Below are 97285 nucleotides of genomic sequence, written 5' to 3' on the forward strand. Positions count from 1 at the left end.
CGCATCCGACATCGCGATCACCCACGTCTATCGCCGTGGCATGCAAAGCCGCGAACACCCGCTGCGTTCCCTCAACCTGCCAAAGTAGTGCTAGGGGCCTCAGGTACCACACACGGGTCCGCTTCAGGGCCTCAGCAAGCCTCTTGGCTGCCTCAGGCTCCAATCGCTGCTCACGGGCCTTGGAGGGCTCAGGGAAGGCTATGGAGTGGACAGGATTGATGAGGATGGGTGTTCCCCACTCCTTACGGGCCACCTCAAGGCAGTGCCTCAGGATGCCTGGCTCCCTACGTACTGTGTCCCTAGAGACCGCCTGAAGCCTGAGGTCCCTATAGGAGGCCACCATATCCGGTATGACACGTGTGACAGCCACCTGAGCCATGGGGTGGGCTAGGAGGGTCTTGATCCGTGATTGCTCGGACCGGCTGCTTCGCTTCCGTGGTGTGACCTGGGTTTCATAGCGCCTCAGGAGATCACCGAGAGTCAGGCCCTTGGCGGCCCGACTGCCTGCCGGGAAATGGCCACGGTCGATGTTGTGTTCCTGCTCTCGGCCCCAAGAGACAGCCTCAGCCTTGGTCGGAAAAGAGCGGGAGAGCGGGGGGTATCCCTCACGCCTGACCTGAGCCTGCCAGGAGCTTCCACGCTTACGAATGGTCGCCATGAGTCGCGCCTTTGCTGTGACAGCGGCGTGACAGACGGACCTTTTGGGGACTGAGGGCTAAACCCTGGAATCCAAATCTGCCTTCAGAGACAGTAGGTTGATTGGCGCACCCGACACGATTCGAACGTGTGACCTTTGCCTTCGGAGGGCTACGCTACCATCCCTTTGAGCAATTAGGGCATTTCATCGCCCTGCACAGCGCCGTTGCGTCGGCGGTCCAGTTGGGCTACTCACGAGCCACGGTCAGCACCCGTAGCTCAGCTGGATAGAGCGTTGCCCTCCGAAGGCTGCTGTCAACGGGTGATGGTCGGTAAGAGATGAATAAAAGGAGTTGATTTACAAGGGTTTGCAGGAGACATCGGTGGAGCTTCCAACTCACAGGTTTTCCGCGTAAGCACCGCGTAAGCAACAGGCACCCATAGCTCAGCTGGATAGAGCGCTACCCTCCGAAGGTAGAGGCCTCAGGTTCGAATCCTGATGGGTGCGCCATCTCTCTCAATGAGGATGGCATCAAGCGGATGGAGTCCGCCTCCGTCTTTCCGAAAGAGCGGTAATTCAATCGGCGCAGCGATCGCTACCGATCTTCTTAAGAGCGGGTCGGCTGTCTTGCGTGGTCCGGCTACTGCCGGCTCGACGGTGGCTACTCAGCCAGCGCGATCTCCGAGAAGTGCTTGCGGATGAAGTCGAGTTTCGGATCGATGTATCGCCGACAAAAAGGCCTGTTCGGGTCGGTGCGATAATAATTCTGATATCGCTCGTCCGAAGCTTTGAAGCCCGCGAACGGCAGGACGAGGGTGTGGACTGGCTTGCCGGTCACCTCAGCGAATCCGCGTATCGCCTCATCGGCTTCGGCTCGCTGACTCTCGTCGAAGATATAGATCGCGCTTCGGTATTTGTTTTGAACCGAACGGGCACGAGTGGCGGAGTGTGTGCGCAGGTGCACCTCGGACAGCGTCTCCAGTCCGATCGCTGAGGGCTCGAAGGTTACTATCACCCCCTCCGCCCACGTGTCGGCCGGCGCCACAGATTGTAGGAAACCCTGGTCGACCTGCGTGACGCCACGCAACGCTTGGAAGACACCCTCGGTGCACCAGTGGCAACCTCCACCGAATCCGACCTTTGCCATACTCAGCTCCTGCGCAAAGGCACAGCGGCCGGGCCGGACTTATCGAGCTGGCGGACGAACGCGATGATCCGCTGTCCGACATCGTTCGGCATTTCGACATGAGGGTAGTGCCCAGCGCCCTCGACAATCATGGTTTCGGCACTGATCCTCGTAGCCAAGCCTCGGGCTTCTTCGACAGGGTCCGGGAAGTCCGGATCCTTTGTGCCCATGACGATGAGGCTCGGCACAGAGATCTCGTCCAAGATCGCTGCGGTGTCAGACTTCGACAATGAGAGCATCGTCAAGAGAGCCCGCATGCGTTTTGGCTCTCTGAGGTTTGCAGCAATCACCGCTTTCACCTCGGCATGATCCGGCGCCGGTTTCGTCGGGAAGAGGCTGCTCCAGTATGTGGTCCAGAACCAGGTTCGCCATGGCCCTGCGAATCCCAGCCCGAGGACAAGTTTCTGGATCGTCGTGAGGGGGAGATCGCGAACGATCGGACCGAGCAGCACCACCCCGTTGACGAGGCTAGGAGCTTCCTTGGCAGCCCAAAGCGCAGAGCCGGCTGCGAACGAGTTGCCCATGATCACAGCTGGCCCGGCAGCCAACTGTCGGAGGATGGCGACGGCGTCGCGGCCTACCGCTCGCGCGGAGTAATCCGACCATTCCGGCGACGATTGGCCGAACCCGCGGACGTCCATCGTCACCACTCGGCATCCCGCATGCTGCAGCATGGGTTTGATGAGGCGATACTCCGATCGCAAGTCACCCATTCCAGGGATGCCCACGACGAGAGGTCCCGTTCCGCCCGTATCGTCGAAGGCTACCCGACCGCCCTCTGTCTGCAGAAACTGGGTCTGCACATCGTTAGACGCCATGAAACGATCCGATCAGTTGAGCAGCAGGCTTATCGGCTGACTTCGAAAAGGAACCACGCACGGCGTTCCGCCTCGTCGGTCCAGGTATCGATAAGGCCGGAGGTCGCGTTGTCCTTAGCCTCGTCGGCGACGTCCTTTGCGCGGCGCAGCGACTCGACCATGTGAAGATTATCGGCGCGCAGCTCCGCCAGCATGTCCTGCGGCGTGACGAACTCCGCGTCGTTGTCCTTGATCGTCTGGTGGCGGGCGATATCGCCGATCGAGCGTATGGTCGTATTGCCGGTCTTCCGGGCACGCTCCGCCATCGCATCGGTCGCTGCGAGGATTTCCGCAGCTTGCTCATCGAGAAGGAGATGGTAGTCCCTGAAGTACGGGCCGGAGACATGCCAGTGAAAGTTTTTGGTCTTGAGGTAGACCGCATAGCTGTTCGCCAAAATGATCTTCAGCGCGTCCGCGACCGTCATGGTCGCGCTCTCGTCGAGGTCAGATGGTGAAGGTACGGTCGCAGCACTGGAGCTTGTCATCGCGTGGACTTCCTCGATGATGGCTTGCACGAAAGATCAGCGCCGGTTCCCTCGCACGCTGAGGTATAGAAGATGAGTTTACCTCAGACCGAAGTCCAATGACCTGTGTCTATAGTTTCGATAGTTCAGGCGACCAGAAGGCGCGCTTGGAGCGGCATGGGAACATGGGAAGGCAGCGAGCCCCACATGCTCAGGCGTTGGGCTGATAGCCCAATACGAAAGCGATAACCTTCTCCGAGGACATCTCGCACGGCTTCAGCGACGCACTGCCCGAAGCAACGCGATACAGATTGAAGCTGACGATGTCGTTCCCTGCCAGTTCTCGAGCAAAAAGGCTGTTCCTCCGTCCATCCTCCGACCGACGAACCGTCACGCCGAAACGCCTGCCTTCGTAAGCGCCTTCGCTATACCCCTCAGGCAGGCGCTCGAAAGCCGTATCGAACTCTGGATGGTCCATTCCGCATCACCGCCAATCGGCCTTCGCCCTGCGAACGTGAGCGCCGCGCCATGCGATTGGGGTCATCGCGTCAGTCTGACATTGCGGCCCCAAAGAAAGCCCGCGTCATTAGCGCTAGCAAAGTCCGGGTCCACATAGATGAAAACACGTTTGATAAGCGCGCCGTCGAACTCGAATACGTTGGCGAAACGGCCTTCGGACAGGCCTTCGACCGGCCACGCCGTGCCATCAGCCATAGCGCCACCTTCAAAGCCTTCCACGATCACGTGGTCACCGGCTACGTGGAAGGTCATGCGATCGAAATCGTGCTCGATCCGCTGAAGCGACCCCAACAGGCCCTTGGCGACTTCCATGAATTCGGCCTTGCCATATCCAACTCCGAACTTCGGGAAGTACGTCACGACATCGTCAGTCAGAATGTCGAGGATGGTGGGATCGCCACTGTCGATCTTCCGGAAATAGTCGGTGGCGACAGCAATGCGCTCTTGGGTTAGGTCTGTATTCGGCACTCTATGAACTCCTGAAATGCGGAAGCCTTGTCCGCTACGGCTTTAAGGATAATGGGCCCGGCAGGATCAGCCGGCCTGCTACCCGGACTTCAACGAAGCGCTCAGGTGCGGAAGCGATCGTCCTTCAGTTATCCGCGTCACACGCCCGTCGAGCATCGTTCAGACCAGGACGCCCCCTGACACATCGATCACTGCGCCAGCGGTGTAGCTTGCAGCAGGACTGACGAGGTAGCTGACGGCGCCCGCCACCTCTTCAATCGTGGCGATCCGACGGATGGGATGCATATCGATCACAGCCTGCGGAAAGTTGTCAGCAACTTCCCCGGTCATGTCGGTCGGCATGATGCCTGGTTGGACTACGTTGACGGTAATGTTGCGGGGGCCAAGATCGCGCTGCACCCCGCGCGCATATCCCGCGATCGCTGCCTTGGTTCCTGCGTAGTCGGCAATTCCCGGCACGATCGCTCGGGTGCCCAGGCCGGAACCTATGAAGACAATGCGGCCACCGTCAGAGATTTTCTGCGCCGCCGCACGCGTGATCGCCACGGTGCCCATGACATTGACCATCCACTGCCTGTCGAACGCGGCGGAATCGAGCGTCGGATCGTCGACCAATTTTCCTTGGACGGCGATTGCGGCGTTGTTGATCAAGATGTCGAGCTTGCCGAGTTCAGCTACGACCTGCTCGACCATGGGCTTGGCGGCCGACGTATCCGCTTGATCGCATCGAATTGCGAGAGCGCGAACGCCTTTGGCCCTCACCACGTCGGCGACGGACTCGGCTTTATCGGCCGAAGCAGCGTAGGTGATAGCAACGTCGGCTCCCTGATCGGCGAGCGTCGCCGCCAGCACGGCGCCAAGGCCTCGAGAGCCACCCGTGATGATAGCGACTTTGCCGTCCAAAACTTTCGACATCGGCGGTTCCTTTCTGAAATCTAATTGCCGGCTGACGGCTAAGCGACGTTGACGCCTTTCCAGAAGGCGATGTGATCCTTGATTGAGCGGGCCGCCGGCGAAGGGTCGGCGTAGGTCCAGGCGGCGTTTGCATTACGCAGGTCACCGACCCGGACATGGAAGTATTGCGCTGTCCCCTTCACAGGACAGACAGACGTATGCTCGCTTGGTATTAGATACTGCCGGTCAACTGATTGAGGCGGGAAATAATGGTTTCCATCCACGACCATAGTCTCGTCGCTGACCGCGAGGGTGACATCGTTCCAAACTGCTGAGACCAAACCGGACTCCTCTCTTGTCGTTCAGCCACGTTCATCGACAAGTGGCCCTATCGGGGGGACAAATCAGTTCGCCGGGGTTTGTCCGGCAAGCAGCTTGTCGAGCGAGCCATCTGCATCGAGCGCAACGAGGTCGTCGGAGCCGCCGACATGCGTCTCGTTGATAAAGATCTGCGGCACGGTGCTACGCCCCGACGTCTCGATCATCGCCTTCCGGTGTGCAGGATCGGCTTCGATATCAAGCTCGGTGAATGCCACGCCCTTCTCTTTGAGGAGCGCCTTCGCGCGGCGGCAGAACGGGCACCAACTCGTGGTGTAGATCAGGACTTCAGGCTTCATGTTGCATCTCCAATCGTTGAGGGATGACGGGCCGTCCGCATTCGCGGCGTGTCATCCGAAGGTGAAGGCGAAGGCTTGCGCCCCAGGGTCGAGAAACTCGATTTCGAAGGCGCGCTCGCGGACTTCACCGCTCTGGCGCACGAGTTGGTAGAGACGCTGCGTGTCGATGACTCCCGTGCCGGCGGCATCGACGTCACTGCCGTGGTCGCCGGCCGGCGCCTTGCCGTCCAGGGTCACGCGGAACCGAACCGGACGACCTGAGGCCGATGGGCCGAGCACGAGATGGAGGTCTCGGGCATGGAAGCGATAGACGATGCGCGCGCTGGGGCTTCGCGTCTCCGCATACTCCTCCCGCACCGTCCAGACGCCGGACAGGGCCCATCCGTTCAAAGGCAAGCGAGCGGGTGTCGAGTACTCGCGCTCCACGTCCGGAGCGAGCCCGCCTGGGGATTGGAGCCGCGCGAAGCGAGCAAAGCCTAGATAGGTCTCCGGCGAGCGAACGTCGTTCCAACTCGGCGCGGCGGCAGCGCCACTAACACGCACTGACACTGTGCGCATGTCGCCGACAGCCTGACCGTTCTCAGCGAGCAGCCTCTGAATGACTTTCTCGGACTCGGCATAATTGCCCTCTCCGAAGTGGTGGTAACGGATGCGGCCTTGGCCATCGACGAAGTAGTGTGCCGGCCAGTACTGGTTGTTGAATGCGCGCCAGATCCTGTGGTCGTTATCCAGCGCTACGGGGTACGTGACCTCAAAATCTCGCACGGCTTTCGCCACGTTCGCCGCATCTTTTTCGAACGCGAACTCCGGTGCATGAATGCCGACGACGACCAGGCCGGCCGAGCGATACTTCTCCTCCCAGGCACGCACATAAGGCAACGTGCGAAGGCAGTTGATACAGCTGTAGGTCCAGAAGTCGACGAGAACGACCTTGCCGCGAAGATCCTCGGCCGTGAGCGGAGCGGAGTTAAGCCAGCTCGTCGCCCCTTCAAGTGAAGGCATGATTCCTTCGACACCAAGGGCGCCGTCAGCCAAAACGCTCGTTTCGGACGATCGCCGGCCGAGACGGAACTGATCAAGGAGCGTCTGCTCGACGGTCGCCGTGCCGGACAGCGAGAGTCTGGTGAGAAGCCCGGTATCCAGTCCGAGCGCGATGGCCGCGACGGAAACCAGGACCAGCGCTCCGAGCGAACGCCGCATCCAATTTCCAACTCTGATCGACCGCTTCATCGCGCCGAAGACACGTCCGCCGATCAGCAATGCCAAGGCGAGCGAGGTAGCCGCACCGGCTGCGTAGGCGAACAAGAGAAGCGATGTGCCGACGTTTGCTCCCTGAAGAGCAGCGCCGGTCAACACCAGTCCAAGAACAGGGCCGGCGCATGGAGCCCAAAGCAGGCCCGTGGCGACACCAAGTAAGAGAGAAGCGAAGAACCCACTTCTTTCTGGCCCGTCAGGACCGGCGGTGCGCGTGAGCCGATCACCGAGGCTGACGAGTGGCCGAGTTGCCCTGTCGGCGAGCGAGGGGAGCAAAAGGAGAAGGCCGAACAGCCCTAAGATGACGAGGGCAGCCAACCGTCCCGCGTTGTTCGCCTGTACAGCCCAGCCCCCACCGACCGCTGCCAACGTCGCGACACCCGCGAAGGTTGCGGCCATGCCGAGCAGGAGGGGTAAGCCGCTACGGAGGAAGGGCTGATCCGAGCGGGCGAAGACGAATGGCAGAACCGGCAGGATGCAGGGACTGATTATGGTGAGGACGCCAGCGAGGTAAGAGAGGATCAGGAGGACGATCACAACCGCACCTCCAGCGAATTGTCGCTAAGCCGCGATTTTTGCGCGCTATCACTCGCGGGGCTGCCGTCTCTTTTCCCGGAGAAGGCGACATGCGCGGGCATCGTGGACATCACGCCGCCATCTTTCGGACCGTGTCCAAGACACGGTCTTGCCGGTATGGCTTGGGGAAGAACACAACGTCCGCTGGAACGACGGCTTCGTCAGGCCAAGGCCTCCCGGACGTGATGATGATCTGGATGGTTGGCCACCGCCGGCGGATGCAAATGGCGAGCATGATGCCATCGATGCCGCCGGGCATGTTCACGTCCGTGAACACGACGCGCACATCCAGTCGTTCCTCCAGGGTCATGAGCGCGGCGGATGCATTTGGCGCCTGCAAGACTTCGAAGCCCGCCTCCTCGATCATGTCCGTTGCAAACAGACGGAGAAGTGGTTCGTCTTCGACGACGAGCACCACGGGTTTCATCATTCCACGCATACCCCCATTAACCTTGAACCAGGTGACGCATGGAGGCGTGCAGATCGGCCGTTAACCCGGCGGGCTCGTAGCGAACATCGACGCCTCCGGTGCCGACCAGGCCGATGTTGATCAGCTTCGATCCAAAGCCTCGGCGAGTTGGAGGCACAACCGGAGGCCCACCCCGTTCCCGCCATTCCACGCGGAGAAGGTCGTCGTCCTGGCCGACCTCGACATCCCACGACAGCGAGACGTGGCCGCCGTCGCTGGTCAGCGAGCCGTATTTACAGGCGTTGGTCAGCAACTCGTGGACGATAAGGGAAAACGAGAGCGCCGCTCGTGGCCCCAGCGCCACCGCCGGCCCACTCATGTCGACCCTATCTGAGAACCCGATCGCGTCGATCACTGTCGCTGCGACAGCTTGCAGGTCAGCTTGTGTCCAACTCATTTGGAGCAAGGCGTCGTGCGCCGCGCTCAGAGCCATCAGCCGACGCTCGAAGGCGTAGACCGCCTCGCGATCGGTGACGCTTCGCAGCGTTTGGCTGGCGATGGTCTGAACCATGGTGAGCATGTTCTTCAGGCGGTGAGCAATCTCGCCGTTCACTATGAGTTGCTGCTGCTCGGTACGATGCCTCGCGACGCCGGCCTCGAGCCGGTCTGCCGCACTTCGCAGAAACGAGATTTCCTCTGCGGGCCAAGGTCGGGGATGCGCCGAGTGAACGAAGAAGACGGCGATGGTTTTGCCACGATCTCGAACCGGCATGTCGACCAGCGACCGAACGCCGACCCGCATTGCGCTCTCGAGCTTGTGCAGAGTGCGATCGTCGGTCAGGGCGTCCCAAACGACGAGAGGGTCGCCAACGACGAGCGGCTCGCGCAAGCTCCCGTACTCGTCGAGACGGTGGCGCCCGGCAATGCTCACGGCCCCCGGCGCCGTCCAATCGGTTTCGACGTCAATCGTATCGACGTTCTCGTTGACGGATCCGAACCCGGCTCGGTCTGCGGAGAGCGCTCGGCCGACGATGGCGGCGGTCGCCGAAGCCATCTCTGCGGTGTCGTGGCTGCTCCGAATGGTCTCGCCGATTTCGACCAAGGCGGTCTGCAGGGCTGTGAGGCGCTCGCTCGCCGTTGCGATCCGGCGCAGTTCGAGATTTTCGCTAGCGAGACGGGCGAGCGCCTGCAGCATCGCCTTTTCCATCTCGCTGAGCCCTTCAGGCCGCGGAACGGTATCGATGACGCACAGGCGACCCACGATCGCTCCGGATCGCAGGACTAGCGGTGCGCCAGCGTAGGCGCGAAAGTGCCTGGCGCCTGTGACGAGCGGATTGCGCTTGGTCCGCGCATCATTTGTGAGGTCGACGATCTCGAGAAGATCGCCCTGATCGATCTCGATCCGACAGACAGAGTGTTCGATCTCCGTCTCGCATACCTCAAGCCCGTACTTGGCTTTGAACCATTGCCGGTCAGTATCCAGCAGGGTGATGAGCGCAATGGGAACGTCACAGGCCTTCGCGGCGACAAAAACGAGATCGTCGAAGGCTTGCTCATCCGGTGTGTCGAGCACCATGAGGTCTGCAAGCGCCCGCGCCCGCTGTGCCGCCCCGAAATCGGTTCTGTCAGCGCTCAGGCTCACCGCAGTTCTCCTGGATGATGCCTCGAAGGTCGAGCGTGGCCGATCATCGGCGTTTCCCGCGTCATGTCAGTGCCCCCTCATGCGGGGCGGCCACTGCGATGACGGCACGCCCGCATGGCCGCTCTGATCGGCGATGGGGTCACCGACGGCGAGGACGATCTTGCCCTGGATATGGCCTGCCTCTGCGCGTTCGTGAGCGACGGCCGCTTCGGAAAGCGGATATGTGCTATCGACGGCGACGCGAACCGCACCGCTGTCGAGCAAGCGAGCTAGCTTGGCCAACTGATCGCCACTGGAACGCACCTGCGTCGCCGAAACGGTCACTCCCCGGTCGGCAGCTTCATCATGTCCGGCAAAGCCAAGGGGAAAAATCGGGAACAGCGCTCCGCCCCGACGTATGGTCCGAAGGAAGCGGCCGGAGGTCGGACCGCCGACCGCATCGACGACAAGATCGATGTCTCGCACATCGTCTTCGGGTTTGGTCTTCGTGTAGTCGATGAACTCGTCGGCACCCAGTTCGCGGAGGAACGCTTCGTGCCGGGTTGAAGCGACCGCGATGACACGCGCGCCTTCGTGCTTTGCCAACTGCAATGCCAGATGACCGACACCCCCCGCAGCGCCGTTGATCATAACGCTCTTCCCAGCCAACGGGACCGGGGTGTGGCGCTCGGACTGCAGCGGGTTCTGCTCGTTATGGCCTAGCTCGATCAGGAACTGCCAAGCGGTCAGCCCCGACATGGGAACGGCGGCTGCATGAATATGGTCCAGGTGCCGGGGCTTGGCCGCAACGTCGGAAGCAGGCGCGGAAACATACTCGGCGTATCCCAGGCTCTCGCCGAAGCTGGGAAAGCGGATCATTCCGAAAACTTCGTCGCCCACCGAGAACGCGGTCACATCGTCGGCGACCTTCTCGACGATCCCGGACACATCCGAGCCGGGTATGGCGGGGAATGTCACCGACGGCCGCCACTCGGGCGGCAGAGCCTTGTATCCCTCGCGGAGATACCAGTCGGGCGGGTTGAGGCCTGCCGCTTGTACACGGACGAGCACCTCCCCCGGCTTTGTCACAGGTGTCGGCGCGTCCTCATAACGAAGGAGATGGGGAGCGCCGAACTCATGGAAGCGGATCGCCTTCATTTTTCGTCCTCCGATCAGACGCGTTCGAGGAGGGCGACAGTGCCTTGACCGCCATCGGCGCAGATGCTGACGATCCCGCGAGATCCGACCGGCATGGCCCACAGCTCTTTCACAGCTTGGCTGAGATCACGCGCGCCGGTCGCGCCGAAGGGATGTCCGATGGCTACCGAGCCGCCGTTGGGATTGACGCGATCCCAATCGAAGTTGCCCATCTCGGCCGAAACATGGGCCTTCTGTCGGACCCAGTTCGGATCGGTGATGGCCGCGACGTTGGCCAGCACCTGTGCCGCGAAAGCCTCGTGGATTTCCCAAAGTGCGATGTCGGCGAAGCCAAGGTGATGGCGCGCGAGAAGTCGTGGAATGGCATAGGACGGCGCCATCAGCAGCCCCTCCGTGCGCAGGTCGACCGCCGAGACTTCGTAGTCGACTATCCGCGCATAGGGCGTGCCATCGGGTAACCTCTTCAGACCCTCTTCGTTGGACACCCAACAACCGGCCGCCCCATCCGTGATGGGGGAGCTGTTGCCGGCTGTCAGGCTACCCATCCCGCTCTCACGATCAAAGGCGGGCTTCAAACCGGATAGACGTTCGGCGGATGTGTCCGCGCGCGGGTTGGCATCGCGGGAAAGCTCCGGCAGCGAGATCACGAGGTCATCGAAGAAGCCGCCGTCCCAGCCGGCGACGGCGCGCTGGTGGCTTTTTAGAGCCCAATCATCTTGAGCCTCACGCGAGATGCGCCACGCCTTGGCGGTCTCCTCCATGTGATCGCCCATTGTCCTGCCCGTAAGGCGGTTGGCCCAGCCCTTGGTGGGGAGCACATAGTCTTGAGGGGTCAACGCCCCCAGGGCGGCAAGTGCCGCAGCCGGATCCTGCGCGAAGAGATCGGTAAGTCGTTTAGATGCCTCAGCGGTGAGAGCGAGCGACGGTCGGCTCATGACCTCAGACCCGCCGACCAGTATCAGGTTGAGCCCGCCGCCGAGCATCCCGGCTGCGGCGAAGCTCGCGGTCATGCTGGTCGAGCACGCTAGGACTACGGAGAATGCTGGAACGTTGGGGTTGAGCTTCGCGTCCAGCCAGATTTCGCGAGCGATATTGCTCCAGCCCAGGTTTGGGATGACGGTTCCCCAGATCGTCAGATCGGGCTCAGTACGCTTCGCCAATTCTTGGACGACTGGCACTGACAACGAGACCGCGTCATAATTTGCCAACGCTCCTCCGCCACGACCGAATGGTGTCCGCAAGCCTGCGGCTATGAAAACTGGTTCGGCGAAGCGGCTCACGGTGATCTCCCAAAGCAAAAGATTCTAATTAGACGGGGTGGCTTGGTGCGGTCCGCTGACGGCAGGCGCCGCCCGTCAGGGCGTCTCCCCATCCCTGAGGTCGATGACCATTTTTCCGATGTTTCTTCCGGCGAAGAGATCGAGGAACGCCGAAGGGGTTTTCTCGAGGCCGTGAACAACCGTCTCCTGCCATTTGACCTTCCCATCGGCGATCCACCGGGTGACGTCGCGCTGGAAATCTTCCCAGAGCGACATGTTGTGGACGGTGATGAAGCCTTGCAGCAGGAGGCTCTTCTCAATAACCGCATAGATGTTGCGGGGACCGACCGGCTCGCTGTTGTATTGCTCGATCATTCCACACAGAGCGAAGCGGGCGAAGTCATTGGCCGCCTCAAGCGCCGCTTCGAGGTGCGTGCCACCGACGTTGTCAAAATAGATGTCGACGCCCTTAGGCGCGGCTTCGCGAAGTGCTGCGACCATGTCGTCCGTATTCTTGTAGTTTATCGTGGCATCGGCGCCTGCTTCCTCGCGCAGCCAACGCAATTTGTCCTCGCCGCCCGCGGACGCGACGACACGGCATTCCTTAATCTTTGCGATTTGGACAGCGAGCGATCCGACCGACCCCGCTGCTGCTGACACGAACACAGTCTCACCAGCTCGCGGCTTTCCGATCTTGAGCATGCCGATGTAGGCGGCGAAGCCGGGGAAACCGAGCGGGCCCAGATACGCCTGCTCCGGAATCGTCGTATCGATCCTCGTAGCGGATGCGGCGTCGATGATCGCGCGGTCGCGCCAGCCGGCAAAGTGGCTCACGACCTCGCCAAGGCCGAACCGGTCATCCTTGCTTTCGACCACGACGCCGATCGCGGCGCCATCCAGAGGCTCGCCAACTTGGAAAGGCGGCATGTAGCTGTCTCGACCGGTCATGCGACCTCGCATGTAAGGGTCAACGGAGAGCCAACGGTTGGCGACGAGCAGTTGTCCTCGCTCTGGCGTGGGGAGATCCTGCTCGACGAGCTCGAAGTTGTCGGCCTGTGGTAGCCCTTCGGGACGACTTCTAAGGTGAAATTGACGGGCCATGATTGTCATGGGCGAAGCCCTTCCCGGACAAAGCTTGAGCTGGGCGCGCCCGCGTGACGGGATACGATCATCTGGCCGCCCCTACCCACCGTAGCGCTCGGTCTTGATGATCGAGACGCCCAGCCCTGCCGACAATGCGCTGTCCGTCGCGATGTTGACGAAACCGTTCGACCCGCAAACGAACACGTGGCCCGGGTCGCGACCGAGACGTGCGATTGTCGCCTGGACGATCCCGTCGTCGATCCGTCGGCCATAGTCCGAGGCGCGCCTCGGTGCTTCGCGCGTAATCGCGAGCGTCAAGACGAACGTGGGATCGCTCATCTCGATTGAGTGGAGCTCGCTGGAGAAGAGCACGTCCTCACTGGTTCGCGCCGACAAGAGCAGAGCGACTGGCACGGCCTGTGCTGATGCCCGGCGCTGCCGGATCATCGCCATCAGCGGCACTACGCCTGAACCTGCGCCGATCAGCAGCACCGGCTTGTCGGCAGGCTCGGGCCAAAGGAAGTGGCCTCCAAGCGGTCCCCTGAGTTCGATCTCGTCGCCGGCTGCGGCGACATCGTGGAAGAATGGCGAAACTTCGCCATTCGGCAGGCGCTCGATGGCGAGCTCCAGGGTCGGTGAAGAGCCCGCCGACGATGCGATCGAATAACTGCGCATGGCCTGATAGCCGTCTGGGGCGGTCAGCCGGACGTCGACGTGCTGGCCTGCTGTATGGACGAACGGTTCCGGCAACCGCAGGAAGAAGCTCTTGATACTCGGTGTCTGTTGGACGATTTCGTCGATCACGCCTGACTGCCACGACGCGGGTTGTGCGTCGAACTCAGTCATGGGTGTACCGTTGCTCGCGCCACGGATCACCGTAGATGTGATAACCGCGCAACTCCCAGAACCCGGCCTCGTCGCGAGTGGTGAACTGCAGCGCATTCACCCACTTGGCGGACTTCCAGAAGTAGAGATGCGGAACAAGAAGGCGCGCTGGTCCGCCATGGTCGCGGGGAAGCGGCTGGCCCGCGTAGTTCAGCGCGACCATAGCCTTGCCGGACAACATGTCCGCGAGCGGAACATTCGTCGAATAGCCATCGTAGCAGTGCGCAAGAACGAAGTCTGTTGGCTGTTCAACTCCAGCGTCCGCGAGGATGTCCTCGATCAGCACGCCTTCCCACTTCGTGTCGAGCTTGGACCACGACGTGACGCAGTGAATGTCTTTGGTCACTTTGGTCTTTGGAAGGGCGTTGAATTCGCTCCAACTCCAGACCTTGACGGGTTTCGGACCGATCTTGACCGTGAACTTCCAGTCGGACGTCTCGATACGAGGCGTCGGCCCGGCGGTAAGAACGGGAAAGTTCTCCACGAGATGTTGACCTGGCGGAATACGGCCCTCGTGGTCGCCGCCTGAACCGCGGCCGGTGAAACCTCTGGTGACCATGCCGAACCCCCTTGCTCGTCACGACAGACCGACCGACTTCATCTCAGGCTAATGCGTAGATGATCCTCGCAAATGAAAGATATCGAGCGGATCGCAAAGCTGATGTTCAGACAACCGGGTGTTAAATCAGTAGAGACACGCAATTTGTCACTATGACTCGCGATAATCCCGCGTCGACTATAGCTTTATATCAGACTGCTTTCCCAATGCCCTGTCGCTATAGTTTCGATAGCCTTGAACCTGTGTTGCGTGCGCGTCATGGCTCGTGGGAGAGATGAAGCTTCGCGAGGTGAGGTCGCCAGCATTCGACTGCGGCGCGCACAGGAGGTCGTCATTCCCATCCAAGACGAGATTATCGAAGCGCTCGGCGTTTCCGCGTCGTTCGATGCCCGACGCGAGGCGGCAGAACGCGCCGCCTTCCTCCGAGACTATCTGAGGTCGTCAGGGCAGCGAGCGTATGTGCTTGGAATCAGCGGCGGGGTCGATTCCCTGACGGCGGGCCTAATCGCGCAATCGGCCGTGAAGGATCTGCGTCAGATCGGGTACGAGTGCGAGTTTGTGGCGGTGCGGCTGCCCTATGGCGAACAGACGGATGAGCGCGATGCTCAGCTCGCTTTGTCAGCCATCAGGCCCGACCGCGTCGCGGTGATCAATGTAAGGCCCGCGACAGACGCGCTGTGGAACGAGATGACAGGCTCCGGACACGAGCCCGTCGACCCCGGCCAACGCAGCACGGTGTTCGGGAACATCAAGGCACGCCAACGGATGGTCGCCCAGTTTGCTCTCGCGGGGACCCTGGGCGGCCTTGTGATCGGCACGGACCATGCAGCCGAAGCAGTGATGGGTTTCTTCACAAAGTTCGGCGATGGCGCGGCCGATGTTCTCCCTCTCGCCGGACTCAATAAGCGGCGCGTTCGCGCAATCGCGTCTCATCTGGGCGCCCCGGCGAAGTTAATAGGCAAGGTTCCCACTGCAGATTTGGATGACGCGATGCCGCTACGCCCCGACGAAGATTTCTACGGCGTGACCTATGATGAGATCGACGACTACCTCGAAGGAAGGGGTGTGGCCCCGGCGGCGGTCGAGACGATCCAGAGAGCGTACCGAGCCACCGCGCATAAGCGCGCGCTGCCTGTGGCGCCCAACGTGCAGCTTCCGGCGCCGTAAGGGTCGAGCGAACGCCTGAATTCGCCCCCCCAAGACATAGAAACTATGTCACGCCGCTATTGGAAAAGACCGGCTTTGGAATTCATAGTCAACCACGTAAACTTGTGGCCGCGACGGGTATAGTTGAGACAAGGCTCTGGTCTTATCGACTATTCAACGCTCGGGCTATGGGATGGTGAAGTATAGCAGTCACCCTGCGGTCGCGATTTTTCGCTGCGGGTCGGGCACATGCTTCGTGTTCGGAGATAGAAATGAGCGCGGCCGAACGTCAAGCGCCAGAGCTTCGTGTTGATCGGTGGATCGGCGTGGATGGAAGCGACCTTAAGACGCCGATCAAGCTGTCGGATTTCGGCATAGGGCCGAAGGTCGTTTTCGCGTTTCAGCACTGGTGCAGAGGCTGCCATCTGCATGGGTTTCCCACACTGCAGAAATTGCACGGTGCGCTGCAATCCAGGGGCGTGGGCTTCGCAGTGATCCAAACAGTCTTCGAAGGAGCGCACGAAAATACATTCGACAAGTTGCGCATCAATCAGGTGAAGTACGGTCTCCCCATCGCTTTCGGGCACGACGAACCGCCGGCTGGAGCCGCGTTTCCTACGTTCATGGAGGATTACCGAACACGGGGAACGCCTTGGTTCACGGTCATCAATGCCGATGGTCGGATCGTCTTTTCGGATTTCCACCTCGACGCAGATCGTTTGGTGGCGGAACTGGAGAGCACGTGAGACATGCCGCGTTGGCTCATTCTAGCCGTCACCCACTTCGCCGTTGGCGTCACCGGCTTTGCTGCCGGCATCTACACGCTGCCCATCCTCACCGCGCCGGCATCGCCCACTGAATTTGCGCTGAGGAGCGCGACGCCTGAAGCGATCTATTCGGGAAAGCTTTCTCGTGATCTAGCCGGCAGCGACCTGCTGCACTGGGGCGAAGGTGAAGTGCAGATCCTGCCTCACCGGATCGCGCACATCGGCCGTCTCTCTCCCGGGCCGGACTACAAGCTTTATCTCACCCCGCACTTCGTCGAATCCGAGGAAGCGTTCCTCGCAATCAAGGACGCGTCGGCCCGGGTTGGCGATGTGAGGACGTTCAATGGCTTCATTATGGAGGTGCCCGCCGACATCGATGTTCGCGACTACAGCGCCGTTGTCATCTGGTGTGAAGCCTTCGATCAATTCATCAGTTCTGCGGAGTACCAGCCTCCGCGCCAGGCTCGGAAATGAGTCAGGCGATGGACAGCGTGAAGGCAGCCTGCGGGCGGGGGCTCGTTTTGGCGCCGGTCGCAGCGCTGTTGTTGAGTGTCGCCACGTTGCTCTTGGGCAATGGTCTATTGGGCACGCTTCTGATCGTGAGGGCTGGTGAGGAAGGCTTCGCCGCTCATACGATCAGCGCGATGATGTCCCTATACTTTGCGGGCTTCACCATTGGCGCACTCACGCTGCCCAGGATGATCGTGTCCGTCGGTCATGTGAGAACTTTCGCCGGCTTCGCCGCGATCGCCTCGATGACGGCTCTTCTTCATGTCGCATTCGTGGAGGCGAACGTATGGATGCCGCTTCGCCTTGTGACCGGCTTTGCCTATGCAGGCATGATCCTGGCGACTGAGAGCTGGCTCAACGCGCACGCGATTCAATCCACGCGCGGTCAGCTTTTGTCGATTTTCGGCGTTGTTTCGATGGGCTCATGGGCCCTTGGTCAAGCGCTTCTCAACATCGCTCCCCCCGCAGACGTGACGCTGTTCCTGTTCGTCTCGCTGCTGATATCTGCGGCCGTCGTCCCCGTCACGCTGCTGCCCAGTCATCCTCCGGCCGAGGTCGAACAGGAGTCCGTCGCCTTTCGCGATCTCGTTGCGGTTTCGCCCCTCCCGTCGGTTGGCGTTTTCCTAGCCGGCCTGGCCATCGGCGGCTTCTGGGGACTAGGGCCGAATTTTGCGCAGAGGATTGGCCTCGATGTGGGCGGCATTTCTGCGTTCATGGCGGCGGTCCTTGGTGGAACGCTCGTGCTGCAGTGGCCTTTGGGATGGCTATCGGACCGCATGTCGCGGACACTCGTCATTGCCGGCGCCGCCCTGGCTTCCGCGGCGGCCGCGATCGGCGTGGCGCTGGCCGCGGACGCCCCTCTGCCTGTGCTACTTGCGGCGGGCGCGCTGTTCGGCGGTTTCGGTATTCCCATCTATTCGCTATGCCTTGCCGTTGCGAACGACGACCTTCCTGCGGGTCGGCTGCTAGGCACGGCTCGCGGACTTCTCCTACTCAACGGGATCGGAACCGCCGCCGGGCCACTCATCGGAGGCCTGGTGATGGACCTCCTCGGCCCTGGCGGCCTGTTCCTCTACGCGGCGGCATTGCTGACTGCCCTGGCGGTCTTGGCCGGTATGCGCAGGCACTCAGACCGCTCGGTCAAGACGAGAGCAACACGCTGCCCGAGCACGGCGATGATCACCGGGTCGCTCGACGCAATGATACGAACCCCGGCGGATCAGCGCCGCTGAGACGCCTATGCCGACGACCGAAGGATTGCCAGTCGGCTGTTAGAGGAGCCTGGCTGAAAACAAGACGGAACGTGTCATGGATGAAGGCGAGAACGCGCCAGCCGCGAGGAACGCATACGAGGCTAAACGGGGGGCGATCGCCATCCTCCCGTTGGCCTTTGGGGCCAGCGTGTATGGCTTGGCGTTCGGTTTCCTGGCCGTACAGGTAGGTTTTCCGTGGTGGGGCGTGGCGATGATGAGCGCCTCTACCCATGCGGGTTCTTCGCAAATCATCGCGGTCGAGCAGTTCGCTTCCACAGGTGTCGTGTTGGGCGCGGTTCTGGCCGGTGCGTCACTAAACCTGCGCTATGTCGGCATCATCGCCTCTTTATCCGAGGTGCTGGCCGGCTTGTCGCTGAGGAAAAAGCTCTTCGCCATCCACATTACTGGCGACGAGAACTGGGCTTTGACGATGTCCGAGCGGGCAAAGTCCCCCGATGTCGGAGCACCATTCCTCATAGGCTCAGGGCTGGTGAATATCTCCATGTGGACAGCCTCCACGACGCTTGGGGCTTTGCTTGGCGCCGCGCTGCCCGATCTCGGACGCTTTGGCCTGAGCTTCGCGTTCACGGCGGCCTTCATTGCGATGGCGCGAGGTCTGTGGCGGGGACGTTCCCAAGTTCTGCCATGGACCATGGCCGCGGCAGCGACCATGGCCGCCATCTCGCTCGGCATGCCCAAAGCTTACGGAATCATCGTCGGCGCATTCTTCGGCTTGGTGGTGATCTTCTTAAAGCGCAACATCGAGGCGGCAGCCCGATGAGCGCTTCGCACTGGGCTGTCGTCGGTTTGCTCGTCGTGGCTGCCTTCTCGATTAGGGTCGCCGGATTGATTGCCGGTGAGAGAATTAGGGTGTCCAAGCAGGCTTGGGTTCTGGACGAGTTGCCTGGGCTGATCGTGGTCAGCTTGGTTGCTTCGTCCTTGATCGGGCAGCCGCCGCCAACCTGGATCGCGGCCGGTGTCGCGCTGGGTGCAGCGATCGCCACGAACCAGGTCATCGTGGCGATGATATTGGGAATGCTCGCCTACGCAGGTCTGGGGTGGCTTGGCTCGTAAGTGCCGATCGTCTGAGAGAACGGGCTCTGGGGAAGGCCGTAGGTCGCCAGTAAGGCTGCGAACGTCGATGGCCCGCACTCACCGTGTGGATCCGAGGACTCCGGGTCCTCGCCTACGCAACAGCCTCCACGGTCAGATCGCGGCCATTGAACTGCACCGTTTCCCCGGCTCGCGCACCTTCGATCGCCTCGTAGATCGGGGCCATCGTCGAGATACCCATCAGTTCCTGCCCATGACAGATAAACCTGCCAGTCGAGACCGAAATAACGAAGTGCTTGCCGGACAGCTTGACGACTGCGCCTTCCGAGACTTGTGACTTTGGCCCAAAATCGATCGTCCGGAGCTTGTCGAGCTTATCAACATAGTCATCGAGAGTGTCATCGAGCGCCTCAGCAAAATCGCTCGCCACCTCGGCTTGCGCCTGCTCGTCGTTCTCGATCGGCTCGCTGCGATCGAGGCGCGCGGTGGAAACGTAATCCAGATACTTCTCGCGAGCGCTTTTCAGCGCCGCTGTCTCAAGAGACAGCATGGTCTCGCGAATGTGGTCCTTATTCCAGTCCATCTCTGCCTCGTTATCGCTGACCTGAAGGGGAAATCCCATCCTTCGTTCGGGTCCAATTTGGTCCCGCACGCTGCGCCGACCTCATTCGTCGGTAATCACGTCTTCGCCCTGGTAGGGAATCCTGATCAGCCGGGGATCCCGAATAATGCTCGTCACGAGCCAGACGTATGATTGTTCTGCTGTATCGAAGCCTAGGATGCTGAAGGCTCCCCCGAACGGGCATGCCGGGAAGTCCGGGAAGCCTTCCCGCAGAACGTAACGCTCAGGGTCGCGATCAAACTCGCTTTTGTAGACCTTGCGGAGCCCATGCTTGCTCGGCACGTCCGCGTCACCGGCCGGAGCTGTTTCACGATGCTCAAGAAGCCGTTCGGACAGGTCACGGTGGCATATCTCGTCGAACACATCGAAGGCATCAATCAGCAGACCTTTATGCTCGGTCGCCGGATCTGTGATGGCGTAAATGTTCGACGCGTCCTCGGCTCCATTGCCGCTCTCAAGGCGTAATGCGGCATCGACACGAATGCTGCACGCGTCGAGGGTCGATCCGAGCTCGAGATCGACAAGAGCGCCGTCCTTCACACGGTACTCTCGGTCATAGCCCTTCGCCACGAAGGACTGCACGGCGTCCAGAACGTCTGTCACTTGAGTTGTCATCAACGCACCTCGAGTTCGGATTGTAAGGGTTGCGCGCCGACCGAAGGCGCGCATTGGCGCGGTGACCGACCAGCACTGAAGGTGCGGAGCGCCATCATAGCCACTTGGCTCGCTTGAAGCGGACGAACAGGAAAAGACAAAACGTCAGCATCAGGCCGAGCACGACGAAGTAGCCGTAAGCTGTGTCCAGCTCCGGCATGTTCTTGAAGTTCATTCCATATATTCCCGCGATCGCCGTAGGGACCGCGAGTATCGCCGCCCAGGCAGCGAGCTGGCGCGTGATGACGCCTGTCCTTTGCGCCTCGAGAAGGCTGCTGAACTCGAAGACCGTGGACAGCACCTGGAGGAGGCCATCGACCATGGACTGGACCCGATCGACATGGTCTGCGACGTCGTTGAAGTACGGCCGCACCTCAGCGCTGATGCATGGGAAATGTCCGCGAACAAGCTTGCGCACCAGTTCGGCCATAGCGCCAAGGGTTCGCTGGAAACGGGTCAATTCGCACCGCAAGCCGAAGATGCGCGCGACCTCCGCCCGCCCCAGGAAGTCGTCGAGCGATCGCCTCTCCATCGCGAGCACGTCGTCCTCGATCATTTCGAAGATCGGCAGATACTGATCGACGATGCGGTGAAGGATGGCGTGCAAGACGTAGTCGACACCCTTACCGAACTGAGCAGGCGAACCCTCAAGCTGCTCGCGAAGATTGCCGAGCGCTCCGGCGTTGCCGTGACGCACCGTGATCAGATGGTTGTGACCAGTGAAGATCGCCGTCTTGCCGTAGCGTATGCGGTCCCCGACCAGCTCGGCCGTCTGAGCGACGACGTAGAGCTCGCCGTTATAAACTTCGAGCTTCGGCGGGCACATCGGGTGCATCGCGTTATCGATCGCCAATGGATGCAGATTGTAGGTCGCCTGAAGCGCCCTCAGTTCGCTGACCGAAGGTTCGCTGAGCCCGATCCAGCAGAAGCCAGAGCGGTTCTTATCGAGCGCGATCCGCTCGTCGATAGCGACCTCGCGGATGCGGCGACCCTCGTTGTAGTAATACGCGGCGATGACGCTCATGCGGGCCTCGCCGGGATGACCAGGCCCCGCTGCACGGCTGGTCGGGCGAGGCCGCGATCCAACCAACCCCGGATGTTCCGATGTTCGGCCATGCGCAACAGGTCGCCGGCGTCATAGGTGCCGACCAGGGCATTGACCCAGCCGAGCGTCGCGATGTCGGCGATCGAATAGTCGTCGACGATCCACTCGCGTCCATCTAGCTGGCGATCCAAGATTCCCAGCAGGCGCTTGGACTCGTCGGCGAACCGTTGCTGAGGCCGTTTGTCCTCGTAGTCCTTTCCGCCCCAGCGTAGGAAGAAGCCCAGCTGACCGAACATCGGGCCGATCGCAGACATCTGGAAGAATACCCAGCTCAGCACCTCATAACGCTTGGCTGGTCCCGTTGGCATCAACAGGCCCGTCTTCTCGGCGAGGTAAACGAGAATCGCACCGGACTCCCAAACCCCGAGCGGTTCACCGTTGGGGCCCGACGGATCGATGATTGCAGGGATGCGTCCGTTTGGGTTCAGCGACAAGAAAGCGGGGTCTTTGGTCTCGTTCGTGCTGATGTCGATAAAGTGCGGCTCGTATGGCAGCCCGGTCTCCTCGAGCATGATGGAGACCTTGACGCCGTTGGGCGTGGGCGCTGCGTAGAGTTGCAGGAGATCAGGATCGGAGGCAGGCCAGCGCTCGGTGATCGGATATGACGAAAGGTCTGGCATGCTGGGGCGATCCTACCAAATCGATGGCCGGCAAACGGCATGACCGCTTGAGGGGCCGTTCGAGGACCGCATCGTTCGCCGATGCGGTCCCATTGCTTGCGATTCAGAGCGCTGTGTCGCGATAGCCGCTGCAGCTATTCCGCTGCCGCTCCAGTGGTAGACTGGGCGGCCCCAGCGTCATCACGCTTGGGGAGCACCCAATTCGCGCGCGGGAAATGGCAAGTGTAGCCGCCCGGGCGCTTCTCGAGATAGTCTTGGTGCTCCGGCTCCGCTTCCCAAAAATCGCCGACGGGCTCGACTTCGGTGACGACTTTGCCGTCCCATAGTCCGGACGCGTCGACGTCGGCGATCGTCTCCTCGGCGACTCGTTTCTGCTCCTCGTCGACATAGTAGATCCCTGACCGATAGGAGAGGCCGCGATCGTTGCCTTGCCTATCTTTCGTCGTCGGATCGTGGATCTGGAAGAAGTATTCGAGGATGTTACGGTAACTTGTCGCCGCCGGGTCGAAGATGATCTCGATCCCTTCAGCGTGAGTGCCGTGATTGCGGTAGGTGGCGTTCGGGACGTCGCCACCGGTGTATCCGACGCGGGTCGACACGATGCCGGGCTGCTTGCGGATCAGATCCTGCATGCCCCAAAAACATCCGCCTGCGAGAACAGCGCGCTGATGCATGTTACGCCTCCTCCACCTGATCGAGATATTCGCCGTAACCCTCGGCTTCCATCTCATCGCGCGGGATGAAGCGAAGGGCGGCCGAGTTGATGCAATAGCGCAGTCCGCCACGGTCGGCCGGACCGTCGGGGAACACATGGCCGAGATGGCTGTCGCCATGGACCGATCGAACTTCCGTACGGACCATGCCGTGCGAACTGTCCCGCACCTCGTTCACGTGCGCGGGGACGATGGGCTTGGTGAAGCTGGGCCAGCCGGATTTCGACTCGAACTTGTCCGTCGATGCGAAAAGCGGCTCTCCGGACACGACATCGACGTAGATGCCCGGTTCCTTGTTGTCGTTGTATTCGCCGGTGAAGGCCCGCTCCGTGCCGTCTTCCTGGGTGATCCGGCGTTGCTCGGGGGTCAGGCGGTCGATCGCTGCCTGAGACTTTTCAAACTTCATGATCGTCTCCAATACTTGGTTACAGGGCCAGGCACATTACGGACATCTTATCTTTCTTGACGGTCGCCTCGACTATCGCAGTGCCAAATATATTTATCCAATACGCTGTGCGTATAGTTTCTATAGCTCCGCTGTGATCAGCGGCGTTCAGTTCCACGCGTATCTGGCCGCTAGTTGCGCGATCTTTCGGATCTCAACCGGCGCCGTGGAGCCGGAGACAGTCGCGATCACGACTTCTCGCTCGAGGACGAACCCGTCGATCGGACGCGTAACCAGACCTTGGGCTGTAGCCGACCGCTCCGGAAGGATGCATATGGCCTCGCCTTCGGCGACGACCCGTTGCACCCAATCGTCACGATCGGACCGGAAGCGCGGTCGCATCAGCACCTCCCGTCGTGCGAAATGGTCTAGGATCTGCTCGCGAAACTCACACTTCAAACGATCGACGAACGGGAACTCCAACAGGTCCTCGCCGCGCACGATATCGCTCGCCGCGAGCGGGTGCTTTGCGGAACAGCCGAGCACGAAGCGCTCGCGGAACAGAGGTCGCACATCAAGCTTGCGGTCCGGCCGCGTCTCGCGGGGCAGGATGCATGCGTGATACTTGCCCGACAGCACCTCAGATGTGTCTTCACTCGCCCCAAGCGAATGCATCTTGATTTCGATCGATGGCACCTCGGCCAACGCGCTCTCGAAGAAAGCCGTGAAAAGCTTCGGCCCGACGGTCGGGGCGACGGCTACGTCCAACACCCGGTGCCGTCCCATGGCCCAGTTCTCAGAATGATGCCGAACACTTTTCATCGCGACTACCATGCGCCGAAATTCAGCCTCCACATCCTGGCCAAGACCGGTGAGACGGCTGTTCTTTCCATCGCGATAAATGAGCGGACCGCCGAGTTCCTCCTCCAGGCGTCGGATCGCGCGAGTCAGGCTTGGTTGGGAAACACCGCTCAACCGCGCCGCTGCTGTAAAATTCAGCGTCTCGGCCAAGTTGATGAAATAGCTGACCTGATTGAGTTCCATAGCCCTTCGGCCTGCACGCCCTGACTGATGCCGCTTCCAGACCGGTCTTATCGACCTCGTCCAGAAGTATGCGCGACGCATATAATCACGCTTTAGGGGCTTGTCTATATGCGCCACGCATATAAAAAGAATGTCTTGGACGGCTAGTCGGGACCTGATGGTGCTTCCGCTGGGTCCTACGGGTTTCGGCGCACCCGCTAAGTTGCCGTGGGAGGCTCGACGCTTATGGCAGGAACACCGTTCACGTTTTCCGGTAGTGGGGGCTCTGATCTAGCCGGGTATTTGGAGGCGCCGGAAGGTACGCCGCGCGGCTGGGCGATTTTCGCCCATTGCTTCACCTGCGGGAAAGACAGCCGCGCCGCCGTGTACATCGCACGCGCGCTTTCGCGGGCCGGTATCGGCGTCTTGCGGTTCGACTTCGCCGGCACGGGGATCGAGAGTCTAGCGGATGAAGCAATAAGCTTCGCTTCCGACGTCGACGATCTCAGGGCGGCCGCGGAGGCTATGACTGCCGCCGGTAAGGCGCCCTCCCTCCTTGTCGGACACAGCCTGGGTGGCACGGCTGCGATCGTAGCCGCCGCCGACTTGCCGGATATCGCAGCCGTAGTGACGATCGGTGCCCCGGCTGACCTTCAGCATATACTGCGCGTTTTTCAACCTGCCGACCTAGACGCAATAGCGCGCGAGGGCGAGGCATCTGTGAAGATTGCTGGTAGGCCCTTCCTGATCCGCCGCAGTTTCCTAGAAACTGTCGAAGAAGTTGATGTCGAGAAATCCATCGCCGCCCTTAGACGTCCGGTGCTGGTGATGCATTCACCGGTGGATCAAGTCGTGGGCATCGAGCACGCTTCGCGCATTTTTGTCGCATCGCGCCATCCCAAGAGCTTTGTTTCGCTCGACACGGCGGATCACCTTCTCACAGATGTCGAAGATGCGAACTACGCCTCAGCTATGGTCGCAGCGTGGGCAAGCCGCTTCCTGCCGCCGCTCGCGGCGGACCTTCCGCAAGTCGAGGTAGCGAATGGAGTCGTGGCGTCCGAAACGTTAGCGGGGAAGTTCCAACTCACGGTCCGGAGTGGCGGGCACAGTCTGTTCGCCGATGAACCGGAATCGGTCGGAGGTCTTGGTAGCGGCCTGTCTCCTTACGAACTTGTATCGGCCGGACTGGCCGCCTGCACGGTTATGACAATGCGTCTTTACGCGAACCGCAAAGGCTTCCCGTTGGAGCGAGCGACAACGACCGTGCGACACGAGAAAGTGGCGGACATGATGCCTCCCGACCGCTTCACGCGCACCGTCTTTCTCGATGGGCCGCTCAGCGATGAACAGCGCGCGCGCATCCTCGAGATCGCGGATCGGTGTCCGGTCGACCTGACACTCGTCCGAGGCTCGGATGTGCAGACTGAACGTTCGAGCAATGCGCAGCCTGCAGGTGCGGCGCCTGCGAACTGATGTGGTGCACAGAGCGGAGGTTGATCGGATGCCGAGCTTGCCCACTAAAGACCAGACGCCGACGCGAACCGAGCGAGCGATACTTGCGGGTGGGTGTTTCTGGGGCCTCGAAGATTTGCTTCGCCGCACGAAGGGCGTCGTGACGACGCGTGTCGGCTACATCGGCGGCGAAATGCCAGACCCGACTTACACGAGACACCATGGTCATGCGGAAGCGGTGGAGATCACGTTCGATCCTTCCATCCTGACGTATCGTGCTCTCCTTGAACTCTTCTTCCGAATCCACGATCCGACGACATACGAGCAACAAGGCAGCGACGTCGGGCCAAGCTATCGGTCCGCGATTTTCTACACGTCTGAAAAGCAGATGGACGTTGCTCTGGAGACAATCGCCGAGATCGAAGCGTCGGGTCGCTGGCCGGGACCTGTCGTGTCCGAGATCAACCCGGAAGAGCCGTTCTGGGAAGCCGAGCCAGAGCATCAAAAGTACCTCCAGCGTCGACCCGGCGGCTATAGCTGCCACTTCGGACGACCGGCCTGGCGATTGGACCGAGCGAAACGATGAGCACGCTGGGACGATCATCAACGATACTGACGCGAAGGCGCTTGCGCTTCGTCGCTAGGTCAGCCGGGTTTTTGCGATGATGCCTGAGTACGTGATCGCCGGCTTGTGGGGGCTCTTGTCGGGAAGTGGACTTCTTGTCGGGGCGGTTCTAGCGGATGTGCTGTATGGGCGACTCACTCACCGCATGATCTCGGCGGTGATGGGCTTCGGTGGTGGTGTGTTGATTGCCGTGGTCGCCACCGAACTCATCGGTGATCGCGTTTCCGCTGGCATGGGCCCATTGGCGATCTTTGCGCTGCTCGCAGGAGCCGCGATCTTCAGCGGCACGAACTGGTTTCTCTCTCGCAGAGGTGCGAAGCATCGAAAGCGATGCGGTGAGTGCACTGAGCAGGCCACTGAACAGCAGCACCGCGGGAGCGGTGCTGCGATTGCGCTCGGCAGCGTTCTCGACGGCATCCCCGAGGCCCTTGTAATCGGGATGTCCGTGGCTGGCGGAGGCAGGATCAGCATTGCCGTAGTGGCAGGCTTCTTCTTAGCTAACGTGCCACAGGGTCTGTCGAGCACTTCGGGAATGAAGGTCGCGGGCCGATCTCGAAGCTATATCTACTCGGTCTGGATCGGGATTCCGCTACTTGTTTGTATCGCAGCCGGTACGGGAAATCTTCTGCTTGGCTCGGCGTCCACCCAGGCTCCTGCCATTCTGTCGTTCGCAGCCGGCGCGGTCATAGCGATGCTGGCGGAAGCGATGATCCCCGAAGCTTTCGAGAAGGCGCCGCCGTTCATCGGCCTGATCACGGTCATGGGGTTTCTGGCGGCGTATCTCATCGCTCAACACTGAAACCTGCGACTTCAGGAGTTCTAAGCCTCGCCGCCGTTCTCGCGATCTACGCCGCGCTCGTGCAACTCGGCATCGATCGGGCAATTCGTGCAGCCCTCGTAACAGCACAAGCGGCAGATGCGGTAGGAATGCTCGAGGTTTTCCAGCCGATCGCGAAGCACGCGTTCAGCTATGCTGTAAAGAGCGTCCAACTCGGTAGGGGTGAGGATCGATAGTCCCTCAGCGATCACCTTGTCTCGCGAGGCCAGGACCGCGTCGCTCGCGACCTTGCCAGCCTCTGTAAGATGGAGGGACCGCGTGCGCCCGTCAGTCGAATGCTCACGCCGCTCGACCAATCCCTCCGTCGACAAACGGTCCACCAAGCGGACGGTCGCGGCATGGGAAAGTCCCACCCCGACTGACAGCATGCGGATCGATAGCCCTGGCTTATGGGCAATCAACGCAAGCGCCGAGGCGGCGGGTCCAGCTTCTGGCGCTCGCGATGAACTAGCGCGAACGATGTCGTCGCTGATCATGAGTGCGAACGCCCCAAAGATATTTCGATCTCGAGGTCCATCCATTGCCCCATCTATATGTGCGCGAAGCATAGACAGCAAGCCATACCCCTCCAATGCCAAGGGATCGAGTTGGCCCGAAAGCCGCGCTTTTACAATGGCTTAGGGCATGCTTCGGATTGCGCGGAAGATTGAAATCCAGGATCTGGGTCGTCCGGTCGCTTAAAATGGCGATACCTGGCGGCTATGGATCGGTGTGGGCTGTCACAATTTTGGCTCCCAAGACGGCCGAATCACATCACCCCTGCGCCAGGGGCCACCTTGCGTCGGCGCCTATAGGCGGGGTTCGGAGGTATGCTCTTTGCGCCGCACCTCGACCGTCTCACCGCGTCCGATCACGACAGTGTCAATCTCGCTGAGAAACAGCCCGTGCTCCATGACGCCGGGGATGGCATCGATCGCTCGGGCGATCTCAATTGGCCTAAGGGCCTTGCCGAAGGCTGCATCCATGATGTGATTGCTCTGGTCTGTGAGGAATGGTTCTCCGCCGACCGAGCGAAGCCTCACACGGGCTCCGAGCTTGGCAAGATGCGTTCGAACCAACTCGCTCGCGAAGGGCACGACTTCGACCGCCAGAGGAAACTCGCCGAGTTGTCGAACGACCTTGCTCGAGTCTACGACTGCGATCATTCGGATTGAAGCGGCGGCCACGACCTTCTCTCGGAGCAAGGCGCCGCCACCGCCTTTGATCGCCTGAAAATGGCAATCGATCTCGTCGGCGCCGTCGATCGTGAGGTCCACCGAACTGAACTGCTGAAAAGGAACGAGCGGCACCGCGAGACGTCGAGCCAGCATTTCGGTCGCTCGAGAGGTGGCGACAGCGGTGATGCGAAGGCCCTGTCGGATGCGGTCGCTCAGGCTTTGAATGGCATAGGCTGTTGTGCTTCCGGTCCCAAGGCCAACGAACATGCCGTCTTTGATCTCGTCGACCGCTCTAGCTGCAGCCAGCCTCTTCTCTGCTTCTCGGGTAGACATCTAACGCCACTTCATCTCGCCGGTATGCGTGCCATCACCATGTCGATTTTGAAACCGGGCGGCGCAAACCTAATCCTCCATGCCGACATTGCCTCGTTGACCTGCAGCCTACAGACAGATAGGTCTATGCGTGGCGCATACATAATGCGGATGGTCTGATCGGCAAGCGTTCGCTGCTGGAGACGACCACCGCGTGCCAGGCGGCACTGAGCGAAGTGCGTATGCCGTTGCCAGCTCGGCGAACCAGGGGACACAGGCATGACGGTCAAGGTCGCAATCAACGGTTTCGGTCGGATCGGACGACTGGCCTTACGGTCGATCGTCGAACTACGGCGTGACGACATCGAGGTGGTTGCGATCAACGACCTCGGGCCGGTCGCTACGTTGGCGCACCTCCTGAAGTACGATTCAGTTCACGGCCCATTTCAAGGATCGATAGCCACCGGCGAAGACTGGATCGACGTCGGGTCCGGTAGAATCAAAGTGTCTTCGGAGCGCGATCCATCTAACCTTCCGCATGAAGAGCTCGCAGTCGATGTGGCGCTCGAATGCACGGGTTTGTTCACCTCCAGGGAGAAGGCTGAATCGCACATCCGTGCGGGAGCAAAGCGCGTGCTCGTCTCTGCGCCCAGCGAGGGGGCAGACAAGACGATCGTCTTCAAGGTCAATCACGAAACGCTGACAACCGATGATGTCGTCGTATCGAATGGCTCATGCACTACGAATGTCCTCGCGCCCGTCGCGAAGATCTTGAACGATCTTTGTGGCATTGAGCGGGGCTACATGACCACGGTCCACGCTTATACGGGTGACCAACCGACGCTGGATACGGTGCATAAGGATCTCTACCGCGCACGGGCAGCCGCGCTGTCGATGATCCCAACCTCGACCGGAGCCGCGAACGCGATCGGACGCGTGCTGCCAGAACTGAAAGGCAAGCTTCACGGCTCGTCGATCCGCGTGCCAACGCCGAACGTGTCGGTCGTCGATCTGGCTGTTTCGGCATCCCGGGAGGTCACGATCGACGAAGTGAACGACGCCATTCGTCAGGCTGCGAATGGTCCGATGAGCGGGGTGCTCGCTTACACGACAGATCCATTGGTGTCTGTGGATCTGACCCACCGGACCGAATCCTCGATCGTCGCGCTACCCCAGACCGATGTCGTCGAGGGCCGGATGGTTCGCGTGCTTGCTTGGTACGACAACGAGTGGAGCTTTGCGACACGCATGGCGGATGTCGCCGTGGTGATGGCGAAGCTCATCTAGCGGATCGGTTGCGGGAAAAGTCGGATCTTGGCGACAAGATGCGCTCGCGAAACGGAGGCATTGATGAAGATGAATGGGCCACTAGCACGTGCAGCGAGGGCGCTCATTCAGTGGCCGCGATCACATGTCGCCAAGATCGCTGGCGTAGAGGAAGAGGCGCTAGCTCAATTCGAAGCCGGCGCCAGCGTGTTGGCACCCTCGGATCTGAGGCGATTGCGGGATGCGCTCGAACGAGGCGGCGCGGTCTTCATCGGTGAGGACAATAGTGGGGGACTTGGCGTTAGGCTCAAGTTCAACGCCAAGGACGTGCGTGCGATCAATCGGATGGAAGGCGAAGGTGGGCCGGTAGGCACCGACGACGTCTGAGCCTTCCAGCGAACGCTTCTGCTCCGGCAAGAGTCTCGACACCGGCCCGTAGATATTGTATGCGCGGCGCATATATTGCGTGAGTCGCTGCGATGGACGACCCCTCAGATCGTTTGATCAACATCTTTGGCGCGCTGTCTCAAGCGGTGTCTGACCGCGTGCGCTTGGCGATCGCTGATGCATTCAATGCGGGGGGCGAGACGGCCGCGGCTTTGATCGCTATTGGTCACGCACCAGGAATGTCGATCGGCCAGGTACGGCAAACTCTCAGGCTTTCGCATGCAGGTGCAGTTCGCGTCGTCGAGAGGCTAGGTGACCAAGGCCTAGTGGCGAAATCGCCATCGCCCTCTGACCGCCGGGTAGTTCATGTCTCGCTGACCTCGCGTGGTCAGGTGGAGCGGACCAAGCTGCTAGGTCTGCGGAACGCGGCGGTGTCCGAACTGCTGAGCAAAGTCTCGGCTGACGATCGCGTCGTTCTGGAGCGGGCTGCGGACAACATCCTGTCGTCGCTGTTCTCGGACCTCCACGGCGGCTTGGCAATCTGTCGTCTGTGCGATCAGGCCCGCTGTGCCGATTGCCCAGTCGGCCACCATCGTCCGTGACGCCCTGACGATCATCCCTTCTGAGGAGTTTGATATGAGTATTTTCGATCGGTATGAATTGCTTGTGCCCGAGCGCAGTCGGAAGGAACTGGCGCTGTTGAGATGGGCGCTCGTGATCGTTTTCTCTTGGTTCGGCGCGATGAAATTCACGGCTTACGAGGCCGATGGCATCGCCCCTTTCATCGGCCATAGTCCGTTCATGAGTTGGCTGGGTATGTTCGGGGTACAGGGCCAAAGTTACCTCGTCGGCGTCATCGAACTGTCGACCGCAGTTGTGCTGGCCTTAGGGGCTTTCCGCCCGTTATTCTCAGCATTTGGCGCCCTTATGTCGGCGGCGACCTACTTCATCACGCTAACCTTCTTTTTTACGACGCCTGGGGTCGGGGAGCCGACTGCCGGAGGCTTTCCTGCGATATCCGCCGCTCCTGGGCAGTTTCTGCTGAAGGACGCAGTCTTGCTGGCGGCATCACTTGTTCTGCTGCTTGCGTCGGTCCAACCCAAAAATGAGGGCCTGGGCCGATGAAGATCGATCGGTTGTGAACATAGGCACGATGGTCTTGGACACACTCCGTGGAGAGTGGGCGCTTCGTCGCAACGTCCATCCGACAGGCGACCAACTGATTGGCGACGCGGCTTTCGCTCCGGCAGGTGAATCCGCGCTCGCCTATCAAGAAAGCGGGATACTACGGCTTAGGGATGGCCGCGAACTCTCCGCGTCTCGGCAATACCGGTATTGCGCGGTCGGCAACCGGGTAGCCGTTCAGTTCGCGGACGGGCCGAACACCGGGAATATGTTTCTCAACCTGGAATTCTCGCGCAAGAACTGGGGGTTCGAGGCAACCGGGACGCACTTCTGTGGTGATGACGCCTACCAGGCTTACTACCGGATCCTCGACGCGGGATCCTTTGAGACGGTGATCAGGGTTGTTGGCCCGCGAAAGGCGTATGAACTGACGAGCCGATACTCACGGGCGTTACGAACGACGCAGGACCGTCTACCCTCCCCGATGGCTTAACGCGCCTTTCCTGGCCAGCCTGTCACGTGCTTCGAATCCGAAAACGATCGTCGTCGTCATCACGAGGTAGGCAACTACGCCGCCGGGAGAAAGCGTAGGCATTGCGGCAAGGATCAAAGCGTCGTTGCCACCGGGTATGAGGCCGATGCCTATTCCCATCAAAGCGCCGCCGGCGATCGACCGCAGGATGCCGGCGGCCGTCGGCCGCTGGAGACGCAAGCGACCCTGGCGCACGGATGCCGTGATGGCCCCCGCAACCGAGGCAATGACCGCAACCAGTGCGACCTCGCTTGTTGGCGACATTCGAAGAGGAAGGCCGCGTTGGATGAGGTCAGCGAATGTCCATGCTGGCGAAAGAGCGTAGAGAAGCCCACCAGTGATCCCGAGGCCGATCATCGAAGCGCCAAACGCCCAGCTCTGCCTTCTTCGCGGTGGGGTCTTCCTCGATACGAAGATCACCGCCAGCGCGAGTACGGCGCTTAGGGCAAGAAGCGTAGCGGCCCCAGGGGCACTCGGCCTAGCGATGACACTTGGCCATGTCGCGACGGGGCCAAACCGGCCGAAGTCAGCGGCCAATATGCCGACTGCCAGTCCCGCAGGAAGGGCCAACAGTCGCATCTCCCCATCCCCTAACCGTGCCAGTGAACCTAGCAAGCAGGTGTCATTTATGAGCGCGCCGAGGCCGAAGGCGATGGCGCCGATGATGATGAGGCCGTTGACGCTCGTGGAGAGTGGGAGGGTCGCATTCAGCGTCCCCGACCAGGCGAGCGGTATCGCAACAAGGCCAGCCGCCGCAGACGCCGCAACAAATCCGACGAACATTCTTGGTCGGCGCCGTTGCTGCAGCTCATGAGCCGCTACGACCAAGCATGTGCCGCCTCGGTTTGCGGAATACCCGAACCAGAAGGCCAGTATGCATATGAGAAAGTCGAACGCGAACGGTGCAAAAGATATCAAGCCTGCCTCGGTTTCTCGTCAGCTCTTTTTCGAACGGCGCCGGCGCAGCTTGCGGGCGGGCTGAGATGCGTTTTCAGGAGGTGTCTCTCTCGAGTAGCCGACCACAGGCCACATACTCGCGACACCAGATTTCTCGTAACCGTTTGCGACAAGGAGCCGCTCGGACAATCTGCCTAGTTTGTTCAGATCAGCCGGCGACAGCGGCGAGACACACGCTGCAATCACCTGTTCGCGCGCTCTGAGCAAAGCGCCGGTCATTTTTACACCGGCATTGGTCAAGTGGATAAAGCGCGCCCTCTTGTCGGCAGTTTGTCGCCGCCTTTCCACCAGGTGATCGGATTCCAGCCTATCGATCAATCGGACCGTTCCCGCATGGGAAAGCCGGATCCGGCTCGCCAGGACGCTGATCGGCAAGCCCGGCTCGAAGCTGAGGAAAACCATCAATGCAGCCGCGGGGCCGCTCGGCGAAAGCGAGGCTGATGCGCTCGCGATGCTGTCAGCTACCGCAAGCGCAAGTGCACCAAAATGATATTTGGCGGCCTCGGGCTCCATCCGGGAAGAGTATATGCGTCACGCATAGACATCAAGCGCTCGAATATGTATGACCGGCGCATACATCTATCACGGATTCGGAGATGGTCATGCTCACTGATGGGCTCGGCTTGGATTCCCCATCTGAGATCGAAAAGCGGGGCCTCCAGCAAAGGCTTTGGAGCATCGCGCGCTGCTCGTGTGAACGGAAGCCGGGAACCGGGAATGCGCGTCATGCCTGATCTGACGCTCGATCTTCGATACCTTAAGTATGCTATCCATGTCGCCGAAGCGGGTAGTTTCCGCAGGGCGGCGGATCGCCTTTCGATATCGCAATCAACGGTCAGCCGCCGCGTTCAGATGCTCGAACGGCAGCTTGGCGTTTCCCTGTTCAAGCGCACGCGATCGGGCGCTGGATTGACGCCGGAAGGAGAGCGATTTCTGCAGCAAGCTGCGGTCGGGGCGAGGTATCTTCGCGAGGCCGCCACTGAGATGCGATCGGTCCGTAAACTTACGACTGGACTAGTCAGGTTCGGGATGCTCGAAGCGTTTCCGGCATGTCCCATTATCGACCTCTTGGCGACCTTTAGACAGCGATACCCGACGATCGAGGTGAAGCTCGAAGAAGGCACGTCAGAGCAGAACACCCTCGGCGTGGAGCGCGGGCTGCTAGACGCGGCGATCAGCCTGGGCGCAACGAAGGGCCCTCCGTTTCAGATTCGACGGTTGTGCGAACCCGACCTCTTCGTTGCCCTATCACCCATACACCAACTCGCGTCGCGACCGCGGCTCGCCTGGGAGGACATTTGCGACGAAGTCTTTCTTGTCCGCTCGGATGGTGCCGGGCGCGAACTCGCAGCTATTCTCCGGCGGATGCTGGGCGCTGCCGAAGAGGCGATCCAACTGTCTATCCAGCAGGTCAGCAGGGAAACACTTCTGACCATGGTCGAGCAAGGCTTCGGGCTGACGATAACGAGCGTCGTGCATCGGCCCGATATTGCATTGGTTCCGCTCACACCCGCGCGGGCGCCGACGGCGGCTATGATTTCGTCGAGCGATAACGACAATCCGGCTCTGCCGCTGCTGCTGAAGTGCTTCGATGTCCTGCCAGCCTTCACGCGGAGCAGCGCCAGTTAATCGGAGGCGTTCTGGGTCTTCGTACGCCTAGCCTTCGAGAACCCTCGATCGGTTGCGATGAACCGCTGCAACATCGGTACGATCAACCGCGCGGGCTCGACAGCAGGCATACCTTGTTCGCGCCCTAACAAATCCGCGTAATCGGAAAGGTCTTGGTGGAGAGCCGCCGGCAGCTCCACCTGAACCTTGATCGGCTTCTCGTCGGCGATGGGACCTAGCTTGAGCTTCGACATCATCAGCCCCCATAAGGTTCGAGAACGAGATCACGGGTCACGACGACACGGACAGGAAATCCCGGCCGGATCGTCAATGTTGGAGCCACGTTGAGCTGCCGTCTGACGATCTGCTGACCGGCATCGTTGATCGTGTCTTGACCGCCATTCCGGATCGCCTGGATGAGACGGTCGTCATTGTCGGCGGCGAGCTCGGCGCCGACTCCGAGAAGAGTCGAGAGACCGGCGGCCTTGGCAAGATCCCACCAGTGGTAATCGACGCCATCCTGCAGGCCGGCATAGCCTTCGACGTCTGCGCCGGACTGGCGCTCAAGCACTATCGAACGGCCATTTGGGAAGATCAGTCGATTCCAGACTAGCAGGACGCGGCTTTGACCGAATTGCACATTGTTATCGTACTGGCCGATAATGCGCGTGCCTTGTGGCACGAGCAGAATGCGCCCTGTCGGGCTGTCGTAGATGTTTTCGGTCACCTGAGCGGTGATCTGGCCCGGGAGGTCGGATCGGATGCCGGTTATAAGAGCTGCCGCGATAACTGCGCCGGCCTGAAGTACATTTGGCGACGCTGGAGCAACGACGCGATCGGGCGACACCGTCCGTCGATCGGTCGCTGCGTTCAGGAAAGCGTTCTGACGCTCCTGCGCGGAGGGGGTGGCCGGCGGAGGTGCGAGGCCGAGGCTCGCCAAATCCGGAGCGTGCGGGAGTGCTGGGGCAGCTCCCGCTGCAGCGGGAGCGCCCCGGCTGTCCGATCCGGAGAAGAGGCGGCTGGTCCGCGCGGTCTCGATCTCCTGAAGGCGGCGCTGCTCTTCCGCGCTGATACCGGGGTTGGGCGTGGCGATACCGGGTGCGGGCACCGGCTGTCCGCGATCCTGGGTGCTGAGGATCGGTCGGCCGAGGTCACCGGGAAGGGGCGGACCGAGTTGGGGCACGCCACTGTAATCTCGCGGCAGGCCGGCCAAGCCGTCAGCCGTCGAGCGATTTTCGGTCGAATAGAGTTCGTCGTTGGGCCGACCGGCGTCGCGCGTCTGAAGCGCGTAGAGCAGTGCACCACCGAGGCCGACGCTGGCGACAAGACCAAGGCCGGCGAGGACCTTGCGCGATAGTCGAGTGACGCGGGGCGGTTCGGCGCGCAGACGCATCGGCGCTGGCCCGACCGGCTCGCCGGTCAGGGGGTGTGCATCATCGTCTGGCACTTCCTCATTTGGGGGCGAGTTCGCGCTCACGAGGTGGGCCTCCCGTCTGTTCGGACGATCCTGACGCGCTTCTGCTCGCGACCGGAACCGAACCGCAGTTCCGCCGCCGCGAAGAGTCGATCGACGATCATGTGGTGGCCGCGAACGCGGTAGTTCACCAGTTCTGAGGTGTTGCCCTCGGGCCCGACGACGAAGAGCGGCGGCATCTCGCCCTGACCAATGCCTCGCGGAAACTCGATGAAGACCTGGCGACCGTCGTCGAAGGCGCGCAGTGGGCGCCAAGGAGCGCGGTCACCCTCGATGGCATAGCGGAAATTGACGTTCGCGAGATCGACACCGCTCGCAACCGGTTGAGCGGCCTGCGCGTCGGCGTTCTGCCGGCGCAGCGCGATGAGTTGATCCTGCGGATACTGCCAGGACACGGAAGCCATGTAGGTTCGCTCTGTCGACCGCAACTCCATGTGATAGGTGCGCATGTTGGTGTTGATGACCAGGTTCGTCATCAGGTCGGCCCGTGTGGGCTTCACGAGGATGTGGATCTGGCGCGTCGCGCCCGATCCGCTCTCGGTGTCGCCGATGATCCAGCGCACCGTGTCCCCGGCCGCAACAGGGCCTGCACCGACAAGCTGTTCGCCGGGCTGAAGCGCAATGTCGGTGATCTGACCGACAGCGGTATATACCTGATAGAGCGCGCCTTGCGTCCAGGGATAGACCTGCATGGAGTTGATAAAGCCGTCGCGCACCGGCTGGACGCGGGCCGCCTCATTAGCCTGGTTGACGCGCGCCGTTGGGTTGGCCGGCTCGGGCGCGCGTCGCGTCTCCGGCACACGCTGCAACTGGCCGGGTAGCGGCAGCGGCCGCGGCAGTTCGACCACGGTGACGGGCGCTGGCGGATCGACGGTCTGCACGGCGGGAGCCGCGTTGTCGTAGGAGATCTCGGGCGGTGGGTTCGTGGTGGCGCAGCCCGCGAGCGCGGTTGTCGCCAGCAGGACCATCGGGATTGCGGCTCTGCGGAGAGCCGGGATTACAAATGCGTGTGAAGCCGGGTTTCCGGCTTTACGGAAAGACGGCTTCATTGCCCAAGCTCCCGTGACCAGTTGATGGCGTTGACATAGATGCCGAGCGGGTTGGCCCTCAGCCGATCGGCGTTGCGGGGGACCTGCACGACGATCGTCAGGATCGCGGTCCAGCGCGTGGTCTCGGCGAGCTGGCCGTTCTCATAGCGGCGCTCGACCCAGGCGACGCGGAAGCTGTCGGGCGAGGCGCGGATGACGCTTGAGACATCGACAGCAACCTGCTGTCGGCCGACCCGCGTGAACGGGTCGTTCGAGCGAGCATAGTCGTTGAGCGCCATGGCGCCACGATCAGTCGTGAAGTCGTACGCCCGTAGCCAGTTCTGGCGCACGATGATCGCGTCCGCCGGGATGCTGCGGACCTGTTCGATGAAGCGCGCGAGATGAAAGGCGATTTGTGGATCGGTGGGGCGGAAGTCGGCCTCGGCGGGTGCGACCGCCTGGGACTGACCCAGTCGATCGACCTGCACGACCCAAGGCACGACGGTCCCGCGAGCTGATTGCACGACGAGGGCGGTGGCGAACCCCGCCGTAAGGATCAGCGAGCCGAAAGCCATCAGCCGCCAGTTTTTCGCCTGGATCCTGGAGGCCCCGATCCGATCGTCCCAGACTTGGGCAGCACGTTGATACGGCGTCTCCGGCTCGGGTGCCTTGCCGTAGTGAGTGGATGGTCGTTTGAACATCAGCGGTCGCCTTGAGTCAGATTTACGGAGGAACCGCCGCCATGGGCGTCGCCAGAGCGGACGGCATGAGCCGTGGCCTGGGCGGCGTGAGTCATTTGCTGGGACCGGCGCATTCTCTGCGCCCAAGCCGGCGGCCCGCCAGCGCTCGCAGGCGCCGCGCCATCGCCGGCGGCATCACCCCCTATAGAGCCCATGGTGGACGTTCCGCCTGTCGCTTCGAACGCCGCTTTGCCGCCTGCGTTGAAGCTTGACCTCATGGTGTCGGCAGCGCGCGATGCGGCACGGCGCAGAGGTGAGACAGCCGCGCTGCCGCCTGCACGCGCAACGCCTCCGAGGCCGGAGGCCACCCCGGCCGCGCCGGACTGTCCGGCTGCGCCAAGGCTGTAGGCTGTGGACGCTCCACCCGCGATGGCGGCGCCACCACGAGCTGCGGCTGCCGCACCTCCTGCCAAGGCCGCGCCGCCGGAGGCTGCTGCGCCGACGGCGCCGGCGCCAAGAGCGACCACGCCGCCCGCTGCGAGGCCGGTTCCTATCGCCGCGCCTGCACTGAGCTGCGGGCCGCCAGAAACGAGCCCGGTTGCGATTCCGGGACCAAAAATGCCGAGGCCGAGAAGTGACAACGCGGCCAGCACGATCGCCATGGCTTCGTCGATCGACGGATTCTGCCCGCCAAAACCGGAAGTGAACTCTGAGAAGAGCGTTGACCCGATGCCAATGATGACAGCGAGGACCAGAACCTTGATGCCGGAGGAGATGACGTTGCCGAGCACGCGCTCGGCCATAAACGCGGATTTGCCGAACAGGCCGAACGGGATCAGGACGAAGCCGGCGAGCGTCGTCAGCTTGAATTCAATGAGGGTGACGAACAGCTGGATAGCGAGAATGAAGAAGGCGAGCAGGACCAGCGCCCAGGCAAGAAACATGCAGGCAATCTGGATGAAGTTTTCAAAGAACGACCAGTAGCCCATCAGGCTGGAGATGGAGTCGAGCAATGGTCGACCGGCGTCTAGGCCGGTCTGCGCAACTCTTCCCGGGCGCATGAGGTCCGCAGTTGAAAATCCGGTGCCACTCGCCTTCAGCCCGAGACCGGCGAAGCTTTCGAAGACGATACGTGCGAGGTTGTTCCAATTGCCGATGATGTAGGCGAAGACGCCGACGAAGAGCGTTTTCTTCACCAGCCGCGCCATGATGTCGTCGTCGGCGCCCCAGCTCCAGAACAGTGCCGCGAGCGTCACATCGATGACAATCAGGGTCGTGGCGATGAAGGCGACCTCTCCGCTAAGCAGGCCGAACCCGCTGTCGATGTAGCGAGTGAAGACCTCGAGGAAGTGGTCGATGACGCCGGTGTTGCCCATGATGCTATCGCGCTTCGTTGATCTGTGGCGTGCTCGGCGCGGTCGGCGCGTGATCTTGCGCGTCTGTCCCTCGTGGTTGAGGGCTGAAGACGTCATCGGTGGGTGACTCTACGTCCGGCAGGCGCTCAGCGGGACGAGAACCGGGCGCGAGAAAGCGGTGCCGGTTCTCAGCCCAAGCCCGGCGGCAGTCGGGGTCCCGCGGACCTTCTTCACCGAGTGCCTGGCAGCGGATGAGCGCGTCCCGCAGGGGATCCGCAGTTTCTTGAGCCGTTCGTCCGGACGGCCAAATCTCTGGCACTTCCTCTTTCCGGGACATCTCGATCGCGGTCGCGGTGATCGCAACCGCGACGAAAACCACAGCGCCCACTCGAGCGACCAACTTGCCGTCCACTGTCAGGCCCCTCAGTTGCCGTTCGGGAACATGCGGGCATTGCCCGGCTGGTAGCCGCTGCCGGGCGTGAGAAAGCGACGGCGCTGCTCACGACCCTGTTCCGCCGCTGCGGCGCGCTCGGCTTCGGAGAGGCTCTGAGCGCGCCCGTTGGCGGCGACGACGGCGGTGAGGTCGGCGAGCTGCTGGGCCTGCAGTGCGAGCAGTTGATTGCCGGCCTGCGTCGCCTGCAACGCCCCCGTCGCGCCCTGGCTTTGGCCGATAAGCGCTGACATCTCCGTACGGTTGGTGTCGATATTGCCGACAACACCCGCCTGGACTCGCATAGCGTCCTGCAGACCACCGACAGTGTTCTGCCAGCGCTCCCGCGCCTGTGTGACGAGCGCCTGATCCGAGGCGGACATCGAGGCATTGCCATAGGTGGTCTGGAATGCTCGGTCGATCTGCTGGACGTTGAGGGCTATCCCCTGCGCCTGGCTTAGAAGCTGTTGCGTCCGCTGAACCGACTGTTGAAGCTGCTGAAGCGAAGAGTGCGGGAGGCTGGCAAGATTGCGCGCCTGATTGATCAGCATCTGAGCTTCGTTCTGAAGCTGAGTGATTTGCTGATTCACCTGCTGGAGGGTCCGCGCCGCAGTGAGGACGTTCTGGGCATAGTTCGTTGGGTCGTAGACGATCCACTGAGCGGCAGCCGGGGTGCTGAGGACCGGTGAAAGTGCGAGCGGGACCGCGAGGAGTGCGGCCGTCACGCGCAGTGCGCGACTGTGGGTTTGAATCAGACGTGTCATGGACGTGCCTCCGGGTCTTGTTGATTGACGTTGGTGAGGTCGGTGATCAGGTCAGCAGCCCAGTCGAGTCGGTTGGCCGCCAGCCACTCGGCGAGGAACCCCTCGGTGCCGCTTCGGGCGTGGACATCGGCGATCATCGCTTGATGCTGTTTGGATGAGGCTGCGCACAGCGCCAGCGCCACATCCGACAGGCCCAGCTCGAACAGGCGATTGCCCCGTCGCGACTGGCAGTAATAGTCTCGCTTGGGCGTTGCCCGCGCGAGGATTTCGATCTGCCGGTCGTTGAGACCGAATCGGCGGTAAATCGCGGTGATCTGCGGCTCGACCGCGCGCTCGTTCGGCAGGAGGATGCGCGTTTGGCAGCTCTCGATAATCGCCGGCGCTATCGCAGAGCCGTCGATGTCGGAGAGCGACTGGGTGGCGAAGATGACGCTGGCGTTTTTCTTGCGCAGCGTCTTCAGCCATTCGCGGAGTTGTCCGGCGAAGCGGTCGTCGTCGAGGGCGAGCCAACCTTCATCCACGATCAGGAGTGTCGGCCGGCCGTCGAGGCGGTCCTCGATGCGATGGAAGAGATAGGCGAGCACCGCTGCCGCTGCACCGGTGCCGATCAGACCTTCGGTCTCGAAAGCCTGGACATGCGCCTCGCCGAGATGCTCGGCCTCAGCGTCCAACAGCCGGCCGTAGGGGCCGCCGACGCAGTAGGGTCGCAGCGCCTGTTTCAGGTCATTGGACTGGAGAAGTACCGAGAGCCCGGTCAACGTGCGCTCGGCGACCGGCGCCGACGCCAACGACGAAAGCGCCGACCACAAATGCTCCTTGACCTCGGGCGTGACCGGCACGCTCTCTCGGGAGAGGATCGCGATCAGCCAGTCGGAGGCCCAGGCGCGCTCGGCGACGTCGTCGACGCGGGCGAGCGGCTGGAGCGACACACTCTCCTCGGAGCCCTCGGTCAAACCGCCGCCGAGATCATGCCAGTCGCCCTGCATGGCGAGCGCCGCGGCGCGGATCGATCCGCCGAAGTCGAAGGCGAAGACCTGAGATTGTGGATAGCGGCGGAACTGAAGCGCCATGAGTGCGAGAAGCACCGATTTACCGGCGCCGGTCGGCCCGACGATCAGCGTATGACCGACATCTCCGACGTGGATGGAAAGCCGGAACGGGGTCGAGCCCTCCGTTCTGCCGTAAAGCAGTGGGGGTGCATCGAAGTGCTCGTCCCGTTCCGGTCCCGCCCACACCGCTGATAGCGGGATCATGTGAGCGAGATTCAATGTGCTGATGGGCGGCTGGCGGACGTTGGCGTAGACATGCCCGGGGAGTGAGCCCAGCCAGGCGTCGACAGCATTGATGGTCTCAGTCATCGCCGTGAAGTCGCGGCCCTGAATGACCTTTTCCACCAGCCGGAGCTTCTCGGCCGCGACGCGGGGATCATCATCCCAGACGGTGATGGTCGCGGTCACGTAGGCTTGGCCGGCATAGTCGGCGCCCAGCTCCTGCAGCGCCATATCAGCGTCAGCAGCCTTGTTCGCCGCGTCGGTGTCAACGAGCGCCGATGCCTCGTTGGTCATCACCTCCTTGAGAATGGCGGCGATCGACTTGCGCTTTGCGAACCACTGCCGCCTGATCTTTGTCAGCAGCTTGGTCGCGTCGGTCTTGTCGAGCAGGATCGCTCGGGTCGACCAGCGATAGGGAAAGGCGAGCCGGTTCAGCTCGTCGAGGATGCCGGGCGTCGTCGCGGTCGGGAAGCCGACGATAGTGAGGATGCGTACGTGCGCATCTCCAAGCCGGGGCTCCAGCCCGCCGGTAAGCGGCTGATCGGCGAGCAAAGCGTCGAGGTACATCGGCGTTTCGGGCACGCGGACGCGATGGCGCTTCGTCGAGATCGTCGAATGCAGGTAGGTGAGCGTTTCGGCGTCATCGAGCCATACGCACTCCGGCATGAAGGCGTCTATCAGGTTGAGGATACGGTCGGTGCGATCGACAAAACTTCGGAGCACTTCGCGCGCATCGACGCCGGCATGGTCCCGACCCTCGTAAAGCCAGGTCTCGGCACGGGCGGCATCCTCGGCCGGCGGTAGATAAAGGAATGTGAGGAAGTAGCTGGATTCGAAATGGGCGCCGGCTTCTTCAAAGTCTGCCTTGCGCTCGGCATCGACAAGCGCTGAAGCGCTGTCGGCAAATGTGCTTGCCGGATATGACACGGCGCCATGGCGCTGCGCTTCGACGAATATGGCCCATCCGGAACCGAGGCGACGGAAGGCGTTGTTCAGCCGGCCAGCGACGGCGACGAGCTCGGCTGGCACTGCGCTGTCGAGGTCAGGACCGCGAAAGCGGGCCGAGCGCTGCAGGCTGCCGTCTTTGTTGAGGACGACGCCTTCGCCGGCGAGCGCCGCCCAGGGCAGGAAGTCGGCGAGCCGGGTATTCCGATTTCGGTATTCGGATAGGTTCATCATTGCCCGGCTCCTCAAGTCGCCAAGTGGCCGGGGATGCGCAGATGCTTGCGCACGACGTCGACAAATTGCGGATCACGTTTGGCCGCCCAGACGGCGGCGAAGTGGCCGACCGCCCATAGCGCCAGCCCGACCAGCCAAAGGCGAAGGCCCAAGCCAAGCGCGGCGGCCAGGGTGCCATTGAGGATCGCGAGCGAGCGCGGCGCACCGCCGAGCAGGATGTGCTCGGTCAGCGCACGATGAACCGGCACGGAAAAGCCCGGCACGTCCGCGCTATGATCCGCTCCAACGGCCATCAGACAAGCGCCCCGCCGCCGAACGAGAAGAACGACAGGAAGAAGCTCGACGCGGCGAAGGCGATCGACAGGCCGAACACGATCTGGATCAGGCGGCGCGCTCCGCCCGACGTGTCGCCGAAGGCGAGAGTCAGGCCGGTGATGATGATGATCATCACCGCGATGATCTTTGCGACCGGGCCTTCGATCGATTCGAGGATCGACTGCAGAGGAGCTTCCCATGGCATCGACGAACCGGACGCATGAGCGGCAGGTGCGAGGGCTATGGAAATGAAAGTGACGGAAGCCGCCGTGGCGATGTGACGGCGGATGCGCAGGGCATGCTTGATCATTACCTGTCTCCTGAGATGGACGGAATTGTTGGAGTGACGCAGTAGTCACCGTCGGGGCCCAGGCCTTCGACGCGGGCAAGCTCGGCAAGGCGGCGCGAGGAGCCGCGGCCGGAGAGCACCGCAACCAGATCAATGGTCTCGGCGATCAGCGCGCGCGGAACCGTGACGACGGCTTCCTGGATGAGTTGCTCCATCCGGCGAAGAGCGCCAATGGCGGTGCCGGCGTGGATCGTGCCGACGCCGCCGGGATGGCCGGTGCCCCAGGCCTTCAGCAGATCGAGCGCCTCTGCACCGCGCACTTCGCCGATCGGGATGCGGTCGGGACGAAGACGCAGCGAGGAACGGACAAGATCGGAGAGAGAAGCGACGCCGTCCTTCGTGCGCATTGCGACCAGGTTTGGCGCGGCGCATTGCAGTTCACGGGTGTCCTCGATCAACACGACGCGATCGGATGTCTTCGATACCTCCGCTAACAGGGCGTTCGTGAGCGTGGTCTTACCGGTGGAGGTGCCGCCGGCGACGAGGATGTTCCGCCTATGAAGAACGGCCTGACGCAGCGTTTCGGCTTGGTCGGACAGCATGATGCCAGCCGCGACATAGTCATCGAGCGTGAACACGGCGACGGCTGGCTTCCGGATCGCGAAAGCCGGCGCGGACACCACTGGCGGCAGAAGGCCCTCAAACCGCTCCCCTGTTTCAGGCAGTTCGGCGGAGACGCGGGGCGCCCCGGCATGAACCTCGGCCCCGACGTGATGCGCGACAAGTCGAACTATGCGTTCGCCGTCGGCTGGAGATAGGCGTTCACCGGTGTCGGAGAGACCTTCCGACAACCGGTCGACCCAGAGCCGCCCGTCGGGGTTGAGCATCACCTCGACGATCGCGGGGTCTTCCAGAAACGTGGCGATCGCCGGGCCGAGCGCAGTGCGCAGCATCCGAGCACCGCGAAGGATCGCCTCCGATTTCTGGTGAGCTGCCGTCACGTCGTCCCCGTTCTTTTGCGGGACCGCCGCGGGCGGCCCTGGATCGGGGATGAGTAGAAGAGGCAGAAATCATGGCGTGACAACAACCATCATGTGGCCGTCGTACTGTGGCGTACAAAGACAGGGAAACGGCGGAACGGTCGAATACTTGTGATACGTCAAACAGTGATTATTCCGCGTCGCGCGCGGGGATGTCTTCCGCGATTTCCTGCCTGAGCTTCGGACCTTGCGCGAGTCGTCTGCCGAGCGCGGTCACGAAGGCTTCGTAGCGCTCCGACGCTTTGGCGCGAGCCGCGACCTGCGCCGGCTCCGGCAACGGCGGGTTGGAGGTCAGCCAGAAGCGGATGAACACTGCGAGCGTCTCGACCGATATTCCCAGATCGCGCTCCATGCGCGCCATGCGTCGGTCAAGCTGATCGAGCCGCTTCGTCGTCGCGGCCTCCTGACGCGCGGCAGCGTCCGGCGAGAGGAATGAAGCGATACCGGCCTCGGCTACCAGTGACAGGGACAGATCGCGCCGGGCAGCATGGGCTGCGAGCGCCTTCATGACGTCCGGGTCGAGATAGACCGACAGCCGCTGCTTCTTCAAAGGTTTGGCCACCCCCGCCTCCTACAGCTCGATGCCGTCGCCAGGATCGAGCGATGCCTGCCGAGCGACCTGGCGCATGGTCTGCGTCATGCGGCTGAGGCGCGCAGCATCCTCATCGACGTCGTCGCGAGGATCGATCTCGAATTCGTTTTCGATGATCGGCTTGCGCTCGACGGTCTTGGTTCGGCTCAATTCGGGCTGGTGACGGCGCTCGGAATCCGTCGGATCACCGTCGGTCAGGGCATCGCCCGCGACGGGCGTGCTCAGCACCGGGCGCTCCGGTAAGGCGAGCGCGCTCCAATCGTCGGCTCGAGCGCTTGCGGGCTTCGTGAGTGCGGGAGGCGTAAGGATGCGCTCCTGAAGCCGACGATCTTCGTAATAGCGGGCCTTCTTTGCGCGGATAGGCGGGATGCCGGCGACCATGACAATCTCGTCTGACGGCGGGAGCTGCATGATCTCGCCCGGCGTGAGCAGTTGCCGTGCAGTCTCCGAGCGCGACACCATCAGGTGGCCGAGCCAGGGCGATAGCCGGTGGCCGGCATAGTTCTTCATAGCCTTCATTTCGGTCGCGGTGCCAAGCGCGTCCGAAACGCGCTTGGCCGTTCGCTCGTCGTTGGTGGCGAAGCTGACGCGCACATGGCAGTTATCGAGGATCGAGTTGTTCGGGCCGTAGGCTTTCTCGATTTGGTTCAGCGATTGCGCGATGAGGAAAGCTTTCAACCCGTAACCCGCCATGAAGGCGAGCGCGCTCTCGAAGAAGTCTAAGCGTCCAAGTGCGGGAAATTCGTCGAGCATCAACAGCAACCGGTGTCGGTTGCCCTTCGCCTGCAGGTCCTCGGTCAACCGGCGCCCGACCTGGTTGAGGATCAGGCGGATCAGCGGCTTGGTCCGGTTGATGTCCGATGGCGGCACCACGAGGTAAAGTGTGGTTGGATGCTTGCCGCCAACCATGTCGGCGATACGCCAGTCGCAGCGACGGGTGACCTCGGCCACGACGGGATCGCGATACAGGCCGAGGAACGACATCGCTGTCGACAGCACCCCGGATCGCTCGTTGTCGGATTTGTTGAGCAGCTCGCGCGCCGCGCTGGCGATCACCGGGTGCGGGCCGGCCTCGCCGAGATGGGCGGTCTTCATCATCGCCGCGAGGGTCGACTCGATCGGGCGCTTCGGATCGGAGAGAAAGGCGGCGACGCCGGCCAATGTCTTGTCGGCCTCTGCGTACAGGACATGCAGGATCGCGCCGACCAGAAGCGCGTGCGATGTCTTCTCCCAGTGGTTTCGCTTTTCGAGCGAGCCTTCCGGGTCGACGAGAATGTCGGCGATGTTCTGCACGTCGCGGACTTCCCATTCGCCGCGGCGCACTTCGAGCAGCGGGTTGTAGGCCGCCGACTTCGCGTTCGTCGGATCGAAGAGCAGCACGCGGCCATGCCGTGCGCGATAGCCGGCGGTGAGCGTCCAGTTCTCGCCCTTGATGTCGTGGACGATCGCCGACCCCGGCCAGGTCAAGAGCGAAGGCACCACCAGGCCCACGCCCTTGCCGGAACGGGTCGGCGCGAAGCACAGCACATGCTCCGGACCGTCATGGCGGAGATACTCGCGCTCATGCCTGCCGAGTACGACTCCGTCGGGGCCGAGCAGTCCTGCCGCCTTCACCTCTTCCGGTCGTGCCCAGCGGGCCGAGCCATAGGTCTCGACGTTCTTGGCTTCACGCGCCCGCCATACCGACATGCCGATCGCGACGGCGATGGAGATGAAGCCACCCGACGCGGCGATGTAGGCGCCCTCGACGAAGATCGGCGGCGCATAGGCGTCGTAGAAATACCACCACCAGAAGAAGGCCGGGGGATAATAGATCGGCCATCCGGCCAGTTCGAACCAAGGCTGACCGAGCTGGGGCTGGAAGCCGAGACGGTAGGCTGTCCATTGCGTGGCGCCCCAGGTCGTCATCAAAACGATCAGGAACACGGTGAGGATCTGCCCCCAGAGGATTTTCGTCGCCGACATGGCAGGCACTCCTTTCTTGACGGGGCTACATGCCGAGGCCGCGATTGCGGCCGACGCTCCAGTCGACGCCGCCCCCGCGTGAGACCCCGGAGACGTGCTGGCCGAGTTGACGTTCGAGGGACGGCGTCCAGGGCACGAGCTGGAAGCCGAGCCCGTCGTCGATCATGGCGAAGCGGCCCGAGGCGAGCGCAAAGCGTTGCCGATAGGTGCCCGCTACATACTCACCCGTTCCGGCCTTGGTGAATGGCCGGCCGGTTTCGGCCGCGAGCTTCTCGCCGAGCGCTTCGACCTCGCGCTGGCGCAGCGAGTCGATCAGTCCGGGCGAGAAGCTGACGCCACGGGTCTGCCGTTCGGCGAGCCCTTGGTGGATGAGATGCTCGGCGCGTCGGTCCATTGCCTGCCGCACCTCCGCGCCAAAGCCGCCACCACCGAGAGCCACCGGTTCGCGGGCGATGGCCTGCCGGTCGAGCCAGGTGGCGCCGGTCGCATGGACCTGCTGTTCGATATCGAGATCGGATCGAACAGCGAGTGCGACACGGCGGCGGCCCTGCACGTCGTCGAACTTGCGCAGCTCGACGATCGAACCCGGCGCGCTGTCGGCAGCCGCGTCGAGATCGGGGAGCTTAATATGATGGGTTCGCCCGTCGGTGCCGTCGACGACGGCATAGGCCGTGCCCTTCAGTTCGTCGTCGAGACCGCGATCGACCAGACGCCCGATGACAGGGTCATCGATGCTTTCGCCCGCGAGCACATAGCTCGCGGCGCCACGCTCGATGCCACGCTCGGTCAGGCCACGATGGATGCGCTTGATGATGTCGCCGCGTTCACCGAGGGCGCGCAGCGTCTTCTCCGCAGTCTCCGACACAACCCACTGACCGGGACCGACCTGATCGGCGAGACCAAGCGTCTCCAGCTTGCGCATCCTGCCGACCTTCAACGCGTGGAATTCGTCAGGCTTCTGATCGGGACGTGGCGCGAGGTCGACGATGCCGGTGCGATAGCTGTCGCGGGAGATATGCCGATCGAGATCGGTCCAGCGTTCCGCCTCGACCTGACGTCCGAGGTTACGACGGATCTCCTGCTCGGTGCGGGGCCCCAGTTCCTGGGTGACGAGGTCTTGCGCGCGGGCGCGCATGCCTTCCTTGATGTAGTCGCGGGAGATTACGAGGTCCTGGCTGTCGTCGGTACGTCCTCGCAGGATGATGTGGACATGGGGATTGTCGGTGTTCCAATGATCGACGCCGACCCAATCGAGCTTGGTGCCGAGGTCCTTTTCCATCTGCCCCATCAGGTCGCGGGCGTATGTCCTGAGGTCGGACATCTCCGTTGCGTCCTCCGGTGAGACGATGAAGCGGAAATGATGGCGGTCGTCCTGGGTTCGCTCAGCGAAGGCCTTCGGATCGGCGTCTCCGGTCTCGGGACCGAACAGCTGGGCCTTCTCCCCGTCCCGGGTAACACCCTCGCGCCGGAGGTAGCTGAGGTGGGCGCTAAGCGGCGCGGCCTTAGCGGTGTGCCGCACGACGCGCGTCTTGATAACCACGTTGCGCGACTGGCTGGTCAGGAGCCGGTTTGCCTGCACTGTCGCGCGTTGCCCGCGACCGAACCGCGAGCGATTGCTCGTGGTGATCTGGCCGGATCGCGAGACGCGGCCGCCGGCCCGCTGTGCGGCCGCAAGTGCCTGAGCGATGAAGGGACGTGCCTGTTGTGCGCGTGTCGAGCGGATGCGGCCAGGCCGGATGCGGAAATCGTCCTCGCCGCTCATCGCCAAAGCTCCGCACATCGCGCTAAGCGAAGGAACCACTTGGAAAAATGGCGATTGCGCAGGCTGCGCCAGTTAGGCGCACCTCGCGCAAATGCGCCATAAGTCCCTGAAAACACACGACCGCACCAAGCCGCACATCGCCGGCTTTTATCTCGCCATCGTTCGGTTGTGCTGACTGCTCCCCCTCCGCAGACTGCCCATCTCCCGCCAAGGCACGCCACGGTACGAACGGGTGCGAACGCGGTCATCGCGGTCCCCCGGAAACGCTGCGCGCAACGAAAAGGCCATCGGTGGGCGAAGCCACGGGGCCTTGATCGCGCACCGGTGCCGCCGCCGTGGCGGTGTCCGACTTGCCTTCAGACTGCAACGGCACGACAGACTCTCTGCCGGCCGACTGTGCGACGAAGAGCGGCGCTCTCGTCCAGGTCAGCGGATCGGCGGACGCCACCATGACAGGGCCGGTGAGTTCACCGCCCCCCACGATGGGGGCGAGCGTCGCGACATAGGCGCGCGTTTCGGCCGGCAATGGGCGGCCGGCGAGATACTCTTCGTAGCGGCCCGGACCCGCGTTGTACGCCGCCAAAAACCCCGGCGATCCGTAGCGGTCGTGCATCTCGCGCAGATATGCAGCACCCGCCAGAATGTTGTCCCGGGGGTCGTAGGGGTTGCCGCCGAGCCGATGCCGGACGCGCAACTCCTCCCACGTGGCGGGCATGATTTGCATCAGGCTCATCGCGCCGGCCGACGAGATCGCGCGCACATCGCCCGCGCTTTCGACGCGCATGACGGCACGTATCCACGTTTCTGGAACGCCAAACCGCTGAGACGCCTCTGCGATGTACGCGCCATAGGGATCGCTGCGTGATGGCTGCTCGACCTGCGCCTGCTGGGCGCAGGCAGTGCTCGCGGCGGATCCGGCGAGGACCAGGCCGGAAAGGAGAAGGAGAGCTGCACGTCGGAGGGCGATCCTCCCTCCGACGACAGGTTTGATGCGTGTGGCGGGCATCGTTCAGTCCCGCTCGCTGCGCTTTGGCGGACGGTTCCAGTGCAGGCCCCAGGCGGACTTGTCGTCGGCCGACTGGAACAGGTTGGCGCGGATCGGATGTTCGAAGGTCGGATCGTCAAGCTGCAGCGAGACGTATTCGCCGGCCTTCTCGCCGGTGCGCTTCCAACCCGCGCCGATCTCCGCGCCGGTCTCGTTGCTCATGGTGTCGAGCACATGGACGCGGTAGTCGGGCGCGTTCTCAGCTTCGGACGGCTCGGCCGCGACGATGATGATGTCCTGGTGCAGGGAAAGTGTCGTCAGATGGCCGATGAAGCCATCATTCTCGCGCATGAATTGACCGATCACGGGCATTGGTCGTCTCCTTCAGAGTGCGGTGGACAGGGTCATGGGCGCGTCGTCACCGCGTCGGCGCGCGCCAGACGAAGCGGCCATCGCCGTCCTCGTCGGTGTAGAGAGGGGTGGCCCGGCCGATCACGGCGGTGGCCGGAAGCGGGCCGAAGTAGCGGCCGTCGAGGCTGTCGCGGACCTGCCAGTTCATCAGGAACAACTCGCCAGCCGCGACCAAGCGGCAGCCCTGCCAAACGGGGAGCGGGCGACCGCGACGATCGCGATCGAGGGCGTCGCCGATCGGCACGCCGTCGACCGTGATAGCGAGCCCAGTCCGGCAAACCCGCTGACCCGGGAGCGCGGCGACGCGCTTCAAGAGCGGCACGCCGCGTGGCAGGTAGTCGCCATCGGACAGGAATGTTGCGAGCGGCTCGGGCGCGTCGACCGCCACCAGATCGGTCACGTCGAGGGCGCCTACATCGCCGATCGTGTAGAAGCCGACCGGCGTGCTGGCTGAAGCGTTCCAGATGAGGCGCGGCGCGAATGAGGCGATCGAGGCGAGGCCTAGAAGCGACACCGCCGCCGTCGTGGCGATGGCGTAGGAGAGCCGCGTCATGCGCCGATCTCCTCGCGCAGGAGAAAGGCGCGATGCTGCCGAAGACCATAAGCGCGTGGCGTTTCGCCGACGGTCATTCGGTTGTGGACGTGGCGCCAATGGTCCGGCGAGACCTCGATCGGCTCGATGCCACGCGCCTCGATGGCGTCGATGAGCTGGAGCATGCGCTCCACCTTCGGCCAGCCGTCGACGCGCAGGAGGATGTCCGCTCCGGGCGTGACGGTCGGCATCGTCTGGCACGGCGCAGTAGGCTCAACAGCGCGCAGGATGTCGAGGCGCGAGAGCACGGTCCCGTGCTCATTCGCGGCCCATCGGACCAGCGCAAAGATGCTTCCGGGAGGGAAGAAGAGGATGCGTCGGCGCCGGTCGAGGATCTGTTCGCGTAGCTCGCGACCGAACCGTATCCAGTGCTCCGTTCGCTTCTCGACCCAAGTAAGTTCGACCTGGGTGAAAGCTTCTGGCGGCGGCTCGGCGGCAGCGCGGCCGACGCGCATTGGCGCGGCGACATGGCCGGTCATGATCCTTCTCCTGACGGGGGTGGGAATTCGCGCTCGAACAGCGCGCGCAGCATGTCGGCGACGGTCTGCCCGCGCTGGAACGCGGCGATCTTGATGCGGCCGCGCATATCCGCAGTCACGTCGATCGTCAGTCGCGCCGAGAAGTCCTCGCCGGCTTGTGCGCGCGGGGTGTGGCGCTCGGGCGCCTTGATCCAGCTCTCCGGATCGGCCGGACGCGCCGCGAAGCTGCGTTTCGGGGACCGCGCGCTCATGCGCCGATCCTCGCGACTTCCGCCGCGAGCGCGGCGATTTCGCGCGCGCCAGGGCAGTCCTGGTCCTGCTCGGCGGCGAGCCGGCCGGTCTGCACGACATCGGCGAAGACGATGCGCTGGCCGATCGTGGTCGAGAGCAAGGGCGGGTCGTGATCCGCGAGCGTTTCGGTCGTCTCGCGCGCCAACACGGTGCGAGCCGCGCAGCGGTTCAGCACGAAGCGGGCGGCGAGCTGCGGGCGGTAGATGCGTGCCTCCCCGAGCAGCGAGAGCATTTCGGCGGAGGCCCAGCCATCGAGCGGCGACGGCTGCACCGGAATGAGCACGAGATCGGCCGCGAGCAGCGCCGAGCGCATCAGCCCGGCGACGCGCGGCGGGCCGTCGATGACGACATGGTCAACGTCGCGGGCCAACTCCGGCGCTTCGCGGTGGAGCGTGTCGCGGGCCAGGCCGACGACACCGAACAGCCGCTCCAACCCCTCTCGGCTGCGCTGCTGCGACCAGTCGAGCGCCGAACCCTGGGGGTCGGCGTCGATCAGCGTCACGCGCTGTCCACGGCGAGCCCATTCGCCGGCGAGGTGCAGGGCGAGCGTCGTCTTCCCGACGCCGCCCTTCTGGTTGAGCAGCGCGACGATCATGACGATCTCCCGGCGATCGGGGACTCGTCCACAGCGGCCGAAAAGCACGGTCGCGTTAGAAAGATTCCGTAGGAATCTAGGTTAGATAAGTTACAGGGCTTGCAAGTCGCTGATTCAGCGCGAGGATTCGTCGAATCCGGTCCCCGATAGCACGAGACTTCGGTCCCCGATGGCACGATAGTGCCGGTCCCCGATAGCACGAGACGATTCACAGCTTATCCCCAGGGCGAGTTTTCAAGCGGCGACGGCGGCGCGGAATGCCAAGCGCGTCGGGATCGGTGGGTGCGAAGAACAGGATGTCGGGACCGCCGACGCACTGCTCGATGGTGAGCTGATACCCGGGGAGCGGCTGCCGGCGGACGATCTCGCGGAGGTCGTAGGCAAAGTGCTTGAGTGGCGAGAGGCTACCCGACTTTGCATGGAGGTGCGGAAAGTCGAAGCTCCAGCCGAACTCCTGCTTGCCGCCGTGCTTGCGCACCAGGCGGTACAGCCAGCGCTCCAGCCCTCCGGTCAGGCCGAAGTAGTTGCGGTCGATGGTGAGCACGAGCGCGTCGTCGAGCACCGCGCTGTAAAACCAGTCGGGAACGATGAGTTCGAGGCCGAGCGGCCTGCCGCGCTGGTCGGCTCGTTCCTTCCACTCGTTGATCCAGGAGAACCGGTGCATCCGACGCTCTGTCGGCTGGCGGATCGAGGTCGCGACGGTAGTCGACTGCAGTCGGTCGAGTGCGGCCTTGAGCCGATCGTAATCCCGCAGCGATACGCCGCGGCCGATGAAGTTCAGGATTTCATACGGGGTCGTGGCCATCAGCCGCGACGGCTGGAGCCCCACGTCGCGAGCCTCGACGATCTGTGAGGCGGCCCAGATGAGGATGTCGGCGTCCCAGATCGTCGCCATGCCATGCTCGGGCACTGCCTCGACACGGATCTTGACCGAGCCGGCCTTGAAGTCGATCGGCGCAAGCCGCTTCGACTTGGCGAGGGAGAAGAACGGATAGGCCATCAGGTCCTGCGCATCGCGAGGCGCCAAGTCACCGGGCAGCGCCCGGAAGAGGTCGAGTTGCGCTCGCTCGTCGCTGCGTTGATAGCGGGACGACATCACGGAGACCGGATCAGCGAAGGCCGGACGTGCCGGCGTTGCGGCCTTGGGAGGCCGCAGCTTTCGCAGGAGCGACGATGCCGCCACGCGGATCCGAGGTGGAGGTCACCAAGCCGCGATCGGCCCACGCTTGCAGGTCGGTCAGCGAATAGACCACCCGTCCACCGAGCTTCCGGTAGGTCGGTCCGGTGCCGTATGTTCGGTGCTTTTCGAGCGTGCGCTCCGACAGGCCGAGAAAGCGCGCGGCTTCCTCTGTCCTGAGGTAGCGTGGCGGCATGGGGGCGGCCGTTTCGTCCATGATCGAACCTCCGTGTTTTCGCGGCGCCTGCCTCGGACAGGCGGCGGATTGCGGTCACGGTGGCGCGATTGCGGCGGTCGGCACGATGTCGAAGTAAAGGAGATAAGTTCGACACCCCTTGGGGCGTCAGCGGTCTCGGCGTGGCCGGCGCAAGATCGAACGATAGCCGCCCTGGACGAGCTTCGCGCCGTCTCTAGCCAGGCGAATGGTCGTCTCGCGGATTGCGCTGCCTACCCACGAGGCTGCGTCGTGATCATGTTTGGGAAAGACGGCGTCGGCGATTGCACGATACGTCGCTCCGGATGCCCGACCGTCGAGGACGCGCAGCATTTCGCGCGCCCGCTTTTGTCGGGATCGGGTGATACGCGGATCCGGCGGGACGGTTTTTCCAGCGAGAGCCGCCCAAAAGCGAGCCAGCGCGCTCAGGCGGTCGGGCGTAAGCTCATCGAGAAGGACCATGGCCGCGAGACTTCCGGCACCGTCGCGCAGAGAAGCGTCGAACTTTTCGCCCCGGATCTGAAGGCGCAGCATCTCGCCATCGATGCCATTTATGGCCTGCGCCCTGATAAAATCGTCAAGTGAGGGAGGCGTGTGAGCCGTCGGGATTTTGCCGAGGACGACGATCGATGGATCGAAGTGGGCGTCCCAAAAGACTGGAGAGACGATTGCAGATGCAGAAGGGTCTGCCGGGAAATCGCAACCCCCATCGGGATGTAAACTCCCGGGTCAGTTCTTCGGTGTTGTCGCCTGCCTGGAGGAATTCGTCGTATGATCGCCGGTACTCGGTGTTTCTCCGCAAAAACTCCCAGGCAAGATCTCCGGGAGACAGACCATCGACATAGCCGTAAGCGGCCTCTGACCGCCAAGAATCTTCTTCAGACATCCTCCACAGCCTCCGCAGTTTTAGCGCGCGAATTGAGCTGCGGACACGATTCCAAGTTGTGTGAAGGCTGGGAATAACGAAGGCGGAGCAACGTGATGCGAAACCTGCATCACGTTCAGTTCACGCGGCCGGCCAGCAAACCGCTATAGCCGTTCTTCGTCATCCACTTTGCGCGCGCGAGATGCGAGCGGTGAACGCGCTCGGCACGCTCGGGCTCGGCGTTGACCGAAATCCCGAAAATCGTCTCGACGACGTCCGCCCAGGAAGCGCCTTGCGCTTCGGCATCCAACAAACGCAGGTAAAGCTTCACATTGGCCGCGTCATAGGCGGTCGGCGTCGCGCTGCTTGGCGGTTCATCAAGAAATAAGCTTGTAGTCACGGCGTTCCCCGGCGCGGATATCCATCCATACTGGAGTATTTTGTTAACGATGTTACGAGCGAGCTTCTAGCGCAACCCGATGAGTGGGGCGTTTGCGAGTTCGCTCCTCGCGTGCCGTCAGGCTTGCCCTTTGCGATCAACCACCATCACTCCCACACCACGGTCGGAGCTCAGGAACACGACGCCATTCTGTTCGAAAGCGCGCCTGACCTCATCCCGCGTGCTCTCGTACACCTCGAGGCCACTGGCCGACTCGAGGCGCTTGAGGGCGGTCAGAGATACGCGAGCCTTGTCAGCGAGCGTCTCCTGTGTCCAACCCAGCAACGCGCGCGCGGCCCGTGATTGTCGGGCGGTGATCATGCATGATCACCTCCCACCCGGACCTACGCGCACGCTAGAACTACGACTATAATAGTCGCCCTATGCCAGTTTGGCCACCGCAAAGCCGACCGGGCAAACGTCAGCTGATTCGTTTACCAGAAAGCTGAAAGGCCCCGACCTTCCGGCCGGGGCCTTGCGCGGAGGCCTCAGTCGCCGCGCCGCCCGCTCGGGCGGGACCAGATCAGCGAGAAGGTATCGCCGTCCTCGTCGTCGAAGAGGTTGGCGTAGATCGGGGCGTTGAAGCTCGGATCGTCGAGCTTGAGGCCGAGATAGTCGCGGCCCTCGTTGGAGCGCTTAGACCAGGCGGCGCCGATCTCGGCGCGGCCCACCAGGACGCGGTGGCTGGGAGCGTTCTCGCCGGTGGCGCGGGTATCGGGGACGATGCGCACGCCCTTGGCCTGGACGCTGAGGGTGACGATTTCGCCGGTGAACTCGTTCGAGCCGGTCTTCTTGAAGGTGCCGATGGTCGCCATTGTAATTCTCCGTTTTCCGTTCCCGAGCCCGCACCATTGCGGCCTCGATGGCGATCGGCAGGCCGGAGGCGGTCGACGGCGCACCCCGAAGGGGCCTGACAGCTTAGGAGGACTTTCTTGTCTCGCGAGGAATGACGGCGCAGCCGGCAGGGGAAGAAAGTTCGACGCGGCTGTTGTGTCATAGGCGATCGAGGCGAAGCCGTACTTCGGCCAGATCAGGCCATTGAAGAGGCCGTTTGGAGCGGTCTAGGCACGGTCAGATAACGGAGAAGATGGCGACCCTCCCGCATCGGCAAGTTGGCGCAGGGCGTGCGCAGCAGCTTCGTTCCCCATCGACAGGCATTGCTCCAGCATCTCCGTCCACTGCCACCGGGAGCGTCTCTGCCTTCGGTGCACGAACGGATGCGCTGCCGGTGTTGCCCAAAGCGCTCCCCCGCGGGTCGCTTTTCGGGGCGATGAACAATCAGCACCCACCGCTTCATCTGCAACCTCGGAGGCTACGAGGATATGCGTTGTCTTGTGCTGTTCCGATCCGCCGGAACGACGTCGACAAAGATTATGCCCGAGTAAGGCCCGGGCTGGATGGGCTGGGAGTCGCCACTAGTCCAGCGACCCGGAGGAAGGCGGTGATCCCGACCGCGACGGCCCCGAAGATCGAAAACGCCATCTGCCACGCTTCCGACGGCATCAGGTGCTTCACGATGCCATGGGTGGCATGAAAACCCGCAATCGCCGCCGGGGCGACGAAGGCGACCGCCACGACGAGTTTCAGCCACATCGGACGTACGAAGGCGATCAGGAGGTGCCCGATGGCGAGCGTCATCGCCGCTGCGAGCGCGCCCACGACGACAGCGCCGGCAATGCCGGCGCCGCCTTCGTTGGCCCAGGCGCCCGTCGTCACGCCGACGAAGGCGGGCAGAGCGAAAACGGCCAAGGTGAACACCAGCCAGCAGAGCAGGCCGACGGCGAAGAGGGATGCGAGTATGGCAAGGACGATCATGGCAGTGGTTTCCAATCGTTCATGGCTGACGATCGCGCCTCCACCACCACCACAGCGCGCCTGAAGTATAGCGAATGACAAGCCGGGACGGGAGCGGAAATCCTGCCGGACTTCCGCTTGCGGCCGTGAAGCCTTGCCCGCGATCAGCGGGCGAAGGGATCAACCTCATGGACGATCGCGGCGAGTTCGCCGTCATATTCGCCCGCGGGCATGACACCAATGCTGCCGTCGCCCGCCTGGAAGATGACAATCGAGACCATCAGGGTGGTGGCGAGGCTGAAGGCGAAGGCGTGAGCTTGATTGAGGGACATCTGCTGGGCTCCTGCTGGAGCGGGGGACCATCCCCCGCCGACAGGCGCCCGAAGTGTTCGGCCGTGGACTGCAATCACCGCGCAGGCGTAGCTGCAGCGGCGGCATGCTCGCATAGCCGACCCTTCATGGGTTGATGGCGACAAGTCCGCGGCTGGACCAAGGATCAGCGCTGATAGGCGGAGGTGGTCTTCGCGTCGGGAGACCCGTTTTCAGTCTCGACGCTGCTTTCGACTTAGCCTCGCGTCGTGTCCTCAGATGGCTTCATTTGCGCTATGCTCTTGGCGGCAAGTGTAGAGTCGCGAAGGGCTGGTCGATGGCGGAGTTCACAGGAAGGAGCCTGCACCTCGTGAAAAAGGCTTTGACGATCGCTGTGCTGGCGATCGAGCGGCAGCCGGGCCCCTTTCAGTCGTCTTCGGACCAAGCGGATATGAAAGCGCTCCTCGACGCGTTGATTGAAAACGACACCGAGCTTGCCTTCTACGCGCGATCCGCCCGTATCGCAGTGACAGGCGAGCCAGACTGAACGTGGGGCTGCCAATGACGGAGACGCTCGCGTTCGAGAGGCGACACAAGGACGGAAGCTTGTGGGTCGTCGGCCAGACGATGGAGGGACAACCTACCGGGTACTGGGAGTGGTTTCGCCGCGACGGTTCGAAGCTGCGGTCCGGCTACTTTGACCAAGGTCAGCAAGTTGGTGATTGGACCACGTATGATCACTCCGGGTGCGTCTACAAAGTCACGAAGATGAAGCGCTAGGCAGCGGCGCATGCGTGGCGGCGCTTACGCGCCGCCGTGCTTCCAAACTGGAATGCCGAGCTTCTTGGCCTTGTCGGCGAGGTTGTCATTTATGCCCGTGCCCGGGAAGTGCAGCACGCCCTTCGGCACGATCTCGAGCATCTGGTCATTCCGCTTGAACGGTGCCGATCGTCCGTGCTTGGTCCAATCGGGTACAAAGCCGATCTGCGGAACATTGCGGTTCGATGCCCAAAGCGAGGCGATCCTCTCGGCACCCTTTGGCGACTTTCCATGGACCAGAACCATGCCGGCGTGCTTGGCGTGAACCTGATCGAGCTTTGCCCAGATAAGCTGGTGATCATTGAAGTCGAGGCCGCCAGTGACGACGATCTTGGGGCCAGGCGGCAGGAGCACCTCCTGGTCGGCGCGCTTCTTCGCCATCAAGAAGTCGCGGCTGTCGATCATCGCCGAAGTCAGATTGCGATGGTTGACCTTCGATCCGCTGCGCGGGAGCCAAGGCTTGCCGACGTGGCGTTCGTAGTGTTCGGCGGCCTGGTCGCGCATTAGCTCGAAGGCGTTCTGGCGCTCTATCAGCGTGATGCCCTCTGCGATCAGGCGCTCCAGTTCGACCGATTTCACCTCGCTGCCGTCCTGTTCGCGTTGCGCCCGCTTCTGGGACTGCTCATTGTCATCCAGTTCGCGGCCGATCCGGTCGGTCGCGCGGTGGAAGACGTTCACGGTCGACCAGAGGAGATCGTCGAGGTCAGGTTCGAGGCGCGTGTCTGCCAGGGTGCCGATCAGAGCGTCGAAGATGTCGGCGACGGCGCCCGCGACCTGGTTGCCGTCCGGCAGAAGCCGCTGGTCGGGCTCGTCGGTGAAGGGTCGGTAGCCGTGGAGTTGCAGTTCGTTGAGGACATGGTCGGTGGGTGAGGATTCGTGATGCGGTTCGTAGTCGTCGTGATCGCGCATGGGATGCTCCATCGGTTGGACCGCGACCGTCGCGGCCTTCATGGCGACGAAGCCCGCGGGCCGGACGGCCGGGCACCCGGAGCGAAAGCGTAGGGCTCGATGGCTAAGGCCGGCTATTTTGCTTCGCGATGGAAAGCGGCCTCTGGGCCGCGCCGGAAAGTAGTCGGCCGCCGCCATTGCCCGGTTGGCCGGCTTTTGGGCCGATCGCCCTCTCGAAGGCCGAGGCGCGGTCCCCCTCCGATGGAATGATGCATCCGCCGAGCACGGTGGCGAACTTCACGCCCGTTCTCCTGCCGGCTATGCCGCCAACGCCATGAAGCGCGCGACGTCCTGCGGCGCGACCTGCAACCGGGCTTCCACGCTCAATGCGCCCAGGCCGAGGGTGCGCAGATCCTCGTTGAAGTCGCCTAGCTCCGGCGAGATGACAATCGCCTCGATCCCGGCCGCGTCGGCCCGTTCGATGAGGGTGTCGCGCGCAGCGTCACCGGCCGGATCGTTGTCGCGGACGATGTAGAGCCGCCGCAGTGTGTCGGGGAACAGGATGGCAGCGAGATGGGCCGCGGAGAGCGCCGCCAGCATCGGCATGTCGGGAAGGACCTGCCGAAGCGACAGGACGGTCTCGATGCCTTCGCCCGCCGCTATCACATCGCTGCCGATGCCGAAGCGGACCGCGTTGCCGAGAAGATCGCCCATGGCTCGCCTCGGCGTGTCGATTGGCGCCTTGTCGCGGCGGCGCGGATCGAGCCAGGTGCGATGCGCCCCGGTGATCTTGCCGTCGAGGTCGGTGACGGCCGCGATCATCGCCGGCCAGGTCTCGGTCGGCGAATGCTCTTCGGGGCGATAATAGCAGCGCGGGTGGAAATGCAGGCTTCCGGTTCCGCGCAAATCCGTAATGCCGCGTTCCCGTAAATACGTTTGTACGAGCGTGCCGTGGATCGGCTGCGACATGCGGACCAGTCGGCGGGCCGCTTCGGGGGAGCCATGCGGCGCTGGGTTCTGCCGTTCGTGCTGACGGGCCTCCGGTGCCGGTGGCATCGAGAGAAAGGTCCGCGCCTCGTCGGCGACATCCTTGAAGTCGATGAGGCCGCAGCTTTCTCGGATGACGTCGAGGAGATCGCCATGCTCGCCGGTGGCCGCGTCGGTCCATTTGCCGGCGGGACCTTTCGGCGTGTCCTTGAGCCGGACATACATCGAGCGGCCGGGTGTGTTGCGCGCATCGCCCACGAGCCAGTGGTTGCCCTCGCGGCGACCGGTGGAAAGATAATGCCGGCACACCGCCTCGGCCTGCCGGCCGAGACTGTGCGCTAGATCGGAAGCGTCCTGACGTGCCATCACGCGGCCTCCCGCTCGGAGATGCGCGCCACGGGATATGTATCCAGCACCTTGGCGAGGACGCCCGGTCCGGTGGCGTCGGCCGGCACGAAAAAGCGGAGCTTCCACGAGATGATCTCGCTGAACAGGCCGTAGGTGCGCAGCCGGTCCCGCATCGCCTCGGTGAAGCCGGTCAGTTCCAGGCGCTGGGCATTCATGACGCGGGCGCGCCGAAGCTGAAGGCCGTCAGCGAGATCGAGGATCGTCGTGCCGTCTATCAGAGCGGTGAAGGCCTGCTCAGGGGTCAGCGATGTTGCGCCCGTGGTGACGGCGTTTGCCGCCCAGGCGGGCGAGACGCGGCGGCCGATGATGCGCTCGCCGCCATCGGTCTGGAGCCGGTAGACCCGTGTCGACTCGTTTGGCAGCCGCTTCCAGATCGGCAACAACAGGCCGGCGACAATGTGGATCGTGCTGTCGGAAAACTCCGGCACGTCATTCAACTCAGCCCACCACGCGGCGGCGAAGGCGGCGCGATCGGCTTCCTCCCAATGGCTCTCACCCATCATGCGCAGCGGCGCATAGTGCTGCTCCATCGGCCGGACCAGGCAGACGCGGCGCTCGATCTCGCCATCATCGAGCATCATCGATGGTGCGGAAATCTGCACGGCGGCGCGGCCGGAGCGACCATTGACCAGGAGCCGTGCGCGCGGATCGGAGAGATGATCGAGCGCGTCGGCGAGGCTCGTCGGTCGATTGCGCTCCCGGCGGGTGACGGTGAAAAGCCGCGTTTCCGCGCCGGTGCCCGGGTGCGTATGGATCACCTCGCTGCCGGTGACGATGAAGCTCTCGGCCTGCAGCGTTTCGAGTCCGACGTCATAGACTCCACTGCGAACCGCCCCGTCGACCTTCGCCGTCAGGAGCTGCTCAAACGCCGTAAAAAGCACGCCCTGCAGGTCGATGGTCAGCGCGAGGAGACGGTTGAGGAAGGTCGTGATCGGCGGCAGCTCGTCCTTGATGCCGTTGTCATCCGTGAGCTTGAGACCGGTAGCGGACTCAAAGCGGTCGAGCGAGCAGTTCTCGACCTTGCCACGCACGAGCAGCAAATAGAGCTGGCGCAGCGCATCGCGCGCATAGGGGCTTTCGAGATTGTCCTCTGGCCGGAAGAGACCCTGGCCGCCGGTCTGGCGCTGCCCACGCGTGATCGCGCCGAGTGTATCGAGTCTACGCGCGATCGTGGAGAGGAAGCGCTTCTCAGCCTTCACGTCTGTGGCGATCGGGCGGAAGAGCGGCGGTTGCGCTTGATTGGTCCTGTTAGTCCGACCGAGACCCTGGATCGCCGCATCGGCCTTCCAGCCTGGCTCCAGCAGATAGTGGATACGCAGGCGCTGGTTCTTCGCGCCAAGATCGGCGTGATAGCTGCGCCCCGTACCGCCCGCATCCGAGAAGACCAGGATGCGCTTCTGGTCGTCCATAAAGGCGGCGGCCTCGGCGAGATTGGCCGAGCCCGCCCGATTCTCGACGGCAAGGCGATCGCCCTTGCGCACAACGCGCCGTGAACGGCCGGTGACCTCGGCGACGACATCGGAGCCAAAGCGCTGGACGATCTGGTCGAGGGCGCCGGGAACGGGTTCTAGCGACGCGAGCCGTTCGATCAGCTCGTCACGGCGGGCGACGGCCTCCCGGCTCTCGACGGGCTGACCGTCCCGGAAGACTGGTCGCGACGACAGGTTGCCCTCGCTGTCGGAGAACGGCTCGTAGAGCTGCACCGGGAAGGAATGGGCGAGATAGTCGAGGACATATTCCCGCGGCGTGATGTCGACACGCACGTCGTTCCATTCCTCGGTCGGGATCTCGGCCAGTCGGCGCTCCATCAGTGCCTCGCCGGTCGAGACGATCTGAATGACGGCGCTGTGCCCGTCGGCCAGGTCCTGCTCGATCGAGCGGATCAGCGTCGGGGTCTTCATGCTGGTCAGCAGATGACCGAAGAACCGCTGCTTGGCGCTTTCGAATGCAGAACGCGCGGCCGACTTCGCCTGACGGTTCAGGGTGCCGCTATCGCCGGTGATGTTGGCGGCCTGCATCGCGGCGTCGAGATGGTTATGGATGATGGCGAAGGCGCCGGCGTACGCATCGTAGATGCGGGTTTGCTCGGGCGTAAGCTGGTGCTCGACCAGTTCGTATTCAACGCCGTCATAGGAGAGCGACCGGGCCGTGTAGAGGCCCAGCGCGCGCAGGTCGCGGGCAAGCACCTCCATGGCCGCGACACCGCCATTCTCTACGGCCTCCACGAACTCGGCGCGGTTGGCGAAGGGAAAATCGTCACCGCCCCACAGGCCGAGCCGCTGGGCATAGGCGAGATTATGGACGGTTGTTGCGCCCGTGGCCGAAACGTAGACAACGCGCGCGTTCGGCAGCGCGTGCTGGAGCCGGAGCCCCGCACGGCCCTGCTGTGAGGGCGCGACATCGCCCCGTTCTCCTTTGCCGCCGCCGGCGTTCTGCATTGCGTGCGACTCGTCGAAAATGATGACTCCATCGAAGTCCGAGCCTAACCATTCGACGATCTGTTTGACGCGCGAAAGCTTCTCGCCACGGTCGTCGGACCGTAGCGTGGAATAGGTGGTGAAAAGGACGCCTTCGTTGAGACGGATACGCGTGCCCTGAGGGAAACGCGCTAGCGGCGTGACCAGCAAGCGCTCCATACCGAGCGCCGACCAGTCGCGTTGCGCGTCTTCCAGCAGCTTGTCGGACTTCGAGATCCATACTGCCTTGCGGCGACCCTGCAGCCAGTTGTCGAGGATGATGCCAGCGGACTGACGGCCCTTGCCGGCGCCGGTCCCGTCGCCGAGCATAAAGCCCCGCCGGAAGCGGACGGCGTTTGGCGCGTCGTGCGGCGCGGCGGTGACGAGATCGCCGGTCTCGTCCACGGTCCAGGCGCCTGCGAGGTGTTCGCCATGAGCTTCGCCGGCGTAGATCACCGTCTCGAGCTGGGCGTCGGACAGAACGCCCTCGGTGACGATCGCGGTTGGAAGCGTCGGGCGATAGCTCGGCTTCGGCGGCGCGACCGACGCCATGGCGGCCGACTGCACCAATTTCGTGGGATGAGGCTGCGCCTTCGGGATGCGGACCGACTGGAGCGCATAGGCCTCATAGATCGAGTCCGACAGTCGGCATTCTTCTGGAGGCATCCGCTCGATGGTCTCATAGTCAAGCGGCATGCCTTTGATCTCAGCCGTCGGCCGGGCGGGGGTGGATGCTGCGGCCTTGGCGAGATAGCCGCGAACGGTGCGCGGCGCCGTGTCCGGGCAAATCTTGGGCAGCGCGACCGCCATGCGCGGGGGCAAGTCGCGTTCGATCCAAGCGAGGAGCGTCGCCACGTCGGGCGCGATGCCGGGGGATGCCGGGAAGCGTGCAAAATCCTCGGCCGGCGCCTTGTCGATGACGGTCAGGCGGGTGTCGATGGTCGTGCCGTGCTTGGCATAGACAGAGCCCGCGATCGCCGCACTGAACACGACGCGACCGCGCTCCTGCAGCCGGGCGAAGTGGTCCCGCCAGGCCGGCAGCTCGGGCGAGAAATTTGCGCCGGTGATCGCGACCAACCGGCCGCCCGGCGCGAGCCGCGCCAGAGCGGAAGCGATATGGCGATAGGCGGCGTCGGCGACGCGTCCTGAGACGGCCGCCATGACCGAGAACGGTGGGTTCATGATGATGACACTGGGTATGGCGGCGCGGTCGAGATGATCATCGATCTGCGCGGCGTCGAAACGCGTGACCGCATTAGCTGGAAAGAGAGCGGCAAGAAGATCGGCGCGGGTCTCGGCCAGCTCATTGAGGATGAGATCGGAGCCTTCGATCTCGGCAAGGATCGCAAGCAGGCCCGTGCCGGCCGAGGGCTCCAGTACCCGGTCAGCGGACGTGAGCGCTGCGGCGGTCAAGGCCGCGAGACCAAGCGGCGTCGGCGTCGAGAACTGCTGACGGGCCTGAGCCTCTTCGGACCGGCGCGTGTGCGTCGGCAGCAGCCCGGCGATCTTGCTCAGCGCTGCGAGCCGTGCTGCCGGAGACGCGGCTTTGCGGAAAAGCGGCTTTCCGTATTTGCGCATGAAGAGGATGGTTGCCGCTTCGCAGGCGTCATAGGCCGTCTTCCAGTCCCAGGCGCCGCTAGCGTCGGACGCGCCGAAGGCCTGTTCCATGGCCGAGCGCAGTATCGCGGCATCGATCGCGCGGCCCTGTTCGAGATGAGGAAGAAGATGGCCGGCGGCGGCGAGAATGGCGGCGGCCGGCGGCGCGTTGGGCGCGAGCGGAAGCGAGGCCGCCGGGGCGGCTCCGGAGACGGGAGCGTAAAGCATGGAGGGAACCTCGAGAGAGCAAGAACGGACGAGCCGGCCCGGCGCTCTCTCTCGACCGGACGGGCTCAACCCCGTCCCGGCCGACCTCTCACTCTGACGCGGTCAGCGACCATCGCTCCGGCTTGCGGGAAGCACGTCTTCGGCAGTTGCGCGTGCCGGCGGGCGATGCGCCGTTCCCGGCGAAGGATCGCACTATTGTCGCGGATCCGTCCGAGCGCCCGCCTCAGGGCGAGGCATCGGGTGGACGGTAGAGCTCGAAGGGGTTGCCGTCGGCCAGATGGCCGAAGGGCGTAAAAACGTAGTCGCCGTCGTCACGTCCAACGGCGCAGATGACGTAGCGAACCTCGCCCGTTGCGATCTCGGTGCATTCAATTAGCGCCAGGTCGCCTCTGGTCGCGGCGTACACCAGCGTCTCGAAATTGGCACGGGCATGGTCGGGAATGCTCATCGCGCGGCTCCCTGAGGAAGTCGATCGGCGAGCCAGCGTCCGGTGCTGATCCATTCGAGCGTCCGGCCGGTCGAAAGATCGAGCAGATGGGCGCCGCCAGAGAAGCCGTCGATTACGGGGTCCGAGGCAATATTCGCCCACTGGAAGCCCCAATGTCCGGTCAGGCCGAAGGCCGCGGCGCAGCGGGTAACGAAGGTGATCACCAGTTGCTGGTCAGCGCTGCCAGGATCGCGCAGCCACAGGCGAGCCGATCCGAATTCGGGCGAAAGGGAGAGCAGGAACGGCTCGGCCGGGGGATCCTCGCGGGAGTTTTCGGCCATCAGCGTGGTGTAGATGTCGAAGGCGCGCGTTGCGTTGGCGGCAGTGCCGACGTCGAGCATGCAGGAAAAGCGGGTGAGAAAATCGGTCATGGCGGATTCCTGAAACGAAAAAAGCCCGGCGCTGGGCCGGGCTCGGAAGGGATCGAAAGACTGTCCGGCTAGTAGCCGAACCGCCAGGACGGCCAGTCTTGACCGTTGTCGGCGGCCTGCACTGCCTCGCCGAGATAGGCGGGATCGCCTTCGACGATGGTGGGATCGCGGACTGGTGTCTCATCGATGACGGTGACGCAGGCAACGAGCCCGTCCTCGACCTCGACATGCACGGGAACGAGATACTGGAAGACGACGCGCCGGGGCGCCGGGCTGGATTGCGACATGGCGTAGCTCCTCGATTGGGCGAATAGACGGAGCGGCCGAAGCCGCCCCGCCAGAGCGATCATTCGGCCGCGACGAGGTGGCGTTCATCGTCTTCGCCGGCGGCCTCCTCGTCATCGCTCGCGAGAAAGTCGGGCAACGCCGCGCCATCATCCTCGCCTCCGGTCTGGGTTTCCGCCGTCGACGCCTCACCCTCGGCGACCACGCGCAGCGGCTCGGGCAGCCAGCCGGTGTCCGCCAGCAGGCGCTCGGCCTCCTTCGCCATGTCGCCCTTCTTCAGATGGTCGATGAGTTGTGCGGCCTGCTCGCCGGCGCCCTCGCGGACCGCCTGCAGGATGCGAGGCTTGGTCACCCGGTTGAGGTAATTGCCGAAGGTCGGTCGCCAGCCGGCCTCGACTAGATCGAGGCCTGTCGCCTTCGTCAGGCGGTCGGCCTGCGAAAGCCTCATGTCGAGGGTATGCTGGGATACACCGCTGCCACTATGCGGGTTTGGCCGCTCATAGAGCGCATTCACGCCATAGCTGACGCAATGCGCGAGGAGAGCCATGCGGCTGGGCTCATCCAGGTCGGCGAGCCAGTCCCACAGGGCTGCATCGTCCTTCGGGATATCGCCCGCCCAGGCGGCGTGGCGGTCCTGCACCGCACGGGCGGACGGGCTGTCCTTCAGCGCATCGTCCTGGGCCGGGAAGAAGACGTGCTTGACGCCTGCTTCCATGGCGCCCGTATACATGCGGGTCATGAAGGTGTCCGAGACGAGCTTGTGGAGGAGCGCCGTCATGGCGACGTGCGGGCTCTCCGCGACGGCGTTGCGCAGCGCGAGCGTGCGATAGGCCGTCAGCTCGATCACCAGGCGCTCCGGCAGCGGCTTGATGATGCCGTCATCCTCGTCGTCCTCGGGCTCGGCAGGCTGGCCGCCGATGGTGATGACCGCCCTCTGCACCGACGGCTCGGCCGGATCGCCGTCGGCGTCCACGCCGGTCTCGACCTCTGGATCGATCGGTGCTTCATCCTCCGCCCGCACGTAGCCACGGTCGATGGCGAGGCTGCCGTCATGGGCGATGCTGATGAAGACGCCAGCACGAGGGATGTCGTCCGCCTCGAAGCGCATCGGCCGGGTCTCGAAGGCTGCGAGCGCCGTCTCGATCTCGCCGAGGCGCTGGTCTACCTCGTCTGGCAGTTGGTCGGCGCCTTCATACTCGGCTTCGAGCTTCTGATACTCGGCATTGAGCGCCTCGATGGTCGCCTGTTCCTCGGCCGAAAGGTCGAGCGGCTCGCCCTGCAATTCCCGCAGGCCGCGCGTCGTGTCGTAGGGAAAGCTGACCGCGACCTCGATCCACTTCCAGCCTTCGGCGGCGATCGACTCGGCGGTGGCCTTGAGCTTTTCGGCGACCAGGCGGTCGAGCAGGCTCGCGTCCTGCAGCCAGCCGCCATCATCGGACTGGAAGAGATCGCGCATGACGATGCCTCCTGCCTGTTCATAGGTCTCGATTCCCACGAAAACCGCGCGCTTGTCCGCGGCGCGAACGGTTGTCTCGGTCAGCATGCGCCTGATCTGGTAAGGCTCCTTCGACCAGGCGTCCTTGATCGCGTCCCAGACCTGCTGCTGACGGGCGTGGTCGCCAGACACGGTGAAGGCCATGAGCTGCTCCAGCGTCATGCCGTCTTCGGCATAAACCTCGAGCAGCGCTGGCGACGCCGAAGCAAGCCGCAGCCGCTGTTTGACGACTTGGGCCTGCACGAAGAAGGCCGCGGCGATCTCCTCCTCGGTCATGCCCTTGTCGCGCATGTCCTGAAAGGCGCGAAACTGGTCGAGGGGATGGAGCGGCGCGCGCTCGATATTCTCGGCGAGCGAGACTTCTTCCGCGAGGATCGCGCTGTCGCGCTCGCGCACCACGCACGGCACCGGCGACACCTTGGCGAGGCGCTTCTGCTTCACCAGCAGCTCCAGCGCACGGAACCGGCGTCCGCCGGCTGGGACCTCGAACATGCCGGTCTCGTTGCCTTCGGCATCGACGACCGGGAAAACGCTGATGCTCTGGATCAGGCCGCGCCGGGCGATCGAGGCCGCCAGGTCCTCGATCGAGACACCAGCCTTGATGCGCCGGACGTTCGACTGACTCAGGACCAGCTTGTTGAAGGGGATGTCGCGCGAGGGCGACAGGACGATCTTTTGAGCTGCAACAGCCATCGGGATGTACTCCGCGACGGGCGGCCAAGAGACTCTCTCTCGACCTCCAACCCGTCACGAAAAACCCGTCCTCCCTCTCACTCTCCTCCTGGGCGCGCCCGGCGAGACCCCGGAAGGGCATCGGCGCGACCAAGGAATCTGGCAAGCGCCTCATCCTCAGGCGCATCCCGGTCGAACAGGATGTATTCCGCGCCGAGGCGCCGCGCGTATTCGGTAATCCCCACGAGATCGGCGGGGAAATTATCGCGGTCGCCTTCTCCGACCCAGATGAACCAGCCGTAGGGTGTCGCCGCGACAAGCTCGTCGCCCTGATCGGCGTGAACATTCAGATAGGAGCTCGACGCATCCGAGAGGTGAGCGGTCGAGCAATCGAAGAAGACCCGAAGCGGGTATGAGATCATGCTCATGCCGCCCTCCTTTCAAGTGCATCGGCCGCAACGTCGCGGGCAGCGGCCTCAGGCGCATGCGCCAGCAACCAGTCGGCCGCCTTGCTCGCCTGACTTGCGGCCCGAACGATGGCGCGGTTGTCCTCGCGCAGGACCTGCAGCCACGAGCCGATATAGTCGGCGTGGCGGACGGTGGGCACGATGCCGAGTGAAGCGCAGCAGAAGGCTGCGTTCATTTCGGCGACCAATTCCTCGAACGCGTATTTCTTGGTGCCGAAGCCGCCGGTCAGGTCGCGGCCCACTCGGCTCGAGTGACCCGTCGCGTGTCCGAGTTCATGCAGGGCCGTGCGGTGCCAGTTGATCGGCTCGAAATAGGCTTGTGGCGGAGGGACCTGCACATAGTCGAGCGCAGGCACGTAGAACGCCCGATCACCGGCGATGCGAAAGTCTATGCCTGAGGCGCGGATCAGCGATTCGACCTGTGGTTCGATCATCCCCTGCGGCGGCGGCGGCGCATTGACCGTGACGTCCTCCGGCAGGCCCTCGCACTGGGCTGCGTTGAAGACGGTGAAGCGCTTCAGGAACGGGATCGCCTGCACGTCCTCTCCGCTCTCGCGGGCGCGGCGTTTCTCGTCTTCTGGCGTGAAGCGGTCCGCATAGACGACGGTCGTACCGCGCGCGCCCTTGCGGACATTGCCGCCGAGCGAGAGTGCTTGACGGAAGGTGAGCCAGCTCTGGCCCGGAAAGCCGTGTTCGATCACGGCGCCCCAAAGGATCAGGATGTTGATGCCCGAATAGTGCCGGCCCGTGGAAGCGTTTTTCGGCATGGCAAGCGGGGCCTTTGCGGCCGTCGTTCCCCACGGTTGGACCCAAGGCACGCGACCGGCCTCCAGCTCGGCGACGATCTTATCGGTAATCTCGTCGTAAAGGTTCGCCCGGTCCTGGCCTGGGCGTGGCGAAGCAGTTCGTCTGGACATCGCGGATCTCCGCGACGGGCGCCGGAAGCCTCTCTCCCAACCCTAAACCCGTCACGGCAATCCGGTCCGCACTCTCACTCTCGGGGGGCGTTGCGGGGTCTCCCCGCAGAAGGGGTCGGCAGAGACCTTGGGCTCGGCCGAAGGGGAAGGCCTTCCCCCCGCGTAGGATAATGAAATGTTTATCGTGTTCAGAGGTCAGCCGTTAAGCGAACAGCGATTACCATCAGCGTTGGCGAAGTGTGTTTCCTGGGTGACCCGTCGTTGCTGCGCTTTCAGAACGAAATTCTACGAATGATCGCGAACGGTGAGCCGCTCTTCGACACGATGCGGCAACTTTGCTTGCGGGTCGAAAAGACATGGCCCGGTGTGCTCTGTTCGGTGTTCGCCATCGATCGAACGGGCGCAATGCGGCCGTTAGCGGCACCGAGCTTCCCGGAAGCCTATAGCCAGGCGCATGACGGAGTTGCGATCGGCCCCGACACCGATGCACCCGGGCGAGCTGCGTTTTCGCGCCAGCCAGTGCTCCTGGAGGATCTCGCGTCCGACCCTCGCGCCTCCCATAGTGCGGCGATCATTCATGGACTTGGCGTATCGGCGTGTTGGTCACTGCCTGTGCTTGGGGCGGCAGGCGACACGCTAGCGGTGATGAACCTCTATTTTCACGGTGCGCGTCAGGTCGCGGATGTCGAGCGAGACGTGGCTGAAGCCTGCGTGGAACTCTGCGAGACGGCCTTCCGCAGACACGAGAGTACGCTCGATCGGGACCGTCGAGCGAATGTCGATGCACTGACCGGCTTGGCCAACAGGGCGGCCTATAACGGCGCGATGGCTCAGCTTCGCTGCGACGATGTCGGGTCGTGGGCACTGTTCATCATCGACCTGGACAACCTCAAGATCGTCAACGACACGTTCGGCCATCTGGCGGGCGACGCTCTAATCCGTGCCGCGTCGGCGCGTATCGCTCGCGCGATGGCGCCGGACGTCACCTATCGGATAGGAGGCGACGAATTCGCGGTCATCCTCCAGCAGCCGACAAATGTCGCCGACCTGAATGCTGCGGCCGAACGCGTCTTCGACGAGCTCGAGGTGGCGGCGGACTGCGACGGACACACCGTCGTACCTCGCGCGACTATCGGCGGCGCGACGTTGAGCAAGACCGAACGCACAGCGACGAGCGTCGGAGAAGCGGCCGACTTCGCGCTCTACCATGCGAAGGAGACGGGCCGCGGCGGCTTCGTTCGCTACTGGCCCGGCATCGGCTCGCGGATCTCAAGCCGGCGCGCCGCGATCCGTGATGTCTCGGAAGCCTTAGCCGAAAATCGTATCGAGGCGCACTACCAGCCGATCCTGAGGCTGGACACCGGCCTCATCGTGGGACTCGAAGCCCTGTGCCGACTGCGATCGCGAAGCGGCGATCTTCTTCCTGCCGGCTCTTTCCAGGAAGCAACGACTGACGCTCATGTCGCCTCCGAGTTGACGGCCCGCATGATGGCGATCGTCGCTGCCGACATAGGTCATTGGCAAAACGCGGGATTGCTCGTCGAGCAGGTCAGCCTGAACGTATCGACAGCGGATTTCTACACGGGCAGCCTCGCCAAGAAGGTCTCCGAGACCTTCTCCAAAGGTGGCATCGACCTGAACAAGATCGTGTTGGAGATAAGCGAGGACGTCTATCTCGGTCGGAATGATCGGGTCGTAGCGCGGGAGATCGAAGTGCTGCGTGCTGCCGGGGTGCGCGTCGCCCTCGATGACTTCGGCACGGGCTACGCCTCGCTGACGCATCTGGTGAATGTGCCGGTCGATATCATCAAGATCGACCGGGCATTTGTCGCCCGGCTGTGGCCTGACGATCCGAGCACCATCATTGTGGAAGGGCTAGTCGAGATCGCCCGCCGTCTCGGCGTCGCCGTGGTCGCGGTCGGCATCGAGACCGAGGTTCAGGCGAGTCAGCTCTGGGCGATGGGCTGTGCGCTTGGTCAGGGCTACGCATTCGCATACCCCGCCGATCGCGATGCGACGGGCACGTTGCTCTACCGGCATGCATCGACCGGCGTTGGAACCATGCCGCTCTATGCCGCTCGGCAATCGTCCGGTCTGGCTAAGCTTGTCTCAAGGCGCCGCCTTTCAACGAGATGAGCGGCCCTTGGTGGCAACGTCCTCAACCGGTCGTTCCAACTAGCCGCTAGGGCGCCCAGAGGTTGCCATCGAGGCATAGCTCGCAACGTAGCCACATTTAATCTGAGCAAGCACAATCAAGTATGTGCGACGTCGGCAAAATGATTAGTCTTGAGCTTGACCCGCGATAGACCGCGCGGGCTATTCTGGCTCGGGGGTTGATCCTTTGAAATCGGTTTTCTGCTGGTCCCCGGAGGGGGCGTGTCGTTTACCCTACGGGCGGATGGGTTTGGACAGTATTGCGGTGTCATCTTGTGACACCAACGTTCCGTTCGAACTTGCGACACTCGACATTCATACGAGGATGCCCAATCGAGAAGAGGCTGATCCGGGCCGCGCAAGAGAGGTTCGATGACCGGTACGCCCGCTATCGGATGGTTCATGCTCTCAGAGGCCGATCGAGATGCGGCTCACCGATTTCTGTCGAAGCTCTCGTCGGACGGGACGCGCGACGAGCTCGGCTTCGCACCAATCCACTTCGCGTTCGCTGACCGCTTCTTCCCAGGCACTTCGGTCCAGCATCAGCAACTGCGCTATGTATTCTTTGTCGCCTGGGCGTATCAGGAGCTATTGGCGAATAGCGACGGCGGTCGTTTCGACCGCGACCGGCTCTTCGAGGTAGAGCGCCGTTACTCTCTTCGATTGATGGAGGGTGTTCCGCAGCTACAGAACTCAGGCATCTCGGGATGGATGAAGTATCAGGCACGGGAGCGCCCGGTTGTTCGCGCGAGCACGATCTACTGGACCGCCCTCCGCTCCTGGCAGATCGCAACTCCTATCGCGGGCATGGACTACGCCCCGACCGAATCGCAGCTGCAGGCCGCTTGGCCAAGGCTTATCACGCGAGACGACAGCGACGCGCTGAGGGCATCGGTCACCGATCTATTCGAAGACATCCCGCGCGCGCCTGAGGGTTGGCGGCACAAGTCCGGCGCTCTCGATTTCGAACTCCGTGGTGTGGAGGCGGAGTACATCCGTCGGAAATGGCGGCAGGCCGGTCCAGGTGGGACGCGTCCACTGCTCAGCCGCCTCGCAGAAGCCGGCGTGTGCACTGTATCGCTTTGGTCGCGGAAGGTTCAGGACGTGGCCTCTACCGAGGAGCGGGATCTGCTCGCGCTGGCACGGAGGGCGGCGTCGATCGCCTGTATTGCGCGTGCAGCCTATGCCGCACTCGTCGAGGCGAAGCGCAACGTGGACCTGGAAATCGACGAACGGCTCCATTCCGATGCGCTGCCTGAGCTCATTGCGCAGCATGGCGAGGCCGCACTGGAGACCAACCTCGACGCCCTGCGCGCGGCCACCCGCATGGATGGCAACCTCACGCGCTTCGTACAGGAGGTGCTCGAATGGGTTCGCTCCGGTAGGAAGTTGGACGGCATCTCCCGTGCCCTCGAGACCCGCGAGCGCGAGCTGAAGCGGGAGCGGGCGTACCTGCTGAACGCTAAGCGGCGCGTGGACTGGCGCAAGGACGTCGCAGCACCGCTCGACTATCGGTGGCCCGTGGTGCGGGAGATGATCATCCGCGTCGGAGTGGGCGTATGAGTTTCGACCCGGGCAGCCGCATCTCGGTTTTTGGCGCACTGCGGCCCTACGCTGGGCAATTCGTCTCGCGAGCGGTCGTCGCCACCTACTCGCTCGACCTTGTCGCACTACTCGGACTCGTCCTTGCGCTTGGCGGAGATGCTGAGGCCGAGTTCGAGAGCTCCCCGCTCGGTCTCGTGAAGGCCTTCGACTGCGTGCGCGGCAAGCTCCGCGTGCTGCATCAGGTCGGTCGCATAATCGCACCCCGAGCGCACAGGTCGATCCTGCCTCTGCTCGACACGATGATTGAGGCGATCCCGGCCAACGAGCGCCGCCAGAGCTGGCATCCAAAAGTCGCCCTCGTTCGATACGATGGCGATCCCGTCCAGTGGCGATTCTGGATCGGCAGCCGGAACTTGACTGGCTCGCGAGACCTAGACGCCGGCCTTCTCGTTACGTCCTCGCACGATAAGGCGGCGCGTTTGGTTCCGGACATCGCCGAACTGGCGCGTGGCCTTCTGGTCGAAGGCCAATTCACTGCGACTGAACTCAACGAGCTGCGCACTGCGCGCTGGCTCGCTCCTGCCGGTACGGCCATTCGGCGATTGCTGTGGCGCAGGCCGGGTGGAGACACGTCCTTCATCTCCGCGCCGTTGCTGGGTGGGGCGGAGACGGCCAGCGCGGTCAGCCCCTTCATCGATGTGACCGGACTGCGAGAGGTGCTACGCGCGGGCGCCCCCTCCGTTACCCTGCTGACGAATGACGTGTCGGCTGGCAGCTGTGCGCCGATATCCGGGATCGTCTTTCGGACAGGTGCGGCGGCGGAGCCGGAAACGACTGTCTCAGTAGACCAGCAGACCGACGACAGGACCGCTGAGTTTATCGAGCCGCTACCGGCGGGTGTTCACGCCAAGATGATCGCCGTCAGCAAGGGGAAGCGGTCGGCCATCATGCTCGGCAGCGCCAACCTGACGAAGCGCGGATTGCTTGGTCCAAACGCCGAGGCTGTCGCCATCCTCGACGTCATGGACACGGCGCTAGCCAGCTCGCTTCATAGCTTCGTGCAATCTGGCTTTGAGTTCGACTATTCCCGAGTAGACGAGGATCTCGCGAGGCTTGAGGAAAGCCGGCGGCAGCTGGATGAGCGGATCGCTCTCCTCCTCGAATGCGAGCTCGGCCTTGAATACGAGGACGGCGGACTGATGCTTACAGTCGGCGAGGGAGCGGACGCCGCACTCGCGACCGCGCGGTTCGAGGCAGCACCGTTCCTCGAACCCGACGCCTGGGTCTGGATCGAGACAGGTGTGCGAAAGGTCCGACTTCTGCGCGGGAATGTCGTGCTGAGCGAACGGACGTCGCTCGTCTCGTTCCGTGCGACCAGCCTAACGGACAGGACGATCCAACGATGCTGGGTGCTCTCGCTGCCAGTTACCGGTCTCGACCACGACCGTCGCGACCTCGCGCTCCTGACCCGATACGTTGGGGCCAGCAGGTTCCGGGATTGGCTGCGCTCGCAACTCGACGGTCTCGACGGCACGGCAGGGGAAAGGTGGTCCGACCGGCTGCATAATACGCATGAGCGCGAGCCCTCTAACGTGCCCGAGATGTTCACGCTTGAGACGATGCTGTCCGCCTGGGCCCGCGATCCTCGAGGCTTCGAGCGACGTACCGCCGGCATGATGGCGATGCTCGACTCATTTCGCGAGACTTTCGAGGAACTGCCCGACGAGGAGGAGAGGCGCGCTGCTCTCGCGGACCTGTCCGAGGTGCGGCCTTTCCTGCAGGCCGTCCACGACGCCATCCACCGGGACGTCTGATGGAGCTCGCACCGTTTCAGTCCCGCACCGTCGAAGTGGCAAGCGAGGTTCTCAAGGCAAACGGCCCGCGTCGCTTCCTCGTCGCCGACGAGGTCGGGCTGGGCAAGACCGTCATTGCCAGGACGATCGCCCAGCGGCTGCGGGCGGGACGCAGACGACTGAACGTGATGTACCTCTGTCCGAGCCTCGAGATTGCCGGTCAAAACCGCCCGAAGTTTGTCTCGCTGACTGGGATCGACCCCGATGAATACGATCCCGGCGGAGACCGTCTCGCGCTGGTCCCCGGCTGGCTGCCCGAGGAGGGGAATGGATTCCGGGTGTTCACCTTCACCCCGGAAACGAGCTTGCCCGGATGGAAGCCGGGCCCGAGGACCGGCCGGAAGACGGAGCGCGAACTGATACGCTCGGCGCTGGAACGGTTCCCTGCATTATTGTCTGCTGTGAAACGGCTCGACCGCGAGCGAGCCGCGGGAGGACGGCGATTGCTCGCCGACCGCGGCGACCTTAAGGGCTTCACCGCAATTGAGATCGAGCGGGCAATGCGGGACATCTTCGACTGCCAGTCGGGGAGCATCGAGAAAGCCGCGTTGGAATGGCTCGAGCGCGATGACGTGGATGTCGTCGAGTTCGTCGGCCGCTTCAGATCGGTCCTCGCGCTGGCAGCGCTGCGCCTCAAGAAGGTGAAGCCCGACCTCGTCGTTCTCGACGAGTTCCACCGATATGCGGATTTGATCGTTCCGAAGGCCGAGACTTCGAACGTTCGGCTAAAACATGAACGAGCGCGTATCCACCGGCTCCTCGTGGAGGCGCTTCTCGGCGGCGACGAGAGACCGGCGGTGCTTCTGCTCTCCGCAACACCATACAGGCTGCGACGCCTTGACGGCGAAGATATCCATGAGGTCGACCACTACCGATCGCTCATCGATCTCGCCGGCTTCCTCGCTGACGACGAAGGATGCCGGGCCGCCGTCGAGGAGGCGATGCGTGACTACCGCCGTGCCTTGAAGACGATCGGGACGGGGGACGCAATCCGCGCGTCGGTCCTGCGCGCCAAGGAGAGACTTGAGGCGCTCCTCCGGCCTTTGATGGCGCGGACGGAGCGCGCCTTGGTGCACAAGGAGGACCTGTTCGACCGCGATAACCCGCAAGTCTCCGTTGAGACTCAGGACCTCGTCGTGTTCAAGCACTTCGCTGAGACTGCCGGCGCGGAGTTTGCCGGCTGGGCGCCAGCGATGTGGACCTCGATCCCATACCCCGCGCAGACGATGCACGGCTACAAGATTTGGAAGTCCCTTCAGGCCGCCAAGCCCGCTCCGATCGAGGCCGGAAGCGGCAAGGGCAATCTTGCGCACCCCCAGTTGCGCCATCTCGCCCATTTGGTCGGAGATAATGCTCATCTCTCATTACCGTGGCAGCCGCCAACTGTTGCTTGGTGGCGATTGGAGGGGCCGTGGTCAGGAAGGCGGCCGCTTCCAGGCAAGACGCTGCTATTCAGCAGGTGGCGCGGCGCCCCGACGGCCATCTCGGCCCTGCTCTCAATCAACCTGTCCGGTGGACTGCGAAAGCCGAAGGAGAAGGCGCCAGTCGCGCTCTTGCGGCCCGGGGGCAGCGAAACTGGCGCTCTGGTCGGGCTCTTCATGCCGTGGCCCAGCCTGCCACTCGCGATCGAACCAAGGAAGTCGAGGGGCACGACGCTCGCGAGCGTCCGGGCGGACGCCCGTCGACAGCTCGAGGTATATCTCCAAGCGCGGCGGATTCGCCTCGACGGGACAGAGAAGCGTCCGACCTGGATCGTCGCGGCCGGAATCGAGCGCGAGATTAACGGAACAACATACCAGAGGGTGTCATCGCTGGCCGACAGGGCGAGCCGGGGCGCGAAGGCCAAGAACTGGTCCAGCCTGCCCAAGATCAACAGGGTCTCACCGGCGGAAGTGGCGGCGCTCAGCGACCACCTCCTGTCATCGCCGGGCTCGATCCTTGCGCGATGCCTTGTGCGCCACGATGTTCCGCAGGATCGGCCCCGCGATCGACAGCGGACATTCGCGTTCTTATGGGAGAACCTGCGGCCTTATCTCGGCCACAGGGCCTTCGCCGACCTCATCCAGTCATCGTCCAAGAAGAAGCGTTATCCCGACGCGCTCGCGGACGCGATGCTTAAGGGCGGCTTCGAGGCGGTACTGGACGAGCAGATGTGCCTCTTATCCAGTCTGGGCGATGCCGAAGGACTGGAGATCATCGAACAGCTTTCGGCGAGCCTGCTCGACCGTCCCGGTCTCGTGCAATTTCGCCGCGGCAGAACCAACCACCGCGTCCCAGTGCAGGCCGTGACTCCCTTCGCCGGAGGCGAACAGAGCCGCGGCGGAAAGAAGGGAATAAAGCGCCTTCGCAGCAACACCCTTCGCCGCGCGTTCAACTCGCCTTTCTGGCCGCACATGCTCTGCACAACCTCGATCGGCCAAGAGGGATTGGACTTCCATCTATGGTGCAGCCGGATCGTTCATTGGGACCTCCCGGGCGATCCGGTCGACTTCGAGCAGCGCGAGGGCCGCATCGCGCGCTACGGGAGTCTCGCGGTCCGGCGCTCGCTGGCGCGTGAGCATGGCGCGCAATCGCTCGCTGCCGCCCGTGGCTCGAGCCCGTTCGGCGAGTTGATCTCTCTCGCCAAGAGGGTCGATAGCGACCGCACGGGGCTCGAGCGGTGGTGGCTTCCAGTCGAAGGCCGCCCGACCAGCGTCAGCTTTGACTGGCGGTTCAGCCACCGAGCGGCCCGACGGGACCGCATGCTTGAGGACCTGCTCTATTACCGGCTCGCGTTGGGACAGCCAGATCCCAAGGCCTTCGTCGCGATGCTTCGCCGCGTCGGAGCTGACGAGACCGGAGCGCGAGAACTCGCGATCGACCTCTCGGCTATCTCGCGTGCCTCTGCAGCGGTCGTTACCGAAAGTCTCTCGTCTTCACCTTGATCGTGTCCAGGTGGAGATCTGGGATGAAAATGTCGCGCGGTCGAACGGTCCGGGGCGGCAAGCCACGTGGATCGGGCGTCGGCGAGCCATGGTGAAACTCGTCGCCTCGACCATGTGGTAATGGGAAGGCGGTCTCTCGATCTCCGACGCTCGCCAGATCGGCGGAGAGGTCCGTGAGCCGCTGGGCGACGAGATGGACCACTTCGCCCTCGCGCTGGACGCGACCGCGAACCGCGATCATACCCGCGGACAGGATCGTGCGACGGTTCTGCTCGAAGACCTTAGGCCAAACCACGAGGTTCGCGATGCCGCTTTCGTCTTCCAGCGTTATGAACATGACGCCCTTGGCAGACCCTGGCCGCTGTCGGACCAGCACGATGCCGGCCGTTTCGAGCCACCGGCCGTCACGCGCCTCCATAGTTTCGATGCAGGTGACCATTCGGCGCCGCCGCAGGTCTTGCCGGAGGAAGGATACGGGGTGATCCCGTAGAGACAGGCTGACGTGGCGGTAGTCTTCGACGACATCGCCACCGGCCGTCATGGGTCGGAGGACGATGGCCGGTTCGGCAACCTCGGGCACGATTTCCGCTTCGCGGGCCGAGGCCGCAGCAAAGAGCGGCAATGGCTCATCCCGAAGGGCTTTGATCGCCCAGAGCGCTTCCCGTCGAGCAAGACCAAAGGGCGGCCGGAAACCGTCCGCCTCAGCGATCTGCGTCAACGCGCCCACGGGCACGCCAGCTCGGCGCCAGAGATCGTCCACCGACATGAATCGGTGTCCCGCCCGGGCAGAGACGATCGCTGCGCCATGGGCGTTCGCCAGACCCTTGACCATGCGCAGGCCGAGCCGAACAGCAAATCGGCCGTCATCATCGATCGGCTCGAGCGTGCAGTCCCAACGGGACGCATTGGCGCACACCGGTCGCACCTCGATGCCATGATCTCGCGCATCACGCACGATCTGGGCCGGCGCGTAGAACCCCATGGGCTGGCTGTTCAGGAGCGCTGCGCAGAAAACGTCGGGGTGCCAGCACTTCAGCCAGGCCGACGCGTAGGCGATAAGCGCAAAAGAGGCTGCGTGGCTTTCCGGAAAGCCGTAAGAGCCGAAGCCTTCGAGCTGCTTGAAGGTCTGCTCGGCGAAGGCAGCGTCGTAGCCATTGGCCACCATGCCGGCGATCAGCTTGTCCCGGAAATGCGATACACCCCCGGTGAACTTGAAGGTCGCCATCGACTTGCGCAGCATGTCGGCTTCCCCGGGCGTGAACCCGGCGCATTCGATCGCGACGCGCATCGCCTGCTCCTGGAACAGGGGAACGCCGAGCGTCTTGCCCAGAACCTTCTCGAGCTCTGGCTTCGGATAATGGACAGGCTCCAGCCCCTCCCGGCGACGAAGATAGGGGTGAACCATGTCGCCTTGAATCGGCCCAGGCCGGACGATGGCGACCTGAACGACAAGGTCATAATAGGTACGCGGTTTAAGGCGCGGCAGCATGGACATCTGCGCACGGCTTTCGATCTGGAAGGTGCCGAGCGTATCGGCCTTCCGGATCATCGCATAGGTGCGAGGATCCTCGGCCGGGATGGTAGCCAGATCGAGGTTTACGCCCTTGTGCTCGGCGAGCAGATCGAGCCCTTTCTTCATGCAGGTCAACATGCCGAGCGCCAGGACGTCGACCTTCATGAACTTGAGAGCGTCGATATCATCCTTGTCCCATTCGATGACCTGGCGATCGACCATCGACGCGGGCTCGATCGGCACGAGATCGTCGAGGCGGTCCTGGGTGAGCACGAAGCCGCCAGGGTGCTGGCTGAGGTGGCGGGGAGCGCCCATCAGCTGTCGGGCAAGGTCGAGCGTCATCCGAAGGCGCCGGTCGGCGAGGTTGAGGTTCAACTCCTCGACGTGACGCTTCTCGACGCCTTCCTCTGACCACGCCCACACCTGCGACGACAGCGTGCCGATCAGGTCTTCGGGCAGGCCGAGCGCCTTGCCGACGTCCCTCAGCGCGCCCTTGGTGCGATACCGGATGACGGTCGAGCACAGCGCGGCATGCTCTCGGCCGTAGGTCTCGAACACCCACTGCATGACGATCTCGCGCCGCTCATGCTCGAAATCGACGTCGATGTCGGGCGGCTCGCGCCGTTCCTCGGAGATGAATCGCTCGAACAGCAGGTCATTGCGGCCTGGATCGATCGAGGTGATGCCAAGAACGTAACAGACGGCGGAGTTGGCGGCCGATCCGCGACCCTGACACAGAATGTCCTTTGACCGCGCGAAGCGAACGATGGAGTTCACGGTCAGGAAATATGGGGCGTATTCCAGCTTCTCGATCAACCGCAACTCATGCTGGAGGGCGGCAGTCACGCTCTCGGGTACGCCCTCGGGATACCGTTCAGCGGCCCCCTCCCAGGTGAGCTTCGCCAACGTCTCCTGGGGCGTGAGTCCGGGATCGTCGCGCTCTTCCGGATACTGGTATGCAAGTTCGTCGAGGCTGAAGCGGCAGCGGTCCGCGATCTGCAGCGTCCGGGCAAGGGCCTCGGGATAGCGGCTGAACAGACGATGCATTTCGTCCGGCGGCTTGATGTAGCGATCGGCATGTCGCTCTCGCCGATCGCCAAGCGTATCGATCGTGACGTTGTGACGGATGCACGTGACCACGTCCTGCAGGATTCGCCGGGCCGGCTCGTGGAAGAGGACGTCGTTCGTCACCACGGTGGGCACGCGCATCTGTGTGGCCATGTTCGAAAGCTCATGCAGTCTGAGCTGATCGTTCGGCCGGCGGCGTAAGGTGAGCGCGAGATAGGCTTTGTCGCCGAAAGCGTCCCGCAATCGCCGGAGCCGGAACGCGCACTCGTCATCCGCCAGGTCGGGTACTAGCGCGACGATCAGGCCTTCGCCATACGCGACGAGATCAGGCCATTCGAGGACGCACCTGGCCTTGCCCCCCCGCTTTTTGCCGAGGGACAGAAGACGGCAGAGGCGCGAATAAGCGGGTCGATCCGTCGGATAGACGAGCACGGATGTCCCGTCAGCGAGGTCGAGCCGGCAACCGACAACCAGGCGAACGCCGGTGGTCTTGGCCGCTTCATGAGCACGGACGACGCCGGCGAGCGAATTCCGATCGACGATGGCGACGGCCTCGATCCCAGCCAAGGCCGCTTGCGCAAACAGTTCCTCGCAGGAGGACGCGCCGCGCAGGAAGCTGAAGTGTGAGGTGACCTGCAGTTCGACGTAGCGAGGTGAGCTCATCCGAAGACCCCGTGGATGAACCAGCGGTGCGACCCCGTTGCCGTGTCTTCGCCGTCACCGGCACAATAAAGCCAGTAGCGTTCGCCGGCGTCGTCCTCGACCCGAAAATAGTCTCGGACGGCGACCAATTCGGCGTCGCGTTTCCACCACTCTCCGAACACGCGCTCCGGTCCATCACCCCGGCGGAGTCGGCGGCGCACGCCGCGCCAGGTGAATGAAACGGGCGGATGATCAGGCAAGAGCGCTACAGTCTCGACCTGTTCCGGGTGCGGCAGCAGACGCGAGGGCCGCGGCCAATGGCCGGGCCATGCTGCGCCCGTATCGGCGGCCATCGCCGGAATGCGGCCAACGGAGCGTTCCGGAACGTCGCTCGCAACCGGCGCCAGCCGATAGAGCGCCTGCTCACCCACCCGGTTCATAAGCGTATCGATCAGGTCCGAGACGTCCGGCACACTCTCCTCGATCAACGAACTGACGGTCTGCCGACGCTCGATCGGCTCAGCGACGCTGGCCGCAAGCGTCATCACCTCGATTCCGAAGCCAGGCTCGATCGTCTCGATTTTGTCGCATAGGAGGCGCGTCAGGCGCTTTGCATCCCGGACCGGCGTCGCCATTCCAACCCGGACCGCCTGTGAGCGACTGTCGACACGGTGGCAGATGAGGTCGAGGCGTCGCGCGCCGAGACCCGCTGCCTCGAGGCGGTCGCAGAGCTGATCGACGAGCTTGGCGATGTAGCGGGCGATGGTCTCCGCCGCGCCGATCGGTTCCGCGAACGATCTGCGCACTTCGATCAGGTCGGCGGGTCGAACCGGATCGATCGGCTCTGACAGATCGCCCAGCGCTTGGTCGATACGGCGGCCGATTGCTGGACCGAAGCGCAGGGTGAGCGGCGCACGCGGCTGCGCGAGGATATCGCCGATGGTTTCGAAGCCAAGCGTTCGCAGCGCCGCGACGATCGAAGCGTCGATGCGCAGCGCGGCCAGCGGAAGCGGTTCCAACAGCGATGCATCATGACGTTCAGGAGCGATTATCGTTGGACGGGCTGCAAACCGGGCCAAGGCGTGGGCCGCGCCCCAGCTGTCGGCGATGGCGCCTCGAGCGGCGATACCGGACATGGCCAGCCTACCGATCAGGCCCTCCAGCATGGCAGCTTCGCCGCCGTGAAGGTGGTCGGCTCCGGTCGAGTCGATGATGATCCCGTCTGGAGGATCAGGGGCCACGACAGGCGCGTAGCGCAGTAGCCAGGTGGCGAGCCGATCAAGTGCCTCCACATCGGCTGCCGGCTCGGCATCTTCCACGACGAGGTCTGGCACTAGGACCTGAGCCTTGGTCACAGGCATGCCGGGGCGAAGGCCGGCGGCCATGGCTGGGGCATTCGCCGCCAGCACCACCCGCCTATTTCCTTCCCGGCCAATCAGGACGAGCGGCGCCTCAGCCGGAGGCGCCGCGTCGCCAGCCTTCCGCCGGAGCCGGTCGGTGGACCAGCTCGGCAGGAAGAGCGAGACGACCCGTGTCATCGCACGCCTCCAACTCGAAATCTGCACTCTCGCCCGCGCGTGCGCGGATCAGTTCGACCAGCCAGCGGGCACGCCCTACGCCCGGAACAGGCAGAGGTGTCGATGGCACCATAGACACGCGCCAGCGTGTCATCGCGGCGGTGGGTTGGCCGAAATCAGTGGCCTCGGTCTGTCGTCGCCAACGCCGCAGCGCGATCCCGATCGATCCGCTTCCCTCGGCCGCCAACTGAAGGCGGCGCGAGGCTGTCATGGAAAGCCGCGCCACCTCACCGAGAACCGCCCCTAGGCCACCATGGCGGAGCCCTTCCTCCATGCAGGCCAACACGGTCTTGTCATCGCCTGCTTCGAGATAGATTACGCGATCGGACGCGAGACCAGCTTGAGCGATCGCCGGCGCGAAGAGATCTGGACGGGTGATGCACCACAGAATCTTGCCCTTGGTTCGAGCCGCGACGCCCGCGCTGAACAAGGCTGCTGCGGCGCCATCGACCGCGCCATTCCCACCGCCGGCGATCTCATGCAGCGCGCCGAGCGCTAACCCGCCACCGGGGAGTCGCGAGTCGACGTCGGCAATCCCAAACGGGAGAACCGATTTGGCGCGCCGGCTCCTGCCTTCGATCTTTTCGATCTGCGCTCTCAAAGACTCTATGGCGGGCTCGGGCCGCACTCTTCCAACTGACCTCCGGACATGTGTTTGCCATCATGTTCCCTTTTTGTTCTTGGTTTTTGGTGATGAGTCAAGGCAGTACGAACAGCCTTCAGACACTCCCCAGCTTGGTATCGAGGTGCTCTGCCCATAACGAGGAATCAAAATAGCCGCTCGGCGATACCCTGAAGTCCTCTCTCAAACGCTCGCTACCCAATGGGAATCTGTGCGTTTGTCCATTTTCCCTTGTCGTTGTCTGAAGGAATGTGGGGTCGAATTTGATCAACGGTGCGGATGTGAAGGATGGGAGGGTTTTTATCCATATCCCAAACGTGAAACAGGTATGCCTCGCCAATCTGATCAGCGTTGTCCCATTCGTTCCGCGAAACGTAGAATCTTAGAGGGGAAGCAATCGTCGATTTAACTTCGATCAGCAGATTACTTTCTCCGACGCCGGTAAGCCGATAGGACAGGACGTCGTAACCTGCCGTGTTATCGTCAATTGCCATCCAAATGGGATCTCTTTGAATCCCCAACTTTGCGAGTTCAGTCCTTTCGTGTGCCATCGACAAGGATTCTGCGTATCGCGCCCGCACCAACCTCTCCTGGTCGAAGTTTAGACGCACCCGGCCTTGGACGAGGTCCCACCAAGAGATGTCGCTATCTGAAGGCGGATCATCCAGAAGCTTCGCTTCACGAAACACGCTCCGAATATCACGATAGTCCGCGCCTTTAATCCGCTTGATAAATCGCCCGCGCCCCAACGTCATAAGCTTTGCAAATGCCGGCATTTTGAGAATAAGCACAGCCAGGATGCACTCACGATAAAACATGACAGTTTCGTGCGGAGCATCTGTTGCCACCAGAAAATGAAGCTCTCTCGCTGCCTCAAGGTCATACATCTTCGCCTGCGGCGAATGGGCAATCAGCGCTTCAGGGCAAGCTTCGAGCGTAACTTCTGGGACTGTCGCGATAGCTGCGCGCATGAGGCGCAGACCTTCGAAGGCTGAAATGCTGAAGAGGCGATCAAATTCCACGGTCAAGCCTCTTCTTGAGGTTCAACCGGCTGCTTACCTTCCAACTCTTCTACTAGATCGACTAGATCCTGCATGTCCACATCGTAGTCGATGGGATCGTCAGCCTCGTCTTCATCAAGCGCGAGCTGGCGCAGATCAGAGTCATCGAGCAAGTTTTCGAGCCCGTGGATTTTTTGCGCCAGTCGCCGACTCACGGAAAGATCGACGCTCCCCAAACCAGCGGGTGCCTTGGTGCGATAGATGTGAATGTTCGTTTCGGTCCCAGGCTTCAGCCCGAGACGGTGAATTCGATCTATCGATTGCAGGTAATGCGTGGAGACATAGCTTCGGTCGAGATAGATGGCGTCGTGACATACAGTGTGCAGGCTGATGCCCTCACCAGCGGCTGCTGGGTTCGCGATCATCACTTTGCAGAACGGGTCCTGGTGAAATTTTGCGAGACGGCCCTCTCGCGTACTCATGTCCGTGGCTTCGCCAGTGGGAATGGCCCCATACAGCGACACGGGATTCAGGTCGGCCAAAAGACGTTCGAGATCGAGGATCGACTGCGTAAAGATGGTCCAGATGACGGACTTCTTTCCCTCTTTCGCCAATGCGCGCGCGTGCGCACACACCGCTTTCATCTTGAGAGATGCACCTTCTTCTACGACCTTGTCGGCGATGCCCGAGGAGATGTCGCGCATGTCCCGCGTCATAGCTTGCAGCGCCAACGTAGGATTAGTCGAAAGCTGCAAGAGGCGCATGACAGACTTACGCGCGGATAAGAAATCCGGCTGACTTGCCCTCGACATGGCCTTGGTAATTTGTCGGAGAACCTCCTCTTTAACGACGCCGTAAAGCGCTAACTGGCCATCGGCCATCGCCACATCATGGAAATGCCGGACAGCAGGTTTAAGGCCCAGCTCATGCTTCGTCGTGCGGACATACAAATCACCGAGCACCTGGCGCGGCGATACGCCCCGCTGGATTTGAAGATCGTATCCCTGACCCGGCCACAGGAAGCTAAGTTGGGACGCCATGTCATTGGCATCCTGTGGCATCGGAGTTCCGGAAAGAATGTCGCGGCGCGCCGGCGAGGACGCGATATTGATGAGGAACGCCCCTCTCTGTGATGCAAGCCCCGCCTTCATGCGATGTGACTCGTCGAGCACTAAATGGACGGATTGTCGCGAGAAGTAGGCAGCAACGAGCGATTGTTGCCTGACGAGCAAATCGTAGGACATCAAGAAGCGACGAGCACCGCTCCGAAGGGCCACTTCATTCTGCAAGTCGCTGCCCGACAAGACAGTGAATTCTTCACGGACCCACTCTGGCGCATTCGCATCTACGCACTCCGCTACGATTCCGCGCCACGCCGGAAAAGCCGCTTTAGGAGCCACTACAAAGAGGTGGGCATCGGGTTTGGCCGCGAGCAAACTTAGCGCTAAGGTGACGGTCGTTTTGCCCGCTCCGGGTACCGAGAAGTTCGCCCCATGCGGCAATGAGAGTAGGCGCGCTAAATCCCTCAACTGGAAGGGTTTGAGCTGCCGCCGAAATCCAAGGGCGTCCAACCGCGGCTGAATCTCCCTTTCGTCGATTTGGAGCACCAACGTGTCCTTCGACGCGCGGGCCTTTTTCGTCTCGACTACGAAAGCCGCAACCTTCGCCCTTGCGCGGTCGGTCGGTACAAGTCGAAACGCCAACGCCTTCTGAGTGCTCGCACTCCCGAACTCACGGATGACGCCAAGCACTTCAGGCCAAGGAAGGTCGATGACATCATCCAAAAGGATGGCGTCGGCCTGAGCAGAAAATCGAGCCTTTAAGCGTTCCCAAATCGGCGAGATGCCTTCGTCGCCGGTCTTAGACAGCGTTCCCCGGACTCTCGGCGTGTCGTAATCGATCCCAATTTCGAGAGGCATTGCGCGGCCCGCTTCCAACCTAAGACTTCAGCTTCGCGATTTTGCCTTCAAGCTCCGCAACGATTTTCTTTATGGCATCAAGCTGCTTGGAAATTTTCGGAACGGTCGACTTCTCGGCCCGTGACATATCGACGGAAGCAAGTTTCGTGTGGGCTTGCTGGACCGCCTTCAGCGCAGCCCCGCCAGACTTCTGACCCTTGTCTAGCTGGATTTCCGTCTGCGCAGCTTCGATCAGCGCTTCGATAGCCGCTTCATTGTCTTGTGCACGAAGGGCGGCAATTACCCCAGCAAAGCTTGTGGGCTGTGGCTCGTCCCCGATGTCGATTGCGAAGTCGTCAGCGCCATCGTCATCATCGGCCTCCTCAACTTCGGTCACGATGCCCAGTTCACCTGCGACGCGGTCGAGGACATTATCCGCAAGCGTGCCGATAGCAGGATTGTAGTCGTAGAGGCGTCCTTCAAGCCGGCCCTTGTTCTGATAAAGCGACCACGCAATCGCACGGCTGGCCTCTTTCATAGCCTCCGACTTACCTTCAAGGAGCTTCGGCAAGTCGCCGAAAAGCTGTTCTGCGTCCTCGCGGATTTCGCTGTAATTCCCTTTAGTGCCTGGAGCCTCCTTGAGATAAAGGTCAGCCTCCGCCAGCGTTTGGATGGCGTACTTTACGTCCTTCTCTTTCCGGCGAAGCTGATCGGCGACTACCTTTGGCGTGCGTCCGAGATTGACCAGGCGACTGATCAGCTGCGCCTCGCCGATCCAGTCGTAGTCCAATTTTGTTTCTGGCACCGCCTGCAAATTTGCTTCGATGTCGACAATTTCTTCGGCGGTTGCATCGGCTGGCAAGACGAGCACGTCGATGTGGCTGAAGTGCGCGAACTTGCTGCCCTGGTCATAAAGCTCTCGAAGCGCCGCGAGCCGACGGTTGCCATTTACGACAATTCCGCCCGCCGTGATCAGTAACGGTTGGCGTTGCCCCTCCGTCTCAAGCACATCTGACACAGGCACGACCGAGTCGGCTTTGCCCTTGAGGGAGAGGCGGTGCAGGAGCTGATGCTGAGCTTGCTGAACCTCTTCGGACTCTGTACCTGCAGCGAAGTAGTCCGACTTCTTTCCATTCTCGGCGATGTAGTCGCGCTGATCTGTGAAAGTACGGAAGTTCTCCATGCGATAGACCGGAAGGTCAATCGGCACCTGGATGAACGGCAGTTTATGGACGCGATTCCGGAAGCCGTAAAACTCTCGCTTTTCGGTTGCCGCAACCACTTTGCTGGCAATTGTCGCGGCGCGGCTGACAGGCGCGGTGAGCTGGACCTTATACGGCATCGCTGGCTCGCCCTTATTCGAACGCGATCAGGAGGATAGGCACGTGGATGACCTGCGCGAAGACCGCCAGCTCTTTTGAGACACGCTCAAAATTGGCGATGTTGCTGCCGATTTTTGAAGCGGCGAACTTTGTGGGCAGGGCGAACGCGGCCGCCTTGATCCGCTTCGATTGAGCGAGATATTCCAGCTTCAACAAGTCATAGGGCGCGCGGCTCATGTTTCCGGTTTGAACTTGGAACGCGAGATCATCCTTGATGGCGGTGACCGTGTTACGCAGCTCCTGATCGATCTTAACGTTCAGCGCCCAACCTTCCGCCGTAAATTCAGCGGCGATGTGGTTGCGGATGTCGTTGGTGCAACCAGGCTGCATCTTGATCGCAGGAGCCTCGAAGACATCCGTGATCCACTCATAAAGGTCGCGCTCTTCCCACGCGGCCCGCCCGTGATGGTGATCGTAGATGAATTGAAGCTTCATCCGTTAGCCCTCGTTCGGATCGTAGACCGGCTTGTTCAGCGGGCGGGTTCTCAGATCACCAGCGTAGAAGCTGTCGATGCGATCGGCGGCAATATCGATATATTGTTGTGTAATGTCGCAGCCATAAGCCATCCGCCCATGCTTGAGCGCGGCGATAGCGGACGAGCCAACACCCAGGTAAGGGTCGAGCACGTTCTGGCCAGGGTTTGTTAGAGCAAGCACGAGGCGCTCAACCAGCGCCACGGGAAACTGGCACGGGTGGTCCGTCTTCTCGACATGGTTGGCTTTGACGTTCGGAATGTCCCAAACATCCGCAGGGTTCTTTCCTAAGGGGTTACCTGAAAGCTCGCCCCGGTTCGGGCCTTTGAAGTGTTTTTTGTTCGGATACTTCGATGGCACTCGAACCGGATCGAGATTGAATATGTAATCGTCCGACTTCGTGAACCACAGTATGGTTTCATGCCGTCCAGAAAACCGACGCTGACAGTGAAGCCCGTGCCCGAAGGTCCACACGATGCGGTTACGAAGCTTGAGCCCGTGTTGCTTGAACAGCCCGTACAGAACTATGTCGAGTGGAAATACTTCTCCATCATCCACGTGGTTGCCGACCTGCCAGCAAATCGAGCCGTTGGGATGAAGAAGACGCACTGCCTCCGCGATGGTGGAAGCCTGCTGCTCTATGTAAAGCTCCAGCGACGTCCGGCGCTCGTACTCTTTGCCAATGTTGTAGGGCGGCGAAGTAACAATCAGGTTCATGCTTTCTTTCTTTAAAGACCGCATGAAATCGATGTTGTCCGCGCACTCGATTGTGTGCTGCGGTTTAGAAGAAAACGGGATGACGTTTTGCGCTGACCTTTTCACGCCAGAGTGTTCGCACTTAGCCGCTTTGTTGGCAAGATCGACGTCAGCGTCGGGGGCGCCTGGAAAGCTTAATGATTTTCGCAACTTGGATCGCCTTTCGACATGCCGTTAGGGTATGGCCCGTCGCCAGCCGCGGCGAGGCTGAATGACCGCTGGTTCTTACATTGTCTGAAAAGCTGAGAAGTGCGGCGAGTCGCGACCTGGGAAAGGGGTTGGACCTGCCCTTTCAACCGGCTTTGGAACTGCCACCTTGCCCCCGTCGGTATCACTCTTTTCAACGGGCGGCGCACGATCAGCGGTGACGAGACGTGCGAGATCAATTGCTCACCTCAGGCGCTGATGCGTTGGCGATCGAGACTAGCGTAGGCCGCATCCAAGCAGGAGCTTTGATGGCAGTTGAAGCCAGCACTTTCTTGTCACTGGGAGACAGATGGCTCACCGCAACCCGTGCAACGTCAGCCGCCCGAACGGGGCCGAGATGGCGAAGCGCCTGAACCACAGTTCCCGCTGGGCTACCCGGCGCGATAAGATGCTTGGGTGAGGCGTGACGGATATCCACGACCCGCTTACCCAGCACAACACGGCGTGATGGGCCATCAGTCAGATAGGTGCTCTGGGCCGGCACTTGGGATACTAGACCAAGAGCATTCGCAGCCCGCGCGCCCGCGATCTGTATGTGCGAACCGGTCTCTCGGGCAAAAGCGCCGGCAATATCGTCTGGCGCAGGTGACAGTGCCCCAAGCTCGGGATGAAACTTTGGGAAATCGTAGAGCCCTCGCGCGAGGCGACGGAGATGTCCGCCTTTAACCAACCGGCAAAGGGCTTGATCAACAGATGGGCGAGCAGCGACCGTCAGGAAATCGCTGGGTGTGAAAACGCTGCCGCGCCCGCGAGCGCGCACACGCTTCATAACCAAGTCAGGAACAGAGTCGGCCACCGTTTTCATGTGTCAGAAAATAGCGCAAGTTTTTCTGACTAGCAACCGTCCGTGTCATTACCTCATTAAGCGTCAACAGATTTCGAAGCAGCGCCACGCTAAGCTGCGACAGGTTGATCCTCGCTTCGAGGACCTGCGTCCGCCGCCGAAGCTTGCTGCAGGAAACGAGCGAGGGCTGACCGCCGCGACTCGCGATCAACGGCGTATGCGGTTTGCTTGAATTCAATGCCGTCCAGAAGGCCTTGGATGTAGCCGGAGATGGTATCAGCGGCCATGATCAGCGCCGTGTCGAGCGTGTGTATGTAGTTGCTGGTGACGGAGCCCTTAGAATGCCCAACCAATGCAGCGATGGTGACCTCCGTAAAGCCAAGATCATTTGCGATGCTGGCGAAGCTATGTCGCAGGACATGAGGCGTGATGTCGGCGAGCGGCGTATCGTCGAATATCTGCTCCCAATGGTTCGGCAAACTTCCGAAAGCGTTATCATCTCCTTGGCCCGAGAAGACGTAGGTGCCTGCTCTCACTTTCCGGCGCTTCTCCAGATATTCCACGACAGGCAGGCCGATTGGGCGGATTGACCTTCCCTCCTTGCTGTCCGTCAGTCGCAGGCAGCTTGAATCGGTATCGGCTTCGGCCCAAGTCAGAGTGACCATTTCGGTTCGGCGGCAGCCGGTCAGCGCAAGCTGGCGGATCAATTCGACCGAAACCTCATACTTCTCGTTCTCGGCCGCTTTAGCGAGCAACTGGCCAAGCACGCGATACTCGGCCTCGCTGAGCCTCCGAGCGCGGACGCTGTCCTTCGGTCGCCGCACACCGTGGGCAGGGTTCACTTCGATGATGCCAGCATCCACGGCGTAGGTGAGAATTCCACCGAACAAGCCGATCGTACGGGTAGCCGTCCCGGCTCCGCCCTTGACGATCGATTTTCCTCGCAGCTTCTTGGTCTTGGCAACGAGGCGCGTCTTGCCCGCCATGATGTCCTTCATGGCCTTGTTGATTTCGGCCTTGGTCAGATCCTTCACCCGTCGGGAACCGAGCAAGGGGACTATGTGCCGGTGGATTCGGCCAATGTCCGAGGCGATCGTGCCTGGCTTCTTCGGGCGCCCGCCTTTTCCGAGAATGAGGCCGGCGTTCAGGTCGGCGAGGTAGAGGTCGCACAGCTCTTTGACCGTGATCGCCCTATTGTCGAGCTGCTTCTCTTCTGCCGGGTCTTCGCCTTGAGCGATACGCCCCAGTTGCACCTTCGCTTCCTGGCGGGCCCGCTCGGGCGTCCAGACGCCGTGCAGGCCAATCGTGAAACGTCTCGATCGCTTGCCGAGCCGATACTGAATGACGTAGCTGCGCTTGCCGGAGGCGAACACTCTGAGGCCGAAACCGGGCAGTTCGTCGTCCCAAATAACGTAATCTTTTTCGCGACCGTCTGCGGCGTCGACGACCCGTTTAGTGAGCTTAGGCATGGGCTTCCTCCGACCCTACCGTTTCCTCTCGCGTAAGCACCACGTAAGCACGCGGGCGAAAACTGTGGCGGGGAGAAGAGTAGCTTCGGCGGAGAAGGAATTCAAATTGTTTAGCATTTACAGGGAGATAGGCGGGCATTGGCGGCTCCTTGCGCTTTTTGGCGGAGCTAGCCATATTCCCTCCGAAGGCAAAGGTCACACGTTCGAATCGTGTCGGGTGCGCCATTTCCGTACAGAACTGCGAACGCTGGACACGACTTCGCCGCCCGAACCCGTCAGGGCATTCTCCAGGCTCTCCTTGTCGCCGACGATGCGGATCACGTCCGCTCCCACCTCGACCCGATCGACAATCGCCTGAAGCCACGCTTTCCGGAAAGGGATCTCACCCGAGGTCACATTCTCGCGCAGCAGACGCCCGAAGCGTTCGATCAGTTCGGGCCCGATCTCAGTTGGATTCGGGCTGACCATACGGATCCGGCCGAGGGCAGCTCTCGCCAGATCACGCTCGGCTCTCCGAGCTGCGTCGCCGCAGCGCGTAACGGACAGCACAGCTACCGCCGATGAGAATTCATCGGCGGTGGTTGGGCGTAGACATACTGAAAGGTCAGCTCGCGGGGCCCCTGCCGCACAGGCATGAGCACGGTCCAAAATCCCGGGAGCGCGGAGCCGCTTTAGACGAATCATCAGGTCGGCATAGGCGAAGTCTTGATCCGAAGCGGAACATCACGCATCTAGTTGTCGCTTGCTGCGTCTCCTTGCCAATCGTGGCCAGTCCTCAGACCTTAGCAAAGAAGCAGGCGAGCGTTCAGTACAGATCAGGTGATGGGCTCCTCGTGAACCCCGAGCAGACATTTGCACCGGTGCCGATTGAGGTCCGGATGAGCCGCGAAAGCGGTCCCTCAATCGTTCGCGGGGGTGTGCGGAACTCTTATTTGGTGAGCAAATAGGCTGGTCCGTTCAACGAGATTCAACGCAAGCGCACCGGTTTGCAGAAAGCGCACGAGCGCTAGGCGACGCGGAGGGACTGCGTTCGACCGCGGTGGGGCGGTCCGCTCCGTCGCTCTGCACGGCGAGGTAACGCTGCCAGCTGCCGTATTCGGTAATATCCGTCCCCGAGCCGATCCCTTCGGCCTCGACGAGAAACCCCTTGGGGTCGGTGCCATCGGCGAGGTGAAGCGTGCCGATGCTGAGGGGGGCCGGGATGGCGGCCACGAAGCGGCCGAATGCGGCCGGCGACAGGGCCCAGACTTCGGCCGCGATGGCCGCGCCGGCACCGGCTGCGACGCGCAGCAGGCCCGGCCGCCGGGGCGGACCGCCGGACAGCGCGTAGAGTCGGTAATCCGGCCGCGTGGCGCCCGCTCGGAGAAAGCGTGCCCCGAGGCCAGTCAGCTCGCGGTTGAGCGGCAGTCCCGAGAGATGCGCGCCGATCACCGCGAGTTCGATCTCGTCCGGCCCAGCGCGCGTCGGACCGGCCTCTGGCGCCGGCACCACCGCTCCGCTCGTGCCGATCTGGACGCCGGCCGCCGCGTGGAGACGAGCGCCAAGGGCTGCGAGAAGCCCGTCGCGGCCCCGCGGCGCGATCAGCGTGAGACCCGCCGGCAGGCCGTCAGCGCGGAAGCGGCTGGGTACGGCGAGCGCGCAGAGATCGAGCAGGTTGACGAAGTTCGTGTAGGTCCCGAGTTCGCTGTTGGGCCCGATCGGGTCCGCTTCGAGTTCGGTGCAGGTGACCGGCCGCGGATAGGTCGGCACCACCAGCACGTCGATGTGATCCCACAGGGCATCGGCAGCCCGGCGCAGCTCGGCCAGCCGGTAGAGGCCCGCGAAGGCGTCGGCGGCAGCAAAGTCCCTGGCCCGGCCGATCACCGCGCGGGTGGTCGGGTGCAGCGCCTCGGGACGGGTCTCGATCAGCGGGCGGAGCGCCTGGTAGCGCTCGGCGACCCAGGGGCCGTCGTAGAGGAGTGCGGCGACCGCGAACATCGGCGCGAGATCGGTCGCCCGAGCGGAGCCGGTGAGGGCGGCGAGGTCGTCGAGCCCCGCCGCGAAGGCGGCCTCCGACAGGGGATCGCCGCCGAAGCGGAGGCTTGCGGCATCCGGTACGCCGACGCGCAGGCTGGGCGGCAGCCCCGGGGCTCGAGCCGGCAGCGGCAAGTCGCGGGAATAGGGGTCGGCCGCGTCGTAGCCCGCCATGATCCGGAACACACGGTCGGCATCCGCGACCGTGCCGGCGAAGACCGAGACCGTATCGAGCGTCCGGCAAGCCGGCAGCAGGCCCCGGCTCGACACGGACCCAAGCGAGGGCTTCAGCCCGACCACGTTGTTGAGGCCGGCCGGCACCCGGCCCGAGCCCGCCGTGTCGGTGCCGAGCGCGAAGGCGACGAGCCCGTGCGCCACCGCGACCGCCGAGCCGCTGCTCGATCCGCCGGGCACGAGACTGGCGTTCAGGGCGTTGCGCGGGGCCGGATGGGGCGTGCGCAGGCCCACGAGACCGGTGGCGAACTGGTCGAGATTGGTCTTGCCGATCAGGATGGCACCCGCGGCCAGCAGGCGCGCGATCGCCGGCGCGGTCTCGGACGGCACGAAGGCGAAGTCCGGGCAGGCTGCGGTGGTGGGCACGCCGGCGACATCGAGGTTGTCCTTGACCGCGAAGGGCACGCCCCAGAGCGGCTTGGCAACGGGGTCGAACGGGCCGAGCGCCTCGGCCGCGGCAATGGTCTCGGCCTCGGGCAGAAGGGTCAGGAAGATGCCGGGATCAGCGATCGCAACAAGGCGCCGGTAGGTCTCGGCCAGAACCACTTTCGGATGAAGGCTGGCCGCGTAGGCCGCGTGCAGGGCGGAGATCGTCGGGAAGGGAGGCACGGGTCCGTCCTCGTTCGTGCGTGTCATAGGCCCGCGAGGCGGGCGGCTTCTCGGGCGATGGCGCCGTCCGGCGCGATCAGGGCGTCGAGCACCCTAAAGTGGTCGGCCCCCGGCACCGCGTGGCAGTCGCCGGCGAGGCCAAGCGCCCGGCGGGCGGCGTGATACTCCTGGGATTGACGGCGCAGCTCGGGCAGCTCGGCCCCGCCATAGATCACCGAGACGGGCGGCCCGCCCGGGGTGAGGCGGCGGATCAGCGAGAGTTCGGCCACCTCGGCTTGAGTGAGGCGCAGCGCATCGTTGAGCGCGGTCGCAGCGATCGGTTCGAGATCGAAGATCCCGCTTACCGCCAGGGCGGCATCGGCCGTGTCGGCCGCAAGAGTCGTCACCAGGGCCGCGAGATGACCGCCGGCCGACCAGCCCGCGACGACGAGGCGCGAGGGGCCGATCTTCTGCCGCAACAGGCACAGCGCAGCCCCGATCTCCCCTGCGATCTGGGTGAGACTCGCCTCCGGCGCCAGCGTGTAGCCAACCAGCGCCACATCGAGGCCGAGGGCGAGAGGCCCCTCTGCCATGCAGGTGAAATCCTCGCGGGCGTTGCGCTGCCAGTATCCGCCGTGGACGAAGGCGAGGCAGGGTGCCCCCGCCGCGCCGCAGCGGTAGAGATCGACGGCCTGCCGCGGTCCGGGGCCGTAGGCCAAGGTCTGTCCCGCCTTGCCCTCGCGGAAGGCGGCGCTGCGGGTGCGCCAGCCCGCCACGAGCGCGGCGCTGTCCCGGACCGCCCCGGAATTGTCGTAGGCCCGGGTCAGCGCGGCGCGGTCGAGGCCGCGCCAGTCAGGCTCGGTCGCCATCAGGCGGCCTTTGGCGCGTGGTGGCTGTGGAGCTGGGCCGACAGCATGCGGCGCAGGTCGTTGAAGGCGGGGCTCGACACGTCCCGGCGCCGCGGCAGATCGACGGTGTGCACGGTCTCGATCCGGCCCGGTCCCGGCGACATCATCACGATCCGGTCGGCGAGGAATATTGCCTCTTCGATGGCGTGGGTGACGAACAGCACGGTGAGGCCGGTCCGCGCCCAGAGGTCGAGGAGTTCGTCCTGGAGGCGCTCGCGGGTCATGGCGTCGAGCGCCCCGAACGGCTCGTCCATGAGGACCATCTCCGCCTCGTTGGCGAGGACCCGGGCGATGGCCACGCGCTGCTTCATGCCGCCGGAGAGCTGGTGCGGATAGGCGTCGGCGAAGCGGCCGAGACCGACCAGATCGATGTAGCGGCGTGCGGTGTCTCGGACCTCCGCCGCCGGGCGGCCCCGCGATTTGGGGCCGAAGCCGATGTTGTCGCGCACGGACAGCCAGGGGAACAGGCCGTAATCCTGGAAGACCATGCCGCGGCTCGGCGCGGGACCGGCGATCGGCTTGTCCCACATCAGGGCTTGGCCCGAACTCGGTGCCTCGAAACCGGCGGCGACGCGCAGCAAGGTCGACTTCCCGCAGCCCGAGGCGCCGAGCAGGCAGACGAACTCGCCCCGTTGGACGGTGAGGCCGGCGCCGCGCAGGGCCTCCGTCCGGCCGCCTCGCGCCGTGTAGGTCTTCGAGACGTCGCGGATCGTCAGGATGGGAACGGTGGGCTCAGCCATGGGAGGGGCTCCACGAGAGGAGGCGGCGGCCGATGCGCATGACGATCCAGTCCGAGACGAAGCCGGCGATGCCGATCACGCCCATGCCGCAGATCACGATCTCGGTGCGTGAGAGCTGGCGCGCCTCCATGATGACGGCGCCCAGCCCGGTCTGGACGCCGGTCATCTCGCCGACCACGATCACCACCCAGGCGAAGCCCAGCCCGAGCCGCAGGCCGGTGAAGATCGAGGGGAGGGCGGCGGGCAGCACCACCCGGAGGAACTGGGCCGGGCCCGTGCAGCCCAGCATCGCCGCCGCTTCGAACAGGCGCGGCTCCACCGAGCGCACGCCGAACACGGTGTTGACGAGGATCGGGTAGAAGGCCCCCAGAAACACGAGGAAGAAGGCCGAGGTGGCCCCGAGCCCGAACAGGATCATGGCCAGCGGCAGCCACGCGGTGACGGGGATCGGCCGCAGGATCTGCAGCACGGGATCGAGCAGCGCCCGGACCAGGGGCACGCGCCCGATCATCAGGCCGAGCGGCAGGGCCGCCGCGGCGGCCAGCGCGAAGCCGCCATAGACCCGCGACAGCGAGGCCCAGAGATGGGTCCACAGGGTGGCGCTGAAGGCGTCGTCGTTGATGCCGCCGAACGCCATGTCGCGCAAAGCGAGCCAGACTTCGGCGGGGGGCGGGACGAGACTGTAGGGCCGGCCCGCGGTGGCGACGTGCCAGAACGCGAGCGTCGCCAGCGGCACCACCAGGGCCAGCGCCGGCCCGCGCAGGCGCTTGAGGAGGGCACGGTAAGGGGCAGCCGGCATCGGGGCCTGCTTCTGGGCCGGCAGGGCGACCGGTGGAAGGGCGGCGCCCTCGATCGCGGCGCTCATGCGTCCCTCATCGCGTCGACGAAGCGGGTGTCGATGAAGCCGTCTTCGGGCAGGCGCTTGATCTGCTTCATGGCCAGCATGCGATCGGCGTAGATCTTGGCCTGCCGCACCTCGTCCGGCCCGAGCTTCCAGGTCAGTTCGACGTTCGGAGCCGAGAGCACCAGCGCCTCGCGCTTCTGGCCGAGCTTGGACACCGCCATGGCAATCATCGCCTCCCGGTCCTTGGCGGCGAACTCGGTGGCCTTGCGGTGGATCTCCAGCATGGTGCGCACGAGGGCGGGCCGCTCGGCCAGCGTGTCCCGGTGGGCGCCGAACACCATGTTGAGCGAGCCCATCTCGGTGCCGTAGGGGTATTCGACGAGTTGGCCGACGCCCGAGGCGAGGCTGACGCCGGGGGCCGGCTCGGCGCCGACATAGGCGTCGACGTCGCCGCGGGCGAGCGCGAGATGCATCTCCGAGAAGGAAACGCGCACCGGGGTGATGTCCTTCACGGACAAGCCCTCCATGCGCATCCGTTCCAGGGCGAAGACTTCCTGCGTGCTGCCGGGCCAGATCGCCACGCGCTTGCCGCGCAGGTCCTTGATCGAGCGGATGTCGGAATCCTTGCGGGCGATCACCCCCATGCCGCGGTTGCAGGTGGAGGCGATCACGACGATCGGCTCGCCCGCCGCGGCCCCGAGCGTCGCCGCCGCGAGGCCGAAGGTGCCGAAATCCACCGATTTGGTGACGACGGCGTTCTTGCCCTCGGTCGGGCTCTCGAACGGGATGACCTCGACCCGCACGCCCTCGGGCGTGAAGCGCTCGTAGAAGTGGGGCGCGATCGAGTGAATCAGCTTGAGCGAGCCCATCCGGATGACCGTCGGAGCGGCCTGTGCCCGCGCGGCGCGGCCGGGGAGTGAACTCGCGACGAGGCCAGTTCCGAGACCGGCGAGAAGGCTGCGACGGTCGATCATCGGGCGGCTCCTGCATGTACCGATGCCGCGAGCCTAGAGCAGTGTCCGATCGGATTGAATCGATTGGGGTTTTGAGAGCGGCGCAGATGTGATTCGATGCCCGGCTTTCGAGGAGGAGAGCCGGATGC

Annotated in this window: 101 protein-coding genes, 1 tRNA gene and 1 pseudogene; 21 read left to right on the forward strand and 82 right to left on the reverse strand. The window is 63.1% G+C overall.

Annotated features, from left to right (window positions below):
- A pseudogene (locus ACPCJR_RS22925) lies at window positions 1-370 on the reverse strand (hypothetical protein); the annotation flags it as partial.
- Window positions 371-1070: 700 nt separating this feature from the next.
- Here ACPCJR_RS22925 and ACPCJR_RS22930 point away from each other — a divergent pair.
- Window positions 1071-1147, forward strand: a tRNA-Arg gene (locus ACPCJR_RS22930).
- 151 nt (window positions 1148-1298) lie between these two features.
- On the opposite strand, the gene ACPCJR_RS22935 is transcribed toward ACPCJR_RS22930, so the two are convergent.
- The 16 genes from ACPCJR_RS22935 to ACPCJR_RS23010 form a co-directional block, all read right to left on the reverse strand.
- On the reverse strand, window positions 1299-1784 hold the full coding sequence (locus ACPCJR_RS22935) for a peptide-methionine (S)-S-oxide reductase (RefSeq protein ID WP_391515269.1): 486 nt from the start codon (window positions 1782-1784) through the stop codon (window positions 1299-1301).
- A gap of 2 nt (window positions 1785-1786) precedes the next feature.
- Entirely contained in the window at window positions 1787-2641 is an 855-nt protein-coding gene (locus ACPCJR_RS22940) for an alpha/beta fold hydrolase (RefSeq protein ID WP_066762409.1), read from the reverse strand.
- 29 nt (window positions 2642-2670) lie between these two features.
- Complete coding sequence (locus ACPCJR_RS22945; RefSeq protein ID WP_066762407.1) at window positions 2671-3165, reverse strand: Dps family protein; 495 nt, start codon at window positions 3163-3165, stop codon at window positions 2671-2673.
- A gap of 190 nt (window positions 3166-3355) precedes the next feature.
- Window positions 3356-3622, reverse strand: coding sequence for a hypothetical protein (locus ACPCJR_RS22950; RefSeq protein ID WP_024588016.1), 267 nt, complete (start codon window positions 3620-3622; stop codon window positions 3356-3358).
- A 62-nt stretch (window positions 3623-3684) separates the two neighbouring features.
- Complete coding sequence (locus tag ACPCJR_RS22955; RefSeq protein WP_066762405.1) at window positions 3685-4131, reverse strand: nuclear transport factor 2 family protein; 447 nt, start codon at window positions 4129-4131, stop codon at window positions 3685-3687.
- A 159-nt stretch (window positions 4132-4290) separates the two neighbouring features.
- Window positions 4291-5046, reverse strand: coding sequence for an SDR family NAD(P)-dependent oxidoreductase (locus ACPCJR_RS22960; protein ID WP_391515267.1), 756 nt, complete (start codon window positions 5044-5046; stop codon window positions 4291-4293).
- A 38-nt stretch (window positions 5047-5084) separates the two neighbouring features.
- Window positions 5085-5366: a DUF427 domain-containing protein gene (locus tag ACPCJR_RS22965; protein ID WP_082733349.1), complete on the reverse strand. Its 282-nt coding sequence runs from the start codon at window positions 5364-5366 to the stop codon at window positions 5085-5087.
- Between the two features lie 63 nt (window positions 5367-5429).
- Window positions 5430-5702, reverse strand: coding sequence for a glutaredoxin 3 (grxC, locus tag ACPCJR_RS22970; RefSeq protein ID WP_066762402.1), 273 nt, complete (start codon window positions 5700-5702; stop codon window positions 5430-5432).
- Between the two features lie 51 nt (window positions 5703-5753).
- On the reverse strand, window positions 5754-7490 hold the full coding sequence (locus ACPCJR_RS22975; RefSeq protein ID WP_066762439.1) for a cytochrome c biogenesis protein DipZ: 1737 nt from the start codon (window positions 7488-7490) through the stop codon (window positions 5754-5756).
- Window positions 7491-7602: 112 nt separating this feature from the next.
- Complete coding sequence (locus tag ACPCJR_RS22980; protein ID WP_396652006.1) at window positions 7603-7959, reverse strand: response regulator; 357 nt, start codon at window positions 7957-7959, stop codon at window positions 7603-7605.
- A 19-nt stretch (window positions 7960-7978) separates the two neighbouring features.
- Complete coding sequence (locus tag ACPCJR_RS22985) at window positions 7979-9583, reverse strand: sensor histidine kinase (protein ID WP_391515265.1); 1605 nt, start codon at window positions 9581-9583, stop codon at window positions 7979-7981.
- A gap of 66 nt (window positions 9584-9649) precedes the next feature.
- A complete protein-coding gene (locus ACPCJR_RS22990) occupies window positions 9650-10720 on the reverse strand; it encodes an NADP-dependent oxidoreductase (protein WP_206431367.1) in 1071 nt (356 codons plus the stop codon).
- Window positions 10721-10734: 14 nt separating this feature from the next.
- Complete coding sequence (locus ACPCJR_RS22995) at window positions 10735-12000, reverse strand: thiolase family protein (RefSeq protein WP_126003858.1); 1266 nt, start codon at window positions 11998-12000, stop codon at window positions 10735-10737.
- Between the two features lie 75 nt (window positions 12001-12075).
- Entirely contained in the window at window positions 12076-13089 is a 1014-nt protein-coding gene (locus ACPCJR_RS23000) for an NADP-dependent oxidoreductase (RefSeq protein WP_066762394.1), read from the reverse strand.
- 72 nt (window positions 13090-13161) lie between these two features.
- Complete coding sequence (locus ACPCJR_RS23005; protein ID WP_066762391.1) at window positions 13162-13908, reverse strand: ferredoxin reductase; 747 nt, start codon at window positions 13906-13908, stop codon at window positions 13162-13164.
- A complete protein-coding gene (locus tag ACPCJR_RS23010; RefSeq protein WP_066762388.1) occupies window positions 13901-14506 on the reverse strand; it encodes a sulfite oxidase-like oxidoreductase in 606 nt (201 codons plus the stop codon). Before ACPCJR_RS23010 ends, ACPCJR_RS23005 begins: the two co-directional genes overlap by 8 nt.
- A 249-nt stretch (window positions 14507-14755) precedes the next feature.
- Here ACPCJR_RS23010 and nadE point away from each other — a divergent pair, with 249 nt between their 5' ends.
- The 6 genes from nadE to ACPCJR_RS23040 all read left to right on the forward strand — a co-directional run bounded on the left by nadE (window position 14756) and on the right by ACPCJR_RS23040 (window position 19256).
- Complete coding sequence (gene nadE, locus ACPCJR_RS23015; RefSeq protein WP_391515261.1) at window positions 14756-15673, forward strand: ammonia-dependent NAD(+) synthetase; 918 nt, start codon at window positions 14756-14758, stop codon at window positions 15671-15673.
- 251 nt (window positions 15674-15924) lie between these two features.
- The gene (locus ACPCJR_RS23020) at window positions 15925-16398 is read left to right on the forward strand and encodes a peroxiredoxin family protein (protein ID WP_066762385.1); all 474 of its coding nucleotides are present in this window, start codon (window positions 15925-15927) and stop codon (window positions 16396-16398) included.
- 3 nt (window positions 16399-16401) lie between these two features.
- Window positions 16402-16893, forward strand: coding sequence for a DM13 domain-containing protein (locus tag ACPCJR_RS23025; protein ID WP_066762377.1), 492 nt, complete (start codon window positions 16402-16404; stop codon window positions 16891-16893).
- Between the two features lie 8 nt (window positions 16894-16901).
- Window positions 16902-18161 (forward strand): MFS transporter, encoded by a 1260-nt coding sequence (locus ACPCJR_RS23030; protein WP_066762371.1) that lies wholly within the window; start codon window positions 16902-16904, stop codon window positions 18159-18161.
- A 76-nt stretch (window positions 18162-18237) separates the two neighbouring features.
- Window positions 18238-18963: an AzlC family ABC transporter permease gene (locus ACPCJR_RS23035; RefSeq protein ID WP_066762368.1), complete on the forward strand. Its 726-nt coding sequence runs from the start codon at window positions 18238-18240 to the stop codon at window positions 18961-18963.
- Window positions 18960-19256: an AzlD domain-containing protein gene (locus ACPCJR_RS23040; RefSeq protein WP_066762366.1), complete on the forward strand. Its 297-nt coding sequence runs from the start codon at window positions 18960-18962 to the stop codon at window positions 19254-19256. The genes ACPCJR_RS23035 and ACPCJR_RS23040 overlap by 4 nt, the downstream gene beginning before the upstream one ends.
- A 112-nt stretch (window positions 19257-19368) precedes the next feature.
- Here ACPCJR_RS23040 and ACPCJR_RS23045 read toward each other — a convergent pair whose 3' ends face one another.
- From ACPCJR_RS23045 to ACPCJR_RS23075, 7 genes are all read right to left on the reverse strand, one after another.
- Entirely contained in the window at window positions 19369-19857 is a 489-nt protein-coding gene (locus ACPCJR_RS23045; protein ID WP_231736421.1) for a hypothetical protein, read from the reverse strand.
- A gap of 42 nt (window positions 19858-19899) precedes the next feature.
- Entirely contained in the window at window positions 19900-20460 is a 561-nt protein-coding gene (locus ACPCJR_RS23050; protein WP_312203857.1) for a hypothetical protein, read from the reverse strand.
- Window positions 20461-20566: 106 nt separating this feature from the next.
- Window positions 20567-21535, reverse strand: a complete 969-nt coding sequence (locus ACPCJR_RS23055; protein ID WP_066766225.1) for a magnesium and cobalt transport protein CorA — start codon at window positions 21533-21535, stop codon at window positions 20567-20569.
- A complete protein-coding gene (locus ACPCJR_RS23060) occupies window positions 21532-22236 on the reverse strand; it encodes a glutathione S-transferase N-terminal domain-containing protein (protein ID WP_066766226.1) in 705 nt (234 codons plus the stop codon). The genes ACPCJR_RS23055 and ACPCJR_RS23060 overlap by 4 nt, the downstream gene beginning before the upstream one ends.
- A gap of 134 nt (window positions 22237-22370) precedes the next feature.
- Entirely contained in the window at window positions 22371-22910 is a 540-nt protein-coding gene (msrA, locus tag ACPCJR_RS23065; protein ID WP_066766228.1) for a peptide-methionine (S)-S-oxide reductase MsrA, read from the reverse strand.
- Between the two features lies 1 nt (window position 22911).
- A complete protein-coding gene (gene msrB, locus ACPCJR_RS23070) occupies window positions 22912-23355 on the reverse strand; it encodes a peptide-methionine (R)-S-oxide reductase MsrB (RefSeq protein WP_024350804.1) in 444 nt (147 codons plus the stop codon).
- Window positions 23356-23502: 147 nt separating this feature from the next.
- Complete coding sequence (locus tag ACPCJR_RS23075; RefSeq protein WP_164523377.1) at window positions 23503-24378, reverse strand: LysR family transcriptional regulator; 876 nt, start codon at window positions 24376-24378, stop codon at window positions 23503-23505.
- 225 nt (window positions 24379-24603) lie between these two features.
- Between ACPCJR_RS23075 and ACPCJR_RS23080 the strand changes: the two genes are divergently transcribed.
- From ACPCJR_RS23080 to ACPCJR_RS23090, 3 genes are all read left to right on the forward strand, one after another.
- Window positions 24604-25830: a bifunctional alpha/beta hydrolase/OsmC family protein gene (locus tag ACPCJR_RS23080; RefSeq protein WP_126005994.1), complete on the forward strand. Its 1227-nt coding sequence runs from the start codon at window positions 24604-24606 to the stop codon at window positions 25828-25830.
- Between the two features lie 28 nt (window positions 25831-25858).
- Window positions 25859-26395 (forward strand): peptide-methionine (S)-S-oxide reductase MsrA, encoded by a 537-nt coding sequence (msrA, locus tag ACPCJR_RS23085; protein ID WP_126006044.1) that lies wholly within the window; start codon window positions 25859-25861, stop codon window positions 26393-26395.
- A 76-nt stretch (window positions 26396-26471) separates the two neighbouring features.
- A complete protein-coding gene (locus ACPCJR_RS23090; RefSeq protein WP_206431516.1) occupies window positions 26472-27233 on the forward strand; it encodes a ZIP family metal transporter in 762 nt (253 codons plus the stop codon).
- A 20-nt stretch (window positions 27234-27253) separates the two neighbouring features.
- Here ACPCJR_RS23090 and ACPCJR_RS23095 read toward each other — a convergent pair whose 3' ends face one another.
- The gene (locus tag ACPCJR_RS23095; protein WP_230450755.1) at window positions 27254-27748 is read right to left on the reverse strand and encodes a MarR family winged helix-turn-helix transcriptional regulator; all 495 of its coding nucleotides are present in this window, start codon (window positions 27746-27748) and stop codon (window positions 27254-27256) included.
- A gap of 312 nt (window positions 27749-28060) precedes the next feature.
- Entirely contained in the window at window positions 28061-28762 is a 702-nt protein-coding gene (rpiA, locus tag ACPCJR_RS23100; RefSeq protein ID WP_126005996.1) for a ribose-5-phosphate isomerase RpiA, read from the reverse strand.
- A 258-nt stretch (window positions 28763-29020) separates the two neighbouring features.
- On the opposite strand from rpiA, the gene gap reads away from it, so the two are divergent.
- From gap to ACPCJR_RS23125, 5 genes are all read left to right on the forward strand, one after another.
- On the forward strand, window positions 29021-30028 hold the full coding sequence (gene gap / locus ACPCJR_RS23105; protein WP_126005998.1) for a type I glyceraldehyde-3-phosphate dehydrogenase: 1008 nt from the start codon (window positions 29021-29023) through the stop codon (window positions 30026-30028).
- Window positions 30029-30091: 63 nt separating this feature from the next.
- Entirely contained in the window at window positions 30092-30394 is a 303-nt protein-coding gene (locus ACPCJR_RS23110) for a helix-turn-helix domain-containing protein (protein WP_126006000.1), read from the forward strand.
- A 92-nt stretch (window positions 30395-30486) separates the two neighbouring features.
- Window positions 30487-30996 carry a MarR family winged helix-turn-helix transcriptional regulator gene (locus ACPCJR_RS23115; RefSeq protein ID WP_126006002.1) on the forward strand — a complete coding sequence of 170 codons (510 nt, stop codon included), beginning with the start codon at window positions 30487-30489 and terminating at the stop codon, window positions 30994-30996.
- Window positions 30997-31030: 34 nt separating this feature from the next.
- Window positions 31031-31519 (forward strand): YkgB family protein, encoded by a 489-nt coding sequence (locus ACPCJR_RS23120; protein ID WP_126006048.1) that lies wholly within the window; start codon window positions 31031-31033, stop codon window positions 31517-31519.
- 28 nt (window positions 31520-31547) lie between these two features.
- Window positions 31548-32012 (forward strand): DUF6314 family protein, encoded by a 465-nt coding sequence (locus tag ACPCJR_RS23125; protein WP_241231373.1) that lies wholly within the window; start codon window positions 31548-31550, stop codon window positions 32010-32012.
- Here ACPCJR_RS23125 and ACPCJR_RS23130 read toward each other — a convergent pair.
- Together ACPCJR_RS23130 and ACPCJR_RS23135 are read right to left on the reverse strand one after the other, a co-directional pair.
- On the reverse strand, window positions 31992-32969 hold the full coding sequence (locus tag ACPCJR_RS23130; RefSeq protein WP_277600427.1) for a YeeE/YedE thiosulfate transporter family protein: 978 nt from the start codon (window positions 32967-32969) through the stop codon (window positions 31992-31994). The genes ACPCJR_RS23125 and ACPCJR_RS23130 overlap by 21 nt on opposite strands.
- 18 nt (window positions 32970-32987) lie before the next feature.
- Window positions 32988-33521, reverse strand: coding sequence for a MarR family winged helix-turn-helix transcriptional regulator (locus ACPCJR_RS23135; protein WP_126006004.1), 534 nt, complete (start codon window positions 33519-33521; stop codon window positions 32988-32990).
- A 204-nt stretch (window positions 33522-33725) separates the two neighbouring features.
- Here ACPCJR_RS23135 and ACPCJR_RS23140 point away from each other — a divergent pair, with 204 nt between their 5' ends.
- A complete protein-coding gene (locus tag ACPCJR_RS23140) occupies window positions 33726-34637 on the forward strand; it encodes a LysR substrate-binding domain-containing protein (RefSeq protein WP_391515255.1) in 912 nt (303 codons plus the stop codon).
- Here ACPCJR_RS23140 and ACPCJR_RS23145 read toward each other — a convergent pair.
- The 29 genes from ACPCJR_RS23145 to ACPCJR_RS23285 form a co-directional block, all read right to left on the reverse strand.
- Entirely contained in the window at window positions 34634-34870 is a 237-nt protein-coding gene (locus ACPCJR_RS23145) for a DUF2274 domain-containing protein (protein WP_024350817.1), read from the reverse strand. The two genes, ACPCJR_RS23140 and ACPCJR_RS23145, sit on opposite strands and share 4 nt — an antisense overlap.
- A 2-nt stretch (window positions 34871-34872) precedes the next feature.
- Window positions 34873-36093 (reverse strand): TrbI/VirB10 family protein, encoded by a 1221-nt coding sequence (locus tag ACPCJR_RS23150; protein WP_126006008.1) that lies wholly within the window; start codon window positions 36091-36093, stop codon window positions 34873-34875.
- Entirely contained in the window at window positions 36090-37139 is a 1050-nt protein-coding gene (gene trbG / locus ACPCJR_RS23155; RefSeq protein ID WP_126006010.1) for a P-type conjugative transfer protein TrbG, read from the reverse strand. The genes ACPCJR_RS23150 and trbG overlap by 4 nt, the downstream gene beginning before the upstream one ends.
- Window positions 37136-37819 carry a conjugal transfer protein TrbF gene (gene trbF / locus ACPCJR_RS23160; protein WP_024350821.1) on the reverse strand — a complete coding sequence of 228 codons (684 nt, stop codon included), beginning with the start codon at window positions 37817-37819 and terminating at the stop codon, window positions 37136-37138. The genes trbG and trbF overlap by 4 nt, the downstream gene beginning before the upstream one ends.
- Window positions 37819-39174, reverse strand: a complete 1356-nt coding sequence (trbL, locus tag ACPCJR_RS23165; RefSeq protein ID WP_062347423.1) for a P-type conjugative transfer protein TrbL — start codon at window positions 39172-39174, stop codon at window positions 37819-37821. The genes trbF and trbL overlap by 1 nt, the downstream gene beginning before the upstream one ends.
- A gap of 4 nt (window positions 39175-39178) precedes the next feature.
- On the reverse strand, window positions 39179-39565 hold the full coding sequence (gene trbK-alt / locus ACPCJR_RS23170; protein WP_126006012.1) for a putative entry exclusion protein TrbK-alt: 387 nt from the start codon (window positions 39563-39565) through the stop codon (window positions 39179-39181).
- Between the two features lie 11 nt (window positions 39566-39576).
- A complete protein-coding gene (gene trbJ / locus ACPCJR_RS23175; protein WP_062347412.1) occupies window positions 39577-40347 on the reverse strand; it encodes a P-type conjugative transfer protein TrbJ in 771 nt (256 codons plus the stop codon).
- Complete coding sequence (gene trbE / locus ACPCJR_RS23180; RefSeq protein ID WP_126006014.1) at window positions 40344-42797, reverse strand: conjugal transfer protein TrbE; 2454 nt, start codon at window positions 42795-42797, stop codon at window positions 40344-40346. Before trbE ends, trbJ begins: the two co-directional genes overlap by 4 nt.
- Before the next feature lie 11 nt (window positions 42798-42808).
- Complete coding sequence (locus ACPCJR_RS23185) at window positions 42809-43090, reverse strand: VirB3 family type IV secretion system protein (RefSeq protein WP_024350825.1); 282 nt, start codon at window positions 43088-43090, stop codon at window positions 42809-42811.
- Entirely contained in the window at window positions 43090-43422 is a 333-nt protein-coding gene (locus tag ACPCJR_RS23190) for a TrbC/VirB2 family protein (RefSeq protein ID WP_024350826.1), read from the reverse strand. The genes ACPCJR_RS23185 and ACPCJR_RS23190 overlap by 1 nt, the downstream gene beginning before the upstream one ends.
- Entirely contained in the window at window positions 43422-44354 is a 933-nt protein-coding gene (gene trbB, locus ACPCJR_RS23195; RefSeq protein WP_275436986.1) for a P-type conjugative transfer ATPase TrbB, read from the reverse strand. The genes ACPCJR_RS23190 and trbB overlap by 1 nt, the downstream gene beginning before the upstream one ends.
- A 217-nt stretch (window positions 44355-44571) precedes the next feature.
- Window positions 44572-45003, reverse strand: a complete 432-nt coding sequence (locus ACPCJR_RS23200) for a CopG family transcriptional regulator (protein ID WP_126006016.1) — start codon at window positions 45001-45003, stop codon at window positions 44572-44574.
- 9 nt (window positions 45004-45012) lie between these two features.
- Entirely contained in the window at window positions 45013-46998 is a 1986-nt protein-coding gene (locus ACPCJR_RS23205) for a conjugal transfer protein TraG (RefSeq protein WP_126006018.1), read from the reverse strand.
- A gap of 25 nt (window positions 46999-47023) precedes the next feature.
- Window positions 47024-48760, reverse strand: coding sequence for a relaxase/mobilization nuclease domain-containing protein (locus ACPCJR_RS23210; protein ID WP_391515249.1), 1737 nt, complete (start codon window positions 48758-48760; stop codon window positions 47024-47026).
- Between the two features lie 244 nt (window positions 48761-49004).
- Complete coding sequence (locus ACPCJR_RS23215; RefSeq protein WP_126006022.1) at window positions 49005-49766, reverse strand: lytic transglycosylase domain-containing protein; 762 nt, start codon at window positions 49764-49766, stop codon at window positions 49005-49007.
- Between the two features lie 3 nt (window positions 49767-49769).
- Window positions 49770-50117 carry a DUF736 domain-containing protein gene (locus ACPCJR_RS23220; RefSeq protein WP_126006024.1) on the reverse strand — a complete coding sequence of 116 codons (348 nt, stop codon included), beginning with the start codon at window positions 50115-50117 and terminating at the stop codon, window positions 49770-49772.
- 46 nt (window positions 50118-50163) lie between these two features.
- Window positions 50164-50709, reverse strand: a complete 546-nt coding sequence (locus tag ACPCJR_RS23225; RefSeq protein WP_062347402.1) for a S26 family signal peptidase — start codon at window positions 50707-50709, stop codon at window positions 50164-50166.
- Window positions 50706-51227, reverse strand: a complete 522-nt coding sequence (locus tag ACPCJR_RS23230) for a DUF2840 domain-containing protein (RefSeq protein WP_126006026.1) — start codon at window positions 51225-51227, stop codon at window positions 50706-50708. Before ACPCJR_RS23230 ends, ACPCJR_RS23225 begins: the two co-directional genes overlap by 4 nt.
- Complete coding sequence (locus ACPCJR_RS23235; RefSeq protein WP_126006028.1) at window positions 51224-51478, reverse strand: hypothetical protein; 255 nt, start codon at window positions 51476-51478, stop codon at window positions 51224-51226. The genes ACPCJR_RS23230 and ACPCJR_RS23235 overlap by 4 nt, the downstream gene beginning before the upstream one ends.
- Window positions 51475-52113, reverse strand: a complete 639-nt coding sequence (gene parA, locus ACPCJR_RS23240) for a ParA family partition ATPase (protein ID WP_126006030.1) — start codon at window positions 52111-52113, stop codon at window positions 51475-51477. The genes ACPCJR_RS23235 and parA overlap by 4 nt, the downstream gene beginning before the upstream one ends.
- 208 nt (window positions 52114-52321) lie before the next feature.
- Entirely contained in the window at window positions 52322-53209 is an 888-nt protein-coding gene (locus ACPCJR_RS23245) for a replication initiator protein A (protein WP_126006032.1), read from the reverse strand.
- Between the two features lie 13 nt (window positions 53210-53222).
- A complete protein-coding gene (locus ACPCJR_RS23250) occupies window positions 53223-53507 on the reverse strand; it encodes a helix-turn-helix transcriptional regulator (RefSeq protein ID WP_024350838.1) in 285 nt (94 codons plus the stop codon).
- Window positions 53508-53633: 126 nt separating this feature from the next.
- Complete coding sequence (locus ACPCJR_RS23255) at window positions 53634-54038, reverse strand: DUF2285 domain-containing protein (protein WP_126006034.1); 405 nt, start codon at window positions 54036-54038, stop codon at window positions 53634-53636.
- Window positions 54039-54081: 43 nt separating this feature from the next.
- Window positions 54082-54390, reverse strand: coding sequence for a transcriptional regulator domain-containing protein (locus tag ACPCJR_RS23260; protein ID WP_391515246.1), 309 nt, complete (start codon window positions 54388-54390; stop codon window positions 54082-54084).
- Between the two features lie 115 nt (window positions 54391-54505).
- Complete coding sequence (locus ACPCJR_RS23265; RefSeq protein WP_027297062.1) at window positions 54506-54769, reverse strand: DNA -binding domain-containing protein; 264 nt, start codon at window positions 54767-54769, stop codon at window positions 54506-54508.
- A 117-nt stretch (window positions 54770-54886) separates the two neighbouring features.
- Window positions 54887-55129, reverse strand: a complete 243-nt coding sequence (locus tag ACPCJR_RS23270) for a helix-turn-helix domain-containing protein (protein ID WP_027297061.1) — start codon at window positions 55127-55129, stop codon at window positions 54887-54889.
- Between the two features lie 167 nt (window positions 55130-55296).
- Window positions 55297-55623, reverse strand: coding sequence for a DUF736 domain-containing protein (locus ACPCJR_RS23275; protein WP_027297060.1), 327 nt, complete (start codon window positions 55621-55623; stop codon window positions 55297-55299).
- Between the two features lie 556 nt (window positions 55624-56179).
- Window positions 56180-56623, reverse strand: coding sequence for a hypothetical protein (locus ACPCJR_RS23280; protein ID WP_126006036.1), 444 nt, complete (start codon window positions 56621-56623; stop codon window positions 56180-56182).
- A gap of 143 nt (window positions 56624-56766) precedes the next feature.
- Window positions 56767-56934 (reverse strand): hypothetical protein, encoded by a 168-nt coding sequence (locus tag ACPCJR_RS23285; RefSeq protein WP_164523378.1) that lies wholly within the window; start codon window positions 56932-56934, stop codon window positions 56767-56769.
- Between the two features lie 314 nt (window positions 56935-57248).
- Here ACPCJR_RS23285 and ACPCJR_RS23290 point away from each other — a divergent pair, with 314 nt between their 5' ends.
- Window positions 57249-57458, forward strand: a complete 210-nt coding sequence (locus ACPCJR_RS23290; RefSeq protein WP_126006038.1) for a hypothetical protein — start codon at window positions 57249-57251, stop codon at window positions 57456-57458.
- Window positions 57459-57715: 257 nt separating this feature from the next.
- Here the strand turns inward: ACPCJR_RS23290 and ACPCJR_RS23295 are convergent, their stop codons facing one another.
- From ACPCJR_RS23295 to ACPCJR_RS23335, 9 genes are all read right to left on the reverse strand, one after another.
- Window positions 57716-58639 (reverse strand): DUF2493 domain-containing protein, encoded by a 924-nt coding sequence (locus ACPCJR_RS23295; protein ID WP_126006054.1) that lies wholly within the window; start codon window positions 58637-58639, stop codon window positions 57716-57718.
- Window positions 58640-58936: 297 nt separating this feature from the next.
- Window positions 58937-59971: a DUF7146 domain-containing protein gene (locus ACPCJR_RS23300; RefSeq protein WP_126006056.1), complete on the reverse strand. Its 1035-nt coding sequence runs from the start codon at window positions 59969-59971 to the stop codon at window positions 58937-58939.
- On the reverse strand, window positions 59971-64293 hold the full coding sequence (locus ACPCJR_RS23305) for a strawberry notch-like NTP hydrolase domain-containing protein (protein ID WP_391515241.1): 4323 nt from the start codon (window positions 64291-64293) through the stop codon (window positions 59971-59973). The genes ACPCJR_RS23300 and ACPCJR_RS23305 overlap by 1 nt, the downstream gene beginning before the upstream one ends.
- A gap of 223 nt (window positions 64294-64516) precedes the next feature.
- On the reverse strand, window positions 64517-64741 hold the full coding sequence (locus ACPCJR_RS23310) for a DUF6117 family protein (RefSeq protein ID WP_126006058.1): 225 nt from the start codon (window positions 64739-64741) through the stop codon (window positions 64517-64519).
- Window positions 64738-65151 carry a hypothetical protein gene (locus ACPCJR_RS23315; RefSeq protein WP_126006060.1) on the reverse strand — a complete coding sequence of 138 codons (414 nt, stop codon included), beginning with the start codon at window positions 65149-65151 and terminating at the stop codon, window positions 64738-64740. Before ACPCJR_RS23315 ends, ACPCJR_RS23310 begins: the two co-directional genes overlap by 4 nt.
- A 68-nt stretch (window positions 65152-65219) precedes the next feature.
- Window positions 65220-65438, reverse strand: coding sequence for a hypothetical protein (locus ACPCJR_RS23320; protein WP_126006062.1), 219 nt, complete (start codon window positions 65436-65438; stop codon window positions 65220-65222).
- Window positions 65439-65497: 59 nt separating this feature from the next.
- Window positions 65498-67624, reverse strand: coding sequence for a ParB/RepB/Spo0J family partition protein (locus ACPCJR_RS23325; protein WP_126006064.1), 2127 nt, complete (start codon window positions 67622-67624; stop codon window positions 65498-65500).
- Between the two features lie 77 nt (window positions 67625-67701).
- On the reverse strand, window positions 67702-68031 hold the full coding sequence (locus ACPCJR_RS23330; RefSeq protein WP_126006066.1) for a hypothetical protein: 330 nt from the start codon (window positions 68029-68031) through the stop codon (window positions 67702-67704).
- Window positions 68028-68987: an ArdC family protein gene (locus ACPCJR_RS23335; protein ID WP_126006068.1), complete on the reverse strand. Its 960-nt coding sequence runs from the start codon at window positions 68985-68987 to the stop codon at window positions 68028-68030. Before ACPCJR_RS23335 ends, ACPCJR_RS23330 begins: the two co-directional genes overlap by 4 nt.
- 261 nt (window positions 68988-69248) lie before the next feature.
- Here ACPCJR_RS23335 and ACPCJR_RS23340 point away from each other — a divergent pair, with 261 nt between their 5' ends.
- The 4 genes from ACPCJR_RS23340 (at window position 69249) to ACPCJR_RS23355 (ending at window position 77463) form a co-directional block, all read left to right on the forward strand.
- Complete coding sequence (locus ACPCJR_RS23340) at window positions 69249-71123, forward strand: putative bifunctional diguanylate cyclase/phosphodiesterase (protein ID WP_312203783.1); 1875 nt, start codon at window positions 69249-69251, stop codon at window positions 71121-71123.
- A gap of 390 nt (window positions 71124-71513) precedes the next feature.
- Window positions 71514-72704: a DUF6361 family protein gene (locus ACPCJR_RS23345; RefSeq protein WP_024588025.1), complete on the forward strand. Its 1191-nt coding sequence runs from the start codon at window positions 71514-71516 to the stop codon at window positions 72702-72704.
- A complete protein-coding gene (locus ACPCJR_RS23350) occupies window positions 72701-74500 on the forward strand; it encodes a hypothetical protein (RefSeq protein ID WP_126006072.1) in 1800 nt (599 codons plus the stop codon). The genes ACPCJR_RS23345 and ACPCJR_RS23350 overlap by 4 nt, the downstream gene beginning before the upstream one ends.
- On the forward strand, window positions 74500-77463 hold the full coding sequence (locus tag ACPCJR_RS23355) for a DEAD/DEAH box helicase (RefSeq protein WP_126006074.1): 2964 nt from the start codon (window positions 74500-74502) through the stop codon (window positions 77461-77463). The genes ACPCJR_RS23350 and ACPCJR_RS23355 overlap by 1 nt, the downstream gene beginning before the upstream one ends.
- Here the strand turns inward: ACPCJR_RS23355 and ACPCJR_RS23360 are convergent.
- From ACPCJR_RS23360 to ACPCJR_RS23435, 16 genes are all read right to left on the reverse strand, one after another.
- A complete protein-coding gene (locus ACPCJR_RS23360; protein WP_126006076.1) occupies window positions 77435-80707 on the reverse strand; it encodes an error-prone DNA polymerase in 3273 nt (1090 codons plus the stop codon). The genes ACPCJR_RS23355 and ACPCJR_RS23360 overlap by 29 nt on opposite strands.
- The gene (locus tag ACPCJR_RS23365) at window positions 80704-82224 is read right to left on the reverse strand and encodes a Y-family DNA polymerase (RefSeq protein WP_126006078.1); all 1521 of its coding nucleotides are present in this window, start codon (window positions 82222-82224) and stop codon (window positions 80704-80706) included. The genes ACPCJR_RS23360 and ACPCJR_RS23365 overlap by 4 nt, the downstream gene beginning before the upstream one ends.
- On the reverse strand, window positions 82139-82891 hold the full coding sequence (locus ACPCJR_RS23370) for an ImuA family protein (RefSeq protein WP_024350861.1): 753 nt from the start codon (window positions 82889-82891) through the stop codon (window positions 82139-82141). The genes ACPCJR_RS23365 and ACPCJR_RS23370 overlap by 86 nt, the downstream gene beginning before the upstream one ends.
- A gap of 188 nt (window positions 82892-83079) precedes the next feature.
- The gene (locus tag ACPCJR_RS23375; protein WP_241231374.1) at window positions 83080-83907 is read right to left on the reverse strand and encodes a DUF3883 domain-containing protein; all 828 of its coding nucleotides are present in this window, start codon (window positions 83905-83907) and stop codon (window positions 83080-83082) included.
- Between the two features lie 2 nt (window positions 83908-83909).
- Window positions 83910-85805 carry an SNF2-related protein gene (locus tag ACPCJR_RS23380; RefSeq protein WP_126006082.1) on the reverse strand — a complete coding sequence of 632 codons (1896 nt, stop codon included), beginning with the start codon at window positions 85803-85805 and terminating at the stop codon, window positions 83910-83912.
- 19 nt (window positions 85806-85824) lie between these two features.
- On the reverse strand, window positions 85825-87126 hold the full coding sequence (locus ACPCJR_RS23385; protein ID WP_066765843.1) for a hypothetical protein: 1302 nt from the start codon (window positions 87124-87126) through the stop codon (window positions 85825-85827).
- A gap of 13 nt (window positions 87127-87139) precedes the next feature.
- Entirely contained in the window at window positions 87140-87601 is a 462-nt protein-coding gene (locus ACPCJR_RS23390) for a BglII/BstYI family type II restriction endonuclease (protein ID WP_066765845.1), read from the reverse strand.
- Between the two features lie 3 nt (window positions 87602-87604).
- On the reverse strand, window positions 87605-88357 hold the full coding sequence (locus ACPCJR_RS23395) for a DNA-methyltransferase (protein WP_231736621.1): 753 nt from the start codon (window positions 88355-88357) through the stop codon (window positions 87605-87607).
- 421 nt (window positions 88358-88778) lie between these two features.
- On the reverse strand, window positions 88779-89372 hold the full coding sequence (locus ACPCJR_RS23400; protein ID WP_082733479.1) for a DUF6088 family protein: 594 nt from the start codon (window positions 89370-89372) through the stop codon (window positions 88779-88781).
- Between the two features lie 125 nt (window positions 89373-89497).
- Window positions 89498-90856, reverse strand: a complete 1359-nt coding sequence (locus ACPCJR_RS23405; protein ID WP_066765849.1) for a tyrosine-type recombinase/integrase — start codon at window positions 90854-90856, stop codon at window positions 89498-89500.
- Window positions 90857-91051: 195 nt separating this feature from the next.
- A complete protein-coding gene (locus tag ACPCJR_RS23410) occupies window positions 91052-91324 on the reverse strand; it encodes a hypothetical protein (RefSeq protein ID WP_391515234.1) in 273 nt (90 codons plus the stop codon).
- A 489-nt stretch (window positions 91325-91813) separates the two neighbouring features.
- Window positions 91814-93739, reverse strand: coding sequence for an allophanate hydrolase (gene atzF / locus ACPCJR_RS23415; protein ID WP_391515233.1), 1926 nt, complete (start codon window positions 93737-93739; stop codon window positions 91814-91816).
- On the reverse strand, window positions 93736-94560 hold the full coding sequence (locus tag ACPCJR_RS23420; protein WP_391515231.1) for an alpha/beta hydrolase: 825 nt from the start codon (window positions 94558-94560) through the stop codon (window positions 93736-93738). The genes atzF and ACPCJR_RS23420 overlap by 4 nt, the downstream gene beginning before the upstream one ends.
- The gene (locus ACPCJR_RS23425; RefSeq protein ID WP_391515229.1) at window positions 94560-95339 is read right to left on the reverse strand and encodes an ABC transporter ATP-binding protein; all 780 of its coding nucleotides are present in this window, start codon (window positions 95337-95339) and stop codon (window positions 94560-94562) included. Before ACPCJR_RS23425 ends, ACPCJR_RS23420 begins: the two co-directional genes overlap by 1 nt.
- Window positions 95332-96204: an ABC transporter permease gene (locus ACPCJR_RS23430; protein WP_391515228.1), complete on the reverse strand. Its 873-nt coding sequence runs from the start codon at window positions 96202-96204 to the stop codon at window positions 95332-95334. Before ACPCJR_RS23430 ends, ACPCJR_RS23425 begins: the two co-directional genes overlap by 8 nt.
- A complete protein-coding gene (locus ACPCJR_RS23435) occupies window positions 96201-97157 on the reverse strand; it encodes an ABC transporter substrate-binding protein (protein WP_391515226.1) in 957 nt (318 codons plus the stop codon). The genes ACPCJR_RS23430 and ACPCJR_RS23435 overlap by 4 nt, the downstream gene beginning before the upstream one ends.
- Window positions 97158-97285 lie beyond the last annotated feature (128 nt).

The sequence above is a fragment of the Methylobacterium sp. NPDC097929 genome (assembly GCF_049543375.1).
Classification (GTDB): Bacteria; Pseudomonadota; Alphaproteobacteria; order Rhizobiales; family Beijerinckiaceae; genus Methylobacterium.

What these genes read in the sequence shown, in the direction of transcription:
- ACPCJR_RS23255 (WP_126006034.1), bottom strand. Translation starts at nt 54,038, where the DNA reads ATGCTGCGCCTTCAGATCCGGGGCGAAAAGTTCGACGCTTCTCTGCGC.
- ACPCJR_RS23045 (WP_231736421.1), bottom strand. Translation starts at nt 19,857, where the DNA reads ATGGGATTTCCCCTTCAGGTCAGCGATAACGAGGCAGAGATGGACTGG.
- ACPCJR_RS23365 (WP_126006078.1), bottom strand. Translation starts at nt 82,224, where the DNA reads ATGACACGGGTCGTCTCGCTCTTCCTGCCGAGCTGGTCCACCGACCGG.
- atzF (WP_391515233.1), bottom strand. Translation starts at nt 93,739, where the DNA reads ATGACACGCACGAACGAGGACGGACCCGTGCCTCCCTTCCCGACGATC.
- ACPCJR_RS23040 (WP_066762366.1), top strand. Translation starts at nt 18,960, where the DNA reads ATGAGCGCTTCGCACTGGGCTGTCGTCGGTTTGCTCGTCGTGGCTGCC.
- ACPCJR_RS22980 (WP_396652006.1), bottom strand. Translation starts at nt 7,959, where the DNA reads ATGAAACCCGTGGTGCTCGTCGTCGAAGACGAACCACTTCTCCGTCTG.
- ACPCJR_RS22935 (WP_391515269.1), bottom strand. Translation starts at nt 1,784, where the DNA reads ATGGCAAAGGTCGGATTCGGTGGAGGTTGCCACTGGTGCACCGAGGGT.
- ACPCJR_RS23435 (WP_391515226.1), bottom strand. Translation starts at nt 97,157, where the DNA reads ATGATCGACCGTCGCAGCCTTCTCGCCGGTCTCGGAACTGGCCTCGTC.
- ACPCJR_RS23145 (WP_024350817.1), bottom strand. Translation starts at nt 34,870, where the DNA reads ATGTCGAAGCTCAAGCTAGGTCCCATCGCCGACGAGAAGCCGATCAAG.
- ACPCJR_RS23055 (WP_066766225.1), bottom strand. Translation starts at nt 21,535, where the DNA reads ATGAGCGTCATCGCCGCGTATTACTACAACGAGGGTCGCCGCATCCGC.
- trbE (WP_126006014.1), bottom strand. Translation starts at nt 42,797, where the DNA reads ATGATGAACCTATCCGAATACCGAAATCGGAATACCCGGCTCGCCGAC.
- parA (WP_126006030.1), bottom strand. Translation starts at nt 52,113, where the DNA reads ATGATCGTCGCGCTGCTCAACCAGAAGGGCGGCGTCGGGAAGACGACG.
- ACPCJR_RS23260 (WP_391515246.1), bottom strand. Translation starts at nt 54,390, where the DNA reads ATGTCTGAAGAAGATTCTTGGCGGTCAGAGGCCGCTTACGGCTATGTC.
- ACPCJR_RS23000 (WP_066762394.1), bottom strand. Translation starts at nt 13,089, where the DNA reads ATGACAATCATGGCCCGTCAATTTCACCTTAGAAGTCGTCCCGAAGGG.
- ACPCJR_RS23245 (WP_126006032.1), bottom strand. Translation starts at nt 53,209, where the DNA reads ATGTCGTCCCGCTATCAACGCAGCGACGAGCGAGCGCAACTCGACCTC.
- ACPCJR_RS22960 (WP_391515267.1), bottom strand. Translation starts at nt 5,046, where the DNA reads ATGTCGAAAGTTTTGGACGGCAAAGTCGCTATCATCACGGGTGGCTCT.
- ACPCJR_RS23185 (WP_024350825.1), bottom strand. Translation starts at nt 43,090, where the DNA reads ATGGCCGTTGGAGCGGATCATAGCGCGGACGTGCCGGGCTTTTCCGTG.
- ACPCJR_RS23400 (WP_082733479.1), bottom strand. Translation starts at nt 89,372, where the DNA reads ATGAAGCGTGTGCGCGCTCGCGGGCGCGGCAGCGTTTTCACACCCAGC.
- ACPCJR_RS23220 (WP_126006024.1), bottom strand. Translation starts at nt 50,117, where the DNA reads ATGCCCGTGATCGGTCAATTCATGCGCGAGAATGATGGCTTCATCGGC.
- ACPCJR_RS23320 (WP_126006062.1), bottom strand. Translation starts at nt 65,438, where the DNA reads ATGTCGCAATCCAGCCCGGCGCCCCGGCGCGTCGTCTTCCAGTATCTC.
- ACPCJR_RS23030 (WP_066762371.1), top strand. Translation starts at nt 16,902, where the DNA reads ATGGACAGCGTGAAGGCAGCCTGCGGGCGGGGGCTCGTTTTGGCGCCG.
- msrA (WP_066766228.1), bottom strand. Translation starts at nt 22,910, where the DNA reads ATGCATCAGCGCGCTGTTCTCGCAGGCGGATGTTTTTGGGGCATGCAG.
- msrB (WP_024350804.1), bottom strand. Translation starts at nt 23,355, where the DNA reads ATGAAGTTTGAAAAGTCTCAGGCAGCGATCGACCGCCTGACCCCCGAG.
- ACPCJR_RS23005 (WP_066762391.1), bottom strand. Translation starts at nt 13,908, where the DNA reads ATGACTGAGTTCGACGCACAACCCGCGTCGTGGCAGTCAGGCGTGATC.
- ACPCJR_RS23190 (WP_024350826.1), bottom strand. Translation starts at nt 43,422, where the DNA reads ATGATCAAGCATGCCCTGCGCATCCGCCGTCACATCGCCACGGCGGCT.
- ACPCJR_RS23075 (WP_164523377.1), bottom strand. Translation starts at nt 24,378, where the DNA reads ATGGAACTCAATCAGGTCAGCTATTTCATCAACTTGGCCGAGACGCTG.
- ACPCJR_RS23275 (WP_027297060.1), bottom strand. Translation starts at nt 55,623, where the DNA reads ATGGCGACCATCGGCACCTTCAAGAAGACCGGCTCGAACGAGTTCACC.
- ACPCJR_RS22940 (WP_066762409.1), bottom strand. Translation starts at nt 2,641, where the DNA reads ATGGCGTCTAACGATGTGCAGACCCAGTTTCTGCAGACAGAGGGCGGT.
- ACPCJR_RS23355 (WP_126006074.1), top strand. Translation starts at nt 74,500, where the DNA reads ATGGAGCTCGCACCGTTTCAGTCCCGCACCGTCGAAGTGGCAAGCGAG.
- ACPCJR_RS23305 (WP_391515241.1), bottom strand. Translation starts at nt 64,293, where the DNA reads ATGCTTTACGCTCCCGTCTCCGGAGCCGCCCCGGCGGCCTCGCTTCCG.
- ACPCJR_RS23110 (WP_126006000.1), top strand. Translation starts at nt 30,092, where the DNA reads ATGAAGATGAATGGGCCACTAGCACGTGCAGCGAGGGCGCTCATTCAG.
- ACPCJR_RS23090 (WP_206431516.1), top strand. Translation starts at nt 26,472, where the DNA reads ATGATGCCTGAGTACGTGATCGCCGGCTTGTGGGGGCTCTTGTCGGGA.
- ACPCJR_RS23125 (WP_241231373.1), top strand. Translation starts at nt 31,548, where the DNA reads ATGGTCTTGGACACACTCCGTGGAGAGTGGGCGCTTCGTCGCAACGTC.
- ACPCJR_RS23120 (WP_126006048.1), top strand. Translation starts at nt 31,031, where the DNA reads ATGAGTATTTTCGATCGGTATGAATTGCTTGTGCCCGAGCGCAGTCGG.
- ACPCJR_RS23300 (WP_126006056.1), bottom strand. Translation starts at nt 59,971, where the DNA reads ATGGCACGTCAGGACGCTTCCGATCTAGCGCACAGTCTCGGCCGGCAG.
- ACPCJR_RS23285 (WP_164523378.1), bottom strand. Translation starts at nt 56,934, where the DNA reads ATGTCCCTCAATCAAGCTCACGCCTTCGCCTTCAGCCTCGCCACCACC.
- trbL (WP_062347423.1), bottom strand. Translation starts at nt 39,174, where the DNA reads ATGGGCAACACCGGCGTCATCGACCACTTCCTCGAGGTCTTCACTCGC.
- ACPCJR_RS23115 (WP_126006002.1), top strand. Translation starts at nt 30,487, where the DNA reads ATGGACGACCCCTCAGATCGTTTGATCAACATCTTTGGCGCGCTGTCT.
- ACPCJR_RS23350 (WP_126006072.1), top strand. Translation starts at nt 72,701, where the DNA reads ATGAGTTTCGACCCGGGCAGCCGCATCTCGGTTTTTGGCGCACTGCGG.
- ACPCJR_RS23060 (WP_066766226.1), bottom strand. Translation starts at nt 22,236, where the DNA reads ATGCCAGACCTTTCGTCATATCCGATCACCGAGCGCTGGCCTGCCTCC.
- ACPCJR_RS23430 (WP_391515228.1), bottom strand. Translation starts at nt 96,204, where the DNA reads ATGAGCGCCGCGATCGAGGGCGCCGCCCTTCCACCGGTCGCCCTGCCG.
- rpiA (WP_126005996.1), bottom strand. Translation starts at nt 28,762, where the DNA reads ATGTCTACCCGAGAAGCAGAGAAGAGGCTGGCTGCAGCTAGAGCGGTC.
- ACPCJR_RS23345 (WP_024588025.1), top strand. Translation starts at nt 71,514, where the DNA reads ATGACCGGTACGCCCGCTATCGGATGGTTCATGCTCTCAGAGGCCGAT.
- ACPCJR_RS23410 (WP_391515234.1), bottom strand. Translation starts at nt 91,324, where the DNA reads ATGGTCAGCCCGAATCCAACTGAGATCGGGCCCGAACTGATCGAACGC.
- ACPCJR_RS23360 (WP_126006076.1), bottom strand. Translation starts at nt 80,707, where the DNA reads ATGAGCTCACCTCGCTACGTCGAACTGCAGGTCACCTCACACTTCAGC.
- ACPCJR_RS23235 (WP_126006028.1), bottom strand. Translation starts at nt 51,478, where the DNA reads ATGAGCGCGCGGTCCCCGAAACGCAGCTTCGCGGCGCGTCCGGCCGAT.
- ACPCJR_RS23225 (WP_062347402.1), bottom strand. Translation starts at nt 50,709, where the DNA reads ATGACGCGGCTCTCCTACGCCATCGCCACGACGGCGGCGGTGTCGCTT.
- ACPCJR_RS23025 (WP_066762377.1), top strand. Translation starts at nt 16,402, where the DNA reads ATGCCGCGTTGGCTCATTCTAGCCGTCACCCACTTCGCCGTTGGCGTC.
- trbB (WP_275436986.1), bottom strand. Translation starts at nt 44,354, where the DNA reads ATGCTGCGCACTGCGCTCGGCCCGGCGATCGCCACGTTTCTGGAAGAC.
- ACPCJR_RS23010 (WP_066762388.1), bottom strand. Translation starts at nt 14,506, where the DNA reads ATGGTCACCAGAGGTTTCACCGGCCGCGGTTCAGGCGGCGACCACGAG.
- ACPCJR_RS23315 (WP_126006060.1), bottom strand. Translation starts at nt 65,151, where the DNA reads ATGACCGATTTTCTCACCCGCTTTTCCTGCATGCTCGACGTCGGCACT.
- msrA (WP_126006044.1), top strand. Translation starts at nt 25,859, where the DNA reads ATGCCGAGCTTGCCCACTAAAGACCAGACGCCGACGCGAACCGAGCGA.
- ACPCJR_RS23295 (WP_126006054.1), bottom strand. Translation starts at nt 58,639, where the DNA reads ATGCGCGATCACGACGACTACGAACCGCATCACGAATCCTCACCCACC.
- ACPCJR_RS23140 (WP_391515255.1), top strand. Translation starts at nt 33,726, where the DNA reads ATGCGCGTCATGCCTGATCTGACGCTCGATCTTCGATACCTTAAGTAT.
- ACPCJR_RS23380 (WP_126006082.1), bottom strand. Translation starts at nt 85,805, where the DNA reads ATGCCTCTCGAAATTGGGATCGATTACGACACGCCGAGAGTCCGGGGA.
- ACPCJR_RS23215 (WP_126006022.1), bottom strand. Translation starts at nt 49,766, where the DNA reads ATGCCCGCCACACGCATCAAACCTGTCGTCGGAGGGAGGATCGCCCTC.
- trbG (WP_126006010.1), bottom strand. Translation starts at nt 37,139, where the DNA reads ATGAAGCCGTCTTTCCGTAAAGCCGGAAACCCGGCTTCACACGCATTT.
- ACPCJR_RS23420 (WP_391515231.1), bottom strand. Translation starts at nt 94,560, where the DNA reads ATGGCGACCGAGCCTGACTGGCGCGGCCTCGACCGCGCCGCGCTGACC.
- ACPCJR_RS23280 (WP_126006036.1), bottom strand. Translation starts at nt 56,623, where the DNA reads ATGATCGTCCTTGCCATACTCGCATCCCTCTTCGCCGTCGGCCTGCTC.
- ACPCJR_RS23405 (WP_066765849.1), bottom strand. Translation starts at nt 90,856, where the DNA reads ATGCCTAAGCTCACTAAACGGGTCGTCGACGCCGCAGACGGTCGCGAA.
- ACPCJR_RS23330 (WP_126006066.1), bottom strand. Translation starts at nt 68,031, where the DNA reads ATGAGCATGATCTCATACCCGCTTCGGGTCTTCTTCGATTGCTCGACC.
- gap (WP_126005998.1), top strand. Translation starts at nt 29,021, where the DNA reads ATGACGGTCAAGGTCGCAATCAACGGTTTCGGTCGGATCGGACGACTG.
- ACPCJR_RS23385 (WP_066765843.1), bottom strand. Translation starts at nt 87,126, where the DNA reads ATGCCGTATAAGGTCCAGCTCACCGCGCCTGTCAGCCGCGCCGCGACA.
- ACPCJR_RS23230 (WP_126006026.1), bottom strand. Translation starts at nt 51,227, where the DNA reads ATGACCGGCCATGTCGCCGCGCCAATGCGCGTCGGCCGCGCTGCCGCC.
- ACPCJR_RS23020 (WP_066762385.1), top strand. Translation starts at nt 15,925, where the DNA reads ATGAGCGCGGCCGAACGTCAAGCGCCAGAGCTTCGTGTTGATCGGTGG.
- ACPCJR_RS22990 (WP_206431367.1), bottom strand. Translation starts at nt 10,720, where the DNA reads ATGAAGGCGATCCGCTTCCATGAGTTCGGCGCTCCCCATCTCCTTCGT.
- grxC (WP_066762402.1), bottom strand. Translation starts at nt 5,702, where the DNA reads ATGAAGCCTGAAGTCCTGATCTACACCACGAGTTGGTGCCCGTTCTGC.
- ACPCJR_RS23210 (WP_391515249.1), bottom strand. Translation starts at nt 48,760, where the DNA reads ATGAGCGGCGAGGACGATTTCCGCATCCGGCCTGGCCGCATCCGCTCG.
- ACPCJR_RS23290 (WP_126006038.1), top strand. Translation starts at nt 57,249, where the DNA reads ATGGCGGAGTTCACAGGAAGGAGCCTGCACCTCGTGAAAAAGGCTTTG.
- ACPCJR_RS23080 (WP_126005994.1), top strand. Translation starts at nt 24,604, where the DNA reads ATGGCAGGAACACCGTTCACGTTTTCCGGTAGTGGGGGCTCTGATCTA.
- ACPCJR_RS23035 (WP_066762368.1), top strand. Translation starts at nt 18,238, where the DNA reads ATGGATGAAGGCGAGAACGCGCCAGCCGCGAGGAACGCATACGAGGCT.
- ACPCJR_RS23250 (WP_024350838.1), bottom strand. Translation starts at nt 53,507, where the DNA reads ATGGACGAAACGGCCGCCCCCATGCCGCCACGCTACCTCAGGACAGAG.
- ACPCJR_RS23095 (WP_230450755.1), bottom strand. Translation starts at nt 27,748, where the DNA reads ATGATCAGCGACGACATCGTTCGCGCTAGTTCATCGCGAGCGCCAGAA.
- ACPCJR_RS23310 (WP_126006058.1), bottom strand. Translation starts at nt 64,741, where the DNA reads ATGAGCATTCCCGACCATGCCCGTGCCAATTTCGAGACGCTGGTGTAC.
- ACPCJR_RS23135 (WP_126006004.1), bottom strand. Translation starts at nt 33,521, where the DNA reads ATGGAGCCCGAGGCCGCCAAATATCATTTTGGTGCACTTGCGCTTGCG.
- trbJ (WP_062347412.1), bottom strand. Translation starts at nt 40,347, where the DNA reads ATGACACGTCTGATTCAAACCCACAGTCGCGCACTGCGCGTGACGGCC.
- ACPCJR_RS23425 (WP_391515229.1), bottom strand. Translation starts at nt 95,339, where the DNA reads ATGGCTGAGCCCACCGTTCCCATCCTGACGATCCGCGACGTCTCGAAG.
- ACPCJR_RS22950 (WP_024588016.1), bottom strand. Translation starts at nt 3,622, where the DNA reads ATGGACCATCCAGAGTTCGATACGGCTTTCGAGCGCCTGCCTGAGGGG.
- ACPCJR_RS23395 (WP_231736621.1), bottom strand. Translation starts at nt 88,357, where the DNA reads ATGAACCTGATTGTTACTTCGCCGCCCTACAACATTGGCAAAGAGTAC.
- ACPCJR_RS23205 (WP_126006018.1), bottom strand. Translation starts at nt 46,998, where the DNA reads ATGTCGGCGACGAAAATCCTCTGGGGGCAGATCCTCACCGTGTTCCTG.
- trbF (WP_024350821.1), bottom strand. Translation starts at nt 37,819, where the DNA reads ATGTTCAAACGACCATCCACTCACTACGGCAAGGCACCCGAGCCGGAG.
- ACPCJR_RS23335 (WP_126006068.1), bottom strand. Translation starts at nt 68,987, where the DNA reads ATGTCCAGACGAACTGCTTCGCCACGCCCAGGCCAGGACCGGGCGAAC.
- ACPCJR_RS22945 (WP_066762407.1), bottom strand. Translation starts at nt 3,165, where the DNA reads ATGACAAGCTCCAGTGCTGCGACCGTACCTTCACCATCTGACCTCGAC.
- ACPCJR_RS23390 (WP_066765845.1), bottom strand. Translation starts at nt 87,601, where the DNA reads ATGAAGCTTCAATTCATCTACGATCACCATCACGGGCGGGCCGCGTGG.
- ACPCJR_RS23325 (WP_126006064.1), bottom strand. Translation starts at nt 67,624, where the DNA reads ATGGCTGTTGCAGCTCAAAAGATCGTCCTGTCGCCCTCGCGCGACATC.
- ACPCJR_RS23270 (WP_027297061.1), bottom strand. Translation starts at nt 55,129, where the DNA reads ATGATCACCGCCCGACAATCACGGGCCGCGCGCGCGTTGCTGGGTTGG.